Raw genomic sequence first — 115,343 nt, 5'->3', positions numbered from 1 at the left:
AGACTGAATGAAATTAGCTTACTGGATGTATGCAGGACCTGCCCACATTGGCACCCTAAGAGTAGCTAGTTCTTTTAAAAATGTTCATGCGATTATGCATGCTCCCTTGGGTGATGATTATTTTAATGTTATGCGTTCTATGTTATCCAGAGAACGTGATTTTACACCGGTTACAGCTAGCATTGTAGACCGGAATGTTTTGGCTCGCGGTTCTCAGGAGAAAGTAGTAGAAAATATCACTCGTAAGGATGCGGAAGAACACCCGGATTTAATAGTTTTGACTCCTACTTGCACTTCTAGTATTTTGCAGGAGGATCTACAAAACTTTGTAGACCGTGCTCAAATGGATGCTAAAGGGGATGTGTTGTTAGCAGATGTTAATCATTATCGTGTAAATGAGCTACAAGCAGCGGACAGAACCTTACATCAAATTGTTAAATATTACATAGAAAAAGCTCGGAAAAAAGAGGAATTGCCAAGTGGTAAAACTGAAAGACCGTCGGTGAATATTATTGGTATTTCTACTTTGGGATTTCATAATAATCATGATTGCACCGAGTTGAAAAAATTAATGGCTGATTTGGGTATTGAGGTAAATGCAGTTATTCCTGAAGGAGCTTCAGTCCATGAGTTGAAGAATCTGCCAAAGGCCTGGTTTAACTTGATTCCCTATCGGGAATTGGGTCTATTAACTGCTAATTACTTACAGGAAGAATTTGCCACCCCCTATGTGGATATTACTCCTATGGGTGTGGTGGAAACTGCTAGATGTATTCGTCAAATTCAACAAATAATTAATCAACAAGGTGCCAATGTTGATTATGAAGAATTCATCAACGAACAAACTCTGTATGTATCCCAAGCTGCTTGGTTTTCTCGCTCTATTGACTGTCAGAATTTAACCGGTAAAAAGGCGGTGGTTTTCGGTGATAGTACCCACGCAGCAGCAATGACCAAAATTCTTTCCAGGGAAATGGGTATTCATGTGGTCTGGTCGGGCACTTATTGTAAATACGATGCTGACTGGTTTAAAGCACAGGTTAGTGAATATTGTGATGAGGTTCTCATTACAGATGACCACGGATCCATCGGAGATGCGATCGCCCGGGTGGAACCTGCAGCAATTTTTGGCACTCAAATGGAACGCCACGTAGGTAAACGCTTAAATATTCCCTGTGGAGTTATTGCAGCTCCTATTCACGTACAAAACTTTCCTATAGGTTACAAACCATTTATGGGTTATGAAGGGACAAATCAACTGACTGATTTAATTTATAACTCCTTCACCCTGGGAATGGAAGATCACCTGTTAGAAATTTTCGGTGGTCATGATACTAAGGAGGTAATTACTAAGGGAATTTCTGCAGAATCTGATTTAAATTGGACAAAAGACGGGTTGGCCGAATTAAATAAGATTCCCGGTTTTGTCCGAGGTAAGGTGAAACGGAATACGGAAAAATTTGCCCGTGAACGAGGATTTAAAGATATCTCGGCGGAAGTGTTATATGCTGCCAAAGAGTCTGTGGGAGCCTAGTCAAACCCTTTTTCTAGCCTAGGTCAGGCGATCGCATTATTTAAAGTCTTGAGAAAAAAGATGCGATCGCCATAATTGTAAATTGTCTATAATAACCCTTCCAATCGCCGACGAATACTATCTAGTTCAGAACTAGAGATTTCCTGTTGTTCCTCCTTGGTCTTTTCACTGGAATTACCCTGTTCCCAATCTGTTTTCTCTACATTTTTTTCTGGAGGGGTAATCAAAACAGTGCTATCTTGCGGTACAAATTGCCAGTCAAAGCCATACTGTTGACAAAATTCCTCGATCTCCTGTTGATCCATCTCTTCAACTTTAGCCATGGGGAAATCCTGGGCTTCTAACATCAAAGCGAAGCGAGTTGCATCGTCTTGTGATTCAAACATCATAATTGTATTACGATTACCCACTAAAATGGAATGAATTCCTTCATTATCTGTGCCAGCATTAAAAATTAGTACAAAGACGCCCATAGTTCATCCTGGAAATTTTCTCTTTATTTTATTTCCATCAGGTCTCGGATTCCATACTACAGTAAATAACGAGCAAATGCTATACCCAAGTATAAGCTAGTAACCCCTAAAACTGCACTACCTAACCAATAAAAAATGGCCTTGAAAAAATCTCCCCCCTGAACTAAGGCTAGGGACTCTAAACTATATGTAGAAAAAGTTGTATATGCGCCTAAAAAGCCCGTGGAGATCATTAACCTTACTTCCTGCGGAACTATGGTTTTTTGTCCCATCCAACCGGTAAAAAACCCCATTGCTGCACAACCACTAAGATTAATAAAGAATGTCCCATAGGGAAAATTTGTCCCCAATTTCAGCGTCAACCAAAAGGTTAGATAGTAACGAATTAAAGCACCGGCGATCGCACCTAAACTAATGGCTAATAATTGACGGATAGTAAGATTTTGTAACATAGCATTCTCATTGAGATTGAGAAATCCGTACTTTGAGGAGAGGTTTTCATCATTGTACATTATGTTGCCATGGGATAAAATTAAATTACAGCCAGTTATTGGTTTTATCCTATTGGTTATGTGAGGTTACTACACATATAAACTTTATTGTACAACTGGGAGATCAAACTATGGGAAATCAATTCAAGACTCTTGCTCTATTAGCAGCTCTAAGTGGATTATTAATTGCTATTAGTTATTGGATTATAGGTGGTAGTGGTGGACTAGTCCTAGGGATCGGTTTAGCAGCAATTACCAACCTATTTTCCTGGTATCAGTCAGATAAGATTGCCTTAGCGGTATATAATGCTCAGCCAGTGAGTGAAGCCCAGTTACCCGTTCTTCATCGTATGGTGGCAAAATTATCAAGCCGCGCCAATATGCCTATGCCTAAGTTGTATATTGTACCTACTTATACTGCTAATGCCTTTGCTACTGGTAGAGATCCAGAGCATGCAGCAGTTGCAGTAACAGAAGGGATTTTAAATATTTTACCAGAAGAGGAATTAGAAGGAGTAATTGCCCATGAGCTTACCCACATAGTTAATAGGGATACTCTAACTCAAGCTGTAGCTGCTACGGTTGCTGGTGCAATTTCCTTCCTGGCACAAATGTTGAGTTATAGTCTTTGGTTTGGCGGTGGTTCAAGGGACAACAACAGGGGAGGAAATCCCTTGGGAGTGTTATTGACAGTTATGTTGGCACCCCTAGCAGCAACAATTATACAGTTGGCAATTTCTCGCACCAGAGAATTTTCCGCTGATGCTGGTGCTGCTAAAATAACAGGAAATCCCAGAGCTTTAGCTCGAGCTTTACAAAGACTAGAAGCAGCTGCTAGAGAAACACCTTTAGATGCTAATCCAGCTTTTGAACCATTATTGATTATTAATCCCATTTCTGGACAGTTTTTGGCTAATTTATTCTCTAGTCATCCATCAACCCAGTCCCGTGTGCAAGCGCTGTTACAATTAGAGAACTAACTTTTTCACAAATTTTTGAAAAGCTCTAAATCGCAGATACAACCTCTGTGGACTTAGCATAGAGGTTGTCAATAGCATACTTAACAACTAATGACTCTTCTGTTGCATGACAAGAAGTTTTTAGGATTCGGGTTTTGACCGTATCTTTGATAAGTTTGGCTTGAAGAGTATATAAACAACCAGCAGAATTTTCATAACTTAGCTCTGCTAATATTGTATTATTGTCCATACTCTGTTCTAACACTCTTCCTGACACCTTGTTATTAAACCAATCCCATCCCTGAATATAAATTATTTCCCTCTCTAAAACCTGTAACGCTGGTGGTAAAAGGCCCCACCCACGATAAACCCTATCTAGGATTTTAATGTCTCCAGCACGAAATAAAATCGCTTGTAAAGACTGTTGATCCAATAATCCATAGTATCTAGCTTCTGGTAAATCTATGGCTGTGGGGGCGAAACGATGTCCACCAATATGACTAGATCTCCAAATTCTCACTTCCTCTAATTGCAACTCCACAATTGTCTTCTGGGCGTGAAAATAAAAGGGGTTGCCATACCTAGCACAACATTGATCATGACTGCCATGGGTACAAATAAGAATATCCCTAGTAAATTTATTTTGTATTTTGTAATCACTGTTTTCACCCGCCAACCATTTTCTCACTTCTCCCTCTACTAACTCAATATCCGGCAACCTAAATTCTCGCTTAATATAACTTTTTGTTAAACCCTGGGGTTTATGATAGATCAGCAGTGTGGTTTCTTGATTTTTATGGGAATCTTCCTTGGCAATCAATAAGAATCTAATTGGTAGTTTCTTACTTTGTAACTCCCTGTGTAGCAATTGCAGGTTACTAGGTACCCATTTGGAGCCAAATGCTTCTGATATCCAAGGAGGTGGACATTCTACTAAAATATAAGTTTGGTAGTTGGTTGCACTACCAATTATTTCTTCTCCTATTTGTCGTGAGTAGTCCGAGCAAAAAAAATTTTTCATGTTACCTTTAGCAATTATTTTTTTAAGTTAGTCATTGGAAAAATTGTGTTGACAACTACTATTTTTGCAAATCATGGCGATTTCCATAAACTTGGTAAATTAACCACTAGAATTAACAATATTTTATTAATAATCTATTGTGACATACTCCCTCTGATTTTACTTTTTAAAATAAATTTTGATTTACTTTAAATATACTTTAAATTCCCTTAATAACCTCTATATACGCAATTAGTCGTACCTAATATATTTTAATATTTTGCCTTTACGCATTAGTATGTTCTTAGTCATAACTATGAGCGATCCTTAAATGAGAAAAATTCCTAATTGTTGGCATGGGAGAGACTTAGGGGTTGTGTGCAGTTTTTAGTCCATAACTCATCCACTGCAAGGCGAATTTTAGCTTTTTGTGGGAAGTATAGCAATTAAGTGATAATGGTAACAGAATCATTGCCAAAAGACAAGAGTGAGATATAGCATATTTTTAATAATTTTTCTCAATACTTGTACATGGTCAATGGAATTGAAAATTTCCGATTATTCTGAATTATTATGTGAGCATAGGAGTTAAAAACGTATGACATTAATATTGGCCCTGGACTTCGGGGGAACTAAGTTGGCCGCAGGTACTGTAGAAGCAGACGCAAGAGAATGGTTACGCCGTGAGAGTCAGTTATCACCCAAAAATGGGGACGCATTAAATGACCTAGAAATCATGCGATCGCTCATCAGTGCTGTACTAGACAATCGTAGAGCGGATGCCATAGGAGTTAGTTTTGGTGGACCAGTGGATGCACAAACGGGAATAGTCAGACTATCTCATCATGTACCTGGTTGGGAAAATATTCCGTTGAAACTGCTATTAGAAGAGGAATATAAAGCTCCAGTTAGTATAGACAATGATGCGAACGTGGCTGCCATAGGGGAGCATCGGTTTGGTTCTGGGCAGGGATACGACAGTTTGTTTTATATTACCATAAGTACAGGAGTAGGCGGAGGATGGATTTTAAATAATCAACTTTGGCAAGGTACAGGAGGGATGGCGGGGGAAATTGGTCATGTAGTAGTAGACCCTAGGGGTCCAGTATGTTTATGTGGTAAAAGAGGGTGTGTAGAGCGTTTTGCATCGGGTCCTTACATTGCCCAAAATGCCAGAGAATTATTAGAAAAAGTGGCACAACAATCGACCAGTTCTGGTGAGAATGTCCAGGGAGATATACTACGAAAGTTAGTAGGTAATAATTTGGATTTAATCACTGGGCAAATAGTCAGTTTAGCAGCATCAAATGGAGATGAGTTAGCAAAATCGGTTTTATATACAGCAGCTTGGGCTTTAGGAGTAGGTATTGGCAATGTGGCTAACTTGATCAATCCCCAGAGATTTATCTTGGGGGGTGGGGTTACAAAAGCAGGGGATAGTTTTTGGACCATTGTGAGAAAAACAGCCCATCAAACTGCTTTACCAGAGGTGAATTTCGAGATTGTGCGAGCGGTTTTAGGAGATGATGCTCCATTGTGGGGAGCGGTAGCTTTGGGTTTAGATATTGGCTATTCTGGATACAGAATCTGATTAAATGAGATATTATTAAATTATAGTATATAGATTACAAATCCATAGAAATTGTGTAAATCCTGAACAGCTCTACAAACTCCAAAATGATTCCACAGGATAAACATGACCATTCCTTTACTACAATATTCTCCATCCAGTCAAAACCAAAGAGTGAAAAGTTTTGAAATTCCTGGAGATGAAAATCCGCCAGTTTACACCATGGAAGGGACTCCTTCTATCCCAGAGGTTAATGAATTAATTTGGGCTGCTTATCGGCAAATTTTTAATGAGCAGCAAATTTTGAGGAGTAATCGTCAGTTAACCCTGGAGTCCCAATTAAAACACAATAGCATTAGCGTCAGAGATTTTATTAGAGGACTATTGTTATCAGAGACCTTTCGTTTACGGAACTACGACACGAACAATAATTATCGCTTCGTAGAAATGTGTATCCAGAGAGTGTTGGGAAGAAACGTCTACAGTAAACAAGAAACCATGGCTTGGTCAATAATTTTGGGAACAAAAGGAAGACAAGGTTTCATTGATGCACTGCTCAATAGTGAGGAATATGAAAGTAATTTTGGTGATTATACAGTTCCCTATCATCGGCGAAGAGTAATTGCCCAACATAGTATGGGAGAATTACCTTTTAGCCAATTTCCCCGTTATGATCAGTATTATCGTCAACAACTAGAGAATTTGGGTTATTTCCAAAATAAAGCGCCTCTAAGCTATCTATGGAAATGGCAACAACCTCCTTACCATCCAATTTATCTAGTCTTATCATCAGGCTTTGGAATATTAGGAAATCTGTTGATTTTAGCTGGGACAATTTATGTGATTCTCACTTATTATGGTCTAGTTAATTTTTAAATACATAACTTAGCCAGAATTCTATTGGGTTTCAGGATTTTGGCTAAGGTATTGAGGAAATGGGGATTTTTATCAAGCACTAACCCACCATTTCCTGTTCCTCACGCCATAACTGATATAACCGATTGGCTGGAATTGTTAAATATAAAATGTCCCCCGGACTTAAATTAGTTTCTAACAAATCCCAACCATGTAGGGTTTGATTATTGGTTTCTACATATAAAGGCACAAAATCCGCATATCTAGCTACGTCCTTTACCCACTGACCACAAAAGGGGTGATTAGGACTAATCAATGTTGCAAAGGCTACCCATAAGTTATCACCTATAATACCATTGCCAATAATTCTTCCCCCCAATGCAGCAGCAGCAAATGCTGGCGCTGCTAATTCTGCAGGACTTAATACTGCTTCAAAACCAAATACTTGTTTGGCCATTCCCGCAAAATCAGGGTCAGCATAATTCACCACTACGGGAATTTTTGGGGCTAAACCTTTAGCTTTTAAGGCAATTTCTAAATTGATTGCATCGTTATTAGTTACCGCTAAAACTGCATTTGCTGTATCTATATTACTAGTTTGTAAGGTTGTCCGAAAACTGGCATCCGCTAATATCACCGGAATGCCCATTCCCCTAGCTGTGCTTACATATTTATTATGAGTATCAGTTTCAATTACTACTACTTCATTACCACTGGCATTTAATTGCTGCACAATTTTAATCCCAATCCCACTTAAACCACAAACAATATAATGGTGTCTTTGAGGAATTCTCGCTGCATCCCAAAATTGTTTCAGACGACTTCCTAAGACGAAATCTGTTAACATGGCATACCAAAGACCAAATACCACTGCTCCTGCTAACATCATAACAATTGTGAATACTTTAATGCTGTTTGGTGCTGCTTCCACAACTTTATCATTACCACCCGCACCTGTAATCATCCCTACAGCAAAATATAAGGCATCCACAAATGAAATATTTAATTTGGCATATACATAAGTAAGTGTGGCAATTAAAATGATTATAAATAATACTATTGCCATGGCAATTACTGATTGGGCATGCTTCTGAAAATGCCTAATACTGGTGAGGATTTTAATTATTTTCCTAGCCCATGATTTGCGTGTGTAACTGACCCGTGGTTGAATACCAATAATCAGGCGATCGCCCATTTTTAAACGTTGTTCTGATAATACTGCGGATACCAAATTCATTTTTCCCGTGGTTGGTAAATAATAAATCAGCATTCGTGTTTTTTCTTCCCATAGGTCACTAATTTTTTTTCCTTGCCATGGATGATTGTCATCAATATATTCCTCATGAATTGGCCAGGTTTGATCAAATAATTTAATTTCTCCTATAGCTTTATTTCCTAAAGCAGCAAAGGTAAATACGGGTGCTGCTAGACCTACAACACTCATACTCAGATGATCTATCAGGGTATGATCTAAACGTTCTCCTAAATTAGTATTATAAAATCGGTTAATAATGCGAATATTAGGATTTAGTACCCGAGCTTGCATCATAACTGATAAATTTATACCATCATCAGCTGTGGCAATTACTAGAGTATGTGCCTGTTCAACTCCTGCTGCTTGTAGGGTAGAAGCTGCACATAGCTCTCCAATAATCACATCTCCTGTAGTTTCCCCTGCAATGGGTCTACGATGAATACCAACAACTAGGGCGCCCTGTTGTCTCAGTAGACGAAAGATCTTATAACCAGTTCGACCTAATCCACAAACAATAATTCGAGGTTTCATGAAATATCAGCACAATTGTCACTAATACTCTGTATTTAATACTCTGTATTTATTTGTATTTATAATTGATTTCTCCCAATATAACTGTATCTCCACATACGGTATAGAATACTGGGAGATTAAATATTTCAGAATAGACCCATTGTTAATAAACGACTTAACAAATGAATTAATAACCAAAACTATCCTCAGCTATGGGAAAAGCATAGTTAGAGAATAGGGAGTAATGATTAATTTCATTATTGGTTTCTTGGTCGAGCACATGAATAACCCGATTATGAATTTCTTCTGCTTGTTCAGGGGAATTGCCAATGCTAGTTAAACCTAGTTTGCCAAACTGAGAAATACAACCCATCAGATGAAATACAGTTCCTGTTTCTGTTCCACTCTCAAAATGTAATCGGTGATGGGCAATAATATCCATTAAGTCACTGGGTAATAGCCCACGGTAGGAGTCTTTTTGTAAATTGTCCGTAGCAACATAATATTTAGGTTTTCCTTGCTGACTGTAAAATAACCCGGTGGATAAATCATAGCTCCCATTGGTTAATAACTTTAAAGTCATAAAGGGGTGAGTAGTACCGCCTTTACGTAAATTAATTTCAATAGCTTGGATATCCCATTTACCATTACCTTGATCCACTACTACAAAATCCACGCCAAATCTTTCCAATGCTCCTTTTTCTGCCAGTTTTTTGCCTACAGCTAAACCAATATCTTGTAATTCTACTCTATAATTCTCATTAGCTGGAAACCGACACCCTAGATAAATTTGTCCATCCGGACCACCTAGAATTTGATCATGGGTGGAAAGTATTTCTACTGTCCCATCGGGGGTGATTCTTCCCTGCACACTGGGAGAATATTTGATTTCACCTTCTATAAATGATTCGGCGATCGCTCCCATTTCTAAAATAAGTTGAGAGAAGGTTATCCAATTTTCTTGTTGAGCTTGAAAACGTAGATTGACAAAGCTTTTTTCAATGGCTTCTGCTCTTTCAACATGGTTGGTTTTACCGGGAGCAAAATCTGTTAAAGGAAGCAAATTTAAGATGGCATTTCCCTTTCCAGATATACCCTGGTTTAGTTTGACAACTATTTTTTTTAAATGTGGTTGACGTTCCCACAACTTAGCCACTTCCCTGGCCAGCTCTTTTGCATTCCAGACCAACTTACTACCATCTGGATGAGGTACACCAGTTTGGGCAAAAATTTCTCGACTACCACTTTTTGTTCCCCAAATCTGTAAATCTGGCGCAGCAGCATACAGAGGTATATTCAGTTTTAGAGATAACTCTGCTTCCCAAAATGTGGAGTTATAACAACTTATAAAAGCTTTATCTACCTGTAATGCTTGGCGTATTCTTTCTATTAATCGGGGGCGTTCTAAGATTTTTTGACTGAGCGGTTTTAAAGAAGAATCGTAGGTAGAAAGCATTAATAGACGATGGCGAGCATGGGAAAAAGGAATTCCCGGTAGCAATTGTAAATAATAGTCAATAATGCTAGGATGTATGGGCATTGATGTGACATAAATTAATCTATTTCGGGGGTTGCGCAAACGAATGAGAGAAAATAGTAATCTTTCTTCATAATGCTCGCAACCTTGAACTTTTTCTAGTTCTCGCTGATCAATACTCAAGGAAGGTATGATTAAAATATCAGTCTCACTATTGTCAAATATCTCACTGGGTTTCCATCGCTCCCCTAGGGTTGATTGTAAACTACGAAATTGTTCAATTCCTGGTAATATATCTTTCTCAGTCATATTTTTTCTCCCTAATATATACTAGTTAATATATATCCCAGGTAAGACTCTTTTGGCTGATTTTATCTGTATATTTTTGTAAATTTTTTTTAGCTATAAATTGATTGAGAAAAGTCAATTATTAAATCAGTTATCAGTATATTGAATTAGCTATGCCCAATAGATATCTAATCTATATCTGAAGAGTGATAAAATCAGGTTTTTTTTTACTTCCGATGCACGATAAATAACCAAGAATTAACAGTTAAATTAAGAGCAGATGAACAGGGTCAAGCCTTCATGATCACTGATTATCTAATGGTTAGAAATAATTGGATTAAGAGCCTATGAAGGGATGGTTACGCTCATTTATGGACGAATATGTTACTAACTGAGTGTACCAATATCCAATCATCAAGTCTCAAGTTGTTAACAGCTCCCAGGAACGAAAGCAGAAAATAAGTTTCTCAAAATGAGTTTTTAAAAACTTGTTTTGAGAAATTTACCTATAGATACTTAAAACCTATTTCTTATCAATTAAATGGTGTCGTCCCCTGAAGCAGAAAAGTTCTCCCAGGAACGCAGGGCCCGCAATTGGGGGGTTTTCTTTAATTGATGGGCTTCCATCCTAGTAAGCACATCATCTAAGATGGTGACAGCTTGGGTAATAAATGGTCCCTTATTCAACATAACACATTCAGCTCTTTCGGCCATAGCTGCATCTGTCATTTCTCCACGAGATGGGGCACCTTCCTTGACTAAACTCTCTAATACCTGAGTTGCCCAAATCACTGGAACGTGCGCAGCTTCACACAACCACAGAATTTCTTCTTGTATCTCTGCTAATCTTTGATAGCCAATTTCTACCGCTAGATCCCCCCTAGCAATCATTACTCCAAAGGGGTGTTTCCCCGCTGCATGAACAATTAGTTCGGGTAGGTTAGTAACTGCTACAGCGGTTTCAATCTTGGCAATAATCGCTGGATGTTCTCCCTGCAAGCATCTTTGCGCCAGTTCGCTTTGTAATAGTTGGATATCTGTTGTTTGTTGGACAAAGGAATAACCAATAATGTCCGCATGGGTAGCTAGGAAGTCTAAATCAGTTAGATCCTTTGGTGTGAGCGGAATTAGGGGTAATACTATGTTGGGAAAATTTAGTCCCTTTTCTGGAGATAGCTTCACTCCCTTGGGTTTAGCATGGGTCACCTCCAATAAAAACCCAGAACTACCATCTGGTAAAGGATAATCTTGATCAACTACCCGAGTACGTAATTTACCATCGTCAATATAAACTAAGGTGCCCACTGTTAGTAAGTCCAGAATTTCTGGTACTGTACAACTAATGTGAATATTATCTATAGGATCTGCGATCGCTTGGTTAGATAAACTACGACACAAAACAATTAAATCTCCTCGGAAGACGCGATTTTTACCTGCAGGGGCTAAAACTATTTCGGTGCGAATTTTTGGACCACCTAAATCCATCATCACTGTACATTGAGATGAAAGTTCTTGTTCAGCTTGACGAATGTTCTGAATCATCTTTTCCCAAATACTAGGATTGTCATGGGCGCAGTTTATTCTTAAACAAGTTGCACCTCGCTCAATTATCTCCCGCACCATTTCATATTCACTAGCAGCTTCTGTGGGTAGGGTGACCATAATTCTCACCCGACGATGGGGTAACGCTGGACCAAATAAGCACTCTGTCTGTTCTCTTAACCTATTCTCTCCCTCAAAAAAAGATGTGAGAACAGGACGAGTAACAGGAGCAGGAATGGGAACTTCGCAAATTAATGCTAGAGTAGCAATAACCGCATCTAGATTAGCCATCACCCTTGCTTCTATACGACCCAAAGAAGATAAGCCCCAAGGCATAAGAGCAGCTTGCAAAGGACGCAGGTCGTGTCTCCGCAGGGCTAAATACTGGGCTAGGTTGAGGGCGCTAGGGAGAAATTGGGAACGCTGGATGTGCGATCGCCATTGGTCAAAAATAGCTTTCCCATCTCTTTCTACCGCTTCTCGGAGGTTGAGCAAGCTATCTAATAAGACGCGTGGACTTGAGAGATCTGTAATATTCATGATCCTGGTTCACCTGAAGCAGTTCGCTACTGTAACCAATGATAATCTGGTTTTGTACAAACCGCTTTATCTTCATCTATTGGACACTATGGCACTCAACTTATATCTGCTACGGCATGGCGAAACAAATTTTAGTCAAAGTGGCAATTTCTGTGGGGAAACGGATGCACAATTGACACCAGAAGGAAAGCAGATGGCTCATAGTTTTGCTGATACTTATAAAAATTTATGTTGGGAAGCTGTTTATGTGAGTCCTATGAAACGAACTATCGCTACAGCTCAACCTTTTTGTGATGCAACTGGTCTAAATATGCAGTTAAGAACTGGTATCCGAGAAGGTAGTTATGGAGAATGGGAAACCAAAAGCAAGTCCTTCGTTCAGGAAAATTATACTGAAAACTATATTAAATGGTTGACGGAGTCCGCATGGAATGCACCTCAAGGAGGAGAAACAGCTGTAGAAATTGCTAACCGATCTATTCCCGTAATTAGGGAAATTAAAGAAAAACACCATCAGGGTAATGTTTTGCTGGTCTCCCATAAGGCTACGATTCGGATTATACTTTGCAGTCTACTGGGAATTGATTTAGGATGCTACAGATATCGTATTAATATTTTGGTAGCATCACTTAGCATGGTTAGGTTTGATGTTAATGGTCCTATGTTAGAAATGTTGGGCGATCGCAATCACATACCAGAACATCTCCGTCTCCGTCCGGGAACCTAATGGAGCAGAAGATTGGTATGAAGATTATGATGCTGCTCCCTTTTTATGCTTTACTTCTACCACCATGTGGACGTTACCACGAGGACTAAAATCAGCTTTTACAGTCATTTCTAAGGGTGCACAGGCAATAACCAGATCATCTAATATTTGATTGGTCACTTCCTCGTGGGAAATGTACTTGTCCCGGTAGCTGTTAATATATAACTTTAACGCTTTTAACTCTACTACTCTTTGGTCTGGTATGTAGGCAATATGAATCGTGGCAAAGTCGGGATAACCGGAAAAAGGACATTTACAGGTAAATTCAGGTAAGGTAATATCAATTGTGTATTCCCTACCTACGCGAGGATTGGGAAAGGTAATTAGTTTGCCCTCTTCGATTTCTCGCTCACCATATTTTACTTCTTTAACGGGGTCTTCACTTGGTAGAATGTTACTGACGGAATGACTCATAATTATTGGGACTAACTAAAAAGCACATATAAATCATAATGTTTTATCACACAAAATCTCTATTCTTCCCAGTCGGGACACTTTTCCCCATCCCAACCATAGGGGTACATGGCACAAACCAGTAGGTTCCCACCATATACTTCTCCATGATAATTACTACAACCCACACATGCAGAATTTTTCAGTGAATCAGCTTCCACCTCATATGGGAGGTTAGGATCTTCCAGATCCCAATAGAACCCCACCAGCGGTTCTAACAACTCACTTAAACACGTACCTGCACTCCCAACCTGTTCGTCAATTTCCTCGGTTAAATCGAAAAGAGTATCCACTATCTCATCGATTCCCTCGAATAGTCTTTCTGCTTCACCAGATACGGTTAAAACAATATCAAGTAATTCTTCTTGCCACCATGTCATAGGTTTTCATGCAATAGCTAAACCAAATTGCATCTTTATTATCACTTGTCTTTCTCTTCCACCTCTTCCACATCCACTATTTCTATCAAACGAGGTTCTGCGGGGGTGGTTTTATCTGAGTCTGGTGCTGTACCCCGAGACTGCTGAGCCTGTTGGATCATCTCCTCCACAAAACGGCGAGCTTCCTCCGTGGTCATCTGTCCCTTTGCTTCCATTTCCTCCGCTAATTTTTCAATTTGCGATCGCATTTGGTTGAGGGTTTCACCACCTCTTTCGCCAGCATAAGCCGCTAGACCTACACCCAGGTAAAAAGCTTTTTCTACAAGTTTTCCAAAAGCGGGCATTGCCGTAAAGCACTCCTAAAAATGGGGGAACCCGGAGACTACGCCTACCACAAGCATCCCGTATTGCTGCTACCTTCCGGTCCTGACAAGGTTTAGGCGTTGAGATCGCATAGATCCAGGTCTGAATTTATAATAACACGAAATTTCTAAAATGGTCAACTATTCTAAAACAATTTTCCACTCGTGCAGTTGGTAATTAACACAACCGTTAATTACCAAAGGATCTGCGCTAACAATTGCCTGGGCTTCTTCCATAGAATCTGCCTCAAATAACATCATCCCTCCACCTTTTCTCGCCCAGTAACCAGTTTTAGCTTTATGTCCTTTGTCTATTAGTGCTTTTACGTATTCTTTATGGGCTGGCACATACTGATCAAAGGTGGCTTTATCCACTAGGCCTGCTTCTATTTTGACAAACCAAGGCATATTCACTAAGCATTTACAACTGACTACACAATACCATGAATTGACTGTTTCCGCTGTTAATAATTCTTAACATTAGGTGGTTGCCAATTTTTTATAGAACAAATATACTAATAAAGTAGTGGAACCTTCCAGCTGTAGGGTGGGATTGGTTACCCGGTTCATTGTGTTGATCAATTAAGTAGGAGGCAAATTATGACGAACATTGATTCACTATTATCTAGTCATCAAGCATTATTAGAAGAACATGCTAAGCAGATTGGATACCAAATCGTAAATATACGCCAGATTGTAGATAAGCGAATGAAGGAGATTCATGATGGGGAAGATCATTTACTAGAAGCCCAGTGTGTCGGGTTAAATAGGATAATTGATACTTTACGGACTGATGCTAGATGTATATTATTTACAGAGGGATTTAAAAATTTTCTAGGCAAACTTGATCACATAGAGTATAGTTGGGACGTGGATTATATAGACATAATTAGAACGGATCCAAGTAATTGGATGTTGGCAAATTTTAAATTGCCCATAGGTTTAATGGATTACAAGGTTATAGAGTGTACGAATGCCTATGATGATGAAGAATTTTATACCGGGTATGAGCATGTAGTGTCATTAGAGATAGACGGAGAAAAAAGTCCCTTAATATTAAATTACAGTCGCGACCGTGATCAGTATATCGAAGAATGTTCTCTGGCAGAAATCGTACAAGAATACGGAGACTGTGATTTTGAAAGGATCTTGGAAAGTATTACCGAAAAAGAGGAAGAAATTCAACAGTTAGGTCGGGAGATTGCCATACTGGTAGTCTATTCAATCAGTTTGTTTACACTAAAACCATCCGTGTCAGTGTTTGAATATAATTCATCAATTCCGGAAAAGTACTTATCCTGGTTTGCGCCTCCCAAGATATCTGATAACTGTTAAGTTATAGATTTACGGTTGCCATTTTTCAACTATATCCATACAAGTAAAACTATGACTAGTATAGACAAAATACTGTTAAAATACAAAGTATTAGTCGAAACCCATGCTAATCGATTTCGTCCTCAACTTGATGCTTTATACCATTTCGTAGATGAGTCCATGAAAGAGATTCAAAATACTGAAAGAGAAATATTAGAATCACAGAATGTAGAGCTGAAGAAGATAATTGATGCTTTGCAGGTTGATCCTCGTATTTTGTTATCGACGGACGAATTTAAGCAGTTTGTAGAGATCCTAGGAATAGCCGAGTGTTGGTGGGAGTGGGAAGAATTAGAGGATCTACCTGCTATTGACAAAGATCCTACCAATTGGTTACTGGCAAAATTACAACTGCCTTTAATTATTAGGGATTATCAAGAATTTGAGGATCCTTATGCCTATGATGACACAAGCACATATACCTTGTATGGATATAAAATTTCCCTAAAACTAGGAAATAGAATATGTACTATGGAGGTAGAGCGTAGGCGTGTTTATGAAAACAGATGCAAAGAGTTTTCTCCGGAGAAGCAGATTGCCTACTACATCTTATCTCCCATTAGGGATCTATTAAGAAGTATGAATTACTCAGAACAAGAAATAGACCAGCTAGGGGGAGAGATGGGCATATTAGTTTTTTATGTGGCCAAGCTTTTTGAGTTAAAACCTACAGTGTCAGTATTTGAATACAATTCAATGAAAAGAATTTATTAGGAAATAAACAGATGGAATTATATTTTAGTACTTCTGCCTATGGTGGAACATCAACCCGTCAAGTTTTGACCATGTTCTGGGAATTAGGAATCAAGGAGGTAGAACTAGCAATTGGTCCACGCTGTGATCGGGATGCAGTCAAAGCGATTACAGAATTTCAGCAAAAAGGCATGACTTATAGGGCTCATCATGCCTTTGTGTGGGGAGAAACTCACAAAAGCTTCAACCTAGCGGAACCCCAGGAATGGAGCTATTTTGAGCGCATGATGGACTGGTTAGGAGATTTAAAAGTAACAGCGTATTCTGTTCATGGAGGAGATTTTCATAGAGGTCAAGAGAGAGAAAAAGCCTATGGGCAGTTTAAAGAAAATGTTCAAAATTTACAACAAATCTGTGAAAAGCGGGGAATTGTCCTGGGGGTAGAGACCATGTATCCCACACCTCCTAATAGTTGGAATTACTATCTGTTGGATAACAGTTGGGAATTGACCCGATTTTGTGAGGAGCTACCTGAGATGAAAATCGTAGTTGATTTAGCACATGTTAATATTTGGCGTAATCAGAGCTTGTCAGAAAAACTAGAGTGGCTAAAACTTCCATCAGAGAGGATTTTGGAGATTCATATATCTGATAACGATGGCAAAAGAGATATACATTCACCAATTACAGACAGCACCTGGTGGGTTCCATACGCAGCACAGATTCCTAGAGCAATCCCCATCGTAATAGAGAGTAGATTAAATAGGTTTCCCCCATCAATTGTCAAAGAACAGTACTTGTACACCCACAACCTGCTCAACCACAGTCCATCAACTTCCCTCGTCTCCAGGTAAACTGGTGGAATTGATTGATAAACATTAGTAAAACCATGACTGCGTTTTTATTAGAAGTTGGCACAGAAGAACTACCAGCAAGCTTTTTGAGTAGCGCGATTACACAATGGCGATCGCGCATTCCCCAAATGCTGGAAGCTCATGGTCTCCCCATAGAAAAAGTAGCGGTTTTTGGTACCCCTCGTAGATTAGCAGTGCTGATCACCGGGTTACCATCCCAGCAACTGGATCGGGAAGAAGAAATTAAGGGACCACCTGCCCAAGCAGCATTTAAAGATGGTAAACCAACCAAAGCAGCAGAAGGGTTCGCTAAAAAGCAAGGGGTAGAATTATCTGCTTTAGAGGTTCGTTCTACAGATAAGGGGGATTTTATCTTTGTCAATAAAAAGACCCCAGGGAGACCCATAACAGAAATTTTGACCGAACTAGTTCCCCAATGGGTTTGGAGCTTAGAAGGAAAGCGGTTAATGCGCTGGGGGAGTGGGGATGGGAGGTTTTCTCGTCCTATTCGCTGGTTAGTTGCTTTATTGGATGGGGATGTTTTACCCTTAGAATTAAGAAATGGGGAAAAAATAGTTAAGAGCGATCGCATTTCCTGGGTACATAGGGTTTTACATCGGGAAAGGGTGAGTATTTCCCATGCGACAGAATATGTGGAAACATTGGCCAATGGTTATGTGATAGTTTCTCCAGAGGATCGGGAGAAAATAATTGTAGAGCAGGTGAATAGAGCTGTAGAAGAGTTGGGTGGTTGTACAGAAATCTATCCAGAGTTGTTGGCAGAAACTACCAATTTAGTAGAATATCCCACAGCGGTGGTGGGTAGATTTGAAGATGAATTTCTCCAATTACCAACAGAAGTATCCACCACTGTCATGGTTACCCACCAGCGTTACTTCCCAGTTTTTAAAAACCGGGATGGAAGAGAACTACTACCAAACTTTGTCACCATATCCAATGGGGATCCAGCAAAATCAGATATTATTGCACTGGGTAATGAGAGAGTAATTCGAGCGCGGTTAGCAGATGGGAGATTTTTCTATGAAGCGGATTTAGCCAAGTCTCTAGAAGAGTTTTTACCCCAATTAGAAACAGTTACATTTCAAGAAGATCTAGGTTCTGTGCGAGCCAAAGTCACAAGAATCGGGAATATAGCCCAGGTGATTTGTCAACAATTGGGATTAGGAGAAACTGAAACCGAGAGAGTGCAAAGAGCTGCTCTATTGTGCAAAGCGGATTTAGTCACCCAAATGGTATATGAATTTCCCGAATTACAAGGTATCATGGGTGAAAAATATGCCCTAGCTAGTAGAGAGGATGAGGAAGTAGCTAAAGCCATTTTTGAGCATTATCTACCCAGAAATGCTGATGACATTTTGCCCACCACCCTCACAGGGAAAATCGTGGGCTTAGCTGATAGACTAGATACCCTAATTAGCATCTTTGGTTTAGGTTTAATTCCCTCTGGTTCCTCCGATCCCTTTGCCTTACGTCGGGCCGCCAATGCCATTGTGAATATTACCTGGGTTGCTAACCTACCAATAAATTTGGAGTATTTATTAGAGTACACAGCAACTTCCTTTGCTCACACTTTCCATAAAGATGCTCAATCTTTAATATCCATCCTGCAAGAATTTTTCATCCAACGTATTCGCACCCTACTCCAAGAAGAAAAACACATAGATTACGATCTAGTTAACGCCGTGTTAGGAGAACAGGATCCGGAATATATAGAACGCGCACTACAGGATCTACTAGACATTCGCGATCGCGCCACCTATCTACAACAAATCCGCCATAATGGCACCCTAGAGAGAATCTATGAAACCATCAATCGTTCCACTAGGTTAGCAGCACAGGGGGATTTAGACTTGCAACAGTTAATCCCGGATGAATTAATTAATCCCACATTGTTTCAAAAATCATCCGAGACTGCCCTTTATCAAGCCCTAGTAGCATTAGTGCCCCAGACCCAACTTGCACAACAAACGCGCAACTATCAGTTACTAATAGCCGCCCTGGAAAAAATTGCCCCCACGGTCAGCCAATTCTTTGACGGAGAAGATAGTGTGCTAGTTATGGATCCAGACCCACACATTAAACGCAATCGGTTGAATTTACTAGGTCTACTACGTAACCACGGTCGAATTTTAGCAGATTTTGGAGCCATCGTCAAAAACTTGTAGCCAAAATTAACAAAAACCAGTGTAATTTTTGCCAATTAACGCTAAGATGGGGGAGCTTAACCAGGGATGCTGCACAGTCTATGCCAAAAGCCATTGTAATGGGATTAGGAAAGTCCGGTATTGCTGCGGCGAGATTGTTGAAACAGGAAGGATGGGAGGTAGAAATTTGGGACAGTAATACCTCCCCATTTCTCCTGGAACAACAACAAAAACTTGCCCAGGAACAAATCACTGTCAAATTAGGAAATAACCCAGAATTAAAAGAGAACCAGTTACCAAAATTAATCGTAGTTAGTCCAGGAGTTCCATGGGATATTCCCCTGCTGGTTAAAGCACGAGAAATGGGAATAGAAACCATGGGAGAAATGGAACTAGCATGGAGACAACTACAAAATATTCCCTGGGTGGGAATTACTGGTACCAATGGTAAAACCACCACTACAGCTTTAACAGCGGCTATTTTTCAAGCAGCTGGTCTTCATGCTCCTGCTTGTGGTAACATTGGTTATGCTGTAGCGGAAGTAGCTCTAGAAGTAGCTTTAGGCGCAAAACCACCAGACTGGGTGATAGGAGAACTCAGTAGTTACCAAATAGAATCTTCCTGGAGTCTTTTTCCTCACATAGGAATTTGGACGACTTTTACACCAGACCATTTAGCTCGTCACAAAACTCTAGAAAACTACTATGATATTAAAGCTAAACTGCTGAGAAACTCCCGCTTACAAATTATTAATGGTGACGACGCTTATTTAAGTAAAGTTGGTTTACAACATTGGCCCTATGCTTACTGGACAAGTGTCAAAGGACTAGGTCATTTAATAGGGGGAAAAGGGTTTTATATAGAAAATGGCTGGGTAACGGAAAAACTATCCTCTGATTCTGAACCTCAACCAATAGTAGCAGTCACAGATCTAAAAATGGTGGGGGAACACAATCAGCAAAACCTACTTATGTCAGTGGGAGCAGCAAGATTAGCTGGAATAGAAATTGCTGCTATCAACCATGGAGTCCAGCAATTTCCCGGGGTTCCCCACCGCTTACAACATGTTTGTACCTGGGAAGGAATTCAATTCATCAATGATAGTAAAGCGACAAACTACGATGCAGCTGAAGTAGGTTTAAAATCGGTAAAAAGTCCAACAATTTTAATAGCTGGTGGTGAAGCAAAAGCAGGGGACGACACAGGTTGGTTGAAGAGAATTCAAGAGAAAACCGCAGCGGTATTATTAATTGGTAGTGCTGCTGAAACTTTTAGTAAAAGGTTAGAAACTGTAGGGTATGGTAACTTTGAAATTGTGGAGACTATGGAAAAAGCCATTCCCAGAGCTGCACAATTGGCCAAACAGTACCAAGCCACCACGATTCTATTATCACCAGCTTGTGCCAGTTTTGATCAGTATGCCAACTTTGAAGTTAGGGGTGATCATTTTCAGCAATTATCGCTAGAATGGGCCAGTTCAGCAATTACTAACAACTCCTAGCTAGATGTGCTTGCTCATGCCAAAAACAACTTATAGGCGGGGTTTTGAGTTTCCTCCCAATAGCGGTAACCTAAGGAATCCAGAAAATCCCGCCATTCTTGCATTTCACCTGGTGGTACTTGCATTCCCACCAGAATGCGCCCATAATCTGCTCCATTATTGCGGTAATGAAACAAACTGATATTCCAGTCGGGGGACATGGAACCGACAAATTTCATCAGCGCTCCTGGACGTTCAGGAAATTCAAACCGATACAATAGTTCGTGGTGAGCTAGGGAAGAGTGTCCCCCTACCATGTGACGTAGATGTAGTTTGGTCAGTTCATCATCGGTCAAATCTATGGTTTTTAAACCATGCAGTTGAAATTTCTCTACTATTTTAGCAGCATCAGCTCGATTTTCAATCTGCACACCCACAAAAATATGAGCTTCTCGATCATCTGCAATGCGATAATTAAATTCTGTTAGGTTTCTATCACCTAAACATTCACAAAATTGTTTAAGACTCCCTGGTTTTTCAGGAATATTCACTGCGAAAATTGCTTCCCGACGCTCTCCAAATTCAGCTCTCTCTGCAACGAACCGTAAACGGTCAAAATTCATGTTCGCACCACAAGCTACCGCCACTAAGGTTTTTCCTTGAAGCTGTTCCCTTTCTGCATAGCACTTAGCTGCTGCAATAGCTAATGCACCTGCAGGTTCCAAAATTGAACGAGTATCTTCAAAAACATCTTTAATGGCTGCACAGGTGGCATCCGTATCTACTAGCATAATTTCATCCACATATTCCTGACACAGACGAAAAGTTTCTTCTCCCACTTCTTTTACTGCTACCCCATCAGCAAATAAACCCACTTGGGATAAGCGCACCCGATGTCCAGCCTTTAAGGATTGATACATAGCATCAGCATCTACGGGTTCCACACCGATAATTTTGATTTCGGGACGTAGACGTTTCACATAAGCTCCTATCCCGGAAATTAACCCACCCCCACCAATAGCTACGAAAATTGCATCTATTGGTTGTTGGTATTGACGTAGTATTTCCATACCAATAGTTCCCTGACCAGCTATGACATGAGGATCGTCAAAAGGATGGATAAAAGTTAGTCCCTTTTCCGCTTCTAATTTACGAGCATAAGCATAAGCATCATCATAGGTATTTCCATATAAAATTACTTCTCCCCCACGGGATTTAACAGCATTTACTTTAACTAGAGGGGTTGTAACCGGCATAACAATCATTGCTCTTGCTCCTAAGCGACTAGCAGATAGAGCTACGCCTTGAGCATGATTACCAGCGGAAGCAGCAATAACACCCTGTTTAAGTAGGTCTTGGGGTAAGTTGGCCATTTTATTATAAGCACCCCGCAGTTTAAAGGAAAAGACTGACTGCATGTCTTCCCGCTTGAGCAGCAGTTTATTGTGAATGCGGTTTGATAGGTTGGGAGCATATTCTAGGGGTGTTTCCTGGGCTACGTCGTAGACTTTGGCTGTGAGAATTTGTACTAAGTAGTCACAATACATGTTGATAGATGCAAGATAGAGAGTTTCTTGGAGTTAGATCCTCAATTTTATCTTAAACCGCGACCCCGGATTTATCGGGGGAGCGTCAAGCTAGGACATTTTGTGAACTTTCATCTTTCAATGTTTGGGGTATGGATGCAGATAATAAAAGCATATTACTAGTCATATAAGCTAACAAGCTAGACCATAATAAATGATTACTATGAAAATACCAAGCAGCAATTACTAGTGGTATGAAACTGACTATGAAGGACAATAATACCACATTACGCAAAGTACCTCCTTCTCTTAAACCAATAAAATAACCTTCTAAAACAAAAGTCATACCTGTAACTATGCAAATGGGAAGTAACCAAATAGTATATTGGTTAATATCTTGATTGACTTCTGTATGATTAGTTAATAGTCCAAATATCTGATTGGGAAATAAAATGGAACTATTATCCATATAAAAAATAGCACAAGTTTGTAAGATTGGCTGGATTTAAAGAAAGAATTTACAATTAGTATAGTAATAAGTCTCAAGAATATTAACTTAGACTAGATGTTTAAAAGCCTAGTAATTTACAGCAGATTCTTTCGTTATGAAGTACATCATAGCCCCTCATCGCTTGCGGGATGGGGCCCGGGGTGCGGTTATTGTACCTCATGACAGTGGAAAGTGCTGTATCAATACATTGAGAGTTAAAAAGATCTGTATTAGAAGAATAGGGTTTTAGGACTAAACCTTTAATGAGATAATGATTATATTAAAACGGCAAGTTGTGATTCAATAGAGAAGAACACGGAAGATGCAGATAACTAAGATAAAAAGGAAGATAGAAATGATTACATTGATTTACCGACGGAATTTGACGAGAATTTTAATTCTGGCTTTTTTCTCGCTCATGACCTGGTTGAATTTCACTCCCCCAGATATTACTCCTACAGCTATAGCTCTGGGTGGTAAATTACCCCCTGTTAATCAGCTCGCACCTACTTTTACTCTACCCACAAATACGGGGGATGGGAAGATTTCTTTGGCTGATTTTAGAGGTCACTGGGTGGTTTTATACTTCTACCCTAAGGATTTTACCTCTGGTTGTACTATTGAAGCACGACGCTTTCAACAGGATTTGCCCAAGTATCTGGAAAAAAATACTAGGATTGTTGGTGTGAGTGCGGACAGTGTGGACTCCCATGCTAAATTTTGTGACTCCCAGGGATTAAAATTCCCTCTGTTAGCTGATACTGATGGTGCAGTTAGTAAAGCATACGGATCCTGGATTGGTTTTTTCTCCATGCGTCATACTTTTATTATTGACCCACAGGGTACTCTCAGAGAAATTTTTCTGGGAGTTAATCCTAATGTTCACAGTCAAGAAGTTTTGGCACGTTTGGTAGAATTACAGAAAACATCTCTAGAACTGTCTTTAAATGAATCATGATGTCTTTCTTGTCCCTCCAGGAAAGAAAATCTCCTTGGGGGACTATGACCCCAGCTACAAGGCTGAATTTCATCAAAAAGTTGATGCTGTTAAAAAATTAAGAGCGGGTATCAAAGAACTGGCTAGATATCAAGATGTTCTCTATGCCCAAAATACTTATGCTCTCCTCATTATCTTTCAAGCTATGGATGCTGCTGGAAAGGATAGCACCATTAAACACGTTATGTCTGGTGTAAATCCCCAAGGGTGTCAGGTGTTTAGTTTTAAAGCACCTAGTGATGAAGAGTTGGATCATGATTACCTATGGCGATCTACTAGGTGTTTGCCAGAACGAGGTAGGATTGGTATATTTAACCGTTCTTATTATGAGGAATTATTGGTAGTAAGAGTACATCCAGAAACCCTCGCTAGACAACAACTTCATCATTTTCCCCAGGGTAATCAACTCTGGAAACAGCGGTTTGAGGAAATCAACAATTTTGAAAAGTACCTGGTTAATAATGGTATTGTTATTCTCAAGTTCTTTCTCCATATCTCACCACAGGAACAGAAAAAACGCTTTCTCCAAAGAATTGAATCCCCAGCTAAACATTGGAAGTTTTCTGCAAGTGATGTTCGAGAACGCGCTTTTTGGCATGATTATATGATTGCCTATGAGGATGTATTTAACCACACTAGCACTAAACACGCCCCTTGGTATATCATCCCGGCAGATCGTAAATGGTTTACAAGGCTAGTGGTGTCGGAGATTATCTGTGATAAACTAAAAGAACTAGACTTGCAATATCCAATTGTTAGTGAAGAACATCAGCAACAACTTCTACAAGCTAAAAAGCTTCTTGAAAGTGAAGACATCACTAACTTCCACCCTAGAACGAGCGATCGCATTTCCTAAGAGCGATCGCCAGCAATAGAAAACTAACCAAGTCAGTTTTAAGGTGTTTTTTCCGCCATTAATAACTGACGAATTAATCTGGCCATAGCTTTTTGGGTAAAGCGACCAGCAATTTGCTGACCTAAATGATGGACTTTGGGATTCACCAAAATCTCCATTAATTGGGGAGCAAGTTTGCTAGGATCAAAACCTCTGGTTTGTTGTAAAATGCCTACAATTCGCTGAATATGTTCTAGTGTCTGTTGTTGTTCAACTGTTGCACCAGCTACTTCATTAACTGCTGTCAAACCGAATTTTTGTCTAAGTAAAGAGGTGAAGTTATGGAGAACATTTTTACCCACTGCATCTAGTCCATTGACAACCTCATCCACCAATTTATCGCGAATAAATCCACCACGCTGGGAAGATAAAAATTCCACAGTTTGATTCATGACTAAATTCAAGTCATAGTCCTGATTATTACGGGCATTTTTTAACAAGTTCTCTAAACGATTCCAGCGAAATTTGCCATCTTTAAATAGTAGATCTTGTAGGGATGCTCGCAATTCTTCCGATGGGTCAGTTAATAGTCTTTTGGAAACATAGGGATAAGCTTCACTCAGAACTTTGAAGTTTGGATCAATATAAATGGCAATCCCTTCTAAAGTAACTAAGGAACGAATAATCAAAGCATAATAAGGAGGTACTCTAAAAGGATACTCATACATTAACTGCGATAAATCATCCGTGATACTTTTAATATTTAGTTCAGCTACGCTTGCACCCTGAGCATTAGCAAAAACTCTGGCAAATGCAGGAACTATTGGTGTTAAATCCGTATCTGGAGTGAGAAACTCCAGTTTAACATAGTCTTTTGCTAAAGAGTCAAAGTCCCGATTAACAACATGAACGATGGCCTCAATTAAACCATAACGCTGGGGTGGTTTAACCTCACTCATCATCCCAAAGTCTAAATAGGCTAGCTTACCATCAAAGGTGGCTAATAAGTTACCAGGGTGAGGATCTGCATGAAAAAATCCATGTTCTAGTAATTGTCTGAGGGAACACTGTACTCCTATTTCTATTAGATAACGCGCATTGATGCCTAGGGTCTCAATTTCTTGTGGTTGGGTCAGTTTAATCCCATTAATCCACTCCATTGTTAATACACGCCGGTTGGTATATTCCCAGTAGATTTTAGGTACGTAAATATCTGGGAGGTGTCCATACAATTCAAAAAAGCGTTCAGCATTTTCCCCTTCCCGGATATAGTCCATTTCCTCAAAAATGCGACTACCTAATTCGTCCAAAATTCCCACTAGGTCACTTCTGACCCGTTTCACATTTTTTTGCACCCAACCAGCTAAAATTCTTAGAATATATAGATCAATGGTGATTCTTTCTCGCAAATCTGGACGCTGGACTTTGATTGCTACTTCTTCCCCAGTTTTCAGTCTACCTTTATAAACCTGTCCTAGGGAAGCTGCTGCAATCGGTTGGGGTGATATTTCACTGTATATATCTTCCGGTAAACCACCTAACTCTTCTTTGATAAATTGGTATGCTATCTCATTGGGAAATGCTGGTAGTTGATCTTGTAATTTAGTTAGCTCTTCTAAATATATGGGAGGAACTAAATCTGGTCTAGTGGATAGAGCTTGTCCTATTTTAATATACGCAGGCCCAAGTTTTGTTAGCAATTCTCGCAGTTGAATCGCTATGGGGCGGTGGTTTTCCACAACTATCCCTCGCCTTTTATCCCACCATAAGGCAAAAATTAAGGATAATACAGGTACCATTACTGCTAATATTCGCTGTAAAACTTGTCCTAGTTTATCTTGGTAATGTGCTGCAATCTGTTGAGGATCATAGTATAATTGTTCTGGCTCGGCTTCAGCCAGGACTTTTGGTTGATGGTGTGTTCTTGATCTGGTTGTACTAATCATTAAGCTTTTATTAGTGTTCTTGGGTGTTTAATTGTGGACAATTCCCTTTCAGAACTGTCCTTGGTACCATGTCAACAAGCTATAAAATAAGGTTTGTTAACTATTGTAACGATATGTTGCTCTTTTGTCACATAATTGGTGAGGAGAGTTTATAACCGAGGTAAAAGTTTGGGAATCAGATTGCCAGGAATTTTAGAGAGGGCTAGATTTTGCCCCTGAATACCTAGCTCATGATGGAAAGTGCGAATTATTTTCACAATTTGGTTAAATGTTTCCTGATAAGGTTGTGTATTTTCTTCTAAACCATTGAGAGTTTTTAAAAAATAATCTAGGGATGTTTGTAAATGGTAGGAAACAATTTCTTTATCACCTTTAAAATGTGAATCGGTTATGAGTTGATAGTGAGCTAGTGCTAGGTTATTTTGTGTCCCTAAGATATCAAAACTCAAATCTTTCTGATGGAAAGAATTGGCTATAGTTAAAGTATCTTCGTAGGTCTCAATAGATAATTTTAGTAAATTTTGGCGATTTTCTCCTTTCATATGTGGTAGATTGCTCAATTGCCAATAGGCAGTTCCTAAATTGTTACGGGTGACTGCACAACCAATGGGAATATTCTCTGGAGTCCTATATTTTAAGGCTTCTTGGTAAAAATCTATTGCTAATTGTAAATTCTTTTCTGGTGTTTCATAGTGGGATAAGTTCCAATAAGCAGTGCCAATATTATTTTGAATCATTCCATACTTAATAGGATCCTTTTCCGCTTGATAATGACTTAGGGCTGAACTATAAGCGGAAATCGCTTGTTTAAGATTTTTTTCTGGTTCACTATGTTGCGCTAGATGCCAATAAGCAGTACCTAAATTATTTTGACAGGAAGCATATTTATGAGAATCCATTTCTTCCTTGCGATAATTCAATGTTTCCTTATATGCTTTTATTGCTGCTTGCCAGTTTTCTAAGGGCTGATAAAATTTTGCCAGGTCACCATAAGCTGTGGCTAAGTTATTTTGCACTCGAGCATAGATCTCTGGCTGACTATCACATTCAATCATCTTTAAAACTAATTGGTAAAACTCTAAGGACTGTTCTATATATGTTTGTGCCTCCTGGCTGCTTACGGATGTACGATGTAGCATCCAATATAGAGTACCTAAATCATTTAAAGTATCTGGCACTAAAGGTGAAGTTTCATCATAACTGAGAGATTCCTGGTAGGCGATAATTGCTACCATTAAATTGTCTAGATTTGCATCTCCCTGTTCAATGCGCAGGCGATATAAAGTTCCTAGGTTGTGGTAGGCCTGAGCAATTTCTTCTTGGGAGTCTTGCGTGAGGTTAATTGTTAATTTCTCAATTTCCCATAGTAGTTGTTTAATTTGCCAATTAGTATCTCTATCCTCATCAATGTTTGGGTTCAGTGTTTTAGGAATTAGGGAAATTAACTCCTGATTAATATGTGAAAAAGATGAAAGTTTAGGAATATTAAGAACAAACGGAACTATTTGATTCTCTCTCTCTGTAGTTTCTTTAGTTTCATTGTCCAAAGATTTTCCATTATCTTCATCAGGTTGATAGTTGAAGATGGTTGATTCCTCAACTACAGATGAGTCTAATTTTTCTAATCTGATACTTCTCAATTCAGAAGAATTCTGTGGATAATTAGGATTTTCTATACCTCCTGTTGGCTCTCCCTCAAAAATAAATACGCCTGTTCTATATTGCCAAAATTGCGGAGCTGATTGTTGAATCGCATACAACCAAGGACGGGTAACCCAAAACAATAAGTTGGAATTTACAATTGAAGTGCTTTGGTTCTTGCTAAAGTATTCTTCGCTCAGTTTTAAATTATGTAAGAATAACCTCTGTACTGCTATTGACTGTTTGGTCAACTGCTCTACCCCCACAATTTGAAATGCTGGGATTGGTAAAACCTTACCTGGTGAGTCTTGTGATTTCCCAACTCTTGGTGGTGGGTAATTCCCTAACCACTGGTTAATTTGAGCTATGGGATTGGGATCATTTAGGTTTAATCTCACGGTTACTAATCGAGGATAAGCTGGAGTGCTAATTCCTTGTTTTTCTCCAACAGGGTACAGCACCTGTTCTACTGGATAAGCCAAATTAGAATGTAGTTTGCTGGCTACCTGATTCCTAATATTTATATTATCACATACTGCAAAAAATATTTGACGTCGTAGGGATACGCTTAATGCTAATCTTAAACGTCTATATACTTGCCGATTTAAAGTAAAAATATCCGTAGTGGGATTTTCATTCACATTCATACTGGCTATAACAGCCTAAATAGTGGTGGTTGAAAAGGTATTTCGCCCAAGAGAGGGAATGATTCATTGGTCTTTCCCTACCATTAACCTGTTTTTTGATAATTTAGCATAGTAAGCGTACTTATTTATATTTAAAGTCTCTTTAATTCTATCAAAGAATAAAAAAATCAGGTTCCCCCTAAGATGAGAACCTGATGGTCAGGGATATTAAGTTTTATGAATTTTATCAGCTGCTTAGGTTTTAGAAAGATGGTTTTCTAACTAGGATTTGACACTGCGAAGGCAATAAAAACTACGCCAACTATTAAAAGTGCTCCGAGTCCGCCTAAAATTACATAATTCAGTTTTTGTTTACCCGTTGGAGGTTCAGCTTCATAAACCTTGGGTTCCTGGGCAAAATTGTTGAGCCGACCGCCCTCTTCTGTTGTGTATGGCATGAAATGATTCCTTGTTACATTTCTTTATTTGGGATTACATAATATTATAATTTCAATTGACATTTTTCCATAAAACTTTACATCAGGTTACCTTGGATTATGTTATTGCAAGTAATAGCTCAGCTTATAAGTCTTACTGAGCTATTTACACCGCTAGGTTAGTCGAGAAAACCCATTAATAGTCCAGAATCATCAATTTCATTTGACGCTATGGGACGATTGCCAAAAACCGAGTAGTTCTCTGAAATTACTAAGGAGCTAGAGCCAACAGGACGAATTCCGGATAGGTTAATACTATTGACAACAGTAAACGTGTTGGCACCAATAGGGCGGATACCTAGTGCATTGTAAGTTTCCACTACTTGTAAGGTGCTGGTGCTAATAGGACGCAAACCAGCAATGGAGACTGTTCCAGCTATCTGCAATCCACTGCTACCAATGGGACGTTCCCCAGCTATGACAATTGTTCCTTGACCAGTCTGCTCTGTATTACTTTGTTGATTTTCTTCCACTTTTTTATCTCCCTTAGGATATTAACAGAATCCAAGTAGGCGCTTATAAACTAAATTCATCCACTGTGTTAAGTGGATTTTACAATAGTTAAGGAAAAGTATTTTTTTCCTCATATACTAAAGTTTACCCCGAAACGGCTACAATATAATTATCTTGTCTCGCTCAGATTATGGCCCAATTTACTCTTCAAGCTCCTTTTTCCCCCACCGGAGATCAACCCCAGGCGATCGCTCAAATGATTAAGAACATTGAAGGGAAACAGCGGTATCAAACTCTACTGGGTGCGACGGGAACGGGCAAGACCTTTTCTATTGCAGCAGTGATAGAGAAGGTGGGCAAACCCACCCTGGTGCTGGCCCATAATAAGACCCTGGCGGCCCAGTTGTGTAATGAGCTGAGGGAGTTTTTTCCCCATAACGCGGTGGAGTATTTTGTCAGTTATTACGACTATTATCAACCAGAAGCCTATATTCCCGTTACCGATACATATATAGAAAAAACATCAGCTATTAATAGTGAAATAGATATGCTGAGACATTCTGCGACACGATCTTTGTTTGAGAGGGAAGACGTGATAGTTGTAGCATCTATTAGTTGTATATATGGTTTAGGTATGCCTGCTGAATATTTAAAAGCAGCAATAACTTTAGAAATAGGAATGGAGATAGATCCCAGAGAGGTAATAAGGAAACTAATCTCCGTGCAGTATAGTCGTAACGACATAGAAATTGGACGAGGTAAATTCCGAGTTCGTGGGGATGTGATAGAAATTGGGCCTGCGTACGAAGATAGAATTGTGAGAGTGGAATTTTTTGGTGATGACATAGATGCCATACGTTATGTGGATCCGGTGAATGGAGAAATTATGAGTAGTTTAGAAAGGATAAGTATTTATCCTGCACGTCACTTTGTCACCCCAAAAGAGAGATTAGAAATTGCCTGTTTAGAGATTTCTGATGAGTTAAAAGCATATAAATTAAAATTGGAAGAATTAGGAAAATTAGTTGAGGCACAAAGAATAGATCAACGGACGCGTTATGATATAGAACTGTTAAGAGAAGTAGGATATTGTAACGGCGTAGAAAATTACTCCCGTTATTTAGCAGGGAGACAAGCAGGAGAACCTCCAGAATGTTTAATTGATTATTTTCCCCAGGACTGGTTATTAGTAATTGACGAGTCTCATGTTACTGTTCCCCAAATTCGGGGGATGTATAATGGTGATCAAGCCAGGAAAAAAGTTTTAATTGATCATGGTTTTCGGTTGCCTAGTGCGGGGGATAATCGTCCTTTAAAAGCTGAGGAATTTTGGCAAAAAGTGTCTCAGTGTATTTTTGTTTCAGCCACTCCAGGCGATTGGGAAATAGAAGTTTCGGGTAAGAATATAGTAGAGCAGATTATCCGACCTACAGGAGTGTTAGATCCACAGATTTACGTTCGTCCCACAGCTGGACAGGTGGATAATTTGTTGGGAGAAATTCACGAGAGAGTGGATAATAATGAACGGGTGTTAATTACTACCTTGACTAAGAGAATGGCAGAAGATTTAACTGAATATTTAGAAAATAGATCCGTTCGGGTGAGATACTTACATTCAGAAATTAATTCCATTCAGAGGATTGAAATTTTACAAGATTTGAGAAATGGCAGTTTTGATGTTTTAGTAGGTGTCAACTTATTAAGAGAAGGTTTAGATTTGCCAGAGGTTTCTCTTGTGGTAATTATGGATGCAGATAAAGAGGGTTTCTTACGTGCAGAACGCTCCTTAATTCAAACCATTGGTCGTGCAGCACGTCATCTGCGCGGTAAGGTAATTATGTATGCTGATAATTTGACTGGTAGTATGATCAAAGCCATTGAAGAAACTGATAGAAGAAGGGGAATTCAAATGGCCTATAATAAAATACATAATATTACCCCCCAACCGGTTTTTAAAAAATCTGGTAACTCTATTCTCTCCTTTTTAGATGTTTCGCGACGCTTAAATGCCAATGATTTAAAGCTGGTGGATGAACAATGGCATGATTTGAATTTGGAGGAGATTCCACAACTGATTACTACCCTAGAAAAACAAATGCACGATGCTGCTAAAAAGATGGAGTTTGAACACGCTGCCAAACTGCGCGATCGCATTAAGTCCTTGAGGGATAAAATACTGGGTAAGTGAACGTTCACGGGTAAATCCCTAGGTTTTGTGTACCGGATTTGCATCTGAATATGACATAATGGTTCAAGCTATGGAAAAATAATCAATCTAAATCACTCTAAACTGCTGAGGAACTAAACAATGGGATATGTCATTGCAACTGCAAATATGAAGGGAGGAGTAGGTAAAACTACGGTGACTGTTAATTTGGCAACTTGCTTGGCTAAACATCATGGTAAAAAGGTGCTGGTTCTTGATTTAGATAGTCAAATCAGTGCGACCTTGAGTCTAATGTCACCGGGAGATTTTGCCAAACGTCGTAAACAAAGAAAAACCCTGAGATATTTATTAGATGAGGTAATTAATCCTGATCCTCAACCTGAATACAAAATTCATGATGTCATTGAGCCCGAATTGTGCAAGCTACCAAGTTTGAGTCTCTTACCAGGAGACATTGACCTATATGATGAATTTGTAGTTTCTGAAATGTTACACAATCAAGCTGTAGCTCTGGAAGAACGAGATTTTGAAACTATTTGGAATCGTTTTGAAAGGGTCTTAGTTAGGGATATTTTACAACCTGTTCGTGACCAATATGATTTTATTCTTTTAGATTGTGCTCCTGGTTATAACCTGATGACTCGTAGTGCTTTGGCCACTAGCGATTTTTATTTGCTCCCTGCTAAACCTGAACCTCTTTCTGTTGTCGGTATTCAATTGTTGGAAAGACGTATTGCTAAGTTGAAGGATAGTCATGAACATGAGGCCAAAATCAATATCCAAATGCTCGGTATTGTATTTAGCATGTGTAATACCAATATGTTAACTGGTAGATATTATAAACAAGTCATGCACAGAGTTGTAGAAGATTTTGGTGTAGAAACTATTTGTCAAGCACAAATCCCTGTTGATGTGAATGTGGCTAAGGCAGTTGATAGTTTTATGCCTGTAACCTTATTGAATCCTAGTTCATCTGGATCTAAGGCGTTTATTCATTTAACTGAAGAGCTGCTACGCCGTCTGTAACTACATAGGTCATGGGCTATTGTAGTTTAATGCCTAAAACTTGAGTGTAAGCACCTCTGGCTTGGGTTACACCTATTGTTCTTTGGGCAGACTCTATCATAGGACGACGCAAGCTGACCACAATAAACTGTGCTTGTTCTGCTTGTTGTTTAATCATTTTCGCCAATCTTTCAACATTAGCACCATCTAAGAACATATCCACTTCGTCAAAGGCATAAAATGGCGATGGGCGATAACGTTGGAGGGAAAAAATAAAACTGAGCGCTGTCAATGACTTTTCTCCCCCGGACATAGAAGCCAAACGCTGCACAGGTTTACCCTTGGGATGGGCAATCAGGTTTAAACTGCTATTAGAAGGATCCTCCGGATTATCAAGTTGTAAATATCCATCCCCATCTGATAGGGTGGCAAAAATTGATTGAAAATTCTCATTAACTGCATCAAAGGCTTCTTTAAATGCAATTTGACGTAGTGTGGTAAAGTTTTCAATCCTTAATAACAGTTCTGTTCTCTCTGCTTGTAGAGTATTTAGCTTTTCTGTTAGCTCTTTTACTCTTCCCTCAACTACCTCATAGTCAGTTAATGCCAACATATTAACTGGTTCCATTAACTGTAATCTTCTACCCAAACTGCGCAGCTCCTTTTGTAAATCTTCCAAGTCCACCTTATCAGGTACTTCTGGTATGGGATTGGGCAATTCTGTTCCCAGAGTTTGCAGTTGACCGTGTAGTTCGGTTAACTGTTCGCGTCGTTTCTCTTGAGTCTGTTGCAGTTTTTCAATTTCCCATTGTAATTTTTGCTGGGATAGGATCATATCCCTTAATTCTTGCTCTGTCCTATCTCTTTTCCTCTTCTCGTCACCTAGATTCTCCTCAATTTCCCTTAATCTGGATTGGATATGGATAATTTCTTGGGTTAGTTCCTCAACTTGATGGTTAACTGCGGACTGTTGATTAGTTAGAGTGATCTGGTCACCCTCATATTCCCCAACTCGCATTTGGGCTTCTCTAATTTTCTCTTCTAACCGCTGTTGTTGATTCCCCAAGTTTTGCAGTGTCTGCTCCATCTCCCTGACAGTGTTATCTTTTTGTTGTAATTGTTGCTCCCAACTTCTAATGGTAGTTTGGATTTCTTGCCATTCCCTAGGGGTTTGGGAGGCTTCCAATTCCGCCAGATTATGTCGTAATTGTTGCAATTGTTCTTCTTGAGTTGGCAGTTCCCGATCTAAAATTTCTAACCGGGTTTGAGCATAATTGACTTTCTCCGTATTTTGATGGAATTGTAAACGGGTAGTTTCCACTTGTCCATGCAAGTTATGGACTTCTTTCTTGAGCTGCTCTAAATACAACTGTTGCTCTCTACGTCCTTGTCTAGCTTCTGTTAATTCTAATCCCAGTTGTTTGCTGCGAGGGATTAAAGTGACTATAGCTTCCGCACAACGTTCTAAAACCCTATCAATATCTGCCAATCTAGTTCTTAAATTAATGAGTTCTTCTGATTCCTTACCCTCTCCAGTATCGAACTTTAAACCAGAGCGTTGAGTCTGACTACCACCTGTCATCGCACCGCTAGTTTCTAATAATTCCCCTCCCAGGGTGACGATTCGATATAGTCCTAATTGGTTTCTGGCCTGTTCCAAAGTTTTGAAAACCACCGTATTACCAAAAACATATTTAAATACCTCCTGATAGCGGTCATCACATTCTACCAGGTTCATGGCATATTCGACAAAACCATCAACATAACGAAGAGTTAAATCAGGAGTAAATTTAGAAGCTTTTATTTTATTTAAAGGTAAAAAGGTAGCTCTACCGGCACGTTTTTGTTTTAACAATTCAATTCCTGCTGAAGCCACACGTTCATCTTCCACCACAATATGACCTAGTCTTGCACCTGCAGCGGTTTCTAGGGCTAGATGATAGCGGGAATCAACCTTGCCCAATTCCACCACCAGCCCACATAATCCTGGTAAACCAGACTGAATAATGACCTTACTGGCTTGAGTTCCTTGTACTTCTTGTTGTGCTTGAGTTTGGGCCTCCAGTTTATCCAAAAGTCTTTGTTTTTCCCGCTGTTCTTGTAACAGTCGCTTTTGTGTATCCTGTTGGATTTGTAATTCCTGCTCTGCAGCTGCTAGTTTAGTTGCCAGATTCTCAATTGGTGTGGTAGAACTATTAAACTCAAGGGTTAATTCCTGGCATTCCGCTTGTTTTTGAGCTAATTGTGGTTCTAAAACACTCAAAAGCTCTGATTGTTCCCGAATTAGTTCCCGTAACTGAAAATTTCTCTCTCTTAATTGGGTTTGTTCCGTTCTTTGAGGTTCTACGGTTTGTAGCAAAGTCTCAATTTGACGATTAACAGACGACTGTTGTTGTACCCAGTGTTCAGAAGCAGTAGCAATTTCCGCCGCAACTTGACGGTAAGATTCTAACTGTGCCCTTGTTTGTTCACGTTCCTGTTGGTGATGGCTTAAAGTTGAACCCTCTAAAGAGTATTCTTGTTGATTTTGTTGCAAAACAGCCTGGTATTCTTCTATTTCCCCTTGGGTTTGATGGAGTTTTTTGATTGTCTCTTGTAAATGGGATGCTATTTCATTTTGTCGTCTATATAGTTGTTTACGTTCAGCTTCTTGATTAGCAAGGGTAGATTGAACTGCCAAAAGCTGATCTTCCCCTAGGGATTTAACGAGGATATTCAGTTGGTCCAATTGGCTATTTTGGTCTTGGATGTTTTGATTAGTTTGAGTTAAACTCCCAGTCAGTTGATTAGATGTTGCATCTCCAGCTTGAATATCCGTAGCCAATTGTTCCTGTTTGGACTGGAGAGAGCGCCAAGTTAAAACCAATTCCCAGGACTGTTTCTCTTGCAACTCTTTTTTAATTTGCTGGTATTTCTCTGCTTTTAGTTTATCTTGGTATAGACGATCTCGCTGTGCAATTAACTCACCTTCAATAATTCTACAGCTGTCTTCCTTTTCCTTAACTTCTTCCAGAGTCCCTTTAGCTTGGTTGATTTTTCTGTCATACGCTGCAACACCAGCCAACTCATCAATAATTTCCCGTCGTTCTTTCCCATTCATGGAGATAATGCTGGTGACATCACCCTGTAACACCACATTATAACCCTCTGGGTAAATTCTTAATCTTTCTAACTCTTCATGTAATTCCGTCAAAGTACAGGAACTGCCATTAATGTAATAGTTAGAGGTGTAACTACCCTGGGAATTGACCCGTAAACGTCGAGTCACACTCCATTGTGTTAAGGTAGGAGATTTATTTTCCTGTCCGTTTTGTGTAACTTCCTCTGTAACCTCTGGGGGTGACACCATATCAGAGATATCAAAGGTGACGGTTACAATGGCTTCAACAGAATTGCGCCCTTTAGCAGTTTGATTGTTGTTAACTAGATCGGGTAGTTTATCAGCACGCATACCCTTAGAACTGGATAGTCCTAAGCAAAATAGTAAAGCGTCCAGAATATTGGATTTACCTGAACCATTAGGGCCAGAAATGACGGTACATCCCGGTAGCAAGGGGACAGAAGTTGTACCACCGAAGGATTTAAAATTAGTAAGTTCAACCCGCTTAATATGCACCATTATTTAGGTGTAACTCAACTGGTTTTAATTGGAGTATTTAACCACCAGATAATTATAACAGACTCCTGGATTTTTAAGTTTGATCTTCTCCACCTCCCTGGAGAAAGATGCAAATCCATCATAGAAGCAGTTGAAATGAACATATCTTCTCCGCTGTTTTCTTTCAACCTATGACATTATCCCTGGACGAACTCAAAAACTTAGTGGAAAATTCCCAGTCTCCATCCGTATCCCTATACATGCCAACTCAAAAAGCTGGGGCAGAGACTCGTCAAAACCCTATTCGCTTTAAAAATTTAATTCGCCAAGCCCAACAAGATTTAGAAGCGTTAGGTATCAGACACACAGAAGTTTTAGATTTGCTGAAACCGGCTATAGAATTAGATACAATTGATTTTTGGGAACACCAAAATCAAGGACTGGTAATTTTTATTAGTCCCAACTTGTTTCGCTACTATTGTTTACCCAGTGAATTTCCTGAATTAGTTGTTGTCAATAGAGAATTTCATCTGAAACCTCTACTGCATTTTATTAATAACGATGGTAAGTTCTATATTTTAGGTCTGAGTCAAAAAGATGTGAAATTATTTGTTGGCACGGGACATAGTTTACAGGAGTTAGTAGTAGAAAATATGCCCCACCGTTTAGAAGAAATTCTCCTGGAAGACGAATTACAAAAAGGTGTACAACACAGAGTGGGTATACCCAGAGGGGGAGCATCAGCAGCTGAACACCCAGGATCAGTTCATGGACAAGGTAGTCCAGATCGAGAAAAACACGAAAGAGATATTTTACAATTTTGTTATGCCATAGATCAGGCTTTACACCATAGACTAAGAGATGAGAAAGCACCTTTAATTCTAGCAGGAGTAGAGTATCTTTTTCCTATTTATCAAGCAGCAAATAGTTATCCTTACTTATTAACAGAAAGCATTAGTGGTAATGTGGAAATTATCAACTTGGATAAATTACATGAGGCGGGGTGGCAAATAGTTTCTCCCCTATTTCAACAAGATACAATAGCTACCTTAGAACTGTACGAGCAATTAGCGGGAGAAGGTAGTAATATGGCTACCAGTGATGTGAAAGAGATTGTCAGTGCGGCCTATTTTCGCAGGGTAAATTCCCTATTAGTTTCTATAGATGATCAAAACTGGGGAAAATTCCATCCTGAAAACATGAGTGTGGATTTACACACAAAACGAGAGGTAGATGATCAGGATATGTTGGATTTTGCTGCCATACACACTATGTTAAACGGTGGCAATGTTTATACCTTAAAGGGTAAGGACATGCCTAGAGGAACAAAAATAGCAGCAATCTTTAGATATTAGAGTATATTAGGATCGGGTGAATCCGTGGTGTATTATGCCAACTACACAAGATCCTGATAGTTATTATGCTACCCCTCACCGACGAGGAAAACATAAAATCTTTATTGGTATGGCTCCCGGTGTGGGTAAAACTTATAAAATGCTGGAGGAAGCACATCAACTCAAACAAGAGGGGATTGATGTCATTATTGGCATTTTAGAAACTCATGGACGCAAAGAGACTGCTCAAAAAGCCACTGGACTGGAAATGATTCCTAAAAAGGTCATGGTCAAGGAGAACATAACTCTTACAGAAATGGATACAGATGCCATATTGGATCGCTCTCCCCAGTTAGTTTTAATTGATGAACTGGCCCATACTAACATCCCCGGATCTCCACGGGAAAAACGATATCAGGATGTGGAGGTAATTTTAGAGAGTGGAATTGATGTTTACTCCACGGTTAATATTCAGCACATAGAAAGTTTAAATGACATAGTGGCGAGAATTACTGGTATTGTGGTCAGAGAAAGGATTCCAGATCGCCTGCTTGATGAAGCTGATGCGGTTGTGGTGATTGATATTACTCCAGAAACTTTGGAGGAACGATTGCGTGAAGGGAAAATTTACCCCCGGACTCAAGTTGAGCAGTCTTTGAAAAATTTTTTCCAGCGTCGCAATTTGATAGCTCTACGAGAGTTGTCTTTGCGGGAAGTAGCGGATACGGTTGAAGAAGAAGCAAACACTTCTAGTCTGGAACCATCTAGTTGTAATATTCATGAACGGGTCCTAGTTTGTGTTTCTACTTATTCTAATTCACTACAGTTACTCCGTCGAGGTGCCCGCATTGCTAATTACATGAATGCAAAACTATATGGGATTTTTGTGTCAGATCCGGAGCAATTCCTCAGTAAGAAAGAAGCTGGTCATATTGATACTTGTGAGAAATTATGTAGGGAATTTGGGGGTGAATTTTTGCATGTCAAAAGTCAAAATGTTGCTCGAGAAATTGCTCGAATCGCGGCTAAGTATCACATTACCCAAATTGTCATTGGTGAAAGCCAACAACCTCGCTGGCAAAGATGGTTTAAAGGCTCTTTTACCCAGCGACTTGTAGACTTGATTCGCAATCAAAATATTGATTTACATATTATTGCTGAATAGAGAATGGAACAACCTTCTAATTTATTACTAAAACTTGCCCATCGTTTATTTGATAACCCTGATGAAGAGGCAAAATTTATAGCAGCTTTAGTTCATCCCCAACCCTTTTCACCTTCTATCCTTTGGTGTCAAAATCCTCCAGAAACACCGCCATTCACCACGGAGACACCAACATCATGGCAACCCAAATTTGTAGATCGTCTACAAGTGGGGGAAAGACCTGGTCAACATGCTCTCCATCAAGCAGGAGCTTTTTACTGTTTAGACTTTTCTTCTATATTTGCAGCATCTGTATTATTAACTATAAAGCAACCTATTCCTTTAGTATTAGATGTATGTGCCGCACCTGGAGGTAAAAGTATCTTTGCGTGGAAAGCATTACAACCGGATTTAATTTTTAGTAACGAATTAATTGGTAAACGACTAGGAATGCTAATATCTAATTTAAAGCGTTGTCAAATTCAACCTGGTTGCGTACTTAATCGAGATACTAGCGTTTTAGCTCAAATGCTGAAACAATCTATGAGTTTAGTTATAGTTGATGCACCTTGTAGCGGTCAGTCCTTACTAGCAAAGAGAGAGAAAGCTCCCGGATGTTTTCACCAGACAGTAATTAATAAAAATGCCAATCGTCAGAAACGAATTATTGCTAATTCCGCTGGGATTGTTGCTCCCCAAGGTTATTTAGTTTATATGACTTGCACCTACTCTCCAGAAGAAAATGAACAAGTTTGTACATGGTTTCTAGAGCGATTTCCCCAATTTAAACCTGTAGAAGTTAGTCCTCTTTCTCCCTACAGGTCTAATTTAACCACTATTCCCTGTTATCGAATGTTTCCCCAGGAGGGTTTGGGTGCTGGTGCATTTACAGTGCTATTTAAAAACATAACTGAGGGAAATCCAGCACAACTTGTTGGAGATGAAATCCTATCCGCAAGTGTGTGGTACTAGCAACTATCTGATGGATCGCATCGCATAATTTTTTATAATTTTTCAGTAACTATTCCGGGTGGGAGATGAAAAATGAGAAGAGCTAAATAACAACTTAATGTAAGAAACATTTTGGTGCTAAACCTATGACTCAACAAACACTGCAAATCTATTCCTTGTATCGCTTTGACTTTACTCAGCGGGATGATTTACATCTTGTCGATGTAGATTATCCGGAGAGATCAAGATAAGATACAATTGCTACCGAATGCCTCAAACACTGATAATCACCTAGGTTAAATGTACTCGATACTGCCACACTCACGGAGACGTTCACCTTAACGTCTCTGTGTTTGATTGTTTATTTTTCCTAAAATTGTACAATAAACATGGCGATCGCACGGATCCCCATGCGATCGCCTGTATTATAGAATTACTGGTATTTTATCAAACTTATTCTCTTCGACAATATTACGGAATAAATCTCCATCAATGGTTTCTTCCACCATCAGCATTTCAACTAAGCGGTCCATAGTCATACGATTTTCCTGCAACAGTTCTTTTACTTTGGCATAACAGTTACTAACAATGTCTCTGACTTGAACATCAATTTTGGCAGCAATTTGCTCAGAATAATCTGATTTCATTCCCCAGTCTCTCCCCAAAAACACTTCTTGACTGGGGGTCTCGAGAGATAACAAACCGAGATCGGACATACCAAATCGGGTCACCATTTGTCTAGCCATAGTTGTCACCTGTTGTAAGTCATTACCTGCACCAGTAGTTACTTCCGCTTTGCCAAAGACAATTTCTTCAGCAGCACGCCCCCCTAAAGCTCCCATAATGCGAGCTAACATTTGAGAGCGAGATACTAAACCCTGGTCTTCATTAGGTGTAAACCAAGTTAGACCCAAAGCTTGACCCCTTGGTATCAAAGTAACCTTTTGTACAGGATCATGATCTTTAACTAAAGTGCCAATCAAGGCATGACCCACTTCATGGTAGGCAATTAAACGTTTACTTTTGCCATCAACTAAAGCTGTACCTTCCATACCAGCTACAACCCGATCCACAGCATCATTAATTTCCAGCATAGTAATTTCTTCCTTGCGCCGTCTAGCTGTCAAAATAGCTGCTTCATTGAGCAGATTAGCCAGGTCTGCACCAGTAAAACCGGGGGTGCGTTGGGCAATTTCCTCTAAGGAAATGGTGGGGTCTAATTTCTTATTTCGAGCATGGACTGCCAATATATCCAAACGTCCCTTTAGATCTGGCGCATCTACAATTACCTGTCTATCAAAACGACCAGGACGTAACAGGGCAGAATCCAACACATCGGGACGGTTCGTAGCAGCAATAATAATAATCCCATTATTGCCTTCAAAACCATCCATTTCCGTTAACAACTGATTTAGGGTTTGCTCTCTTTCATCATTACCACCACCAATACCTGCTCCTCTCTGTCTACCCACAGCATCAATCTCATCAATAAAGATAATACAGGGAGCATTTTCCTTAGCCTTTTTAAACAGGTCTCGCACCCGGGAAGCGCCCACACCCACAAACATTTCCACAAATTCCGAGCCAGAAATGCTGAAAAATGGCACAGATGCTTCCCCAGCAATGGCTTTTGCCAATAAGGTCTTACCAGTTCCCGGTGGTCCAACCAATAGTACACCCTTGGGAATTTTTGCCCCCACAGCAGTAAATTTTTCCGGTTGTTGTAAAAATGTCACTACTTCCTGTAGTTCTTCCTTAGCCTCAGTAATTCCAGCTACATCATCAAATTTCACCCCGGTTTTAGCCTCCATTTGAAACCGGGCCCGAGATCTGCCAAAATTCAATGCCTGGTTGGAACTACTAGCAGAACGTCGCAGCAATAACATAATCAAGGCTAACAGTGGCAAAATCCACATCAAGTTGATTAGTAAACCAATGGTTGCTCTGCTACTAGCTGTGGAAATCTCACCGAACTCAACTTTTTTCTCCTTGAGTTTACTGATTAACTCACTATTTTGATCTAACAGTCTCACTGATATGGGCGCTGTACCAGGTTTATGACTGACCAAATATACCTTAGCTATTTGTTCACCTTCATCAATTTCTACTCTTTTAACCTGGCCTGCTTTAGTTTTCTGTAGTAGCTGTCCATAAGATAAAGAATTACTACGCCCAATTTTTTGTGCCAAGACTGGACTACCCACAATTTCTGGTAGCATAATCATCGTGGCTACTAATACTCCAGTCCAAGCAAATCTTTTGGCTGGAACCTTTTTTAACCAGGGTTTTTCCAATGTTTTTCTACCAGTATTTGTCGTCATAGTATTTACCATTTAAAACCTACTCCAATCCATTCTCGGTGACCTGTTAACAACTGGGGACTTGACATTATTTATGGTGAAAGCTACCATAAACAACTGAGCCAAATCGGGGAATTTTGTCAACATTTACATGCGCATATGACCACCTTTATCAATACAGATTATGGTTATGGGAATCGAGAATTAAATCTGTACTCTCAAGATTATAGCTTGCTGACCGACCTTTATCAGCTAATAATCCGTTTACCTCAAGGTTATGTTTGTATTTACCGATAAACGCTGTTGAAAGCTGAATCTCATTTACAGCAAATCCAAATTGTAGAGACCTATTTATTAGATATCGTACCTTAAATTTATGAATATCGCATTATTTGGCACAAGTGCAGATCCACCCACAGCTGGACATCAAAAAATTATCAAATGGCTATCTGAAAATTATGATTGGGTAGCGGTTTGGGCTGCGGATAACCCTATTAAAGAACAGCAGACACCCTTGGGACATCGTGCTGCTATGTTGCAGTTGTTAATTTCTGATATTCAGCCCCCATTAGATAAATTAAATAATATTATATTAGCACAGGAATTGAGTAGTTGGCGCACCTTAGAAACCCTAGAAAAGGCAAAATTAAAATGGGGAAATGATGTGAAGTATACTTTAGTAATTGGTTCTGATTTAGTTAACCAATTACCCAGGTGGTATAGAATTAGTGACTTGCTACAACAAGTCCAATTATTGGTGATTCCTCGACCTGGATATATTATAGAAGACGCTAGTTTACATAAAATTAGACAATTAGGGGGAAAAATGGCGATCGCCAGTACTAAAGGTTTAGATGTGTCATCAACCAATTTTCGTCAACAAAAAAATCTACAAACTCTCACAGCTCCTGTAATTGCCTATATTAATCGTGAGAGGTTATACATTTAATGCTATTAAGTAATCAAACAACTTGTACAAATTCCATATCTCAAGGGAGTTTAGCGAATTTTAAGGTAGGTGTTGATAATGTGATTTTCTCCGTAGATACTGCCAGAAATCGTCTGTTGGTTTTATTGGTGATGCGACAACAAGAGCCATTTTTGAATTTCTGGAGTCTCCCTGGTACTTTGGTACGTCAGGGTGAATCCCTAGAGGATGCTGCTTACAGAATTATGGCAGAAAAAATTAGGGTAAGTAATTTATACTTAGATCAACTATACACCTTTGGCGGTCCACATAGAGATCCCAGGGAAAAAAGCAACAGTTATGGGGTACGTTACTTGTCAGTAAGTTATTTTGCCTTAGTGAGATTTGAAGAAGCAGAATTAATCACTAATAAAGTTGCTGGTACTGCGTGGCATCCCGTGAAAAACATACCAGAATTGGCATTTGATCACGATAAAATCATTAACTATGGGCACAAAAGACTGAAAAATAAATTAGAATATAGTCCGGTGGCGTTTGATGTATTACCAGAAACCTTTACCCTTAATGAGTTATATCAGTTATACACAACAGTTTTAGGAGACAACTTTTCTGATTATTCTAATTTTAGAGCCAGGTTGTTAAAACTCGGTTTCTTATTAGATACAGGAAGTAAGGTTTGTAGGGGAGCTGGTCGTCCTGCAAGTTTATATAAGTTTGATGCCCAAGCATTTGCACCATTTAAGGATAAACCATTAGTATTTATTTAGTATTGATTTAGATTTTTAACTACCAGGTTTATATTACTGAAATTACCACTATGAAAATAGCCATTGCCCAACTAAATCCCATCATTGGTGACCTAAAAGGAAATTGTCAAAAAATCCTAGAAACTGCATACCAAGCAAATGATGTACGTTTATTATTAACACCAGAACTTTCTCTATGTGGCTATCCACCAAGAGATTTACTCTTAAATCCTGGATTTGTGGAAGCCATGGATATGAGCTTACAAGAACTGGCTCAAAATTTACCACCTCATCTAGCAGTTTTGGTAGGAACTGTGGTTCGGAATGGAGAACATCACACCAGGGGGGGTAAAAATTTATTTAATAGTGTCGCTTGGTTAGAAAAGGGGAAAATTCAACAATATTTTCACAAAAGACTATTACCTACCTACGATGTTTTTGACGAGAAACGCTACTTTGAGCCTGGGTTAAACCCCAACTACTTTACATTAGATGGTGTTAACATTGGTGTAACTATATGTGAAGATTTATGGAATGATGAAGAATTTTGGGGCAAAAAGTGTTACGCGGTAAATCCCATTGCTGATTTATCGGTTGTGGGGGTAGATTTAATAGTCAACTTATCTGCTTCTCCTTATACAGTTGGTAAACAGAAAACCAGAGAAGCAATGTTAAAACATACCGCTGTAAACTTTCAGCAACCTATAATTTACACTAATCAAGTTGGTGGTAATGATGATTTAATATTTGATGGTTACAGTTTTGCTGTCAACTCCCAAGGTGAAATTCTATATCGAGGTCAGGGTTTTACTCCAGATTTTCTCATAGTAGAATTCAATCAACATACAAAAGAGGTGGAGTTGGCTTCCGACTCAGACCAAAATCTGATTACTCCTATCTATGAATCAGAGGATGAGGAAATTTGGCACGCTTTAGTTTTGGGGGTGAAGGATTATGTGAAAAAATGTCGGTTTTCTCAGGTGATTTTAGGTTTAAGTGGTGGTATAGATTCAGCCTTGGTTGCTGCTATTGCTACTGCTGCATTGGGCAAAGAAAATGTTTTAGGCGTGTTAATGCCTTCACCCTATAGTTCCCAACATTCTGTTAGCGATGCTCTCAAATTAGGGCAGAATTTAGGGATTAAAACCCAAATTTTGCCCATTGGTGAATTAATGAAAAGTTTTGACCATACCTTATTTGAATTATTTACAGGTACAGAATTTGGAATTGCTGAAGAAAATATTCAGTCTCGTATTCGAGGTGTTCTATTGATGGCAATATCCAATAAATTTGGTTACCTGCTTTTATCCACCGGTAATAAATCAGAAATTGCTGTTGGTTACTGCACCCTTTATGGTGATATGAATGGAGGTTTAGCAGTAATTGCGGACGTGCCAAAAACCCGCGTTTATTCTATTTGTAATTGGTTGAATGGTCAAAATCAACAAGAGGTCATTCCCCAAAACATTTTGACCAAGCCTCCTAGTGCAGAACTCAAGCCTGGTCAAACCGATCAAGACTCCTTACCACCATATAATATTCTGGATGATATTCTACAGCGTTTAATCAATCAACATCAATCAGTAGAGGAAATAATAGCTGGAGGTCATGATTTAGGGACTGTAAATCGGGTAATCAAGCTAGTTGCTGGATCGGAATTTAAGCGTCGACAAGCAGCACCGGGACTGAAAATTACCGATAGAGCTTTTGGTACGGGTTGGAGAATGCCCATTGCTGCACAAAAGGTTTAGGTCACTGCAAGTTCACACAAGCATAAAATTTATGAACTAATTAATAAACTGTTACACCAGAACAATATTGCTAGGGTGATTGACCACATACTAGTTTAACATAATGGTCTTAGGGGTAAATCTCTGGGTATTCTTGACAAACTCACCCCTAGTACAGAGGTCATGATTTTAGATAACTTTGCGCGACAGTTACGCCAAGAAGCACAACGTTGGCGCGATGAAGGAATTATCAGTTCTTCCCAATATGAACAAATTGCTGATCGTCATCAATTCAAAAAAATAGAAGGATCTGCTAAAGAAAGTTCTGGGTTGATAGCTATTGCTTTTGGTGGTTTATTGCTGATTTTGGGTATAGTTATTTTCCTAGCAGCAAATTGGCAAACCTGGTCTAGGGAAGTGAAATTTATCCTGTTAATGAGTCTATTTTTATCCACTGCTATTACTGGATTTTTCACTTGGAGAGAACCAACCCTAAGTCGGGAAAAAAAGGGAGAAGATAAAAAATCTAAACCTGGTAAACGCTTTTTAGGGGAAGGTTTACTAGTAATGAGTAGCCTAATCTTAGGAGCAACATTAGTGTTGATGGCAGAAATATTTAATATTAGTGGTTCACCCACACAGTTGTTTTTAGCCTGGGGTTTTGGTGTTTTGATCATGGCCTATAGCCTTTGTATTAATTCCTTAGGAATTTTGGCTATTTTGCTATTACAAATTGGCTATTGGTTGGGACTTGGAGAATTTTCTGTAACTGATGGCAATTTCACTGGTGGTGATTTAAATTGGGCCCAATTAGCTGTTCGACATACCCCTTTAATTTCCTGGGTATTGTTTGTTCCATTAGCTTATATTTGCCGTTCACGGATAATTTTTATCCTAGCAGCGATCGCCTTTACGTTTTCCCTGCAATATAATCTTCAACCTTTACCACTATTAACTTCTTCAGATGTTTTTCCGTGGGTAGCTTCTTTTGCTTTAGCATTACCACCCGCCCTATTTTGGAGTTATGATGATTTATTGTTTCCCACGGTCAACTACAGGTTATTTCAGGGAATAGCTCGCCATTTTGCCCTAGGTTGTTTTGCTGTGGTATTTTACCTTTTATCCTTTCGTTGGCAATGGCAATCCTTGGACTTTGGTAATTCCTCTAGTTCCTTCAATAATTTCTCCACTGGGTTTCAATCCTTATCTATTATTGATTTAGGAATTATTGGTGGTTTGGTATTTATTCAATGGTTATTCCTCTTCCGTCATCGGAATAATCCTAACCGTCGGGAAGCATTTTTCAATTTAACTGTCATTGGCATTTTTCTAGGTTTCATTGTGATCATTCCCTTTTGGCATCAGGGTATTGGTCGAATTCCAGAATTGGGAATTTTCATTTTTAATTCTCTGTTGTTTACTTTATCCTGGGGACTAATTCAAGAAGGATTAAAGTTGAGTAGCAGAATTGCTTTTTGGTGTGGCATGATGTTATTAATTTTGCAAATTATTAGTCGGATCTTAGAGTATGACACTGACTTATTATTTAGATCCTTAGTATTCGTAATCTGTGGATCTGGTTTGATTTCTGCTGGTCTTTGGTTTGAAGGGAGATTACAGGAACGCACAGTGAAAAAATAGTCAATTCAACTAACTTACCATGACAAATAACACACCGGAAAAAAATAATACCTCGACTCCAGAAAAGGAGTTTTCTGAAAAGCTGACTTTTCGTGATTATTTAATTGCTACGGAAGAAAAAGCTCATCAACCTCTACCATTTTGGAGATTGGTTGCTCCTCTCTTGGTACAAGTGGGTTTGATTTTAGGGGTTCCCAGTCAAGCAGTTTATACAGAAATGGCTGGTAAGTTGGTGATTTTACAAACCTTACCCACTGATGTTTCTAACCTATTAGAAGGGTCTGCTTTGTCTTTTGATTATAATATCTCTCGTCCCCAAACTTTGAGAAGATTACCCGGTTGGAGAGACTGGGTAAGACAAAATTCTCGGAGAAATGGCAGAATTATCCAAGGTAGTACTTTATATGTGATTTTGCAGGAGCAACGGTCATTAAACCGTCAATTTAATAGTCCATTTAATGATAGATTCACTAGCGATCGCTCTAATGATGGTAACCTTAATTCTAGGGTTAATTCTGCTGTTCCTGTAGCTTGGAAACCCGTGAGTATTAGTTCCGATCTTCCTATGTATTTATCCAATAATCAGGTAGCTTTAAAGGGTAATTATCAAAATGGGTCAATTAATTACGGGTTAGAAAATTACTATGTTTCTCAAGCACAAAGAGAACAAATCGATTATGACTTATTCCAAGCACAGCAAAATCAACGTGCTAGGAGAAGACCAATACTTGTGAGAGTCAAGGTTGATTCTCAAGGTAATGCTACTCCTACCAGTATGTGGATAGGCGATCGCAATTATAATTTTTAAGGTTAAAGGATTCCCTGTGGGAATCCTTTTTTCTAATCAATGTTAAAGTTAAAAGGGAGACGAGCATAAATTCCCTGTGGGTCATTCATGATGCGAAAGATTGTTGTTTCCTTTCGTACTTTTTCTAATTCTGTTATGAGGGGATTAGTTTGACTTGTGTCCCGGTTGTGTATCCCTATTATTGCTTCTTCAAGTTTTTTGCCAAAAAAACGCTCTCCTAAAGTGGTTACTTCTGGATACTCTTCCACTTGCCAATCTTTACCTAATTTTGCTTTCTTCGCTGCATATTCAATGGCAATATTTAATCCGCCAATTTCATCCACTAACCCGATTTGTTTTGCTGTTGCACCCGACCAAACTCTCCCTTGTGCAATTTCTCCTACTTTTGTTTCGGGAAGTTTTCTACCCTGCACAACCTTATTGATAAACATATTATAAATTCGGTTGACACTGCGTTGATAAATTGCCAGTTCCTGTGGTGATTTGGGACGGGAAACAGTTTGACTATCCGCAAATTCGCTAGTTTTTACCGTGTCCCAAGTAATACCATTATTATTGGCCAATTTTTGACCGTTTAATAACACACCAAATACACCTATTGAACCTGTAAGAGTGCCAGGTTCGGCAAAAATATGATCGGAATTACTGGCAATCCAATACCCCCCTGATGCTGCTACATCACCCATGGAAACAATTACGGGTTTGACTTGTTTGGTTAATTGAATTTCTCGTTCTATAATTTCTGAAGCTGTTGCACTCCCTCCAGGACTATTAATTCTCAAAACTACGGATTTAATGTCTTGATCTTGGCGAATTTTGCGCAGGACTTTAGCATAGCGATCGCCTCCTATTTGGGAACTTTCTCCCTCACCATCTACTATCTCTCCCTCTGCATAAACTACAGCAATTTTATTTTGTGAATTCTGCTGTTCTTTAATTTCACTAGCTTGGAGGTAATCACCGATTCCTATTTGCCTGAAGCTCTTACCATCATTATCACTAGTGCCTATTGTTTTTAAATTAGCTACCACTTGGTCTGTATAAGCTACTTCATCTATCAGACCATTATTTTTTGCATCTTTTGCTTCTAATACACCTTGGTTATTAGCAATTTCCTGTAGTATTTCCGGGGAAATTTTACGGCTTTTTCCTACGGAATTACCCCACTCTCCCCACAGATCATCTAATAACTGTTGGGTTTGCTCTCTGTTTTCTGGACTCAGTTTATCTAGTACCAGGGGTTCAACTGCTCCCTTAAATTTCCCCACTCGTACCACTTGCACTCCAATCCCATATTTTTGCAATGCTCCTGTGAGGAATATTGGTTGTGAACTTAATCCATTAATTTCCATCATTCCCACAGGGTTAAGGAAAATCTTATCTGCTACGGAACTTAGATAATATTCCCGCTCACTCCAACCCACACCATAAGCAATTATTTTTTTTCCTGATGCGCGGAATTTTTCCAGAGCTTGGCGAATTTCTCTTAAGGAAGCATAACCCAAACTACTAACCTTGCTAGATTCACTAACATTTATGTAAATTCCTACAATCCTTTGGTCTTCTGCTGCTTGCTCCAATGCTCCTATTAGTTGACGTAGGGTAATTTGTTCTTCCCCCGCTCCGGTGAGAGTTTTTTCTAAAACCTCTGTATAGCTAGGTTGGGTTTCCGTAATTTTTACGGATAAGTCAAACACTAACATGGATTGATCTTTAACTTGTGGTTCCGTGCTTTGAGAGCTAGTAGCAGCAATTACCAAGAACAACAAGCCTAAAAAACTAACACCAGAGAAAATACTTAGTCCTAATAAGCTGCCAATTAAACTGGCAAGAGTTTGTTTAATAAAGTTATTCATTCGATTTTGTTAGATTTCAGATTATTGATTATTTTGCGGGTGTTACCTAATTCTATCCCAATTCTATTTTAATTGTAATATCACATGCTTTGTAAACAGTTAGATTGCTTTAATTCATGCAAATTTCTATTACCTGTACAGAATAATACTGTAGTAATTTCCGCGATTAATACTTCTGTTAACTCTTCTAGTGCAGTTATTGATACATCCGCAGATTGTAAAAAGGGCATTGCTAATCCAGCAATATCACTCCCCAGAGCGATCGCCTTGGCCGCGTCTAACCCATTACGCAACCCTCCGGAAGCGATTAGGGGGAGTTGGGGGAACCGGGAGCGAATAGTAGTAATACATTCTGCTGTGGATATACCCCAATTGGCAAAGGTTTTACCTAATCTTCGTTGTAGTGCGGTTTCAGCTCTTTCACTTTCTACTAAAGCCCATGATGTACCTCCTGCACCCGCCACATCTATGGCCTGTACGCCTGCTGATATTAATTTTTCTGCCATCTTGACGGAAATTCCATTACCCACTTCTTTGGCAATTACAGGTACTGGTAATTGTTGGCATAGTTGGGCAATTTTGTCAAGTAGTCCATAAAAATTGGTATCACCCCTGGGTTGAATAAATTCCTGCAAAGGATTAATGTGGAGTATAAGAGCATCAGCTTCTAGAGCATCGATAATTCGTAAGCACTCATCTATGCCACATTGATAATTGAGTTGTACCGCACCTAGATTGGCAAATAACAGCACATCCGGGGCGTATTGGCGAATGGCAAAAGTATCAGCCACCTCTGGTTTTTCTAAGAGGACACGTTGGGAGCCAACACCCATTGCTAGTCTATATTTTTGGGCAATTTCCGCTAATCGACGATTAATAATACCTGCTCTTTGAGTACCCCCGGTCATAGAGGAGATTAATAGAGGAGCATGCAAATCCCGATTCAGAAATTTGGTGCTGATATCTATTTGTTTACCGTCCTGTTCTGGTAGACAACAATGAACAAATCGATATTTTTCCAGTCCCGTAGTAATTTGATCAGATTGCACATTCTCTTCTAAGCAAATCCGTATATGGTCTGCTTTGCGGTTTTGGATGAGGTTTGAATGATTAGTTATAGGTTTCACAGATACTTACCACTATTAATATAGGGGGTGGGACTAGATTATAATAACTGTAATATGATTGATTATTCCTCACATTGGAAATTTATTATATTGTGTGTGAATCATGCCTTTGTCTCGCATAGTTACACTTGTAATTGGCTTAATTATAATTTTAGGACTAGCTCTGTGGTTAATTGACTCCCTAAGTCGTTTATATTGGCAGCTATCCTATTCTCCCTTATTAGGTAATTTACTATTGTTCCTACTGGTCATACTTTTAGTGGGACTAGTTGCAGCTTTTGTCTATTATGTATTAATTCTACCCACTGGTGAAACAAAATCCCCGCGTCCCAGGGTTACTGCTGCTCAAATTCCCGCTGCTAAGTCGGATGCAGCTTCTAGCACCTTACAAGCGGTTCGTCAACAGGTGGCACAAATTCAAGATGAAGTTACTCGTCAAGCTTTATTGAGTCGCACTAGGGAAATAGAAGCTAATTTGGCACGGGGGGAAATCCAAGTAGTTGTTTTTGGTACAGGAAGTGCTGGTAAAACTTCGCTGGTCAATGCTATTATGGGGCGAATGGTGGGAGAGGTAAACGCTCCTATGGGTACAACTAAGGTCGGTGAAACCTATTGTTTACGCTTGAAGGGTTTAGAACGGAAAATTTTAATTACTGATACACCGGGGATTTTGGAAGCAGGGATCCCTGGAACGGAACGGGAACACCTAGCTAGAGCTTTGGCTACAGAAGCAGATTTGTTATTGTTTGTGGTAGATAATGACCTACGTCGTTCTGAGTATGAACCTTTAAGGGGTTTAGCAGAAATTGGTAAGCGATCGCTTTTAGTTCTCAACAAAACTGATTTATATAAAGATGAAGACAAGGATGCTATTTTAATTAAGTTACGAGAAAGGGTGAGGGATTATATTGATCATAATGATGTAGTGGCGATCGCAGCTAACCCCCAAGCTGTGGAATTGGAGGGAGGGGAAATTTTTCGACCAGAACCTGAAATAGTTCCTCTCCTAAAACGCATAGCTGCTGTATTACGAGCTGAGGGTGAAGATTTAATAGCGGATAATATTTTATTACAGTCTTTACGATTAGGGGAGGAAGCTCGCAAACTCATTGATTCCCAGCGTCGTCGTCAAGCTGATAAAATAGTTTATAGATATCAGTGGATTGGTGCTGGGGTGGTATCAGTTACCCCCCTACCCGTAGTTGATTTATTAGCCACAGCAGCAGTTAATGCTCAGATGGTAGTAGAAATTGGCAAGGTTTATGGTTGTGACTTAAATATGGACAGGGGTAAGGAATTGGCCTTATCTTTGGGCAAAACTATTGCTGGTTTAGGTATAGTTAAGGGCGCTATTGAGTTGCTATCTACGGCTTTACAACTTCACGTTGCTACCTTTTTAGTTGGGCGTGCTATTCAGGGAGTAACCGCTGCTTATTTGACCCGTATTGCTGGTAAGAGTTTTATTGAGTATTTTCGCCATGATCAAGACTGGGGTGATGGAGGAATGACGGAGGTGGTTCAGGAACAATTTCAAATTAATCGTCGAGACAAGTTTATTCAGGATTTTATTCAAGAGGCGATCGCTAAAGTTGTTAAACCATTAGCTGATCGTGAATAAAAGTTTGTAACTCAATCACAAATAAAAGAATGAGTATTGTAAATATATCTGATCACGTTTACGTTTCTTCAAAATTACATCAAATTATAGAAGATACTGTAAATTTTTTTGATGGCACACCAGTATATCCAATTCCTATTACAGAACGTTTTTGTGGGACTGGAGTTTATGGCCTATATTGCACTGCAAAATCCGGTATATATTCGGGATTTAATTTAGTCAATAGAACTATATTACGTCTTCCTATCTATATTGGCAAAGCTGTACCAAAAGGTTGGCGACAAGGCAGAGGTCTGTTATTAAACAGTCGGAGTTATGAGTTAAATAATCGAATTAGGGAACATAGTCGCAGTATAGATCTTGCAGAAGGTTTAGACAGGTCTGATTTTTTCTGTCGCTTTATTATTCTTGAAGGTAGGGAAAGTGATTTAATTGGAACAGTAGAAGCTGCTTTAATAAGAAAATACAAGCCAATTTGGAATACGCTAATTGACGGGTTTGGTAATCATGATCCTGGTAAAGGTAGATATGAACAGGCAAAATCAGATTGGGATATTTGCCATCCAGGTCGTCCCTGGGCAGAAAAGTGTCAAGGTAAATCCAAGAACCAAAAATATCTATTGGAAGCTATTAAAGAATATATGTCTAAACTAAATGAGGAAAATGTCTAATTTATCTTTATCTTGCCTAGAGTTATTTGCTGGTGCAGGGGGGCTAGCAAAAGGCTTAGAGATGGCTAAAATCAAACATAAAGCCTTGATTGAATTAGATTATAATGCTTGTTTAACACTAGCCAATAACTATAATCATCAACTAATTTATAATGTAGACGTTCGTAAATTTAAATTTGAAGAAGTTGGTGAAGTTGATATTATTGCGGGGGGTCCCCCATGCCAACCATTCTCATTGGGAGGTAAGCACAAAGGTCATATGGATCAACGTGATATGTTTCCCCATGCTTGCAAGGCAATTAGTATTTGTAAACCAAAAGCTTTTATATTTGAAAATGTCAAAGGAATGTTACGTCCAGCATTTAGTAACTATTTTGAGTATCTTATTCTGAGCCTGACATATCCAGAAGTTTGTCTTAAAGATTTACAGTCTTGGAAAGAGCATTTGATTCTTCTTAAAACCATTAGCAATTCCAACAATTATCCCGGGGTCAAATATAATGTGGTTTTTGGTCTCTTAGATGCTGCAAATTATGGAATTCCTCAACGACGCGAACGGGTTTTTATTGTTGGAATTAGACAAGATTTAAATATTAATTGGTCTTTTCCCCAACCATCTCATTCTTATGATTCCTTATTGTGGTCACAATTTGTTAGTTATGATTACTGGGAAAGACACCAAATTAAACCAATAAGCATTGAATGGGTAGATCAAAGAACTAAGCAAAAGATTAATCAACTAATACAAAAACCCACTCTATTTCCCCCGGTTTTAAAACCTTGGAAAACCATTCGGGATCAAATTGGAGAATTGCCAAAACCTGATAGTCAAGGTAGTTTTGATCGGGAGCATATTTTAAGGCAAGGTGCTCGATCATATCCCGGTCACAATGGTAGTTATATTGACATGCCATCTAAAACAATAAAAGCAGGAGATCATGGGGTTCCTGGCGGAGAAAATATGATTCGATATCCTGATGAAACTGTACGTTATTATACTACATTGGAAGCGAAACGAATTCAGACGTTTCCTGATGATTATAGATTTATTGGTTGCTGGACAGAATCTATGAGACAAATTGGAAATGCAGTACCTGTGGAGTTGGGTTATTTTTTGGCTAGTTCTCTATCAAGAGCTTTATGTTGAATTTTTCTTCTCTCTATCCTAATCTTGACGCACCCCCCCTACCACTGGTTTCACCTCCTCTAAAGAAAAAGGATCAGCACCACCAACCCAATTGAAATCACTAATACGAATCATAAAACTACCAAGTTGCAAGGTAGGATTATATCTCAAGCTAACACCATAGGTGCGCCGATTATACTCTATTATATAATCTGTGTTGCTTGCCTTACCTGTATCCACATTAATAGCTGTTTGAAACCCAAAACGAAATGGACCATAAATTTGCTGTGAAATACCCGCACTAATTACCTTATTATCTACAAAACGATCAAACAAGAAGGGTGAAGCTCCCGTGTTGAACCCCTGAGAATAACTAATGTTAAAACCTGTATAGTCGAAAAATGACCGAGAAAAATGTCCCACCTGACCCACCAATCCTACCGTCCCAATCAGACTACTTTGGTCATCCCCACTGGTATAATAGCTGGTTGTACCCGTAACACTGGCGATCGCACGCAAGTAAGGCACAACGGGATTAGATGTATACTTTAAACCTTGTTTAGGGGTTGCTGGTAAGGGTTTCCCCTCCCATAATAATAGACCACTGCCCAGAGATGCACTAGCTTGCAAACGTCCCAAAGACACCCGATCATTTCGTCGTTGAGGTGAAAGTAAACTAAGGCGATCTGTGTTAGAGTTAATATACTGACCCCCTCCCTGGAAATTAAGGTTAATACCACTTTTCCCCAGGGGGATCAGGGGAGAAGAGATCAGACCGCCCACACTACTTTGTACGGTTTGAAACCCGAGAGTGCCATTATACAAGCGATCGCGGTAGCTATATTCTAAATTGAGTGTGTAAGGATTTTCTTTTCCTACTGATTGTTTTAACCTTACACTTCCCCGGGAATGATCTTCCAACTTGTCTAAATTGAGACTAGTTAATTCTCCTGCACCTTCTATGGAGGTTCGGGGACCTAAAGTGCTATTTATTTTAGTTTTTACCCCAAATAAATCGGGCACATTACTACCATTTTCAATAGATTTCTGTACAAAGAACTGTGGTGTTACGGACCATCTAGTTGTCTCCGTATTCAGGAGGGTAAAACTACGTTCCACGTAAAAACCACCCCTTTGACCATTATCAAAACCGGGGGCCACTATAAAAGGATATATATCCCGCTGACGACGGTCAATTTTCTGTTTATCTATGGGAATAGGTAGAACAAAATTTTGGTCAAATACTAAACGCTGATGCTGGGTGGTAACCCGATCTACTAAGGGAGACTCTTGTCTTAACTTTACCTTAGATGCTCGTAATTCCAACTCTGGAGGAGAAAAGGGATCATTAGTAATTCTCACCTCTTCAGCTTCCCAACCACGGGGATAAAAATCCACCCGTTGGGCTTCAAATCTAGCGCGATTGACTGCTCCTCCACTTCTAGTTACGGGAATATTGCTGGCATCAACCCGCCCACCCAAGTTAATATCAACACCTCCTGGGCTGGTAACTTGACTAATTGGTTGATTCGCAAGAATACGTTCACTGGGCAGATTTAACATAGCACTTGGGTTTCTTTCTCTATCAGGAGAAAAATCTAAGTCACTACCAACCGAAGGTAGATAAATCTCACCCCTAGCATTTTCCAAATTCCCTGTATCCTGAAGAAAATTATAGGTAAAGCGTTCCCCCCGTAAGATCTGACTACCTCTGGTGATCACCACATTACCTTCTCCAACCACAATTAAATTGTCTAAATTAACTTGTAGTCGATCAGCATTAACTATGGCTCCATCAAATTTAACTGTGACCTTTCCCAAGGCTGTTACAATTCTTCTGTTGGTGTCATATTCTTGCTTGTCCGACAGCACTTCCACTATCCTAGGTTGAACCTGTGAACCAGTTGCAGAGGGTTGAGCTGAAGTGGTAAATTCTAGTTTGGGAGGGGCGATCGCTTGATTATTAACTGGACGGGAATAGAACTGAAGAGTATTGCCTGTTTTATTTTTTACTGAATAGTAATTAGATTGAAGTTGTATGTGTTCACAAGCAGTAGGTAAATTAGGTGGCAAAGCTGGATGGAGCATGTCTGAGCAAGATTAAGCTAAAAAGTGTTTTTTCCCTTATACGTAAAAGTACAAGGGATGTTTGTCTTTTGATGAGACCTGTTTAGAATGATGTAAACTGGCTAGTCTCTTATATCTTCCAGCAGTTGCAGATGAGTCTGTTTATTCTAAATCGCGACGACCAGGGTTACGAGCGGGGTCATTGGATAGAAATCCAAAGACAAAAATTCCCACAAAGAACGCAACCACAATATAAACGACGATTTTTAGAGTCACCATAAAATTATCTCCCAAGGGTAAGAAAAAAAGTTATTAGCAATCCACTCCGCAGAAAAGATAGCATTACTATCTTACCTACATTAGACCAATTTTTTGGAGATGGAAGCTGAAACTTATTGATATTCTTGCCACGGTTAAACTAGGGTTAGTTTTTACATATTAAAGTAAGTATAGCCATAACTATTATTTTTTATAAACGTTATAGCTAAACTTGTATTATAAACGGCTTTTTACTACTTTTGCTGGAACACCTAAAGCTACAGAATAGGGAGGAATATCTTTAGTTACAACTGCTCCCGCACCAATTACACTTCCCTTACCAATAGTAACCCCATCCAGTACGGTTACTCCGTGTCCCAGCCAACAATACAAGAGCCAAGTACTTGCATCAGCGATTCACTATGGCTATTAATACAATCCTAATGGGTTTTGTCATGTTGTTGAGAGTTGACCAAATCTAAAACAATCCTTAAATTTAGTAAAATAATCAACAGTTAAGGATGGACGAAAAAACTATTTTGGTGTAAATTAACCCAATGTGTGAGAAAACAACTCGTTAGGTAAAGTGATCAGAGGTTCACAAATCATACTCTCAAGAAGCAATATTAAGGTAAAACCAGTAAACAATTAACCATAGTTGAATTTAAATTCCTACCAGATTATGCAACCAATACGCAAATTTAATGTTTCTCCCTCACTACCTCAACTGCTAGAACCCTTGCGAAAACTGGCATACAATCTCCATTTCGATTGGAATGTGGAGACTAAAGACCTATTTCGTCGCCTAGACCCAGATCTGTGGGAATCTAGCCATCATAACCCCGTCTTAATGCTAGGTACTATCAGTCAGGGGAGATTATTAGAAGTAGCTGAAGATGAAGGTTTCCTGGCACAAATGGACCGTGCAGCTCGTCAATTGGAAGATTATTTACAGGAGCGCAGCTGGTATCAAAAACAACGTAATCAACCACTCAAAGAGTGCTACGCCTATTTTTCAGCAGAGTTTGGACTGGTGGATTGTTTACCCGTCTATTCAGGAGGTTTGGGTGTTTTGGCTGGGGATCACTTAAAATCTGCCAGTGATTTGGGATTACCCTTGGTTGGTGTGGGCTTACTTTACCAACAAGGGTATTTCGCCCAATATCTCAATGCTGATGGTTGGCAACAGGAGCGTTACCCCATCAATGATTTTTATAATATGCCTTTGCATTTGGAACGTAATCCTGATGGTTCTGAGTTAAGAATCGCTGTGGAATATCCAGGACGCAAGGTATATGCTCGAGTGTGGCGAGTCCAGGTGGGAACAGTCCCTCTCTATATGTTGGACACGAATATTGAACCCAACAAAGCTTATGACCACGATATCACCGACCAGTTATATGGTGGTGATGTTGATATGCGTATTCATCAGGAAATGATGCTGGGGATCGGTGGCGTGCAAATGTTGAAGGCGCTGGGTTATAACGTCACCGCCTATCACATGAACGAGGGTCATGCTGCTTTCTCCGCTTTGGAAAGAATTCGTATCCTCATCCAAGAGGAAGGTCTCAGTTATGCCCAAGCTAAACAGGTGGTAGCCTCTAGTAATATTTTTACTACCCACACTCCCGTACCAGCAGGAATTGACTTGTTTGCACCTGATAAAATTTTACACTATCTGGGTTACTACGCTGATATTTTTGGTTTGCCTAAAGAGCAGTTTTTGGGACTGGGTAGAGAAAACACTGGTGATTTGTCAGGTCCCTTTAGTATGGCAGTTTTGGCCCTGAAAATGGCAACATTTTCTAATGGGGTGGCTCAGTTACATGGTGTGGTCTCCCGGCAAATGTTTCAGGGTTTATGGCAAAAAGTCCCTGTAGACGAAGTACCAATTACATCTATCACTAATGGAGTTCATGCCCGTAGTTGTGTGGCTAAGTCAACTCAGGAGTTATATGACCGCTACCTGGGACCTAATTGGTCATCAGCTCCCCCAGATAATCAAATCTGGGAACGGATGGATTCTATTCCTGATGAAGAACTATGGCGCAACCATGAGCGATGTCGTCTGGATATGATATTGTATGTGCGGGAACATTTGGTGAAACATTTACGAGATCGGGGAGCATCAGCTTCAGAAATAGCCCAAGCACAAGAGGTTCTTGACCCCAATGTTTTAACTATTGGTTTTGCTCGTCGTTTTGCTACCTATAAACGTGCAACCTTATGGATGCGTGATATAGATAGGATTAAGCACATACTGTTAGCTAACAAACACCGAAAAGTACAGTTTGTGATTGCGGGTAAGGCACACCCTAAAGATATTCCAGGGAAAGAGCTGATTCAGGATATTAATCACTTTATTCGTGAACAGCATCTGGAAAAGCAGGTAGTGTTTGTGCCTAATTACGACATTCACATTGCTAGGCTGATGGTAGCTGGTTGTGATGTGTGGTTAAATACGCCCCGCCGTCCTCGGGAAGCATCCGGTACTAGTGGAATGAAAGCAGCTATGAACGGACTGCCTAATCTCAGTGTGTTAGATGGGTGGTGGGATGAAGCTGATTATGTTCGTACTGGTTGGGCAATAGGTCATGGAGAAAATTATGAAGATCCTAATTATCAAGACCAAATAGAAGCTAATGCTCTCTATGAGTTGCTGGAAAAAGAGGTTGTCCCCCTATTCTATGACCACCGAGATGAAGATGGCCTACCCAGACCATGGGTGGCAAAGATGAAGGATGCAATTCGATTGAATTGTCCCTTGTTTAATACAGCACGTATGGTCAGAGAATACGCTGTTAGAGCCTACTTCCCAGCCAGCGATCGCCATCATACCTTAACATCAGATCACTATGCACCAGCCAAGGAATTAGCTCACTGGAAATCTATATTGAGCGAACATTGGTTCAATATCAGAATTAAGGACATTGATGTATCCACAGGGACAGAAATTGGGGTGAATCAAAAGGTGGGAGTAACCGCCAAAGTTGATCTAGCCACTTTAACTAGCCAGGATGTGCGGGTAGAGCTATATCAAGGAGCCATTGATGCTAATGGTGACATTGTCAATGCTATTCCTGTGGAAATGAGTTATCATGGGCAAGATGATGGGGGTTTAAGTATTTATACTGCCGATATTACCTATACCAGTTCTGGTTTACAGGGTTTATCTTTGCGGGTTTTGCCCCATAACCAATACCTTTCTAGTCCATACGAACCTAGGTTAATCGCCTGGGCGGAGTGAGCTATTATTCAACCTTTTTTCCTTGAATCTTGGACAAAAGCTCTTCTTTAATCCGATTCAAAATAGAGGTCTCATCCAAGTTAGATAATATGTTGGTTACTACTGCTTTGGGACCTTCTGGACCCCAGGTGGCCCCATTAGCTAGGTAGGCTTTAGTCACTTGCCCAATTCCGTAAGATGATACGCCTGCTACTCCTGCTTGAGTAATCGCTACGGATAGATAAGGTCCTAAAGTTATTCCAGCTGTGGCAGTTGCGGACAAACCTAATATGGTTTTCAGCCCACTTAAACCTAGGTTTGCCAGCAACTCGCTCACTCCAATTCCACCCATGCTCAAGGCGATTTTTTGTAGCAGTTTCACAGCGCCACTTTGGGTCATTTCAATGCCATAGAGCTTGGATAGACCTAAAATTATGGCTATGTCAATAGCTATACTACTGACAATATCAACTACAGTAACAGGATTGAGGGCGATCGCCAAAGCCTTAATCATTACCGCTTTCCAAATCAACTGATTAGCACTTTCTTCTCTAATGATTAACTTCCGCTTTACTATTTGTTCACTTACAGTATCAGCGTAGAGCATAGTGTTTAAAGCTACTAATGCTTTTCCTTCTCGTTGCAAGATCTCCAGAATTTTCAGCTTTAATTCTTCTACTTGGGCCTTCCCTGCTTCTAATCGTATAGTCCTAGCTCCATCAGCTTGAACTAGGGCAGTCTTAACTAGAGGTGAAGCAGCACACATGACTATTTCCTGGGGTGAAACTAATTCTTTAACCCTGTCATCCCGGATTTTTTCATAAATTGCTAGGCGGTCAGTTATGGGATACTGGTCAATTTTATTGAAAACTAAAATAATTGGTTTACCTACTGTTCTTAACTGGGAGAGAGCTACCTGTTCAATCTTAGTCATATCGCCAGCAATAACAAATAAAATTAAATCTGCTTGTTTTGCTACCTTTTGTGCCAAAGCAGCACGAGTTTCTCCATCAACTTCATCTAATCCTGGCGTATCTACTAAAACTACTTGGGATTGATCTGGGGAGAGAAAAGTAGCTTTGAACGTACCCATAGCTTCTTGGGAGATAGTCCAGTTAACTTTTTGTTCCGCACGGGTAACCCCATGTAAAGGCCCAGTTTCAAATATTGGCTGACCGACCAAAGCATTTAGAAGAGAAGACTTGCCTCTTCCTACCATGCCAAAGGCTGCTATTTGTACTACCATGTCTTCTAATTTTCCCAACATGGTTTCTAAATCCGCTATTTCACTTTCTAATCCAGACAGTTCCTGAGAGGTCAGGTCAAGACTGGTCACTAAAGTTTTCAAAGCTGTTTTAGCTTGTCCATAGTTCAGTTCCGCTTGAATATTTCCAAAACTGAAAATCGCCTCATCCAGTTCTGCATCAGAAGAGTTATTGTTTTCGGGTTGGGGTAATTTAGATGTGATATTTGTCATATTATTTATTTTTGCTCCAAGGGGTCACAAAAAGTAGTAGAGTTAGGAGTTGATCTGGTAGCGTTAGCATCTTAATAAAATCACCTGTGCGAAAAATAGTTATTGCTGGTAACTGGAAAATGTTCAAAACCCAGGCGGAATCAGAGGAATTCCTGCGCGGATTTCTGCCTGAATTAGAGGAAACACCTTCTATAAGAGAGGTTGTATTGTGTCCCCCCTTTACAAACTTAAATGTTATGTCCAAATATTTACACGGTAGTCGTGTGGGTTTGGGCGCGCAAAATGTCCACTGGTCAGAAAATGGAGCCTATACGGGTGAAATTGCCGCCCCCATGCTCTTGGAAATAGGTGTTCGCTATGTTATTATTGGGCATAGTGAAAGACGGCAATATTTTGGCGAAACCGATGAAACTGTTAACCTGCGCCTTAAAGCTGCCCAAAATTATGGGCTAACCCCAATTCTCTGTGTGGGTGAAACTAAACAACAACGAGATGCAGGGGAAACAGAAAAACTAATCTCTTACCAATTAAAACATGACTTGGTAGATGTAGACCAAACTAAACTGGTTATCGCATACGAGCCAATTTGGGCAATTGGTACGGGGGACACTTGTGAGTCCGCAGAAGCAAATCGGGTCATTGGATTAATTCGCTCTCAATTGACTAATGATAAGGTGCCAATTCAGTATGGTGGTTCTGTGAAACCCAATAATATTGATGAAATCATGGCACAATCGGAAATAGATGGTGTTCTCGTCGGTGGCGCCAGTTTGGAACCGGAAAGTTTTGCCAGAATTGTCAATTATCAATAGGTAAGGGGAGTAGGGGCCAAGGTCAATTATGGCAAATCTAGCAAATAAATTAGTTATTCGACAAAGCTGTTTTAACTGGGGGACAAAAACCTATATAATGGGGATTTTAAATGTCACCCCCGACAGTTTTAGTGATGGTGGCGAATTCAACACAATTGCTAGTGCTGTAGCTCAAGCTCGCGCCATGATAGCTGCTGGGGCTGATATTATTGACATTGGTGGGCAATCAACTAGACCAGGGTCACAACAAATCACCCTCGCGGAAGAAATGGAACGGGTACTGCCAGTAATAAAGGTAATTAGACCAGAAGTGACTATACCCATTTCTATAGACACCACCAGAGCTGCTGTGGCCCAAGCCGCTGTCCAATTGGGTGCTGATATGGTTAATGATATTTCTGGTGGAACCTATGATCCAGAAATGTTGTCAACCGTGGCCAATCTAGATGTGCCCATTGTGCTGATGCACATCCGAGGAACTCCCCAAACTATGCAAGAGTATGCTCAATACCAAGATGTGATAGGTGAGATTTATGATTTTTTGTCCCAGCAAGTAAATAGTGCAATTACCTTGGGGATCAAACGAGAAAAAATAATTATTGATCCCGGTATTGGTTTTGCCAAAAATCATCAACAAAATCTACAAGTTATTCGGGAACTGTCTAGGTTAAAAAGCCTTGAACTCCCCATTTTAGTCGGCCCATCGAGGAAAAGTTTTATCGGTCAAATTTTGAACCAACCCAATGCAAAGGATCGTGTATGGGGAACGGCCGCAGCTTGTTGTGCAGCCATTTTTCATGGTGCTGACATTCTCAGAGTTCATGATGTTAGTGCCATACGAGACGTGTCCCTTGTTGCTGATGCTATTTATAAGTAGGGCTAAGTAGGATTTGTCACTTTTTGCCATTACCGGGTCTCTTACCCTCATCTTCTGTTCCTGGTTGGGAAATTAACTCCTCAAACATCCCCGTGGAATTAGCTGGATCTACAAAGACAATTTTGGCGTTATTGCTTTCTCCCAACTTCTGACTAGCTTGGACATAATCCTGGGCTACAAGATACCGTAAAATATCTTTACTTTCGGGATGGGAACGCAGCGCCTCGGAAATAATTTCCATAGATGTTCTAGTTCCCTCAGCTTTTTTGATTGCTGCTTGTCTTTCTCCCTCTGCTGCAGAAATCACTGCTCGCTTTTTAATTTCTGCTGCACGTTCTTCTTCCATGGATTTTCTTACGCTTTCTGGCGGTGTAATTCTTTGGAAATCTAAGCGCATGATTTCTACCCCCCAGGTCTGGGAGGTCAAGTTTAACTGGTCTAGTAGGGTATTGTCTATGTTTGACCTAGCCATGTTAGTTTCTTCTAGGGTGTTCTGCGCTAGAATTTCTCGCACTGTGGTCACTGCTAAATTGTTAAGTGCATCTTGTAGATCATCAACAGCATAAAAACTTCTTTCTATATCCACAATACGCCAGTAAACTACCGCATCCACTTCTAGATAAATACCATCCTTGCTAATGACATTCTGGGGACTAATATCTAAAATCTGTTCTCTATTGGTGTCTTCCATGACGATTTGATCTAGTAAGGGAACTATAAAGTTAATTCCCGGTTTCAGTTTTCGATGATACCGCCCTAGACGTTCCACTAATGCTTCATTGCCTTGACTAACCAATTTGGTAGATCCAAAGGCATAGCCCATAAGGGCTAAAGCTATAGCAATAATTGGCTCCATATATGCTCCTAAGCTCTTGGAAAATTGAGTATAAAATGGCATCATATCATATAGTTAACAAAAAAGTTAACCCATATTCATTGCCAATAGGCAAGCTTTTTGACTAACATCTCGGTAAATATTTTGTAAGTGTTTCATGGTTGAGTCGCTACTAGAACCCAAGACGTGGACTGTATTCTCTTCATCTTTGGGTAGGGGAATATTTCCTAAAATATCCAATACCGTTTCTCCCATGTTGGGAGAAATTACCACCAGGGATGAGTCTAGTGGGTCATTATATTGCCAAAAATAATTTATTTGATTATCACTTATTTGATTAGGGGTTGGGTTTAGTTGGGGGGAATTTTCTCCTTGGTTATTTTTTCTATGGATAGGTAGGTTAACTAATTTTTTCTGACCCCTTAATTTTCTTAAATCTTGAATTATTCTTTCTCTACTTCTACCCCGTAATTCAAATAGTACAAAAGGATCTTCACTCAGGCGATCGCTCAATTGATAATAAACAGCTCCGATGTGTTTGCAAGGTACTGCTGGATCTGGACAGGAACATTGACTATGGACATCATTCAAGGTAAAGGGAAATAATGAAAGTCCATTACTGGTGAATACATCTTCAATATTTTGAGGCATTTCTCCTGCTAGTAACTTAGCTGCAAACAGGGATTTATGCGACATATTTTCAATCACATAGCTCCATTCCTCATCACTAAATATATCAAGGGACAAGGAAACTTGGTAGGGTTCAACTTCACTACCTTTCACCCGCGCTAGAACCTTGGATTTTTGAAATTCAATACTCAAAACGTTCCCTTGTCGAGAATAGTTTCTAGCTCTTTCTAACCGTTTTTTAAAACGATAGGAGTCCAATAGGTCTAACCATCTTTGGGACCACCATTCTCTGCTGATTTCTAAAGTTCTCTCTATCATACTTCCCTCTTTAAAACCTAAATTAATCTTCTTCGTCATCAACAATAGCGTTTCTATCCAGAAACAACAAATCACGTAATTGATCTGTATCCAGCTGGGTTAACCATTCTTCACCGGAACTAATTACTTGCTGTGCCAATTGTTTTTTGCTTTCAATCATGTCATGGATCTTTTCTTCTAGAGTTCCCCTACAGACAAACTTGTGGACTTGGACATTCTGAGTTTGTCCAATTCTAAAAGCTCGGTCAGTTGCTTGGTTTTCCACTGCAGGATTCCACCATCTATCGAAATGAAAAACATAGTTTGCCCTAGTTAGGTTTAAACCCACACCCCCAGCTTTTAAAGACAAAATCATAATTGGTGGACCTTGTGGATCCTGTTGAAATCTATCTACCATTTCTTCTCTCTGCTTTTTGCCAGTAGTTCCATATAAAAAGAAAATCTCCCTGTCTAGATGCTTTGCTAAATAGGGCTGCAATAATTTTCCCAACTCTGCAAATTGGGTAAATATCAAAGCCCTACTCTTTTCTGCTATGACTTCTTCTAGCATTTCTTGTAAACGCTGCAACTTAGCGGAACTATACTTTTCCAGGCTAGACTCATGGAGGTATTGGGCGGGGTGATTACAAATTTGTTTTAGTTTTACTAACAAAGATAAAATCATGCCGCGACGTTGTAAAACACTAGCTGACTGAATTTCGCTCAAAGATTTATCAACGGCATTCTGATACAATTCTGCTTGCTCCTTAGTTAAACCACAAAATACAGTCATTTCTTGCTTTTGTGGTAAATCTTGAATAATGGATTTATCCGATTTCAATCGTCGCAAAATAAAGGGTTGTACTAAGGAACGCAATTGATTTAAGGATGATACGTCACCATATTTTTCAATGGGTATAGCAAATCGTCTTTGAAAAAATTGTTTATTACCCAAATAACCAGGATTCAGAAAATCCAGAATAGACCATAATTCCTGTAATCGGTTTTCCACGGGTGTTCCAGTTAAAGCAATACGAAATTTGGCTTCTAATTTGCGCACCGACTGAGATTGTTTAGAATCATAATTTTTGATGTTTTGAGCTTCATCTAAAACAATAACTTGCCAATTAACAGTTTGCAATAACTTAAGATCCCGTTGCACCAAAGAATAACTAGTAATTACTAAATCCTGCTTCTTAGCACTCTCAGCAAACTTCTTACCTTTGGGACGTTTTTCACCATGAAATTCCAAAACCTTGAGTTGAGGGGCAAATTTTTTTATTTCCCTAGACCAGTTGCCCAAAACAGAAGTAGGACATAGGAGAAGACCGGGATTTTGTAAGGCATTTTTTTCTTGCAGATGTAGAAAAAAAACCAGAAACTGTACAGATTTTCCCAGTCCCATATCATCAGCTAAACAAGCACCCAAACCCCATCTTTCTAAAAAGGCTAACCAAGCAGCTCCTCTTTGTTGATAAGGTCGAAGCTGACCTTGAAAATTTTTGGGTAGGGGTAAAGGTTGAATATCTTGGTTATCATTTAAGGTGGTAACTAAATCTTGTAATGCACCAGAAGCATCAAAACTAACAACTGGTAATTTTTCAATTACCTGGGTGTCACCTCTACTAATTCTTATGGCTTCTTCTAAGGACAAAGATAAATCCTGTTTACGAGCAGCAAAAAAGTTTTGGGCAGTTTTAATGTCCTGTTCTCGCAGTTCTACCCATTCACCGTTAATTTCTACCAAGGGACTATTTAAAGCCACTAATCGGTCAAATTCATCTGGAGAAATGGTCTGACCACCAATTGCCAATTGCCATTGGAATTTTAATAAACTTTTTAAACCTAAATTCTGTTGTTTATTGTGTGGTGTTTCGGCGATAATTTGCAAACCTAAACGATTTGCCCAACCTTCACGATTAGCTAAGCTGGGAGGCAAAATTACCCCTAACCCATTATCCTCTAATCTCCCACTGACAGATTTAATAAACTGATATGCTTCCATAGGTTGAAGATAACAGCATTCCGGGAATTCTGTCTCTAAACTACTGGTAATCCCAGGATATAATCGGGAGGCTAAACCCAAACCCCGCAATAAAGTCTCTTGGGGTTTACTGACCTGGCGATTTTCATACACCAATGTTTCCACTGGATTCTCCCATATGGTTTTGGCATCAATGAGAAATTGGTCATCATCAGTAGCTTGCAAAAAATAACCTAAACGCCAATCTGTTGTCCCTGTGGGTGGATGCAGTTGTAAACAAGTTCTAAAAGCTACTTTTTCTGTTAATTGGTGTTGTAAGGGCAATTGCCAAGATTTTAGGGTCTCTTTTAATCTCTCTAGGTCTATGGCATCCCCACACATTGGAGATGATCTATTCTTCAAACTGATCAAAGACTGGAACCATGGTTGCACTAATGATGGCAAGGACATGATTGACCGACTATCCAAAATGGATTGCTCATCTAGCATAAGACGAATTTGTACATCTATGATGCTATTGAGAAATCCCAAAATTAACTCCTGCGGTTCCCTAGGTAGATCCGTAAAGAACAAGTGGTCAACATAATTTGCATTATGGGAATCAAGCTGTTGATAATTACAACATGCTGGGGGAATATTAGCAGCAAATTTTTCTAATCTGGTTGTATCTATAGCACTATCTAAGAGTACGTGCCACCGAGCAAATTGAGAACCGTCTTCATTTATTTCTATAGTGGGTAAAAATTTACAGCGAGCTATTAAATCTAAAGACCATCTTGCTATATGGGACCAAAATCTCAGGTCTCCCGCCAAAAAACTATCTGCACTATTAGTGGAATTTAATGGTAAATTACACAGCACTTTAATAGCCACATCAGGTTCTAAGGGAAAACCCTCTATTCGCCAGGGTTGTAAATAGGTTTGGTGATCACTATTTCTATCATTATTCTCTACTAATATACTTGGGGAATATATGGGGCAAATAATTGGGGATCTTCCTATAAAATTAGTCGGTACAGCGAGCACTTGTGAATCAACTTTAGCTTGATTTATTTTATTCCTACTTACTTTAGTTATAGCAGAATTAGAAGTGAAAATACAGTCATAGATTCGCCCATGATAGCTTTTCAGCCACGTACCCAACTCCAGGGATGACATGGCTAAAGGATGGTAAGGTAAGGATGTCAAACTAATAGACTCCATTGGTATTTGAGATTCGCTTCGCCAAGTTTCTGCCCAGAGGAACAATACTGGATCAAAATTACTTTTTGTTTTATTCAACCAAGCACCGTGTAGAATTGACATATTTTTTCACAAATTCCCAAGTACAAACTAAAAAGTCGCCAGATCCCCCCCCTTTACCTTGTCTGAAACTAATATATCCAAAACCAAGTCGTCTACATTATATAAGTGTTAGGATTGCCACAGAGCGAGAATAGAGTGCATAGAAGGAAAAGAAACTGAATGGCAGAAATTGATAAGTCAATATCCTTTGATGGACGGGATATTCGACTGAAGGTCGGATTGTTAGCCCCTCAAGCAGGTGGTTCGGTGTTGATAGAATCGGGAGACACTGCCGTTTTGGTGACGGCCACAAGATCAGAAGCCAGAGAGGGCGTTGATTTTCTTCCCCTAACAGTAGATTATGAAGAAAGACTGTACGCTGCTGGAAGAATACCCGGTGGTATTATGCGCCGCGAGGGTCGGCCACCAGAAAGGGCTATTTTAACTAGTCGTTTGATTGACCGCCCATTGCGTCCCCTGTTCCCCTCCTGGTTAAGAGATGACCTGCAAATTATTGCTTTGACCCTCTCTATGGATGAGCTAGTGCCACCCGATGTGTTGGCTGTAACCGGAGCTTCTATCGCTACTCTGATTGCCCAAATTCCTTTTTATGGACCAATGGCAGCAGTACGTGTGGGTTTAGTTGGGGATGATTTTATTATTAACCCTACCTACGCCGAAATAGAAGCTGGTGATTTGGATTTGGTGGTTGCTGGCTCCCCCGATGGGGTAATTATGGTGGAAGCAGGAGCAAATCAGTTACCTGAACGGGATATTATTGAGGCCATTGACTTTGGTTATGAAGCAGTTAGGGATTTAATTCAAGCACAACGAGATTTAATTGCTGAACTCGGTTTGACTATTGTTCACCAAGAACCCCCAATACCCGATCAAAGTCTGGAAAACTATATCCGCGATCGCGCTAGTGAGGAAATTAAAAAAATACTCGCTCAGTTTGAATTGACTAAAACTGAACGCGATGCTGCTCTGGATGTAGTTAAAAGTGCGATCGCATCTAGTATTGAGTCTCTGGGGGAGGAAGATCCTATTCGCATAGCTGCAACAGCTAATGGTCAAGTACTAGAGAACACTTTTAAAGACATTACTAAGTACTTCATGCGTCGTCAAATTGTTGAAGACAATGTGCGAGTGGACGGTCGTAAGTTAGATGAAGTGCGTCCTGTTTCATCCCAAGTAGGAGTCCTACCTCGTCGTGTTCATGGTAGTGGATTATTTAATCGTGGATTAACTCAAGTATTATCAGCTTGCACCCTTGGCACGCCAGGAGATGCCCAAAGTTTAAGTGATGATTTACAAGTAGATCAGTCCAAACGTTACTTACATCATTACAATTTCCCTCCTTTCTCCGTAGGTGAAACTAAACCCTTGCGGGCCCCTGGAAGACGGGAAATAGGGCATGGAGCTTTAGCAGAAAGGGCAATTTTGCCTGTGCTTCCTACCAAAGAGCAATTCCCCTACGTCATTAGGGTGGTCTCGGAAGTTCTTTCTTCCAATGGCTCTACCTCTATGGGATCAGTTTGTGGATCTACCCTAGCTCTCATGGATGCAGGTGTTCCCATTACCAAACCTGTCAGCGGTGCTGCTATGGGTTTGATTAAGGAAGGATCGGAAGTACGGGTACTCACTGATATTCAAGGTATTGAAGACTTTTTAGGCGATATGGACTTTAAAGTGGCCGGTACTGATACGGGCATCACGGCACTACAAATGGACATGAAAATCTCTGGATTGTCTCTAGATGTAATTAAACAAGCCGTGGAGCAAGCCAGGGATGCTCGGTTGCACATTTTGGAGAAGATGTTGCAAACTATAGACAAACCACGAACTGAAACTTCACCTTTTGCACCACGACTAGTCACAATTAAAATTGATCCTGATATGATTGGTTTAGTCATCGGTCCAGGCGGTAAGACCATCAAGGGTATTACGGAAGAGACGGGTGCTAAAATCGACATTGAAGATAGTGGTATTGTGACCATTTCCGCCATAGATGAAGGTAGAGCCAAACGAGCAAAAAGTATAATTCAGGGCATGACCCGCAAGCTCCACGAGGGAGATGTATATGTGGGTCGTGTGACAAGGATTATACCAATTGGGGCCTTTGTGGAATTTTTACCTGGTAAGGAGGGCATGATCCATATTTCCCAGCTGGCCGATTATCGTGTAGGTAAGGTGGAAGATGAAGTAGCTGTTGGTGAGGAGGTAATTGTCAAGGTTCGTGAAATTGATAGCAAGGGGAGAATTAACCTGACACGATTGGGCATTCATCCAGATCAGGCAGCTGCTGCACGAGAAGCCGCAGCAACAAATCGCTAGTTGTATCTAGCTTTGTCCAGAAGGTTTAGTGAAGAAGCGTTCTGGCTCACCCCCGGTGGCTAGGGCTATAGGATTTTAGATTGTAGATTAAGTATAATAAATCACAAATCTAAAATCCGTGATACCTGGGTAATGGGATATTCTCCAGTGATTGTATAATTTTCTTACTCGAAGGAAAATTTACACTTGTTATTCCATGGTCAGCGCTAAACGTTTACCAGAAACTACTGCCCACGTGAGAATCACCCGTCAATCCTGGCAACATGGCTTTCTGGAAGGTGATGTCAGTGCTGGCAATTTTGAATGGCATTTTGAATGGTATTTTCTCCGGGGAGAACTTTCCATTCAACCCTCTCGGGGAAGGGCCTTGATTAGGGATCCCCTGGGACGCTTTTTAGAAAAACAAGATTATCAATTGGAACCAGGAGGAGATTATACTTTTACTATTCGGGCCGAAATATGAACTATAGCCACTACAAGAGGTTGACAAATACTAAAACACTACTGGTCACAAATGGGATGACTAGTAGAGTTTTTGTGGCAAATCCCCAGTTCTTCAAGATAGCGTTCAATTAGGAGAATTGCTACAATATCATCTATAGCCCGTGGTGGTTGACGTAAACCTTTGGGTACGAGATTTGTTAATCCTCTGGGAGGAAACATCTGCCAATAACGGTCTCTTGCAGCTAAGGTAGTGTAACGTTCATCTACTAAGATAATATCCAAACTGGGGTTTAATTCCTGCTCCAGTTGCTGTTTCCAAGTTTTAGCTGTGGTTTGATTTCCCATCACAATTCTGGAAATGGAAAAAGTTGCCCTGAAATCAGAAATATGGGCGATCACCTGTTTAGCTGGCACAACTTCATGATGGTAAAGTTTACGGTCTATTCCCATCACTGCTACACCACATTTGTCACGTCCAGGGTCAAAGCCTAAAATTGTGCACTGTGTTTTTATACCATTTATATTATTCATTTTTAAGTGCTAAAAACAATTTTTCCATTGGATATTGCCACCAGTTTAACTCTTAAAGGACCTGCAGTATAGATATTTTCTGCAGCAACTGCTTTTACTTCCAAAGCTTGTTGAGACTGCTCCAGTTCAGAAAAAAATCGTAAAAAAGTGCCATCTATCTCTATTCTCTCCACAATGCCAGCATTTCGGGCACGGAACTGGGAAGCAGAAATTACTAGATCTAGCCTTTGACGCAGTTGATATGATGTCATACTTTTCATATCCGCAGAGGTTGTAGCCAATACCTGACCAGCAGAAAATACCAGTTGATTGGGCATAGCATCGGCAAAAAATTCTATTTGTTTTTCCCCTCTTACGTAGTTACCAGCAGAAAAAATTCTCACTACATATTCCCTACCATCCTGAATTTGTTTAGTCAGTTGTTCCACCCTTTCTTCACTTATACGTAGTAAGTCTGTGTTATTTTGGTTGGTTCCTGGTTCATTTAATTGAATGCTGGCGTTATTATTAGCTTCCTGAAATATTTGGGTAATGACCTGATTGGCAACGCTAGGTTTATTCACACTAACTACAGCAGATGCTATGACCTGACCACGAACCAAAGCTAATTTACCCAAACGTAGGTCGCGATAAGACTGATAATATTTTTCCAATCTTGCTACCTCTTGTTCTAAATACTGCTGCTGTTTTTCTAGCTCCCCTAGTTGCACTTCTCTACTAGCAATAATTTGTTCTCGTTTCCTAATTTCTAAATTGCGATTTTGAATTAGCCTATCCAAACCAGCAATTTTTCGATCTCGCTGTGCAATAATTGCTTTGCGGTTGAACAATTCTCGATCTCGTTTGGTAACTGCATTTTTAGCCTCATCAATAGCTTGTTGAGCTTGAGCATATAACTGCTGACGTTCACTTCTTAATTCTCCCACTGCCAATCGTAAGGCTTGGCGTTGTTGGTATAAATTTTCCAGTTCACCCAGGGCCTGTCTATACTGAACCACAACCTTACCTAGTTTGCTCTGGGTTCCCCGGAGTTGAGTTTGAGTTTTAATCTGTTTTGTAGTAGTAATGTCAAGTTTAGCTTGTGTAGCTTTTTGTTTACTATTTGCTTCTTGTAAAGAATTATTTGTTTCTATAAGCTGGTTTTTAGCTTCTTCTTGAGCTTTTCTAGCTGCAATTAGTCTATTCTCTATATTAATCTTCTGAGCTTCAGCAGTTTTTAATTGTTCCCGTTTATTTCTGAGATCTTTTTGAATATCTTCTAACTCAAATACACCCTTTCTCAAACCCTCGTCGGCGGCAAATAAAATGGCCAAGGTGGTGGCGGAAATCACACTACCCGTAAAGATAGTGACAATAACCGCCGTTTTCTTGGGACGTAAATTAAACAGAGATAAACGTGCTTTACCTACTTTGGTACCAATGCGATCGCCGAGGGTGGCAATCACACCGCCCAAAATTAAAATTGCTGCTATGAGGATGTACCCAGTGGCCATCTTAATCCTACCGCCAAAAAAGCTTCCATATACACTTTACTACTTTTAACCATGGTCTGTGGAGAAAAAGAATTGGATAGAATAGTAAAGTTTAAATATTGTTTGACAGCCATAGGTATCCATGTCTTGGAGTCATAGAATTGCACCTTATTAAAATTGTTGCACGGTGGACACAGGGGGATATTGGTCCGTAAGAGTAAACACAACTTGCCTGGTGAATTAGACCCCCCAGATTTTTCCGTGAGCTAACTCAAATTATAGCTTATAAGCAAACTTGGTAAACATTAAGTAAACTGCTTGCTTAGTGCGACTGGCTTATGCACAGTGATTTTTTTCTTGTGGATAGAAATCATTTTTTTCTCCCGCAAGTCTCCTAGTAACCTGGTTACAGTCACTCGGGTGGAACCTATTGCTTCTGCGATCGCCTGATGGGATAACTTGAGGTCAACAGTAACCCCGTCAGCACAGGGAACACCAAAGTCGCGACAGAGAATTAGCAGAAAACTGACTAACCGAGAACCCATATCTCGGTGAGCAAGAGTTTCAATCATCATTTCTGTTTGCAGAATCCGCGAGGAGAGGCCTCGCAGCATAAGCATTGACAGTTCTGGATTTTCCTTGAGGGCCTGCTCTACCTGCTCAATTGGCGAAGAGAGCAATTCCACCGCAGTAAAAGCAACTGCATGGTAAAACCTATCTGATTTATTACCTGTTAGTAATGACAAAACACCGAAAACGCTATTTTCCCGTAGCAGGGCCACTGTTATTTCTTCTCCTGCTTCATACACCCTGGAAAGTTTCACAGCACCTCTGAGAAGAAAATAAACTCGTTCGGCCGGATCCCCGGGAAAAAAGATGGTTTTGTTACGTTCAAACGTCTCCACAACAGGGGGAAAAGCCCCCGTTGCCATTTGACGAAAAACATTTGCCAGGGCTTTATCTTGCATTACGATCATCTCCCTTCCCTTACCCAACACCGGAAAAACAAAAACTTAATACCTAAGAATACAACTGAAGAATCAAGAACGCACCGTCAATCTTTCTGTCTTTTACTATACTCAAATTTGCTAGTCTATCTTATTTTGTCGATCATGATACCCAATTTTGGTGATTTTTAACCTAAAATGGTGGATTACCCCTCCCCTGGAGGACAATTTTGGGGTTTTTTCGGTTCAAAATTTGCCAGATCTTTAATAAGTTCTTAAACAATCACCATAAAAAGGTTTATGGGGACAGAGAATTATCAAGATCACATTTAGGATAACATTTAATTTAACAATATTCTCAATAAGATCAATCGCGTTAACAATTTTTATGCTAAACCTGTCCGGTAAGAATGCCCTGGTTACGGGGATTGCCAATAGTCGGTCTATTGCTTGGGGTATTACCCAACAACTACATGCAGCTGGAGCTAATCTGGGAGTTACCTATTTGCCCGATGATAAGGGTAAGTTCGAAAAGAAGGTCTTGGAGTTAGTTGAACCCCTTGAACCTAGTTTATTTCTGCCCTGTAATGTAGAGAATGAGGAACAAATCCAAGCTACTTTTGACGCTATTCAACAAAAATGGGGTAAGCTAGATATTCTCATTCACTGTCTAGCTTTTGCTAACAAAGAGGATTTAAGTGGAGATTTTAGTCAAACTTCTCGCTTAGGATTTAATAAGGCATTAGAAGTTAGCACTTATTCTCTTATTCAGTTAAGTGGAGCAGCTAAACCTTTGATGACAGAAGGTGGTAGTATTCTGACTCTTTCCTATTTGGGCGCAGTGCGCGCTATTCCTAATTATAATGTAATGGGAGTAGCCAAAGCTGGACTAGAAGCTAGTGTGCGTTACTTGGCAGCAGAACTGGGACCCCAAAATATTCGTGTCAATGGTATCTCCGCAGGTCCCATCCGCACTCTGGCTTCCTCTGCTGTAGGTGGTATTTTGGATATGATTCATCACGTTGAGCAAGTGGCTCCCCTGAAACGTACTGTTACTCAATTGGAGGTAGGTAGTGCAGCTGCTTTTTTGTGTAGTGATTTATCTAGTGGAATTACTGGACAAATCCTATATGTAGATGCGGGATATGAAATTATGGGCATGTAACTAGGTTTAATATTAAGCATCACCGACGTTCTACGTCGGTTAGTGTTTGAACTACTTGCTAATGAACTAACAAAAAAATATAAAAATATAAGTTGACAATGAGCAAAGAAAGACTCGCTACGGTTAAACGTGTTACAGGAGAAACAGATGTAACCGTATCCATTAATCTTGATGGTACGGGAATTTGTAAGTCTAATACGGGTATTTATTTTTTGGATCACATGATCCAGCAGATTGCCTCCCATGGTTTATTTGATTTGGATATTCAAGCTACAGGTGACTGGCAAATTGATGACCACCACACCAATGAGGATGTGGGTATTACTTTAGGTCAGGCTCTCCATCAGGCACTTGGTAATAAAAAGGGTATTGCCCGCTTCGGTCATTTCATCGCTCCTTTGGATGAAGCACTGATCCAGGTAGCTTTGGATTTCTCTGGTCGCCCCCATCTCAGTTATGGATTACATATTAGTACGGAAAGGGTAGGAACCTATGATACTCAACTCGTGAGAGAGTTTTTTGTGGCTTTAGTAAATCATAGTCAAATGACTCTACATATTCAGCAACTAGATGGTATTAATTCTCATCATATTATTGAGGCTACCTTTAAGGCTTTTGCTAGAGCAATGCGCATGGCCGTGGAGATCGATCCTCGTCGCGCTCAAACTATTCCTAGTTCTAAGGGCGTGTTATAGTTGATAATAAAATACATTCATGTTTAACAATTCTCCAGCAATCCTTACCTCTCAGGTGAGCAAGGTTTACCGCACAGGATTTTGGTCGCACCACAAGATTATATCTCTCCACAACTGCTCCCTAGAAGTCTATCCAGGAGAAACTTTTGGCCTTTTGGGACCTAATGGTGCAGGAAAAACTACTTTGTTAAAAATTTTACTGGGAATAAGTCGTCCTTCTAGTGGTAAAGGATTTTTGTTGGGGAAACCACTAGGCGATCGCTCGGTCAAACAGTTTATTGGTTATTTACCAGAAAACCCCTATTTTTACGATTATCTGACTGGATACGAGTTGTTAGAGTTGACTGGGGAGATCTTCCGAATTTCCTCCCGTGTGCAACGACAACGGATAGTTCATCTGTTAGAATTAGTCGGGTTATCCCAAAATCAAGCTCGCAAACAAAGGATTGGTTCCTATTCTAAGGGAATGGTTCAGCGAATTGGTTTAGCCCAGGCGTTAATCAATGATCCAAAAGTGCTGTTTTTGGATGAGCCTATGTCTGGACTTGATCCCTTAGCACAAAATCAAATGCGAGAAATTATCCTTTCGCTTAAATCTGCAGGCAAAACCATCTTTTTTAACAGTCATATGTTAGGGTATGTAGAACAGATTTGCGATCGCATTGGCATATTAAATCAAGGGGAAATAATTTGTAGTGGATCCCTGAGTGAATTATTAGGGGAAGAGAAAGGCTACTATATCAGGGGTAAAGGAGGGGATAAAGAGATATTACAAAAAAGATTGGGAGAGATACAATTTGAACGGGAAGCTATATGGCATGGCATCTTAAAAGAAGATTTATATGATTTTCTTGCCAGTTTGCGGTTAATGGGTGGGAAAGTGATTAAAATAAGCTTATGTCGTCAGTCCTTGGAGGATTTTTTTATTCAACAGTTATCCCCGTTACCAACCCAATCAAAACTTTAACCTAACCTTACCCAAAACTAATAGTTTGGACAAGTTACTCCCGGATAATGAAGCTTGTGGATGAAAATAAATGAAAACAATGCTATTGGGAACTTACACAGCTAACTATAGTCAGGACTTAGGTATAGAGCCAGAATGCTTACCCGACTCTCATTTTTAGCCATCAAACTTGTCTATAGCGTTCTTTCCAAGCTATATTTCCAAATTTTTTCAGCTGTTATAATTTCTAAACCTTACTATTACAAATGCCAAGCACAAACTCTCAGGTAAAAATGGTTAGCAAAAACTTCTGGAAACCTATTATCCATTCAAGCACAGCCCTAATCTTACTGACCACCCTTAATACAGCCTGGCCATTGGTCAGTTTAGCTCAATCAAAACCCCAGCCAAAAGTAAATTCTGCCACTTCTAGTCTATTCACCGATTACCTATTAGGTGGTGGAGATCGGATTCGTGTGAACGTTTTTGAGGCGCCAGAATACACCGGGGAATATCAAATCCCACCTGGGGGAGAAATCAACATGCCATTAATTGGCAGCATTCCCGTTTCTGGACTAACAACCCAACAAGCAGCAGACGAAATAGCCAGAAGATATGCTCGGTTTCTTAAACGCCCTTTAATTTCAGTAAACTTGTTAGCTCCCCGTCCCATCAACGTTTTTGTTGCTGGAGAAGTGACACGACCTGGATCTTATAGCTTGAGTTTACAAGGAACAGGAGGTAACAATCCTGGTGTACAATATCCCACAGTATTAGCCGCCCTAACCACAGCAGAGGGAGTAACACTAGCAGCGGATGTGACCAAGGTACAACTACGACGTCAGGTGGGACGTTCGGGAGAACAGGTGATAAGTCTCGACCTGAAACAAATTACCCAAACAGGAAGAATACCCATAGACATAACTCTCAGAGATGGAGACACCATATTTGTCCCCACTGCAACAGATTTTAATGTAGCTGAGGCCCGCAACTTATTTGCAGCCAGCTACGCTGCTAGTAGAACAGCACCGCGCAGGGTAGCCATTACTGGTCAAGTTTACCGTCCTGGTTCCTACTTGGTTGCTGCAGGGGGTGGAAACGACAGTGGTGGTTTACCCACAGTAATGCGAGCCATTCAGTTATCGGGAGGAATCACATCCCAAGCTGACGTGCGCAACATTAAGGTTCGTCGTCCTACCAGAACTGACAAGGAACAAACCCTAAACATCAATTTGTGGGAACTGTTGCAAAGCGGAGACTTAAATCAGGATGTGGTGGTACAAGACGGTGACACTATTATTGTTCCCACAGCAACACAAGTAAACACAGCAGAGGTAACCCAGTTGGCCACTACCACCCTATCGCCCGCAACAATCAAGGTGGGGGTAGTTGGGGAGGTAAAAAGACCAGGGGTTACTGAGCTTCAGCCTAACAGTTCTTTAAACCAAGCTTTGTTAGCAGCTGGTGGATTCAATGATGCTAGGGCAAGTAGTAGTTCAGTGGACTTGGTTCGTCTTAATCCCAACGGTACAGTTACTAAACGAGCAGTAAAGGTTGACTTTTCTAAAGGGATAAATGAGGAGACCAACCCTATTCTGCGCAATAATGACGTTATAGTGGTGAATCGTTCAGTTTTGGCTAGGACGGGAGATACTTTAGGTGCAGTTACTGCTCCCCTAGCTCCCGTATTTAGCATCATTAGTCTATTCCGACTACTGGGATTTTAGCAGTGGGGGGGGGAGATCCATAATCCCTCCCACCATCTGTAAACATCATTAAAACTGGTAGGAGAGTCCTAGAGATAGTACGGGATAAATATTTAACCATTTCAGGTCATTTTCTAGTTGTTGTCTTTCTTTCTCAACATCAGCTTGAATTTGGTTCCGGATCTCAGGGGTTGCAGCACCTCCAAATTGAGGTGCTAAATTAACTTTAGGGGATCCCGTAAACATGACACCTAAGTTGGCGGAAAAACTCCAACGGTTACCAGGTTTAACTGCATTTCCCCAACCAATTCCCAGATATGGGGCCACACTATTAGGAAAGGAAACTTTAGCTTTAACTGATCCTAACTGGTCTGAGGTGTATTCTTGGTCGCCTATTTGTATTTTTTGATTACTGTTGGATTTGCCAGTTCCTTCTATATTGTTGTCTTGGAATACTAGACCTCCCGTTAAACGAAAACCTGAGTTTTTCCAAGGGTGGTAGTCTACCAAAGTGGAGACACTGAACAAATTGAGTTTAGCATCATAATCAATCCCGGACTCGCTGATGTTAGCATTAGTACCAAACCCCCTAACTCCCAATTTGGCATTGAGATTGGGTGTGATTGATTTGGTTACCGTTGCACCAATACCAAGAGTGCTAATTTCAGGAGTAACTCCCCAACCACTGGTTGTTGGGCCAGTTTGGGTTGTTTCTTGGGTGGGTTGAGGAGGTTGTGGTGTTACCGGTTGTGTGGGAACACAACGGGAATTCAAAGGGTAGACTTTACAAAATTCTTCCAAATTAATTGGTGTTTCCGCTAACAAATCGGCAGCTTGGTAAGAAAAAGTACCTGGTTGTAGGGTCACCACCTGTGCCAATACTGTCTGACTGGTGGAGGTTACAATAGCCAACCCGCTGGTTAATGTCAATACTGATGTAGCTAGACCTGTTAATTTATCTATCTTAATATTCATGTTAATCCCCCACACCATGTTTTTAATTTAATGCAATAACCTAACTCATTTTTAGTTCCCTGTCAATCTAAAAGTTACTGAAAATTATTATCGGTATCCTGATTCAGACCTGCCTAAGTATAAGTGGGTGGGTGGAATTAAATATAATATGAACGTAGGATGGGTTGAGGAACGAAAGCCATCCTACAAATAATTGTGCCTCCCTACTTAGTGGAGATAGTGAACATACATTAAACATTAAAATATATAATCGAAATTCGCCATATCAGTCTTCCCACTGTAACAATCAGCTAAGTTAGAAGAGAACTAACCTGAAGAGTTCTCCATGGCTAAAGCTATAAATATCTACAAACAGGAGGTTAAATCTTGCCTAAGTTAAAGATTGCCATTAATGGTTTCGGACGTATTGGCCGTCTGGTACTCCGTGCTGGTATTAATAATCCTAATATTGAGTTTGTGGGAATTAATGATTTGGTTCCCCCAGACAATCTGGCCTATCTTTTAAAGTACGACTCTACCCATGGTAAATTAAAAAACCAAATAGAAGCCAGGGAAGATGGCATGGTCATTGATGGTCATTTCATCCCTTGCGTTTCCGTGAGGAATCCCGCTGAACTACCTTGGGGTAAATTGGACGTGGATTATGTTGTAGAATCTACAGGACTGTTTACGGATTTTACTGGAGCCGAAAGTCACTTACAAGCGGGTGCTAAACGAGTGGTGATTTCCGCTCCGACAAAAGATCCTCAAAGGGTGAAAACAATCGTGGTTGGTGTTAACCATGAATCCTACAACCCCAATGAGGATTTCATCGTCTCTAATGCTAGTTGTACTACAAATTGTTTGGCCCCAATTGCTAAAGTAATTAATGACAACTTTGGGTTAGCAGAGGGACTGATGACCACAGTTCATGCTATGACTGCTACCCAACCTACAGTAGACGGACCCAGTAAAAAAGACTGGCGCGGTGGTAGGGGAGCTGCTCAAAATATTATTCCCTCTTCTACCGGTGCTGCTAAAGCAGTGGCCCTGGTCTTACCAGAATTGAAGGGTAAGTTAACGGGAATGGCTTTTAGAGTGCCTACACCAGATGTGTCCGTAGTTGATTTAACCTTCAAAACTGTGCAGGCTACTTCTTACAAAGATATTTGTGCAGCGATGAAACAAGCTGCTACAGGTTCCCTGGCGGGCATTTTGGGTTATACCGATGAAGAGGTGGTTTCTACGGACTTTCAAGGTGATGCCCACTCTAGTATTTTTGATGCTGGTGCGGGTATAGAGTTAAATTCTCATTTCTTTAAGGTTGTTTCCTGGTATGACAATGAGTGGGGTTACTCTAACAGGGTTGTGGATCTAATTGTGTACATGGCACAAAAAAGTAGATAACTGCTACTGTTTGTATTTCTCATCATTCCTCTAGGCTTAATTGGGTTGTGCTACCCCCACCCTACTCTTAATTTATATGATGCGTCGCACCAAAATTATCTGCACTATTGGTCCTGCTACAGCTGCACCGGAAAAGTTACAAGCTTTAGTAGAAGCGGGAATGAATGTGGCAAGACTAAATTTTTCCCATGGAGCTTATGAGACACATGCCCAAACGTTCCACAATTTAAGACGCATTAGTAATGAAGCTGGTAGACCTGTGGCAATCTTACAGGATTTATGTGGTCCCAAAATCCGTTTGGGAAAACTCCCACCAGAAGGGATCATGTTGGCAGCTGGTACTGAGGTAACTTTTCTTTTACAGGAAAAGGGGGAAACTACTCAAGAATTACCCTTGCCTCTACCCACTTTATTTGCCATGATTCGACCTGGTGAGCCAATTCTGATTAATGATGGTCGGGTAAAGTTAACTGTGGTTAGTCGCAATGCTGACCAAATTCGTGCACGGGTAGATACTGGTGGATTAGTTTCCTCCCATAAGGGTGTGAATTTACCTGGTACTCCTTTACCTGTAAGTTCAATTACAGAAAAGGACCTGCAAGACCTACGGTTTGGAATGGAGTTAGGTGTGGACTGGGTAGCAGTGTCTTTTGTGCGCTCTACCCAGGATTTGGAACCCGCTAGACGAATGATTGAGGGTGCTGGTTCTAAAATTCGTCTGATTGCTAAAATCGAACGTCCTGAGGCGGTTGAACACTTGGATGATATTCTCAAGGTGGCTGATGCAATTATGATTGCTCGTGGTGATTTGGGTGTGGAAATGCCTATTCACCAAGTGCCATTAATTCAAAAGGATATTACTCATCGCTGTAATCTCATTGGTAAGCCGGTAATTACGGCTACTCAAATGTTAGAGTCTATGATTAGTTCCCCTGATCCAACTCGAGCTGAGGCAACAGATGTGGCTAATTCCATTTTAGATGGTACGGATGCGGTGATGTTATCTGGGGAGACAGCTGTGGGTGATTATCCTATGGCAGCAGTACAAATAATGCACAACATCGCTTTACAAACAGAGCAGGCAATTAAAGAAGGAAGTAAACATACTTGGAACCGTGAATCTGGTCTTCTGAGTGTCACTGAATCAGTTGCACAGGCAGTTTGTCGAATTGCTTACGAGACAGGTGCTAAGGCGATTCTTTGTAATACTACTTCTGGCAGCACGGCAAGATTGATTTCTAAATATCGTCCTTTGACCCCGATTATTACTCTGACCTCTGAACCTATTGCTTATCATCAGTTAGCATTGTCTTGGGGTGTTCAACCTTTGTTAATTCCCCCAGTTCATCATGCTGAGGAGATGTTTACTAATGTGGTGAGTACGGTAGTTAATCAAGGTTTGGTGGAAATGGGTGATAAGGTGGTTATTACCTCAGGAGTTCCAATTGGTATGTCAGGCACAACAAGTTTAATCAAAGTGCATTCTATTGGACAACCAATTACAGCTTAGTAGATCTAAAATGGCTATGAGATCCCGGTGATAAAGGGCAATTCTGGGAGAAGGTTGCCATAATGGTAATCGTTTGGAATATCAAAGAGTTTAAATATTTGCGAATTGGTAAATCCTGAACCCAAGAAAATCATGGAGTATACTATGTCTAAAAACTTACTAGAACAGTTGCGTGAAGTAACGGTGGTTGTAGCAGATACTGGTGATATTCAAGCTATTGAAAAATTTAAACCCCAGGATGCAACAACAAATCCCTCTTTGATTACTGCAGCAGCTCAAATGCCCGAATATCAACATATTGTTGACCAAACTCTCATTAAGGCTAAGAAAGATGCTGGAAATAAGGCTAGTCACCAAGAGGTGGTTTCTCTGGCTTTTGACCGCTTGGCAGTTTCCTTTGGTTTAAAGATTCTGCAAATTATTCCTGGTCGGGTTTCTACAGAAGTGGACGCCCGTTTGTCATACGATACTGATGGAACTGTGGCTAAGGCTAGATATTTGATTTCTGAGTATCAAGCAGCAGGAATTTCTCGAGACCGGGTTTTGATTAAGATTGCTGCTACTTGGGAAGGCATTAAAGCGGCGGAGATTTTAGAAAAAGAGGGTATTCACTGCAATTTAACTCTATTGTTTGGAATTCATCAAGCTATAGCTTGTGCTGAAGCTGGAATTACCCTGATTTCTCCTTTTGTGGGACGGATTCTAGATTGGTATAAAAAAGATACAGGCAGATCTAGCTATCCTCCTGCAGAAGACCCTGGTGTGTTATCCGTAACTAAAATCTATAATTATTATAAGAAGTTCGGTTATCAGACTGAGGTTATGGGGGCTAGTTTCCGCAATATGGGGGAAATTACTGAATTAGCTGGTTGTGATTTGTTGACTATTTCCCCCGCTTTATTATCGGAATTGCAAAATACTGTGGCTGAGTTACCTCGGAAACTGGATCCGGTAACTACTTCTGGTTTGTCTATTGACAAAATATCGGTTGATCAGGCTACTTTTGAGCGCATGCATGCTGCAGATCGCATGGCTTCGGATAAATTGAGGGAGGGAATTGATGGTTTTACTAAGGCTTTAATCAGTTTGGAGGAATTACTAACAGCTAGATTAAGTCGTTTAGAAACGGAAATGGTAGGTGTTGGTTAAACAACTGAGATTTTGAATTTTAGACTGGATAGAGAAATTGCCTAGATCCTTCACGGATATGGGCAATTTTTGATTATGGCTTTACCAAAATTTCATGCTATTTTAGAATGTGAAAAATAAAAATCAACAAAATCTTTATACTAACCAAAAGCAAGTTAATTAAGGATTAGAGAGGGATATCCAAGGTAATGGCGCTCATAGTTCAAAAATACGGTGGTACTTCCGTTGGTTCTGTGGAACGTATTCAAGCGGTAGCCAGGCGCATCCATGGCACTGCACAGGTGGGAAATTCTGTTGTGGTTGTGGTTTCTGCTATGGGAAAAACCACTGATGGCTTAGTGAAGCTGGCCCATGAAATTTCCCCTAGTCCTACTCGTCGGGAAATGGATATGTTGCTTTCCACGGGAGAGCAGGTAACTATTGCTCTCCTGAGTATGGCTCTACAAGAAATTGGCCAGCCAGCTATTTCTCTAACTGGGGCACAAGTAGGTATTGTTACTGAAGCAGAGCATACTCGCGCTCGAATTTTACATATTGAAACTGAACGGTTAATTAGCCATTTAAATGCTGGTCAGGTGGTAGTGGTTGCAGGTTTTCAAGGAATTTCTAACACTTCAGCCATGGAAATTACTACCCTGGGACGTGGAGGTTCTGATACTTCAGCAGTGGCTTTGGCTGCGGCTTTAAAGGCTGATTTCTGTGAGATTTACACGGATGTACCCGGTATTTTAACTACTGATCCCCGGTTAGTACCGGAGGCTCAGTTAATGAAGGAAATTACCTGTGATGAAATGCTGGAATTGGCTAGTTTGGGTGCTAAGGTGTTACATCCTAGGGCGGTGGAAATTGCCAAGAATTATGGTGTACCTTTGGTGGTGAGATCCAGTTGGACTGACCAACCGGGAACTTGGGTAACATCTAATAAGGTTCAAGAACGGGCCATGGTCAATTTGGAGCTGGCCCGTCCTGTGGATGCGGTAGAGTTTGATATTGATCAGGCTAAAGTCTCTTTATTACGCGTCCCTGATCGACCAGGGGTGGCGGCTCGATTGTTTAATGAGATTGCCGATCAGCAGGTAGATGTGGATTTGATTATTCAATCAATTCATGAGGGTAATTCTAATGATATTGCTTTTACTGTAAATACACCTATTTTGAACCGAGCGGAAGCTGTGGCTTCAGCTATTGCTCCAGCTTTGAGAAATAACGACGGCTCTAATGAAGCAGAGGTGCTTGTAGAAAGGAATACGGCAAAGGTCAGTATTTCTGGAGCGGGGATGATTGGCCGCCCCGGAGTAGCTGCTAAAATGTTTGCTACTTTGGCTAAAGCTGGTGTGAATATTCAAATGATTTCTACTAGTGAAGTTAAAGTTAGTTGTTTAGTTGCTGCAGTAGATTGCGATCGCGCTATTTTATCTCTCTGTCAGGAGTTTGAAGTTAATGCGTCTACACGTAATGTTTCTTCTTCAAACTCTATATATTCCACTGTGTGTGGTGTTGCATTAGATATGAATCAGTCCCGACTGGCAATTCGTCATGTGCCAGATCAACCGGGGATAGCTGGGAAGTTGTTCGGTTTACTGGCTGAATCTAACATCAGTGTGGATATGATTATTCAGTCTGAACGCTGTCGGGTAATTGATGGCGTAGCTTGTCGGGATATAGCTTTTACCACAAACCGCACGGATGGAGAAAATGCTCAAGCTAAAATCAATCAAGTTGCTGCACAGTTGGGATGGGGAGAAGTCATCCTAGATGACGCCATTGCCAAGGTTAGTGTTGTAGGTTCGGGAATGGTTGGTCAACCAGGGGTAGCAGCTAAAATGTTCACAGCTTTGGCGCAGAATCAAATTAATATTCAAATGATTACTACTTCAGAAATCAAAATTAGCTGTGTTGTATCAGAAAAAGAAGGGGTTAAAGCATTACAGATAATTCACACTGCTTTTGGACTAGCTGGAACCCATAAGTTTGTGGTTCCAGCATAATTTGCCAACTACCTCTTAACTGTTACGTTGTTGGCTTAGGATGCGGTAGGAGTGTTGAAAATCGTCAATGGTAACCCTAATGGCTGTAGGATCGGTTTCCCCCCTAGCGCGAAATCGCCTAATTGCTTCCACGGATGCTTGGTTACATAACAAAACTAAATCTGCTCCATTCCAACCTTCCGTAGTCTGGGCCCAATATTCTAAGTCTACATCCAATAGTGGTCTACCTTCGGTATAAACTCGTAAAATTTCCAAGCGACTGGCTAAATTAGGTAGATCAACTTTCAATTGTAGATCTAATCTTCCAGCTCTTAATAGAGCTGGATCTAACGCATCTGGACGGTTAGTAGCTCCTATTACTAGAATATTAGTACCAGTTTCCAAACCATCCAATTCCGTTAATAGTTGTCCTACTACCCGGTTACTCACACCAGAGTCTCCAGTATAAGTCCCACGAGCGGGGGCTAGGGTGTCAATTTCATCAATGAATATGACGCAGGGATCCGCTTGTCGAGCTTTAGCAAATAGTTCCCTTACTGCTTGTTCGCTTGCTCCTACCCAACGGGTGAGTAGTTCTGGTCCGTTGACTGCAATGAAATTGGCCCTGGCCTGGGAAGCTACTGCTTTGGCTAATAGGGTTTTACCGGTTCCGGGTGGCCCCCATAGTAAAATCCCCCTGGGAGCTACTGCTTTCGTTTGACGGTAGAGTTCTGGATATAGTAAGGCCCCCTCTACAGATTCTCTCAAGGTTTGTTTGATGGCTTCCAGTCCGCCAATGTCCTCCCATTCCACATGGGGAACTTCTACCTCCATGCTCCGCAGCACTGCTGGTTTGATTTCTTTGAGCGCTTGCAGAAAATCTGACTGGTTCACTGTCATGGTTTCAGGAATATCTGTTTCCATGGATGGAACTTGACGGCGCAGGGCCATATAGGCCGCTTTTTGGCAAACAGCTTTTAAGTCAGCTCCCACAAATCCTACAGTGCGATCGCTAATAAATTCTAAGTCCACAGTGTCATCTAAGGGCATGGCACGGGTAAGAACTTGCAGAATTTCTTTACGTCCGTTAGCGTCGGGAATGCGAAACTGAATTTCTCGATCAAACCTTCCTGGACGACGCAGCGCTGGATCTAAATGATCCGGACGGTTAGTAGCAGCCAGTACAATTACACCTGGTGTGTGAGAAAACCCATCCATTAAGCCCAATAACTGGGCAACTAACCGTTTCTCTACTTCTCCCTCCACTGCACTGCGGTCAGGGGCCAGACTATCAATTTCATCAATAAAAATAATGCAGGGGGCATTTTTAGCAGCTTTTTCAAAAATACCCCTCAGTTTTTGTTCCGCTTCACCATAGTATTTGCTAATCACCTCTGGACCCACCAGGGCAATATAATTTACCCCCAGTTCTTCCGCTAAAGCACGAGCTGTGAGGGTTTTACCAGTACCGGGAGGACCAACTAAAAGCACCCCATGGGTTGGCTCTAGACCCAGTTTAGCCAGCAGATCTGGGCGCTTTAAGGGGATGGCAATTAATTCTTTGAGCTCTTTGACTACCTGACTTAAACCACCTATGTCTTTCAGGGAAATACCAGAATTTTCAGGGGGGGTAGCTGAATCTGATGACCCATTAGAGGGTTGGGGAGTAGCTGGGGAAGAGGGGGTGCGAATGCGACTAGTACCAATATCATTGATATTACTGCTCTTGGCTGCACCACGGGGAATATTGCCCGTTCTGGGAATACTACTCAGGGGACGAGAGTTGACCTGTATATCTGTTTTTACCTCTCCACTCTCGATTTTTTCTTCTAAGGTTTTAACCAAATCTAGAAACTGCTCAAATCCTTTGAATAGGTCACTCATAAGTCTTAATAGGTCTGGGTAAATGTGATGTACTAGTTTTATTTCTCAAATGCAAACAAAAGGTTAGCCGCACCCTTGATTCTTTCTATGGGCTCTACTGATCTAGGTAGCAGGGGTAGGTGAATAATTGTTTGTTCGGGAAATAAATTGTGATCAACTTCCACTGCTTGAGTATAGCGATTTTGTACTACGTACCTTTGTTCAATGCCCATGTTTTTCAAAGATGCGGTTAACCGAACGTGTTCTGATGTAATAGCCGATTCCGCCTGAATTACACCCACAAATTGGGTATGACGGGGGTCTTTCAATTTCTTTTGCGCCTTTACTACCTGTTGTCGCAGCTGTCGCAATCTACCAATGAAGTCTACCCGACCTAAAACATCCTGATATTTCATCCATAGCTTAAAGATCCAGGATAACCAATCTCCTAAAGCGGAAGGCATGGATAAAAATTGTAACAGATGTCCCGTAGGAGCTGTGTCTAGAATAATCAAATCTTGCTGGTTAGTTTCTAGAAGGTTAGTGATTGTGATTAAGGATAGCATTTCGTCAATACCCGGTAATGCTTGAGACATAATTTGTCTCCACGCTTCCGGTAGGTAGGCAATGTTTACGTCTGTATCCTTGGTTGTTCCTTCCCCACTAATCATATCTGCCAATTCCCACAGATAATCAGTACGGAACTGGTCTAATATTTTGTCAGCATCTATTTCTTGTCCACATAGGTTGGGAGTGATTGGTTGGGAATCATGTCCTAATTTTTGACCAAATGCATCGCCAAGAGAATGTGCTGGATCTATGGAGATCACGCTAATATTTTTTTGGGGATAATGACTAGCAAAGGCCCAACCCATTGCTGCTGATACCGTTGTTTTGCCTACTCCTCCTTTTCCACCTACAATAATTAGTTTACAACCCTGATCCAGAAAATCAGTAAAACTAGGTGGTATTCTCTGTGGCCAGTGAATTATGGGTGGTGCTACCTCTTCTACCTGACTGATATGTTGAATTTCTCCAGCCAATTTATCCAGTGCTTGACTACCCAAGGGGGCGGCGGGTTGTTGGGGAATAATAAATACGGGTTGTCCGGAAAGATTTAGGAACTTTTGCACGTAGTTCTGCTGTTCCGCATATCGATCCTGATCCATACTAGGATCTGTTAAAATTCGATTGATTAGAATTCCTCCAAAGGGAACTTTTAAGGTTTTTAACTGTTCTAGGAATCTTTCGGTTTCTGCTAAACACATTGGTTCGGCAATCCCGACTATTAAAAACCCGGTGAATTGACTGTCTTGCAGTAGTCTTCTACTCTCTGATAGTTGAAATTTGAAGTCAATCAAAAAGTCGTCTACTGCATCCGGTTGATAGTTTCCAGTAAAGCTTTCGGTGATGACTTGATACTTTTTTTGAAATAATTCTAAGGAGTGTAAAATTACGTCCAAGAAGTCTTTTAGTTTTAGCAAGCTCACCGTATGTCCAGATGGAGCCATATCCACTACTATACGATCTACGTTTTTCTCTGATAGCAGTCTTTGGATCTCTAGTAGTCCCATCAGTTCATTTAATCCGGGCCAGTCTAAATCCCAAACGGGGGCTAGATCCTCTCCATCCGCTAAACTTCCTCTTTCCACTAGAATTTCCAGGTACTGGCTATATTTGGCTTTGAATTCTAACAGAAGATTTTGAGCATCTAGGGCCTGAATGCTCAAATTCGGTAAATCTACTGCTGATTGAGGTTCATTGGTGACTTCTGTCAGTAGTACATCCCCTAGGGAATGGGCTGGGTCTGTTGATAATAGAAGAATTTTCTCTTCTGGAAATTTCCTAGCCCAATAACGAGCTAAGCAGCAAGATAGGGTGGTTTTACCTACCCCTCCTTTACCGCTCAACATGACTAAATTTAATTTATCGTACTGGTACATTTGGTTTAAAAAAATAGGGTTAGAAACTGGAATGAATATTAATGCTCAATAAAATGATAGGGGGGTAGGCAATCTCCCCAAACTAAATCCCATCTGGGACAGGCCCGCTGCCAATTCAAGAATTTTTCCTCTAGGTGAATTTTTTCATTTATGTTAATCAAAACATATATTTTTATTCCTTCTTTCTGTTCCTGAACCACTGCTGGTAAGTTATATTCTTTGGTAATTAAATCAATTAGGTTCTGTTTTTCTATGTTTTGACTATTGACAAAGGTTTTCTGATTCTCATACTCTTGCTTTTTGGCTAAAAAGTAGTTTCTCCCCCCTTTCTCGCTAACTACTGGTTCTAGAAATGTGTGGGGAATTAGTTTTAAGGTTAGTTCTATTTTGTCTCTGATTTTTTCTAGCTGGGATTTATATTCTTTTTCTTGCCATGCTAGGTGCTTGAGTAGATTATCTAAGGAGTCAAAACATGTACCAAATCTTAAAGGCAAAACTGTTACTTGTTCAAACATCTCACAAATCACTCTGTCATGACATAAAGCCATCTGAACTATCTTCTCGTCATCATTCTCCCAGAAAGCTGGGGATATTCCAGGTTCCACAAGAGCTGAAACTTGATTACCTGTTACTAAGCTTACTGGACCTCTCACACCCTGTGGTAAAACCAGGGGTGAATGGGGCGTTTCTAAAAAGGCATAAGTGTACAAGTCTGTTAATTCCATATTTTCACCTATCACAGGATTTTGTCGCCCATTGCTCCCAGATCTTTAACTCAGCTATAACTAAAGTATAAACTTAATCTTAATCAAAAGTGGAAACAATTCCTTTGACAGTGGTTTGATAGTTTACAATCGCAAGAAGTTAGTTATAATAGGTGAATACTTCTAGGTAGTTTTATGAAAAGCATTCCCAACGCTGCCATGTCTAGGGCCAAAATTAGCACCATGCCCAGAACTAAAACTGACGCTTCTAGCCAATTAGATCTTTATAAAATGGTGACGGAAAAACAACGTATCCAGAGAGAACTACTCAGTCTTAAAGAACGAACCACTATCCTTCAAAAGAGATTGGATCTTCTTAATAGCCAAATAGAATCAACAGAACAAAGCATTTATGTGTCTCGTCAACCGCGATTGAGTTCTCGCATACTAGCTAAACTAAACACTCACAATGATATTCCTAGTTACAGCACTTTTGAAATTGAATATTAGCATATTTTCTGCCTAACTAGACTTAAAAAAAGCCAGCGCTGTTTTTATTATTTATAACCCGCCATAGCGGGTTACTTAGAAACAGCTTAGGTTTCATTCCTGGTTAACGTGATAAGACTAAGGTTTTATCTTCTTCCTGAATTTTGGGTGTGTTTATATTGAATTCGGGTTCCTCAATGAGATCTTCTTCTTCCTCAGTTAGGTACTCTTCCTCTTCTAAACTGGCCCTTTCTTCTTCTAGGGCCTGGATTTGTAGAAGTATTTCTTCCTCTTGTTCCTCAAATTCTTCCTCGCCAATTTCCCCTAGGTCAAATGATAACTGCAAGTTTAATAATTTTTTGTGCAGGTTTTCTTGATCATCAAATTCAGTATTGGTGCGTTCTTGGATTTTTTCGGCAATCCATACTACTCCATTAATCGGACCCATTACGGGTGATAGCAACAGTTTCATCAACATAAGGCACTTCCTGGATAACAAAAATAAAATGGTTCAACCACTCATGATGGCGACAATTGGGCAAACGTATAGGGAGCTGTGAAATTATTGTACCTGATACGCAGGCGATCGCCGAATTGTTTGTCAATAGACTCCACGCGATCGCTAAATGCGGATTCAGCATCCCAAGGAATTAAAAATGCTGCATTGTAGATCATCTCTTCCATCATAGGTTCATTTTCGACCACATCTTTAGCAAATGGTTGCAGTTGTTCTCGAAAAACCTGAATTACTGCTTCTTTGCGTTCCATCAAATTACTTTCAATCAGTTGTCCAATTTGAATCACCTCATCCATACTTAAATTTTTGCCTTCCATAGCGTCTCGTTGCTGCTTTAAGTCAGGATTAGAATCAATCATCATTTGCAGTTCTGATTTGGTATCCCAAAGTATCTTCACACTGACTTCTCTTTGTCCTGCTAGTTTCTCAAACAGCTGGTGTAGTTGATTTTGGGATGGGTTAATTAATTGATTAGAAATTTCCTGCCAATCTTTCACGACCAGTCCAAAGCGCAAAGGTAAAAGAGTCGGACACCCTTCTTGCATAACCTGTTCTAAAACTCTCTCGTGAGCCAACAAATTACGTCGGGAAGCCAAATACTGCTTTTGGAGAGCATGAGAATATAAAAAAACAAACCCATTGACATCCTGAGTTTTAACTGGTTGCTTATCCAAACCCTCCAATGTTAAATCCTGCGTTAATGGTTTTGGTAAAATACCATATAAGTAAAGTCCATTGCTACTCATAATAATCACACCTGGGAATCCGATTTAAAACAGATTATAACTAACGTATAACCATATAAATAAGTAACACCGAATCATTAAACAGCCAAATTGGTTTTGCCTAAATTGGTTTTGCCTAAATTGGTTTTGAAGTTAAAACCAGCTGTAATTTGGCATGAATTAAATCTAAATTAGCCACTCCCAAATCTACTTCCCCATCAACAACAACCCCTGTATTGAGAAGACGATCCAACAGTTCCAGCACACTAGGTTGAGTTCCCTCCTCTCCGGGATAATAGGAACCCTTATGTGGTAAGAGCGTGCCAAAATCGCCCAAATTCACATTCAATTCAGCTGGGTCAACATCAAACACCTCACACAGATGGAGGACCTGAGATTCCAGTTTTTGTAAGCTTTCTGCAGCTTGCTCCAACTGCAAGTCGCTCAGATAATTCTCCTCCATACGACGAATTACCTGAGCCTCCATTAATTGGCGCACTAGTTCCAAAACCGTTAATAGCAAGGGAGCCAAACCCGCTTCTTTCTTGGTACCAGAAGCGGGTGGTAAGAAGTCCTGGGACTGATCAAATGGAGTGATAGCCATTTCCATAGTTTCACCGACGAACGTCACCTAAACACTCAGAATGGTCAGTAGACAATTAACCAATCTCATCATCCAATGCTACAATAGCTTGAGTGTCTGGTTGACTGGTTTCCGTCTCTTCTAAAACAACATCATGTTGATTAAAACCCCCAATATAATCAGTATTTTCTTGGAGATTTTCCGGAAGTTGCTCTGATACTATAGTATATTCCTCCAGTTCCTCCTGGTCTACAGATATTGGCGTAATTTCCTCACTCAGTTCCTGAGTGTTATCATCACCATTCAGATTGTTCTCCAGAGTTAATTCTGGCTTTTCAACAGAGGTTTTGGCTATATCAGAAGTTAGCAAGTTTAGTTGTGACTCTAAATTAGCTAAACGCCCTCTGAGTTCCCTGTTTTCCTCAATTAAACCCTGAGCCTTACTACTGAGGTAAGGATCGCCCTCCCACCAATTAATACCCATCTCCTTGGCTTTATCAACGGAAGCAATTAATAAGCGAATCCGAATGTGTAGAAGCTCAGTAGAGGCAATAGACACGGAAATATCGCCAGCAATGACAATACCCTTGTCTAAAACTCTTTCCAGAATGTCCGCTAGTGTCGAACCTTGGGTAGAGGTTTTAATAACTTGACCGGAGCTTACCTGGGAACGTGTTGGTAGTATTGGGGAATTCACAAATGATCAACTCTGTTAAATAGTGTAAATACGTTTGTTTTTACTCACCAAACCTTTTTGCTCTAAAGAACGTAGAGCATTAAGGGCGGTGTGATATTCCGAGTTTAGGAATTTTTTAATCCCATTGACAGACTCGCTTCTTTTTTGTAGTAGGTAGTTGTAAACTTCTTTTTCAAAGGGAACTACCTTGGCTGTAACTAAACCCTCAATTTCCTCAATTGGTATGGCAGTGTGATTACTTTCTTCTTCGTTTATATGACCATTTAATTCTTCTACAGGCAATTCTGGTTCGTCTAAGTTGAGCAGATCCATGAAAATATCTGTACAGTCTGCAATAGGCAAGCTACTACGATTGAACAGAATATCCATAGCAATCTCGCGGAAGGTAGGATCTTCTGGTGCGACCAAAATATCGTTGTCAGCACAAACCTTAGCAATCATCAAACCTGCACGCAATCCAGAGGTTTTCTCCGCGTGGGTAGCCAGTCGAAATGATCTGACCAAATCCACAATCAAACCAGCAGATTGTTTATCTATATTTGTTTTTTGAACCAATATTTCCGTTTGAGTTAGGTGCTCAGGTTCTGGCATGTTAATGGTTACCAGTCTATCCATCAGTGCATCCTGTGTGGAATGAACCCCACAGTATTCTTCTGGATTAGAGGTGAAAATAACTCGGAACTGAGGGTTAACATGAAGATACTCAGGCTGATTGCTGCTGGGTGGCAAACTGAGAATTTTCTCCTCTAAGGCTGAAAGCAAAACGTTATTTACTTCTGGACGGGAGCGGTTAAATTCATCATATACTAATGTGAAGCCTTCACGACAAGCTAAAGTTAGTCTAGAATCCATCCAGTTTTGCCTAAATTCGTCCTCAATCTTGACAACGCTATGGATATAGTTATCTAGAAGCTTCTTATGGGTATAACCAGATTCACTACCAATTAAATCTGAACTTTTAAACTCATCATCCCCAAAGAGCAACATTACTGGTCTATCTAAACAATGAGCTAAATGTAATGCTAAAGTGGTTTTGCCTGTACCAGCAGGACCACGGAGGTGCACGGGGAAGCCAGATCTCAAATAGAGTAAAGCTCGCAAGGCCACCTTCTCAATAGCAGGTGTCATCACAAACTGACCTGGACGAACCCGAAGAATTGCTCTTTTCTGATTGTTAATGTTGCTGACAGCCATAAGGTTACAAATTGTAAGGAAATGAGATTAGCTAAAAAAATATGCTAGGTTTGAGATCAAGGTGCGGGATCAAGGTTAGTTTGAATGAATCCCCCTGAGTTCCTATTGCTGTTAGACCATGGACCACAGTCCTTAGACTCAGGTACGAACGACTGCATCAAAACTGCACTTTAAAACTCATTGTTATATGTTTAGTGCCTCCTAATCTTCAGTTCGAAAACTGTTGCTCTAGGAGGCCTTCGTTTGACTAGAATATCATGCGGATGGGTCAGAGGCAAAATATTTGAATTAATTTGCCTGATATATCAGCACCTTACACACCAATAACACTCAAAAATAGATCTTGGCGGAACTGACGCAATGCCTCTTTTTGGGCAGATGCTTTGGCAGCGCGATCGCTAGTTGTAGCTGTCAAGAAAGCACTAGTTTTTTGCTCCAGTTCTTTATGGAAAGCACTTAACTCTGCTGCTTGCTTTTGAGCTTCGTCAATACGAGTTTTAGCTGTATCTGCCAAAAAAGCACTGGTTTTTTGCTCTAGTTCTTTGTGGAAAGCGCTTAATTCAGCTGCTTGTTTTTGAGCTTGGGCAATGCGAGCTTTCGCTGTATCTGCCAGAAACACTTCTGTTTTTTGCTCTAGTTCTTTGTGGAAAGCGCTTAATTCAGCTGCTTGATTTTGAGCTTGAGCATGGCGAGCTTGAGTGGTCTTTGTCAAAAACTCATTGGTTTCTTGCTCTAGCTGAGAGCGGAACTGATATAGTTCTTGGGCTTGAGCCTGAGCTTGAGCTTGACGAGATTGAGCGGTTTTTGCTAAGAACTGATCAATTTCTTGCTCTAGTTGTTGGCGAAATTGGCTTAAATCCTCGGCTTGCTTCTGAGCTTGCGCAAGTCTATTACTTTTCCTTGTGGAAAGAAAATCGTTGACCTCTTGAAATATTGACTGATTTTCCAGTCTGATCTTTTGCAACAAAGCGACCATGAAGTCCTCCTCAAATATCAACATCAATGGGAGAAGATTCACCAGACTAAAACAAATCTAGTGAACTTCTTACCACTTGGTTATTGGCGTAGTCTAATAAAAAAATTAAGCAGGTACAGCTGCGGATTGGGTCAATCCTACTGCTTCTGCATACTTCAAGTAGGTTTCTACGGAAGCAATAACGATACGAGCTTCAACTGCTAGTAGTTCGATACCTACTAAGGATACACGAACCCAAGCATCTACTACGATACCTTTGTCTAGGATTCTGTCGATTACTTCTGCCAAGCTAGAGGAAGAATTGGTCTTTTCAACTGCCATTGTTTTGCACCTTTAATTAATTGTTGTTAGTTAGATTTTTCTAGCAGAACATATTGTTGTTCTGCTAAATCAAAGTCAGAAAATTAAGCAGGTACAGCTGCGGATTGGGTCAATCCTACTGCTTCTGCATACTTCAAGTAGGTTTCTACGGAAGCAATAACGATACGAGCTTCAACTGCTAGTAGTTCGATACCTACTAAGGATACACGAACCCAAGCATCTACTACGATACCTTTGTCTAAAATTCTGTCAATTACTTCTGCCAAGCTAGAGGAAGAATTGGTCTTTTCAACTGCCATTGTTTTGCACCTTTAATTAATTGTTGTTTTCTGGAACCACTGGGCAGAACAACCAGTTTTTTTCTAGCTTGCCCTGCCTTAGTAAATAAAATTACGAATCAAAAAAATTAAGCAGGTACAGCTGCGGATTGGGTCAATCCTACTGCTTCTGCATACTTCAAGTAGGTTTCTACGGAAGCAATAACGATACGAGCTTCAACTGCTAGTAGTTCGATACCTACTAAGGATACACGAACCCAAGCATCTACTACGATACCTTTGTCTAAAATTCTGTCAATTACTTCTGCCAAGCTAGAGGAAGAATTGGTCTTTTCAACTGCCATTGTTTTGCACCTTTAATTAATTGTTGTTTTCTGGAACCACTGGGCAGAACAACCAGTTTTTCTCTAGTTTGCCCTGCCTTAGTAAATAAAATTACGAATCAAAAAAATTAAGCAGGTACAGCTGCGGATTGGGTCAATCCTACTGCTTCTGCATACTTCAAGTAGGTTTCTACGGAAGCAATAACGATACGAGCTTCAACTGCTAATAGTTCAATACCTACTAAGGATACACGAACCCAAGCATCTACTACGATACCTTTGTCTAGGATTCTGTCGATTACTTCTGCCAAGCTGGAGGAAGAATTGGTTTTTTCAACTGCCATTGTTTTGCACCTTTAACTCATTGTTGTTTTTGTTGACTGAACCTAATTATAACAACCTAACTGACTAACACGGAGAGGAATCGGGTGAAACAACTCATTTGAGTGCTTACCCCAAACCGGTTTTGACCTGGAAGATTGTTTTGGTGGTTCACCATAAATATGAATACCACTATTTGTTTTTGATGTAAAGCATTTCCAATTGAAAAACAAAAAACTTTACAATTGTTATGGGTGTCATTCTATACTCTTAATAGAAATTACTTATTGTTTGTACTTGCATTTATTACATTGATAAAGAAAATGATTCAAATATGAGAAGGTAAAATTTTACTTTCTTAACTGTATACAAATCCATATTTATACTGAAAATATTACAAGTAAAATACATTTATATTGTAATGTAAACTATAAAAAAGCACGAATTATCTAGTTAAATACTTTGAGTATAATATTTTCATACATAGTAGTATTTGTCAGATTTGAATAGAAGAAATTAGAGTTTACGAATCCCAACCTTCACTGCAGTGATTACTTTCCTGAGAATTTGGTTCAATTTCCCAACAGCTCTAATATAACTTGTTTAAAATTCTAGCTAGTAGAATGGTGTAAGGTCTCGAGTCATACTAATGAAATTTATTATGTAAAATTAGGCGCGGTTAATTTAATAAATGTTTACAAAAATTAACATTTATTTAAGGAATAGGCTGAATTTCCGGCAAGCGTGAATGAATGTGATCTGTAATTCTTAGTTAGCTAGGCACACCTTCGTGTTACGATGGTTGACATATAATTTTCTGTGTCTCGAATTATGTTTAACAATCCAAACCCGCAAATAAGTGATAGAAAATGGCATAGGCAGCTAGATAAGTTTGTCAAAGAAAACCAGCAGGAGTTAGCAGCTTTATATTGGGGGTTGTGGTTAGAAAATGGCAGTAGTCAGGGGACTATTGGTATTGATTTACAACCTCAGCCTCATTTTGTCTATTGTCCTCAAGAAGCAGTAGAAAAATTAAATGAGCGGGTGGAAAAACGACTCCAAGAACTTTTGGGAATCATAGATAATAATAACCCAGAAACTGAGGTTTTGATGATTGGGATTGGCCAAGGAGAAATTAAGTTGATTCAGTTCGCTCCTGAATCGTCACCCCGCACATGCTTTGAACGGGTAAACCAAGATGTGGATACTTTACTAGACTTGTTGGAGCAGAAAATGATTGAGCAAATAGTGGTTTAATTACCTAACTCTCCTGTTTGTCAAAACATTTATGTATAAAACAAGATAATATATTTAACACGGAGAATATAATGCCTAGAAAACGTCTCACTGATCTACTACAAGAGGAAGTTCAAAAGTTCACTCCCGATGAATCTGTGGTTGAAACCACAGCAAAAAAGATTCCAGATCTGGAACTCCCTGAAGATGGATCTAACTCTGTCACCATAGTCTCAAGTAATTCCACCAGTGATAATTCTAACGGTCTGCACTGGGGAGTTACAGTACAAGAACTTCAGGAGTCCCTGAACAGATACCATGTCCGAGAAACTGCTATGCAGCAGGAAATATGTGAATTGAAGAACGCCTTATCAGAACAAAGGTCTCTCTCGGAGAAATTAGGTAAGGAACTCTACGAGACGAAAAAAACCGCTCTAAAATTAGCTGAATCCAATTCTACTCTAATAGAGGAAAACAATCAACTCAAACAGCAACCAGCTCAACAAGTCATACCCAATTCTACGGGGGAATCTGTCCAATCCACACAACCAACAAAAGATGTTGCCAAGTCCTTAGTTATCAACCCCAGAAAATCTTACAGTCCTCCGGGAATATTTATAGACAAGTCTAAAGCAGATACAAAAAAGGACGACTTTTCTAATAACACTTGGTTGTATGATTAAAGTTTAAGGTAACCCTAGGTTTTGCTTTTGCGTTCCCATTTCCATAATAAGGCCATTATAGCAACAATTCCTACTTGCAGGGCAAAATTAGGTAGAGCTTGGTTCCTACCGGCCAATATTTGAAAGAAAAACACAAAGGCACCTATAAGACCAGAAGCACCCATACCAATATAAATAAATTGTCTTAGTCCTTTATAGGGCGAACCTATTTCAGCTTTTAAGCGATTTTTAATATTTGGGTCTAGCATTTTTTCCGAGATTGTGTTATGGTTATATATTGTTTGTGCCGATGTAGCACAGTGGTAGTGCAGCTGATTCGTAATCAGCAGGTCGTGGGTTCAAATCCCATCATCGGCTTTAATTTCCATCTAGTTCCACACTGACAATTCCCGACCACTGAACTTTTTTCTCCCTTTGTCTTCGGTAAGAAAAAAAGTGTTCAGGGCATTGATACGTGCAATAAGGAGCAACAGCAATTTGAGTTGAATTAATTCCTAACTCTTCCAATTGTAAAACATTAATCCGACGGACATCTAAACGAATCTTGCCTGGTTCTGCATCGGGTAAAAGGGGAGAATCTGATAAACTCTGTAAAGTAGCAACTATTCTCTCCGGTTCATGGTCGGGTAAAATCGAACTTCCGATTTGAATTGCCACTTCCAGAGAAACCTGGTAAACCTCTCCAGCAATCGCAGGACCCATAGCAATGCGTAAGTCCTCCAATCTACTACCATGAGATAGCATTTTTTCAATTGCTTGAGGAACAATTCTAGCTGCTGTACCTCGCCAACCCGCATGTAGGGCTGCCACTTTTCCTGTTTTTGCATCAGCGATTAAAACGGGCGTGCAGTCAGCAGAAGCAACCCAAACAGCTTGTTGCGCTTCCTGGGTAATTAAACCATCTGCTAACGCCAGTTCATCACCAAATTCAGTTAAATACTGATTTACCTCCTGGGGTGTCAACACTATATTACCATGAACTTGTTTTAAACGATAAGTGCTGGCCTGTGGTTGTAATACCCTAGTCAATTCATGAGGTGGGAGAGGCCAAAACTGCTGGGTAAAAAACCCATGGGACCAGGGTGTCAAAATACTACAAGTAAGATATGGTAGACTTTGCCATTCTTGCCATTGCCAAGTGTGCATCTGCAAAATAAAAAATAAATTAATAAAAAAACGACAAAACCAACAATCTAATTAATTAAGGTAACACTATTATACATCATAATTTTTTGGTTTTGGTCACATTAACATCGGAAGGAAATTTGATATTAAGGTTAACATAATCTAATCAAAATCTAATTAAAATCTATAAGTTTCCGCTTCTCTGTGTATTTTTACCTTAAAACGACTGCAAACTAACAACCTTCCCCATCACGACACAATATACCCAATGACTAATGTACTTTGGCTACAAGGTGGTGCTTGTTCTGGTGACACCATGTCCTTTTTAAATGCGGAGGATCCCACCGCTTGTGACCTGATAGCTGACTTTGGAATTAAGATTCTCTGGCATCCCTCCCTGGGTTTAGAAATGGGCACCAACCTACAAACCCTATTGTGGGAATGTATTTTGGGTAAAACTCCCCTGGATATCCTGGTGTTTGAAGGTACTGTCGTCAACGCTCCCAATGGTACTGGGGAGTGGAATCGCTTTGCTGACCGTCCCATGAAACAATGGTTAGAAGATTTGGCCAAAGCTGCTAATTTTGTAGTTGCTATTGGAGACTGTGCTACTTGGGGGGGTATTCCCGCTATGTCACCTAACCCCAGTGAATCTCAAGGTTTACAGTTCCTCAAACGGAAAAAGGGCGGGTTTTTAGGTGAAGATTTTATTAGTAAGGGCGGGTTACCAGTAATTAATATCCCCGGATGTCCCGCTCACCCCGATTGGATATCGCAAATATTAGTGGCAATTGCTACTGGACGTATAAGTGATATTGCTTTAGATGAACTACATCGTCCCCAAACTTTCTTTAATACCTTTGCTGAAACCGGTTGTACCCGCAATATTCACTTTGCTTATAGGGCAACAACTACAGAATTTGGCGATCGCAAAGGTTGTTTGTTTTATGACTTAGGTTGTCGTGGACCCATGACCCATTCCTCCTGTAATCGGATTTTGTGGAATGGAGTATCATCAAAAACCCGTGCTGGTATGCCCTGTATTGGTTGTACAGAACCGGAATTTCCTTTTCATGATCTAAAACCGGGAACAGTATTTAAGACCCAAACCATTATGGGTGTTCCCAAGGAAATACCCCCAGGGGTTAATCCTAAAGATTATGCGGTATTCACGGTTGTAGCCAAGGATACTGCACCAAAATGGACTGATGAGGATTTCTTTTTGGTTTAGATCTAAACAATTACTGTCAACCCATTGCTAATGCTGTAAAAATATGCCAATTCAAACATTAGATATTGCACCCGTTGGTAGAGTTGAGGGTGATTTAGATGTCCGAGTGGAAATAGAAGATGGATACGTGACAAACGCTTGGACTCATGCAGAACTTTTTCGCGGTTTTGAAATCATTTTACGCGATAAGGATCCTCAAGCTGGACTAATTGTTACTCCCAGAATTTGTGGTATTTGCGGTGGTTCTCATTTAAGTTCTGCATCTTGGGCTTTAGATACTGCTTGGCAAACAGAGGTTCCTAGAAATGCAATTTTGGCTAGAAATTTAGGTCAAATTGTGGAGACGATTCAAAGTATCCCTCGTTATTTTTACGGATTATTTGCTATTGATTTAACTCACCAGAATTATCGCAGTAGTCATTTTTATGATGAAGCTTGTCGTCGCTTTGCTGCTTTTACAGGCAAATCATACGAACTTGGTGTCACTATTTCTGCTAAACCGGTGGAAATCTACGCTTTATTAGGAGGGCAATGGCCTCACAGCAGTTATATGGTGCCCGGTGGTGTGATGTGCGCCCCCTCTCTCAGTGATATTACCCGCGCTTGGGGAATGTTAGAATATTTTCGCACTAATTGGTTAGAACCGGTGTGGTTGGGTTGTTCATTGGAAAGATATGAGGAAATTCAATCATATCAGGATTTTCAAACTTGGTTGGAGGAGGATATTAAACACAGAGAATCTGATCTGGGTTTGTATTGGCGTATGGGTTTAGAGATTGGACTGGATAAGTATGGTGTGGGTGTGGAAAAATTTGTTACCTGGGGATATTTACCTCATGAGGATAAATATAATAAACCTACTATTGATGGGCGCAATGCAGCAGTGATTATGAAGGGTGGTGTTTATGATGGTCACAAAGATCAACATTCTATTATGAATCAGGCTTTTACTCGCGAAAATTTAACCCATTCTTGGTATGATGAAGGTACTCAGGATTGGCATCCAAGCGATCGCAAGACTTCCCCAACTATTAACAACCAAAAGGATTTTGTCGGTGCTTATTCTTGGTCTAGTGCAGTCCTTCATCAAGATTTAGGTAGATTGGAAGCAGGTCCTTTGGCACGTCAATTAGTTGCAGGTGGGAATGGTGGAGAAACTTGGCAACATTATGACCCATTTATTTTGGATGTTTTTAAAAAAATGGGTGGTGCAAGTGTTCATCTCAGACAATTGGCTAGGGTTCATGAGCTGGTTAAGTTATATCGTCAAGCAGAACGTTGTTTGAGAGAGTTTAAATTAAACGAACCTTGGTATATTAAACCCCAAGAAAAAGATGGTAAAGGTTGGGGAGCGACGGAAGCAGCTAGAGGTGCTTTATGTCACTGGATAGAAATTGCTGAGGGTAAGATTAAGAGCTACCAGGTTATTGCTCCCGGAACTTGGAATATTGGACCTCGTGATGGTAATGGTCATCTTGGACCTGTGGAGCAGGCGTTAATTGGTACTCCCATTACTGATCCTACGGATCCGGTGGAAGTAGGACATGTTGCTCGTTCTTTTGATTCTTGTTTGGTCTGCACGGTTCATGCTCATGATGCTAAAACCGGTCAGGAGTTGGCTCGCTTTCGCACTGCTTAAAGGGGTTAGGGGTCATTATCCCTTTTTTGGGTGAGTTTTTGCTCTATTCCTAAATTTCCCTGTAACCCACCAGTATGTATTAGTAATATTTTACTCGGTGGGAAAAATCCTTGTTTTAACAAGTTTATAACTCCATAAAACATTTTACCAGTGTATATATAATCTAGTGGTATATGATGTTGTTGATGGAATTGGTGACAGAATTGAATTAGTTGTTGATCTATTTTTCCGTATCCGCCAAAATGGTAATCATAGATTAATTGCCAAGACGTAGGATGATTTACCAAAGTGGGTAGCTTAGAGTTTAGGTAGTCGCTGATTAGTCTGTCTATTTCCCTCTCTAAAAATCTGGCATCTTTCAATACGGGAAAGCCCATAATTCTTGTTGGTAAGTTGGTTCTACCCCCGGGTGATAGAGCAATACCTGTGAGGGTGGTAGCTGTACCACAAGCTAGGCAAATTATATCAAAAAATTGTAGATCTTGCATGATTTCCATACACCCGCGCACGCCATTTAAATTACCACCACCTTCAGGAATAATAAAGGTTTCATTTGAGGATCTTGGTAACTGTTTTTTGAACTCTTCCTGAACTTCTTGTGTATGACGTTGTCGGTAAGTTTGGCGATCGCAATATAATAATTTCATACCTTGTTCCTGGGCGAAGCGCAGGGTAGGGTTAAGAGGTAGGGTTGGTTCTCCCCGGATAACACCAATAGTTTCAAAGCCAAAAATCCTACCCGCAGCTGCAGTAGCAAAAATATGATTGGAATATGCACCACCAAAGGTTAGCAAGCTGGTACACTGGTTATGTTTCGCTTCCAAGAGATTGTATTTCAACTTAAACCATTTGTTACCATTTATCTGTAAATGTATTAAATCTAAGCGTAAAACATATAACTCAATACTTAAATGGTCAGCTAGGGGATTGTGAATTTTTTGGATGGGAGGAGATAAAAATATTGACGACATTTGTATCAGCAGTTAATCTGGGAATATAAAATAACCGCTCAAGAAAAATATTAGCAAATCCCAATTATTTATGGCTAAGGTTTTTAACTCTATTACGGAGGAGTTACAAGGATTTATCGCCAAGCAGCATATTTTTTTGGTTGGCACAGCTCCTCTAAGTTCCACAGGCCACGTTAATGTTTCTCCCAAGGGATTAGACAGTTTTCGAGTCATTTCACCCCACCGGGTTGCTTATTTGGATTTAACAGGTAGTGGTAACGAAACCTCTGCTCATCTGTTAGAAAATGGCAGAATTACTTTCATGTTTTGTGCTTTCCAAGAACCTCCCTGCATTCTCAGACTCTATGGTCAGGGAAGAACTATTTTACCTGATGATTATGAGTGGGATCAATTATATTCCTTATTTCCTCCCATAGTTGGAACGAGACAAATCATTGTTGCGGATATTGACAGAATACAAACTTCCTGTGGTTTTGGAGTACCACTTTATGAATACCTTGGACAAAGACAAACTTTGATCGGTTGGGCTATGAAAAAGGGCCAACTAGGTATTAGAGAATATCATCAGCAGAAAAATTTTGTTAGTATCGATGGGTTGTCAACTCCTTTGTCCCAATTGCATCATCAAAAATAACTGAAGGATATGATATATGAATAAACTCCAAGTAGACTTTTAACCAATTATCATGTCAAATCAACGCATAATTAAAAGTATATATACCGATGGAGCTTGCAAGGGAAACCCAGGTCCTGGTGGTTGGGGTGTGGTTGTTTACTTTCATGATGGTTCAATTCATGAAATGGGGGAAGCATCTGACTACACTACAAACAATCAAATGGAAATCCAAGCTGCGATCGGGGCACTTCAATTATTAGCTCAATCCGGACAAGTTGAACCTATTACTCTATATAGCGATAGCGAATATCTAATTAATAGTGTGACTAAATGGATACATGGATGGAAAAAAAAGGGTTGGAAAAAATCAGATGGCACTCCGGTGCAAAACCAAGAGCTACTAAAAATTATAGACAAGCTGAACACCAAGCTAGTCAGGTGGCAACATGTACGTGGACATGCGGGTGATATAGGTAATGAAAGATGCGATGTTATTGCCCGTTCTTTTGCGAGTGGCAAAATTCCCCCTTTGCAACAATTATCCCCCCAACAGTTGCTAACTAATTGTCAAGAAACCTTAACCCAAATAACTCAAAGAGATGTAACAAAAGTATCTGATTATCCAACAAAATCAGCAAAAATTGCTCAAAATATGTTGGAAGGTAGAACTTGTTTATTGGAAGAAAGAACTATGGAAACATCTACAGGAATATCTGTGGTGACACAGGAAGAAAAACCCCCGGAAATGAGAATATTACAAATCCGTAATCTCATGGAAACCCTAAAGATTGGGGACGAAATTGCCCAGAAAGGTTACTTAATCACCAGTTCCGAACTAGCAGATTTAATGGATGTTCATGCCAGTGCAGTGACAAGTCGCGGTGATCAGTGGAGATGGCGTAACTGGATAGTGTCACGAGTCAGACGAGAAGGGAATCAGATTTTGTGGGAGCTGGAAAGGGGCGATCAAGTGGAAAAGGATGATAATTAATTAACACTAATCAATACTTTCTACCACGCCACTCTTTAGGAGTGCGAAGTGCTGATAAAAAGATGCGTATAACTGCTAGAGGGTCAGAGAAAGGGGAAAGCCAAAATAACCAACCACCATAAGCATTTGTTCGGTCATAGGAAGGAGAAATTGCCAGCAGTAGAGCAAAGCGGATGCTCAATAAAAAAACATTTAACGCCAATAAAAGGGAACCAGGGAGATAGGGGGATGGGGAAACCAGCAAGAATGCTAAAATCACCGGTAGGGGTAAACCTTGAACACAGAACAATAACCACAGATCCCCCCAAACTTGACCAGGTGGGGAAGCATCCTTTAAATCCAAACTACGACCCCATTCTTTCCAGGTTTCCATGGCGCCCTCATACATTCGCACTTGAAAAACCCTAGCTCCATCTAAAAAACCCACTTTAAACCCCGCAGCAGCAATATTGCGAGCCAAAGTAACATCATCACAAAAGGAACTCCTGGCACTAGTATAACCATTCATAGTGGCCAAAACTGAGCGTCGACATAGGAAACACTGCCCATTGGCCATTACCCTTTCAGGCTGGGATGTACGAGTACCAGCCGGATCAAATCTGTATAACAGTGTTAATAACAGGGAGGGTTGCAACCAACATTCACCCGGATACTTAAGGATAAACTGAGGAGACAGGGAAACCAAATCATAGCCTTCAGCTTCAGCAGTTCTAACTAGACTAGCTACTAGCCCAGGATGGGGTTGAATATCCGCATCCATTCCCAAAAACCACTTACTCTCCTCACAGCTAAACAAAAAGCCATTATGTAAGGCCCAAGGACGACCTACCCAACCAGTAGGTAGGGGGTCATCTGTCATAACCCGAAATCGAGGATCTTTTTGTTGTACTGCTTTAACTAAATCCGGAGTGCCATCCTTGGATCTGCTATCAACAACAATTACTTCCCTAACCTCGTAGCTTTGTCGAGTCAGACCGCTTAGTAAAGGAGTGATGCGTAGGGCTTCATTTAAAGTCGGCACAATCACACTTACGCTGCCTAACATATCAGGGGTGGGTTGTTGTGGTTCTATGGGTGGGTGTCTTGTTGGTCCTTTCAGCAACCGTGAGATTAAAATTAGCACTGCTGGAACCTGAAACACTAGCAATATTAGGGGTAATTCTAGGGAAATACTGGCTTCTCTAATCAAGATCTTTATACCGTTACTTCTATTAACTTTCTCTAAAGAGATTTATGACGCAGTGCTGAGTGAAAAATCTGAACTTTTATTCACCCAGCACTGGAGGATTATTTTAAAACAACATTAACATTATTAACATTGCTCATCACCGACTGATTTCCTGACTCTAGTCCTGCAGAAATGGATTTACTAGGCGCTTTTGACCATAATAGGATAGCAGGTGCAACTCCTAGGAATAGACCCAAAATTATAGGAATAGGGAACCCAGCAGCTAAACTCATAACAGTAGCAAAACCAAAGTTGGCTAGATACACTATTAGGGCTACGTTTAATTGGGATCTTTCCAAATTAATTGGGTTATTTCTCCATAATAAGGCTGATACTGTCATAAACAAAGAACCGGTGCCAAACCAACCAGCAAAATTTTGATAAGGCATGCCAAAGAAAGAACCTGGTTGATGCCAATACCAAAATGGTAAGGACGTCTGACTCATTGCTGGATCCAACACAAAATCCCAAGAGGTGAGCAATAAAGCTCCCAATGCGATCGCACCTAAATGACGCAGTAAAGTAGGTTTTCTATCTACATCGAAACCAGTACGTCCTAACAAGTATGATACAATTCCCACATAAAACCAAGATAAAGGAATAGTGAAAGGTACGAGACCTGCAATTTTATAACCCAAACCACTTAAATAGCTATAGTGACCAAAAGGAAAACCTGTACTGGTTCCCAATAACTCACTAGTCAAAGAAATAGATAAAGATGGAATCAAGAAATATAGGGATCTTGCCAAACCTAAGTTTCGGACAGCATAGAGGAAAACACCTACAGCACCTAAAATCATGTAAGCAACACCACCACCAGCCATACTCCACTGCATGGCTGTTTGTCCTACTTCTGATAAATTTAGTACCTCTTCAAAAATTAACTCAGCATTGGGAATTACCAGTAGTATTCCCACGAGCCCGAAAACCATAGAAACGATATGACCAATCAGGCATACGCGCTCAAAAATCACTAGTTGTCTCATGATTAGTCCCTGACCTTTCTTGAAAGATGACACTTGGTTACACTAATTTACAAATCTTTAATATCTTAACCCAACTAAATTTCCAGGGTTAGAAAGTCCATCAAAAAGTTAAAAGTTAGTTAATCTTATAGCATATACGGTAAAAATGGGAAGTATAAGTAAGTATAAACGTCCGTGGACTCAAATAACCATCTCCCCCTAATATGTCAATATTGCAAAAAGTTCCTTGGTTGTCTCTAATTTTGGTATTTCTTAGCTACATCGCCCTGGGTTGGCTAGTATCGGAGACTAACCCCCCCCTATTTTTCTGGTTTATACTTGGGGTTGGACTATTGCTCTTGTTAAACAGCTTAACTACTCCACTGTCAGAAATAGTCAGTTTTTACACTATATTGTTCGAATCAAATCTCAAGAGTTTTGCAGTGACAATTTTAGCGGCTTTTTTGTTTTTCCTGATGATTGCTTGGTTTAGAGTATTTCTAGATGCTTTACTAATTATTTCCTCAACCATACTAGCTAAGATAGACTTTCAGTCCCAAGGATTGAAACCAGGCCTAACTTTTTGGTTGATCTCCCTATTTTCCTTTTCAGGCTTAGGATTAGGCGCTTTGTGGAAGACATTTGTTTAAGAACACTAGAATTAAAGCAAGTGCAAGGGGGCTTAATTTTTACCCATTTCCCCCTATTCCACCCACGGATAACTAGCTGGCTACCGCTTCCTCAGTAACACGGGGATAAACACTAACCTTTTTGCGACTTTTGCCCTTTCTTTCAAAAGTGACCACACCATCAATTAAAGCAAACAAGGTGTCATCATTGCCAATGCCAACATTATTACCAGGATGGAACTTAGTGCCACGCTGGCGTACTAGGATGTTTCCTGCACGTACAACCTGTCCACCAAAACGCTTTACACCCAGGCGTTGAGCATTAGAATCGCGACCATTTCGTGTACTTCCTGTACCTTTCTTATGAGCCATATTTTCCTCTCAAACTTGTCAAATTAAATTCAAATTAAGGTTAAACTTATCATTCACCTTGCAAATCAAGACCTGGGTCTTCCAGTGGAAGGAGTTCAGGAGAAAGGGGAGAGTCTTGATGGGCAAGAGTTTCGCCATTAAGCTTAATAGAGTTAATCAAAAGCCTAGTAATTTCCTGACGGTGCCCACGTTTTTTGCGAGTTTTCTTCTTGGGTTTCATCTTGTAAACCAAGACCTTACGACCTCGAAAATGCCGTAAGACAGTTGCTTCTACCGTTGCACCAGAGACTCTTGGTTGCCCTATGGACAGTCCATTCTCATGTTGCACAAGTAACACTGCGTCTATAGTTACTTTTTCATCTGGTTGAGCGTGGAGTAGTTCAATATCGTAGAAACGACCTGCTTCTACTTTTAACTGTTTGCCACCGGTTTCAATAATTGCGTAAGTCATGGGATTGTCCTTAAATTTGCCGTACAGGTAGCTGGCATTGATCCATAAAGATCTTCTGTCTATAGCTGTAGTATGCTTTTTACCAGCCTTTGGTGTCTACCTGATCCGAGCGAGAATGAGAGAGACGATTGGCACTGATTCCACTTGACGTGGTTTTGGTATATACTCCCAAATTAGTGCACAACCAACCATAATAAACCGTTCCACCGTGTTTGTCAAGGTGAATTTGCAACTTGGGCTTGACTTCGTCTAATGTAAGAAGCCAACTGCGTGTGGCAATTTTCGAATGAACCAAAATACATTCCCTCATCATCATGAATACTAAGGATCCCTATCAAAGAATCACAACCTATTGGATTGGGTTGAAAAGCTGGATTATTAACACTCCCCACAGAGCTGTTTTAGCGGCTTATCGAGCTGCTTGGGAGATTAGAAATATTGAAATTCAACAGTTTAACGGGCAAAAAATTTCCCCTCAGTCTGCAAACTATAGTGGTAATCTCATGGAATTTTGGCAAGGGGACCTGAATAGAAATTTAACTACCATTAAAATTCGACTGGCAGAATTTAATTTAGGCATGACTTTTACCGATAGATCTACCGATACCAACAATCAATATGTTTATGATAATGATCTCTTAGAAAAACTTAAATTTATTGATGAAGTTATCGGCAATTATACTCAAAAGCGTAATGATAGTAAATACATGGAAATTACACAACCATTAAAAACCAGTGATAAAGAAGTTCAATTCAATAATAAATCAACAGATGTAGACTCCAATGATAATCAAAAAAAAGGAGTATTTCCCGGATCAATTGCCAGAACTTTGAGTAAAATTGCTAAGGACTTCACCCCAACAGCAGAGAGTGATTTCATCAACAACTACCGCATTTCTAGAAATAAAACTAGGATAGGAATTAGATTCCTCCTATTAATAATAATTATCCCATTAATAGTACAAAATTTTTCTAAAAACTTATTATTTACACCTCTATTTACTCAGTGGATGAGTCAAGATAATCAAAGAGTGTTTTTAAACCGAGAAATGGAGGAAAAAGCAATGAATGAACTGAAAAACTTCGAGAGAAAATTGCAGTTCCAAAATTTATTACATACGGCACCCCCTTTATCTGTTGAAGAAATAGAACTAGAGGTAAAAGATAAAGCATTGGATCTAGCAGAGGAATTTCGTCGTGATAGTAGTCTGGCTATAGGTAATATATTTGCCGATGTCATATCATTAATCTCCTTTGCCATTATTATTGGTTGGAGAAAAAAAGATATAGAGGTAGTTCAGTCATTGTTAGATAAAATAGCCTATGGGTTAAGTGATAGTGCCAAAGCTTTTCTAATTATTTTAATAACGGATATATTTGTAGGTTTCCACTCTCCCCATGGTTGGGAAATTATTTTAGAAAGTCTAGCAGAACACTTGGGATTACCAGCAAATAGAAATGTCATATTCCTTTTTATTGCTACTTTCCCCGTAATTTTAAACACCATCTTCAAATATTGGATTTTCCGTTATTTGAGTCGGTTATCCCCCTCCGCTTTAGCCACCTTAAAGGAAATGGATGAATAATAGACAAAATCTACAATTTCTGAAATAATTCTTTTTACAAAGTCTAAAAAGTCTAAACACAGCTTATGATTAACATGCGATTGGGTCTCAAAGTTCAAATTTTAGCGGGTATGATCACCTTTCTATCAGTTATCGGTGTAAATCAATATCAATTTCTACACGCAACCAATAAGCCCTTACATACACAGCCAAGAATTGAGCAACCCCAGGATTCATCTGTCTTTTATTCGGTGATTGATGAATGGCAAAAATATAAATATAGTCTGAATGGGAAGTCTATTTTAGAACCCATGAAATTACCAAATACAAAAGTGAGTTTTAATGCCAACGATTTATTGTTTGTACTGACAAATACCAGGAAATATTTTCAAGATTATTCTCAAAAGGATCAAAATATTTCTCGAAATGGATTATTAGTAAGTCAAGGCGTTAAGGTAGAAGATGTGCTAAAAACCCTAGATTTTATGATTAGCACCTTACGGGAAGATCTGAAGAAAAACCGACCTCCCCGACTGCAAGATCCTAATTTTATTAATGCCAATTTTCGGGTAATTAAATGGAAAGCTTATAATCCAGATAAACCAGAACAAAAACAACTGAGAATTACAAAGTATGCGGTTTTCACTCATCCTGGTTCTCATATCAAAACAAGTACATACAACATACCAATTTATAGCTTAAAAGACAATTTAGCCACCGATAAATTTTACACTAAATACACCAAGCAGGACGTACTATCTGGAATTTATGAACCAGGTGGAAAGGAATTTGGCAAAGTAGAAACTCTAGCATATTTGACTCGTCAAGGACTGGAGGAAGCATTAATGCAGGGGACAATATTAATTAATTTTACCGATGGTTCTAAGGGATTTTTTAACGTAGACAGAAATAATGGCATATCCTACATAAGAGGAGTCAAGGACACACTACAAAAGCGTTATTGGTATTTCAGACCAGTTGACCAAATCAAAGGTTATGGATATAAAATAGACGCGAAAATTTCCATTAAACCAGGTGTCACTTTTGCTGGAGACGTGCTGAATATTGGTTTAGGAAGAGTGGTATTAATTGAATATAACCAGGGAAAAAATAAACGTCTACAAATGGGAGTGGTAGCGGACACGGGTGGAGCATTCTTACCCAACCTACATCAGTTAGACTACCTAGCGGGTGTTTTTAAAAATCAAACGGAATTTAGGCAGTATATTAGACAACTACCAGAATACGCCAGTGCCTATATTCTGGTGAAAAAGTGAAAAAAAGCAAAATTAATAAATGCAGTTTATTCTTCCGGTGATTTAGCTGTTATTTCAACTGTTGTCACATCCACTGCTGTGACATCAATTGTACCTTCTGGTGTTAAACGGCTAAATCTACCATTTTTCACTGATAGTTGCTCACCACAATTGGGACATTGGAGTTGGGTATTATTTAAACCGGTTGATTCAAATGCACAAACTGGACATTTATCAGTCACTAAATTCCCTTGCAACCACCAGCGAAAGCCAAAAAATGCCACAAATGGTATAATCAGGAACAGAGTGAAAATAACTATTAAAGAGTTTACCAACCAACCTAGACCCAAAGATGCTAACAACCAGGTTACTGCTAATAAGGTTAACCAGGGACGGAATCTATCAAGATTTTGTTGTAAGTTATTAGAATTCATTCGTTTAATTTTTTATACTCTATTCCTATTCTACCATTTTTATTGATCGAGCAACCCGACAGAAGCCAAAACGCATGCACTCAATTTTATTCATCTACTCTGTTTATCGCGTTTTGGCACAAGCTATATTTTAGAGGATTTTTACAATCTCTCTTACATTATCTATCTGTTCTTCACTGAACCCAGCTTGTTTAAGGTTAATTAAAAATTTAGATTGTCCATAACGAGAGTCCAACTGTACTGCTTGGTTATAAGTTTGTCGTGCTTGTGTTTTCATCCCTTGTCCCCAATAAACCAATGCCAAAGCAACCCAAGGATGGGGATTGGTGGGTTCTAAAATTGTGGCTTGTTTACCCCGTGCTATTGCTAAATCATACTTCTTTAGACGTTGATAAGCGAGAGTTAGATTATAATAGGCGATTTCATTATTTGCCCTTATTTCTTTTGCACGCTCATGAGTTATTACTGCTTTGTCTAAATCTCCACTCACTAGATAAACTATTCCCAAAGCATTTAATGCAGGAATATAATTAGCATCTTTCTCTAATACTTGCTCTAATACCTTCATAGCAGATGCTTCTCTACCACCAAGGTGTAAAGTCCAACCCAATAAAACCTGTCCAGAAAGATTTTCTGGTTCCACAGAGGTGGCCTCTTCTAAGGAGATAATAGCATCTGTATAACGCCCTTGCTGGCGATATCTCAGTCCTAATTGTCGCAATTTAGCCGCAGCAGTTTTAGACTTACTAGAACTAGTGAAAGTGTGGGAAGGCGTAAAAATAGGGGAAGTTGAGGAATAGTCCATATTATTGGGTAATACATTTTTGCTGCATCCCATAATATTACTCACAGCCGTCAAACTTATCATACATATTATACTAGTAATAGCACTATGAATATTTCTATTGTTAGTGTTACTAATACTTTTAATTTTACCAACCATATTTGCCATTGATTGAGTCTCTAATTATTTGGGGATTGGGTAGGAACAGGTTGTGGGTTTTGAGGTGCTACAAGGACAACCGCATGGGGAACTGGACGAGGAGTATAAGCTACTAAGGATTTGCCTCGATATGAAAGAGAAGTGCTAGCACCCGAATCAAGCATCACCGCATCCCGAAATCCTAACTGATAGAGAATCTCCCCCAAAGATACAGAACCTACAGGAGTTTTTGTCACCCCAATTACTGGCATTCCTGCTAAATTGATCCCCCAAAAGGCTCGATGACGAGCAGCATCATAGTCATATAAGTTACCAAAATCAGCAGCAGGTCGAGGTGTATTATTTCTTACTAACCATGCTGCACCCACGAAGGCATCCGTTACGCCCTTATTTTCCGGTGAAGTTGCTTGAATTCCCTCGAGGGTATTGTGGGTTTCCGGAACAAAAGGTATAAAACTAACCGAATGGGGGTTAATTAGGACTAGGGGACGGTCTCGCAATTTCAAGTTTTCACTGGCATTACCAGGAATAAAACCACGATTGCCACTCAAAACTGGTCCAATCATCGTATTAGAGTCTAGGTATTTTAAGGAAAAGAAACCTCCATCAACCGCAGCAACTACTTGTGTATCTTTTAGCATATCTGGTAATTGATAGCGGCTGTCGGCATGAAATGTACCTGGAATACCTCCGCCAATAAGAATTAGTTCTGTGTTATTTACCTTGTATTCTCGTTTTTCAATGTCAACATTAAAGTTGAAATTTGTACGATCTACCGGTGCTGGATATCCACCCCAAGCTAGGGGAGCGATTTCTCCAAGACGGGACTGTCCAAACCTACCTAGGGTAAATAAATCGGGGGAATCACCAACAAATTTTTCATCTACATCATCCATGGAAAAAGCCATCTGATAACCAGCAGCAATTACCCGCGCCCTAACTCTTTCATCTAATTTCCCCTCAGGATAGGTAAAATAGTTGATCGGAATACCTAAACGCTCCTGTAAAATCCGTTTTGAATCTATCACTTCCGATGAAAGTTCCTCCTCGGAAAGTTGTCGTAAATCCCGAGGATGGTTGACAGAATGGGAAGCAATGGTTACCAAGGGACTGGCTGCCATTTCCCTTAACTGTTCCCATGTTAGACTAGATCTTGCCGTCTTACCCTCCATTTTTTTAACATAGACGGAAAAAATAGCTGGGAAACTGTATTTTTTTAAAAGAGGATAAACATATTCGTAATGTCCCCCATAACCATCATCAAAGGATAGCAATACGGGTTTGGCGGGGAGAGGTGCACCAGTTCGCAAATGGGCTAACAACCAATCTGGGCTAACGGGAGTAACCCCCTCTTTTTGTAGCTGTTGAAAGTGAGCTTCTAATTCTTCCGGTGTAACATCAAAAAACACTTGTTTTTGTGGTAAGATGTCATGATACATGAAGATAGGAACTCTAGCCAGTCGTGCTTGACGGTTCAATTCAGGGAAAGGGGTAACTGACTGTAGTTTAGGTGGAGGTGTGTTTTGCTCTTGGGTATTGGCATTCCCAGTGATAATGTGGTTGAGAGATTGAAGCCACCCAGGTGACTTTTTCTCTGGGACGGTTGCTTCTGGTTTTTGGAATGATGTTTCTAATATCCTTTCTCCAGGAACCCAGTTGGGACAGTGGGGGGTTAATAGAGCCTGTGTATTTTCAGATGGGGATGGTGGTGATTCACAATACTTTTGCAAGCTGAGGAAGCCTTGACTTAAAAGAGCTTCAGGAGATTGGGTAGTAGAAACTACAGGTGTAGGTGTGGATTTAGCCTCTTGGAATGACCTTGATCTCTGATACCAAGAAAATGAAAGGGCAGCAATTACCACAGGTAGGGCTGTGATTAGGAAAAGCGTTGGGTGGGGGAGCTTAGGCAACCGAGAAGTCATAGGTAATCAATTTTTGAGACTCAGATATATCATATATATATCCCTGGCTTAGTGGCTATAGATCCGGTTACCATTGGGTTAGATAGACTCATTGCTTTTTTTGAGTACTACATGACGATTGCGAAGCACTCCCTATGGGATCTCGCGAAGTAATCGCCCTTTTCAGGTGGAGGGGAACTGTCTTTTTCCTCCTTCCCATTTTTAGACGCAAATTCTATCACAAGAAAATCGCCGAAAGGGACGGAAGCCACTTGGCTTTTCACATGGATTGTGAAAATCAAAGAGAATCTGGAAATACTATTTAAGTCTAATCCAGATGTGTTTGTGGCTGGGGACTTATTTTGGTATCCAGTAGAGGGTAATAACAAAATTAAACTGGCTCCTGACAC

General features: G+C 40.0%; 102 protein-coding genes, 1 tRNA gene, 1 other RNA gene and 2 pseudogenes. 50 read left to right on the top strand and 56 right to left on the bottom strand.

The window, feature by feature from the left end; translation table 11 throughout:
* The first annotated feature begins 7 nt into the window (after nucleotides 1-7).
* Nucleotides 8-1,534 (top strand): ferredoxin:protochlorophyllide reductase (ATP-dependent) subunit B, encoded by a 1,527-nt coding sequence (bchB, locus tag ASL19_RS14635; protein WP_006277951.1) that lies wholly within the window; start codon nucleotides 8-10, stop codon nucleotides 1,532-1,534.
* Between the two features lie 86 nt (nucleotides 1,535-1,620).
* Here bchB and ASL19_RS14630 read toward each other — a convergent pair whose 3' ends face one another.
* Both ASL19_RS14630 and crcB read right to left on the bottom strand, forming a co-directional pair.
* Nucleotides 1,621-2,007, bottom strand: coding sequence for a DUF3110 domain-containing protein (locus ASL19_RS14630; protein WP_057178901.1), 387 nt, complete (start codon nucleotides 2,005-2,007; stop codon nucleotides 1,621-1,623).
* Between the two features lie 56 nt (nucleotides 2,008-2,063).
* A complete protein-coding gene (gene crcB / locus ASL19_RS14625; RefSeq protein WP_057178900.1) occupies nucleotides 2,064-2,459 on the bottom strand; it encodes a fluoride efflux transporter CrcB in 396 nt (131 codons plus the stop codon).
* 170 nt (nucleotides 2,460-2,629) lie between these two features.
* On the opposite strand from crcB, the gene ASL19_RS14620 reads away from it, so the two are divergent.
* Nucleotides 2,630-3,478, top strand: coding sequence for a zinc metalloprotease HtpX (locus ASL19_RS14620; protein ID WP_057178899.1), 849 nt, complete (start codon nucleotides 2,630-2,632; stop codon nucleotides 3,476-3,478).
* A gap of 25 nt (nucleotides 3,479-3,503) precedes the next feature.
* Here ASL19_RS14620 and ASL19_RS14615 read toward each other — a convergent pair whose 3' ends face one another.
* Complete coding sequence (locus ASL19_RS14615; RefSeq protein ID WP_057178898.1) at nucleotides 3,504-4,478, bottom strand: sucrase ferredoxin; 975 nt, start codon at nucleotides 4,476-4,478, stop codon at nucleotides 3,504-3,506.
* A gap of 577 nt (nucleotides 4,479-5,055) precedes the next feature.
* Here ASL19_RS14615 and ASL19_RS14610 point away from each other — a divergent pair.
* Both ASL19_RS14610 and ASL19_RS14605 read left to right on the top strand, forming a co-directional pair.
* Complete coding sequence (locus tag ASL19_RS14610) at nucleotides 5,056-6,048, top strand: ROK family protein (protein WP_057178897.1); 993 nt, start codon at nucleotides 5,056-5,058, stop codon at nucleotides 6,046-6,048.
* A gap of 105 nt (nucleotides 6,049-6,153) precedes the next feature.
* Nucleotides 6,154-6,903, top strand: a complete 750-nt coding sequence (locus ASL19_RS14605; protein WP_057178896.1) for a phycobilisome rod-core linker polypeptide — start codon at nucleotides 6,154-6,156, stop codon at nucleotides 6,901-6,903.
* Nucleotides 6,904-6,982: 79 nt separating this feature from the next.
* On the opposite strand, the gene ASL19_RS14600 is transcribed toward ASL19_RS14605, so the two are convergent.
* The 3 genes from ASL19_RS14600 to ASL19_RS14590 form a co-directional block, all read right to left on the bottom strand.
* Nucleotides 6,983-8,668 carry a TrkA family potassium uptake protein gene (locus ASL19_RS14600; protein ID WP_057178895.1) on the bottom strand — a complete coding sequence of 562 codons (1,686 nt, stop codon included), beginning with the start codon at nucleotides 8,666-8,668 and terminating at the stop codon, nucleotides 6,983-6,985.
* Between the two features lie 169 nt (nucleotides 8,669-8,837).
* Nucleotides 8,838-10,436: a peptide ligase PGM1-related protein gene (locus ASL19_RS14595; RefSeq protein ID WP_057178894.1), complete on the bottom strand. Its 1,599-nt coding sequence runs from the start codon at nucleotides 10,434-10,436 to the stop codon at nucleotides 8,838-8,840.
* Nucleotides 10,437-10,952: 516 nt separating this feature from the next.
* Nucleotides 10,953-12,497, bottom strand: coding sequence for a pyruvate kinase (locus ASL19_RS14590; RefSeq protein ID WP_057178893.1), 1,545 nt, complete (start codon nucleotides 12,495-12,497; stop codon nucleotides 10,953-10,955).
* Between the two features lie 88 nt (nucleotides 12,498-12,585).
* Here ASL19_RS14590 and ASL19_RS14585 point away from each other — a divergent pair, with 88 nt between their 5' ends.
* A complete protein-coding gene (locus tag ASL19_RS14585; protein ID WP_040008477.1) occupies nucleotides 12,586-13,224 on the top strand; it encodes a histidine phosphatase family protein in 639 nt (212 codons plus the stop codon).
* Nucleotides 13,225-13,248: 24 nt separating this feature from the next.
* On the opposite strand, the gene queF is transcribed toward ASL19_RS14585, so the two are convergent.
* The 5 genes from queF to ASL19_RS14565 all read right to left on the bottom strand — a co-directional run bounded on the left by queF (nucleotide 13,249) and on the right by ASL19_RS14565 (nucleotide 14,866).
* Entirely contained in the window at nucleotides 13,249-13,677 is a 429-nt protein-coding gene (queF, locus tag ASL19_RS14580) for a preQ(1) synthase (RefSeq protein ID WP_057178892.1), read from the bottom strand.
* A 59-nt stretch (nucleotides 13,678-13,736) separates the two neighbouring features.
* Entirely contained in the window at nucleotides 13,737-14,096 is a 360-nt protein-coding gene (locus tag ASL19_RS14575) for a hypothetical protein (protein WP_057178891.1), read from the bottom strand.
* 41 nt (nucleotides 14,097-14,137) lie between these two features.
* A complete protein-coding gene (locus ASL19_RS14570) occupies nucleotides 14,138-14,440 on the bottom strand; it encodes a hypothetical protein (RefSeq protein ID WP_057178890.1) in 303 nt (100 codons plus the stop codon).
* Nucleotides 14,441-14,465: 25 nt separating this feature from the next.
* An RNA gene (gene ffs, locus ASL19_RS16985) (signal recognition particle sRNA small type) lies at nucleotides 14,466-14,562 on the bottom strand.
* A gap of 37 nt (nucleotides 14,563-14,599) precedes the next feature.
* Nucleotides 14,600-14,866: a YciI family protein gene (locus ASL19_RS14565; RefSeq protein ID WP_057178889.1), complete on the bottom strand. Its 267-nt coding sequence runs from the start codon at nucleotides 14,864-14,866 to the stop codon at nucleotides 14,600-14,602.
* Nucleotides 14,867-15,058: 192 nt separating this feature from the next.
* Here ASL19_RS14565 and ASL19_RS14560 point away from each other — a divergent pair, with 192 nt between their 5' ends.
* The 5 genes from ASL19_RS14560 (at nucleotide 15,059) to murD (ending at nucleotide 21,046) form a co-directional block, all read left to right on the top strand.
* Entirely contained in the window at nucleotides 15,059-15,793 is a 735-nt protein-coding gene (locus tag ASL19_RS14560) for a hypothetical protein (protein WP_057178888.1), read from the top strand.
* Between the two features lie 51 nt (nucleotides 15,794-15,844).
* Nucleotides 15,845-16,546 (top strand): hypothetical protein, encoded by a 702-nt coding sequence (locus tag ASL19_RS14555; RefSeq protein ID WP_057178887.1) that lies wholly within the window; start codon nucleotides 15,845-15,847, stop codon nucleotides 16,544-16,546.
* A gap of 11 nt (nucleotides 16,547-16,557) precedes the next feature.
* On the top strand, nucleotides 16,558-17,379 hold the full coding sequence (locus ASL19_RS14550; protein WP_057178886.1) for a sugar phosphate isomerase/epimerase: 822 nt from the start codon (nucleotides 16,558-16,560) through the stop codon (nucleotides 17,377-17,379).
* A 35-nt stretch (nucleotides 17,380-17,414) separates the two neighbouring features.
* Entirely contained in the window at nucleotides 17,415-19,565 is a 2,151-nt protein-coding gene (glyS, locus tag ASL19_RS14545) for a glycine--tRNA ligase subunit beta (protein ID WP_057178885.1), read from the top strand.
* Between the two features lie 80 nt (nucleotides 19,566-19,645).
* Nucleotides 19,646-21,046 (top strand): UDP-N-acetylmuramoyl-L-alanine--D-glutamate ligase, encoded by a 1,401-nt coding sequence (murD, locus tag ASL19_RS14540; RefSeq protein ID WP_057178884.1) that lies wholly within the window; start codon nucleotides 19,646-19,648, stop codon nucleotides 21,044-21,046.
* A gap of 14 nt (nucleotides 21,047-21,060) precedes the next feature.
* On the opposite strand, the gene ilvA is transcribed toward murD, so the two are convergent.
* Nucleotides 21,061-22,572 (bottom strand): threonine ammonia-lyase, biosynthetic, encoded by a 1,512-nt coding sequence (gene ilvA, locus ASL19_RS14535; protein ID WP_057178883.1) that lies wholly within the window; start codon nucleotides 22,570-22,572, stop codon nucleotides 21,061-21,063.
* 85 nt (nucleotides 22,573-22,657) lie between these two features.
* Complete coding sequence (locus tag ASL19_RS14530) at nucleotides 22,658-23,020, bottom strand: hypothetical protein (RefSeq protein ID WP_057178882.1); 363 nt, start codon at nucleotides 23,018-23,020, stop codon at nucleotides 22,658-22,660.
* Nucleotides 23,021-23,396: 376 nt separating this feature from the next.
* Here ASL19_RS14530 and ASL19_RS14525 point away from each other — a divergent pair, with 376 nt between their 5' ends.
* Together ASL19_RS14525 and ASL19_RS14520 are read left to right on the top strand one after the other, a co-directional pair.
* Nucleotides 23,397-23,999: a peroxiredoxin gene (locus ASL19_RS14525; protein WP_082604706.1), complete on the top strand. Its 603-nt coding sequence runs from the start codon at nucleotides 23,397-23,399 to the stop codon at nucleotides 23,997-23,999.
* Nucleotides 23,989-24,894 carry a polyphosphate kinase 2 family protein gene (locus tag ASL19_RS14520; RefSeq protein WP_057178881.1) on the top strand — a complete coding sequence of 302 codons (906 nt, stop codon included), beginning with the start codon at nucleotides 23,989-23,991 and terminating at the stop codon, nucleotides 24,892-24,894. The genes ASL19_RS14525 and ASL19_RS14520 overlap by 11 nt, the downstream gene beginning before the upstream one ends.
* Nucleotides 24,895-24,932: 38 nt before the next feature.
* Here ASL19_RS14520 and ASL19_RS14515 read toward each other — a convergent pair whose 3' ends face one another.
* The 4 genes from ASL19_RS14515 to ASL19_RS14500 form a co-directional block, all read right to left on the bottom strand.
* Nucleotides 24,933-26,819: an AarF/ABC1/UbiB kinase family protein gene (locus ASL19_RS14515; RefSeq protein ID WP_057178880.1), complete on the bottom strand. Its 1,887-nt coding sequence runs from the start codon at nucleotides 26,817-26,819 to the stop codon at nucleotides 24,933-24,935.
* A gap of 149 nt (nucleotides 26,820-26,968) precedes the next feature.
* A complete protein-coding gene (locus ASL19_RS14510) occupies nucleotides 26,969-29,107 on the bottom strand; it encodes a tetratricopeptide repeat protein (RefSeq protein WP_057178879.1) in 2,139 nt (712 codons plus the stop codon).
* Nucleotides 29,108-29,364: 257 nt separating this feature from the next.
* Nucleotides 29,365-29,544: a photosystem II assembly protein Psb34 gene (gene psb34, locus ASL19_RS14505; RefSeq protein WP_057178878.1), complete on the bottom strand. Its 180-nt coding sequence runs from the start codon at nucleotides 29,542-29,544 to the stop codon at nucleotides 29,365-29,367.
* A 158-nt stretch (nucleotides 29,545-29,702) separates the two neighbouring features.
* The gene (locus ASL19_RS14500; protein WP_057178877.1) at nucleotides 29,703-30,056 is read right to left on the bottom strand and encodes a hypothetical protein; all 354 of its coding nucleotides are present in this window, start codon (nucleotides 30,054-30,056) and stop codon (nucleotides 29,703-29,705) included.
* Between the two features lie 170 nt (nucleotides 30,057-30,226).
* Between ASL19_RS14500 and uvrB the strand changes: the two genes are divergently transcribed.
* Together uvrB and ASL19_RS14490 are read left to right on the top strand one after the other, a co-directional pair.
* Nucleotides 30,227-32,224, top strand: a complete 1,998-nt coding sequence (uvrB, locus tag ASL19_RS14495) for an excinuclease ABC subunit UvrB (RefSeq protein ID WP_057178876.1) — start codon at nucleotides 30,227-30,229, stop codon at nucleotides 32,222-32,224.
* A 120-nt stretch (nucleotides 32,225-32,344) separates the two neighbouring features.
* Nucleotides 32,345-33,229: a ParA family protein gene (locus ASL19_RS14490; RefSeq protein ID WP_057178875.1), complete on the top strand. Its 885-nt coding sequence runs from the start codon at nucleotides 32,345-32,347 to the stop codon at nucleotides 33,227-33,229.
* 16 nt (nucleotides 33,230-33,245) lie between these two features.
* Here the strand turns inward: ASL19_RS14490 and smc are convergent, their stop codons facing one another.
* On the bottom strand, nucleotides 33,246-36,827 hold the full coding sequence (gene smc, locus ASL19_RS14485; RefSeq protein ID WP_057178874.1) for a chromosome segregation protein SMC: 3,582 nt from the start codon (nucleotides 36,825-36,827) through the stop codon (nucleotides 33,246-33,248).
* Nucleotides 36,828-36,997: 170 nt separating this feature from the next.
* Here smc and ASL19_RS14475 point away from each other — a divergent pair, with 170 nt between their 5' ends.
* The 3 genes from ASL19_RS14475 to ASL19_RS14465 are packed head-to-tail and all read left to right on the top strand — an operon-like array spanning nucleotide 36,998 to nucleotide 40,256.
* Nucleotides 36,998-38,161, top strand: a complete 1,164-nt coding sequence (locus ASL19_RS14475) for a hypothetical protein (RefSeq protein WP_057178873.1) — start codon at nucleotides 36,998-37,000, stop codon at nucleotides 38,159-38,161.
* Between the two features lie 34 nt (nucleotides 38,162-38,195).
* On the top strand, nucleotides 38,196-39,305 hold the full coding sequence (locus tag ASL19_RS14470) for a sensor protein KdpD (protein WP_057178872.1): 1,110 nt from the start codon (nucleotides 38,196-38,198) through the stop codon (nucleotides 39,303-39,305).
* 3 nt (nucleotides 39,306-39,308) lie between these two features.
* Nucleotides 39,309-40,256, top strand: coding sequence for an RsmB/NOP family class I SAM-dependent RNA methyltransferase (locus ASL19_RS14465; protein ID WP_057178871.1), 948 nt, complete (start codon nucleotides 39,309-39,311; stop codon nucleotides 40,254-40,256).
* Between the two features lie 404 nt (nucleotides 40,257-40,660).
* Here ASL19_RS14465 and ftsH read toward each other — a convergent pair whose 3' ends face one another.
* A complete protein-coding gene (gene ftsH / locus ASL19_RS14460) occupies nucleotides 40,661-42,568 on the bottom strand; it encodes an ATP-dependent zinc metalloprotease FtsH (protein WP_057178870.1) in 1,908 nt (635 codons plus the stop codon).
* A 343-nt stretch (nucleotides 42,569-42,911) separates the two neighbouring features.
* Here ftsH and ASL19_RS14455 point away from each other — a divergent pair, with 343 nt between their 5' ends.
* From ASL19_RS14455 to ASL19_RS14435, 5 genes are all read left to right on the top strand, one after another.
* Entirely contained in the window at nucleotides 42,912-43,484 is a 573-nt protein-coding gene (locus tag ASL19_RS14455) for a nicotinate-nucleotide adenylyltransferase (protein WP_057178869.1), read from the top strand.
* On the top strand, nucleotides 43,484-44,230 hold the full coding sequence (locus ASL19_RS14450; protein WP_057178868.1) for an NUDIX domain-containing protein: 747 nt from the start codon (nucleotides 43,484-43,486) through the stop codon (nucleotides 44,228-44,230). Before ASL19_RS14455 ends, ASL19_RS14450 begins: the two co-directional genes overlap by 1 nt.
* A gap of 50 nt (nucleotides 44,231-44,280) precedes the next feature.
* Nucleotides 44,281-45,960, top strand: coding sequence for an NAD+ synthase (locus ASL19_RS14445; RefSeq protein WP_057178867.1), 1,680 nt, complete (start codon nucleotides 44,281-44,283; stop codon nucleotides 45,958-45,960).
* Nucleotides 45,961-46,122: 162 nt separating this feature from the next.
* Nucleotides 46,123-47,580, top strand: coding sequence for a DUF2157 domain-containing protein (locus ASL19_RS14440; protein WP_057178866.1), 1,458 nt, complete (start codon nucleotides 46,123-46,125; stop codon nucleotides 47,578-47,580).
* A 19-nt stretch (nucleotides 47,581-47,599) separates the two neighbouring features.
* Complete coding sequence (locus ASL19_RS14435; RefSeq protein WP_057178865.1) at nucleotides 47,600-48,388, top strand: GDYXXLXY domain-containing protein; 789 nt, start codon at nucleotides 47,600-47,602, stop codon at nucleotides 48,386-48,388.
* Nucleotides 48,389-48,420: 32 nt separating this feature from the next.
* On the opposite strand, the gene sppA is transcribed toward ASL19_RS14435, so the two are convergent.
* On the bottom strand, nucleotides 48,421-50,244 hold the full coding sequence (gene sppA / locus ASL19_RS14430) for a signal peptide peptidase SppA (RefSeq protein WP_057178864.1): 1,824 nt from the start codon (nucleotides 50,242-50,244) through the stop codon (nucleotides 48,421-48,423).
* A gap of 80 nt (nucleotides 50,245-50,324) precedes the next feature.
* Entirely contained in the window at nucleotides 50,325-51,371 is a 1,047-nt protein-coding gene (gene fni, locus ASL19_RS14425; protein ID WP_057178863.1) for a type 2 isopentenyl-diphosphate Delta-isomerase, read from the bottom strand.
* A gap of 103 nt (nucleotides 51,372-51,474) precedes the next feature.
* Between fni and ASL19_RS14420 the strand changes: the two genes are divergently transcribed.
* Genes ASL19_RS14420 through ASL19_RS14410 form a run of 3 tightly spaced genes read left to right on the top strand, consistent with a single transcriptional unit; the run spans nucleotide 51,475 to nucleotide 54,807 of the window.
* On the top strand, nucleotides 51,475-52,989 hold the full coding sequence (locus ASL19_RS14420) for a YcjF family protein (RefSeq protein WP_057178862.1): 1,515 nt from the start codon (nucleotides 51,475-51,477) through the stop codon (nucleotides 52,987-52,989).
* A gap of 29 nt (nucleotides 52,990-53,018) precedes the next feature.
* Nucleotides 53,019-53,660, top strand: a complete 642-nt coding sequence (locus ASL19_RS14415) for an Eco29kI family restriction endonuclease (protein WP_057178861.1) — start codon at nucleotides 53,019-53,021, stop codon at nucleotides 53,658-53,660.
* Nucleotides 53,653-54,807, top strand: coding sequence for a DNA cytosine methyltransferase (locus ASL19_RS14410; protein WP_057178860.1), 1,155 nt, complete (start codon nucleotides 53,653-53,655; stop codon nucleotides 54,805-54,807). The genes ASL19_RS14415 and ASL19_RS14410 overlap by 8 nt, the downstream gene beginning before the upstream one ends.
* Before the next feature lie 18 nt (nucleotides 54,808-54,825).
* On the opposite strand, the gene ASL19_RS14405 is transcribed toward ASL19_RS14410, so the two are convergent.
* The 3 genes and pseudogenes from ASL19_RS14405 to ASL19_RS16975 all read right to left on the bottom strand — a co-directional run.
* Complete coding sequence (locus ASL19_RS14405; protein WP_057178859.1) at nucleotides 54,826-56,874, bottom strand: DUF3769 domain-containing protein; 2,049 nt, start codon at nucleotides 56,872-56,874, stop codon at nucleotides 54,826-54,828.
* A 141-nt stretch (nucleotides 56,875-57,015) separates the two neighbouring features.
* The gene (locus ASL19_RS16980) at nucleotides 57,016-57,132 is read right to left on the bottom strand and encodes a photosystem II reaction center protein I (RefSeq protein WP_006276427.1); all 117 of its coding nucleotides are present in this window, start codon (nucleotides 57,130-57,132) and stop codon (nucleotides 57,016-57,018) included.
* 216 nt (nucleotides 57,133-57,348) lie between these two features.
* A pseudogene (locus tag ASL19_RS16975) lies at nucleotides 57,349-57,498 on the bottom strand (acyltransferase); the annotation flags it as partial.
* 295 nt (nucleotides 57,499-57,793) lie between these two features.
* Between ASL19_RS16975 and glgP the strand changes: the two are divergent.
* Entirely contained in the window at nucleotides 57,794-60,358 is a 2,565-nt protein-coding gene (gene glgP / locus ASL19_RS14400) for an alpha-glucan family phosphorylase (protein ID WP_057178858.1), read from the top strand.
* A gap of 4 nt (nucleotides 60,359-60,362) precedes the next feature.
* Here the strand turns inward: glgP and ASL19_RS14395 are convergent, their stop codons facing one another.
* Entirely contained in the window at nucleotides 60,363-61,814 is a 1,452-nt protein-coding gene (locus ASL19_RS14395) for a GTP-binding protein (RefSeq protein WP_006276424.1), read from the bottom strand.
* A gap of 86 nt (nucleotides 61,815-61,900) precedes the next feature.
* Here ASL19_RS14395 and tpiA point away from each other — a divergent pair, with 86 nt between their 5' ends.
* Together tpiA and folP are read left to right on the top strand one after the other, a co-directional pair.
* Nucleotides 61,901-62,626 carry a triose-phosphate isomerase gene (gene tpiA, locus ASL19_RS14390; protein WP_057178857.1) on the top strand — a complete coding sequence of 242 codons (726 nt, stop codon included), beginning with the start codon at nucleotides 61,901-61,903 and terminating at the stop codon, nucleotides 62,624-62,626.
* 28 nt (nucleotides 62,627-62,654) lie between these two features.
* The gene (folP, locus tag ASL19_RS14385) at nucleotides 62,655-63,503 is read left to right on the top strand and encodes a dihydropteroate synthase (RefSeq protein ID WP_006276422.1); all 849 of its coding nucleotides are present in this window, start codon (nucleotides 62,655-62,657) and stop codon (nucleotides 63,501-63,503) included.
* Between the two features lie 16 nt (nucleotides 63,504-63,519).
* Here the strand turns inward: folP and ASL19_RS14380 are convergent, their stop codons facing one another.
* From ASL19_RS14380 to ASL19_RS14370, 3 genes are all read right to left on the bottom strand, one after another.
* The gene (locus ASL19_RS14380; RefSeq protein ID WP_057178916.1) at nucleotides 63,520-64,359 is read right to left on the bottom strand and encodes an SPFH domain-containing protein; all 840 of its coding nucleotides are present in this window, start codon (nucleotides 64,357-64,359) and stop codon (nucleotides 63,520-63,522) included.
* 66 nt (nucleotides 64,360-64,425) lie between these two features.
* The gene (locus tag ASL19_RS14375; RefSeq protein ID WP_057178915.1) at nucleotides 64,426-65,286 is read right to left on the bottom strand and encodes an SWIM zinc finger family protein; all 861 of its coding nucleotides are present in this window, start codon (nucleotides 65,284-65,286) and stop codon (nucleotides 64,426-64,428) included.
* A 22-nt stretch (nucleotides 65,287-65,308) separates the two neighbouring features.
* On the bottom strand, nucleotides 65,309-68,554 hold the full coding sequence (locus ASL19_RS14370) for a DEAD/DEAH box helicase (RefSeq protein WP_057178856.1): 3,246 nt from the start codon (nucleotides 68,552-68,554) through the stop codon (nucleotides 65,309-65,311).
* A gap of 159 nt (nucleotides 68,555-68,713) precedes the next feature.
* On the opposite strand from ASL19_RS14370, the gene ASL19_RS14365 reads away from it, so the two are divergent.
* Together ASL19_RS14365 and ASL19_RS14360 are read left to right on the top strand one after the other, a co-directional pair.
* Entirely contained in the window at nucleotides 68,714-70,870 is a 2,157-nt protein-coding gene (locus tag ASL19_RS14365; RefSeq protein WP_006276418.1) for a polyribonucleotide nucleotidyltransferase, read from the top strand.
* A 196-nt stretch (nucleotides 70,871-71,066) separates the two neighbouring features.
* Complete coding sequence (locus ASL19_RS14360) at nucleotides 71,067-71,333, top strand: DUF3146 family protein (protein WP_006276417.1); 267 nt, start codon at nucleotides 71,067-71,069, stop codon at nucleotides 71,331-71,333.
* Nucleotides 71,334-71,371: 38 nt separating this feature from the next.
* On the opposite strand, the gene ASL19_RS14355 is transcribed toward ASL19_RS14360, so the two are convergent.
* The 3 genes from ASL19_RS14355 to ntcA form a co-directional block, all read right to left on the bottom strand.
* Nucleotides 71,372-71,845, bottom strand: a complete 474-nt coding sequence (locus ASL19_RS14355) for a pre-16S rRNA-processing nuclease YqgF (protein WP_057178855.1) — start codon at nucleotides 71,843-71,845, stop codon at nucleotides 71,372-71,374.
* Between the two features lie 2 nt (nucleotides 71,846-71,847).
* Nucleotides 71,848-73,338, bottom strand: coding sequence for a DUF3084 domain-containing protein (locus ASL19_RS14350; RefSeq protein WP_057178854.1), 1,491 nt, complete (start codon nucleotides 73,336-73,338; stop codon nucleotides 71,848-71,850).
* Nucleotides 73,339-73,622: 284 nt separating this feature from the next.
* Entirely contained in the window at nucleotides 73,623-74,294 is a 672-nt protein-coding gene (gene ntcA / locus ASL19_RS14345) for a global nitrogen regulator NtcA (RefSeq protein ID WP_040008442.1), read from the bottom strand.
* A 358-nt stretch (nucleotides 74,295-74,652) separates the two neighbouring features.
* Between ntcA and fabI the strand changes: the two genes are divergently transcribed.
* The 4 genes from fabI to ASL19_RS14325 all read left to right on the top strand — a co-directional run bounded on the left by fabI (nucleotide 74,653) and on the right by ASL19_RS14325 (nucleotide 78,797).
* On the top strand, nucleotides 74,653-75,429 hold the full coding sequence (fabI, locus tag ASL19_RS14340; RefSeq protein WP_057178853.1) for an enoyl-ACP reductase FabI: 777 nt from the start codon (nucleotides 74,653-74,655) through the stop codon (nucleotides 75,427-75,429).
* 98 nt (nucleotides 75,430-75,527) lie between these two features.
* Complete coding sequence (gene hisB / locus ASL19_RS14335; protein WP_057178852.1) at nucleotides 75,528-76,124, top strand: imidazoleglycerol-phosphate dehydratase HisB; 597 nt, start codon at nucleotides 75,528-75,530, stop codon at nucleotides 76,122-76,124.
* 19 nt (nucleotides 76,125-76,143) lie between these two features.
* Nucleotides 76,144-77,091 carry an ABC transporter ATP-binding protein gene (locus tag ASL19_RS14330; RefSeq protein ID WP_057178851.1) on the top strand — a complete coding sequence of 316 codons (948 nt, stop codon included), beginning with the start codon at nucleotides 76,144-76,146 and terminating at the stop codon, nucleotides 77,089-77,091.
* Between the two features lie 272 nt (nucleotides 77,092-77,363).
* Nucleotides 77,364-78,797 (top strand): polysaccharide biosynthesis/export family protein, encoded by a 1,434-nt coding sequence (locus ASL19_RS14325; protein WP_057178850.1) that lies wholly within the window; start codon nucleotides 77,364-77,366, stop codon nucleotides 78,795-78,797.
* A 48-nt stretch (nucleotides 78,798-78,845) separates the two neighbouring features.
* Here the strand turns inward: ASL19_RS14325 and ASL19_RS14320 are convergent, their stop codons facing one another.
* Nucleotides 78,846-79,751: a hypothetical protein gene (locus ASL19_RS14320; protein WP_235529013.1), complete on the bottom strand. Its 906-nt coding sequence runs from the start codon at nucleotides 79,749-79,751 to the stop codon at nucleotides 78,846-78,848.
* 366 nt (nucleotides 79,752-80,117) lie between these two features.
* Between ASL19_RS14320 and gap the strand changes: the two genes are divergently transcribed.
* The 4 genes from gap (at nucleotide 80,118) to ASL19_RS14300 (ending at nucleotide 85,784) form a co-directional block, all read left to right on the top strand.
* A complete protein-coding gene (gap, locus tag ASL19_RS14315; RefSeq protein ID WP_057178849.1) occupies nucleotides 80,118-81,137 on the top strand; it encodes a type I glyceraldehyde-3-phosphate dehydrogenase in 1,020 nt (339 codons plus the stop codon).
* A gap of 79 nt (nucleotides 81,138-81,216) precedes the next feature.
* On the top strand, nucleotides 81,217-82,647 hold the full coding sequence (gene pyk / locus ASL19_RS14310; protein ID WP_057178848.1) for a pyruvate kinase: 1,431 nt from the start codon (nucleotides 81,217-81,219) through the stop codon (nucleotides 82,645-82,647).
* Between the two features lie 144 nt (nucleotides 82,648-82,791).
* The gene (locus ASL19_RS14305; protein WP_057178847.1) at nucleotides 82,792-83,796 is read left to right on the top strand and encodes a transaldolase; all 1,005 of its coding nucleotides are present in this window, start codon (nucleotides 82,792-82,794) and stop codon (nucleotides 83,794-83,796) included.
* A 188-nt stretch (nucleotides 83,797-83,984) separates the two neighbouring features.
* Nucleotides 83,985-85,784, top strand: a complete 1,800-nt coding sequence (locus tag ASL19_RS14300; protein ID WP_057178846.1) for an aspartate kinase — start codon at nucleotides 83,985-83,987, stop codon at nucleotides 85,782-85,784.
* A gap of 15 nt (nucleotides 85,785-85,799) precedes the next feature.
* On the opposite strand, the gene ASL19_RS14295 is transcribed toward ASL19_RS14300, so the two are convergent.
* The 3 genes from ASL19_RS14295 to ASL19_RS14285 form a co-directional block, all read right to left on the bottom strand.
* Entirely contained in the window at nucleotides 85,800-87,647 is a 1,848-nt protein-coding gene (locus ASL19_RS14295; protein WP_057178845.1) for an AAA family ATPase, read from the bottom strand.
* A 38-nt stretch (nucleotides 87,648-87,685) separates the two neighbouring features.
* Nucleotides 87,686-89,539 (bottom strand): ArsA family ATPase, encoded by a 1,854-nt coding sequence (locus ASL19_RS14290; RefSeq protein ID WP_057178844.1) that lies wholly within the window; start codon nucleotides 89,537-89,539, stop codon nucleotides 87,686-87,688.
* A gap of 68 nt (nucleotides 89,540-89,607) precedes the next feature.
* Nucleotides 89,608-90,294: a GvpL/GvpF family gas vesicle protein gene (locus ASL19_RS14285; protein ID WP_057178843.1), complete on the bottom strand. Its 687-nt coding sequence runs from the start codon at nucleotides 90,292-90,294 to the stop codon at nucleotides 89,608-89,610.
* Nucleotides 90,295-90,468: 174 nt separating this feature from the next.
* On the opposite strand from ASL19_RS14285, the gene ASL19_RS14280 reads away from it, so the two are divergent.
* The gene (locus tag ASL19_RS14280) at nucleotides 90,469-90,783 is read left to right on the top strand and encodes a hypothetical protein (protein ID WP_006276400.1); all 315 of its coding nucleotides are present in this window, start codon (nucleotides 90,469-90,471) and stop codon (nucleotides 90,781-90,783) included.
* A gap of 103 nt (nucleotides 90,784-90,886) precedes the next feature.
* Here the strand turns inward: ASL19_RS14280 and ASL19_RS14275 are convergent, their stop codons facing one another.
* From ASL19_RS14275 to gvpA (ASL19_RS14230), 10 genes are all read right to left on the bottom strand, one after another.
* On the bottom strand, nucleotides 90,887-91,240 hold the full coding sequence (locus ASL19_RS14275; RefSeq protein WP_006276399.1) for a gas vesicle protein GvpG: 354 nt from the start codon (nucleotides 91,238-91,240) through the stop codon (nucleotides 90,887-90,889).
* Nucleotides 91,241-91,281: 41 nt separating this feature from the next.
* Nucleotides 91,282-92,025 (bottom strand): GvpL/GvpF family gas vesicle protein, encoded by a 744-nt coding sequence (locus ASL19_RS14270; protein WP_006276398.1) that lies wholly within the window; start codon nucleotides 92,023-92,025, stop codon nucleotides 91,282-91,284.
* 115 nt (nucleotides 92,026-92,140) lie between these two features.
* A complete protein-coding gene (locus tag ASL19_RS14265) occupies nucleotides 92,141-92,614 on the bottom strand; it encodes a gas vesicle protein K (RefSeq protein ID WP_057178842.1) in 474 nt (157 codons plus the stop codon).
* Nucleotides 92,615-92,663: 49 nt separating this feature from the next.
* Nucleotides 92,664-93,284 (bottom strand): gas vesicle protein, encoded by a 621-nt coding sequence (locus ASL19_RS14260; protein ID WP_006276396.1) that lies wholly within the window; start codon nucleotides 93,282-93,284, stop codon nucleotides 92,664-92,666.
* A 15-nt stretch (nucleotides 93,285-93,299) separates the two neighbouring features.
* The gene (gene gvpN, locus ASL19_RS14255) at nucleotides 93,300-94,478 is read right to left on the bottom strand and encodes a gas vesicle protein GvpN (protein ID WP_057178841.1); all 1,179 of its coding nucleotides are present in this window, start codon (nucleotides 94,476-94,478) and stop codon (nucleotides 93,300-93,302) included.
* 313 nt (nucleotides 94,479-94,791) lie between these two features.
* Complete coding sequence (gene gvpC / locus ASL19_RS14250) at nucleotides 94,792-95,454, bottom strand: gas vesicle protein GvpC (RefSeq protein WP_057178840.1); 663 nt, start codon at nucleotides 95,452-95,454, stop codon at nucleotides 94,792-94,794.
* A gap of 105 nt (nucleotides 95,455-95,559) precedes the next feature.
* Nucleotides 95,560-95,775 (bottom strand): gas vesicle structural protein GvpA, encoded by a 216-nt coding sequence (gene gvpA, locus ASL19_RS14245; protein ID WP_057178839.1) that lies wholly within the window; start codon nucleotides 95,773-95,775, stop codon nucleotides 95,560-95,562.
* Between the two features lie 83 nt (nucleotides 95,776-95,858).
* The gene (gene gvpA / locus ASL19_RS14240) at nucleotides 95,859-96,074 is read right to left on the bottom strand and encodes a gas vesicle structural protein GvpA (RefSeq protein ID WP_057178839.1); all 216 of its coding nucleotides are present in this window, start codon (nucleotides 96,072-96,074) and stop codon (nucleotides 95,859-95,861) included.
* A gap of 107 nt (nucleotides 96,075-96,181) precedes the next feature.
* Entirely contained in the window at nucleotides 96,182-96,397 is a 216-nt protein-coding gene (gene gvpA, locus ASL19_RS14235; protein ID WP_057178839.1) for a gas vesicle structural protein GvpA, read from the bottom strand.
* 107 nt (nucleotides 96,398-96,504) lie between these two features.
* Entirely contained in the window at nucleotides 96,505-96,720 is a 216-nt protein-coding gene (gvpA, locus tag ASL19_RS14230; protein WP_057178839.1) for a gas vesicle structural protein GvpA, read from the bottom strand.
* An 808-nt stretch (nucleotides 96,721-97,528) separates the two neighbouring features.
* Here gvpA (ASL19_RS14230) and ASL19_RS14225 point away from each other — a divergent pair.
* Nucleotides 97,529-97,954: a hypothetical protein gene (locus ASL19_RS14225; protein ID WP_006278422.1), complete on the top strand. Its 426-nt coding sequence runs from the start codon at nucleotides 97,529-97,531 to the stop codon at nucleotides 97,952-97,954.
* A 71-nt stretch (nucleotides 97,955-98,025) separates the two neighbouring features.
* Nucleotides 98,026-98,616, top strand: a complete 591-nt coding sequence (locus tag ASL19_RS14220) for a hypothetical protein (RefSeq protein WP_057178838.1) — start codon at nucleotides 98,026-98,028, stop codon at nucleotides 98,614-98,616.
* Between the two features lie 14 nt (nucleotides 98,617-98,630).
* Here ASL19_RS14220 and ASL19_RS14215 read toward each other — a convergent pair whose 3' ends face one another.
* Nucleotides 98,631-98,864: a DUF3493 domain-containing protein gene (locus ASL19_RS14215; RefSeq protein ID WP_057178837.1), complete on the bottom strand. Its 234-nt coding sequence runs from the start codon at nucleotides 98,862-98,864 to the stop codon at nucleotides 98,631-98,633.
* Between the two features lie 37 nt (nucleotides 98,865-98,901).
* On the opposite strand from ASL19_RS14215, the gene ASL19_RS14210 reads away from it, so the two are divergent.
* Nucleotides 98,902-98,973 (top strand) — tRNA-Thr (locus ASL19_RS14210).
* On the opposite strand, the gene pgeF is transcribed toward ASL19_RS14210, so the two are convergent.
* On the bottom strand, nucleotides 98,974-99,762 hold the full coding sequence (pgeF, locus tag ASL19_RS14205) for a peptidoglycan editing factor PgeF (protein WP_057178836.1): 789 nt from the start codon (nucleotides 99,760-99,762) through the stop codon (nucleotides 98,974-98,976).
* Between the two features lie 247 nt (nucleotides 99,763-100,009).
* Here pgeF and ASL19_RS14200 point away from each other — a divergent pair, with 247 nt between their 5' ends.
* Nucleotides 100,010-100,972 (top strand): hydrogenase small subunit, encoded by a 963-nt coding sequence (locus tag ASL19_RS14200; protein WP_006278426.1) that lies wholly within the window; start codon nucleotides 100,010-100,012, stop codon nucleotides 100,970-100,972.
* A gap of 43 nt (nucleotides 100,973-101,015) precedes the next feature.
* A complete protein-coding gene (locus ASL19_RS14195; RefSeq protein ID WP_006278427.1) occupies nucleotides 101,016-102,611 on the top strand; it encodes a nickel-dependent hydrogenase large subunit in 1,596 nt (531 codons plus the stop codon).
* Nucleotides 102,612-102,616: 5 nt separating this feature from the next.
* Here ASL19_RS14195 and ASL19_RS14190 read toward each other — a convergent pair whose 3' ends face one another.
* On the bottom strand, nucleotides 102,617-103,582 hold the full coding sequence (locus tag ASL19_RS14190; RefSeq protein WP_057178835.1) for a 1-aminocyclopropane-1-carboxylate deaminase/D-cysteine desulfhydrase: 966 nt from the start codon (nucleotides 103,580-103,582) through the stop codon (nucleotides 102,617-102,619).
* A gap of 70 nt (nucleotides 103,583-103,652) precedes the next feature.
* On the opposite strand from ASL19_RS14190, the gene ASL19_RS14185 reads away from it, so the two are divergent.
* Together ASL19_RS14185 and rnhA are read left to right on the top strand one after the other, a co-directional pair.
* On the top strand, nucleotides 103,653-104,216 hold the full coding sequence (locus ASL19_RS14185; protein WP_006278429.1) for a pyridoxamine 5'-phosphate oxidase family protein: 564 nt from the start codon (nucleotides 103,653-103,655) through the stop codon (nucleotides 104,214-104,216).
* 52 nt (nucleotides 104,217-104,268) lie between these two features.
* Nucleotides 104,269-105,189, top strand: a complete 921-nt coding sequence (gene rnhA, locus ASL19_RS14180) for a ribonuclease HI (RefSeq protein WP_057178834.1) — start codon at nucleotides 104,269-104,271, stop codon at nucleotides 105,187-105,189.
* A 10-nt stretch (nucleotides 105,190-105,199) separates the two neighbouring features.
* Here rnhA and cruG read toward each other — a convergent pair whose 3' ends face one another.
* Together cruG and cruF are read right to left on the bottom strand one after the other, a co-directional pair.
* Complete coding sequence (gene cruG, locus ASL19_RS14175) at nucleotides 105,200-106,378, bottom strand: 2'-O-glycosyltransferase CruG (protein ID WP_057178833.1); 1,179 nt, start codon at nucleotides 106,376-106,378, stop codon at nucleotides 105,200-105,202.
* Between the two features lie 98 nt (nucleotides 106,379-106,476).
* Nucleotides 106,477-107,403, bottom strand: a complete 927-nt coding sequence (gene cruF / locus ASL19_RS14170; protein ID WP_006278432.1) for a gamma-carotene 1'-hydroxylase CruF — start codon at nucleotides 107,401-107,403, stop codon at nucleotides 106,477-106,479.
* 203 nt (nucleotides 107,404-107,606) lie between these two features.
* On the opposite strand from cruF, the gene ASL19_RS14165 reads away from it, so the two are divergent.
* Nucleotides 107,607-108,032 carry a hypothetical protein gene (locus ASL19_RS14165; RefSeq protein ID WP_006278433.1) on the top strand — a complete coding sequence of 142 codons (426 nt, stop codon included), beginning with the start codon at nucleotides 107,607-107,609 and terminating at the stop codon, nucleotides 108,030-108,032.
* Nucleotides 108,033-108,104: 72 nt separating this feature from the next.
* Here the strand turns inward: ASL19_RS14165 and rpmA are convergent, their stop codons facing one another.
* The 3 genes from rpmA to ASL19_RS17685 form a co-directional block, all read right to left on the bottom strand.
* A complete protein-coding gene (gene rpmA, locus ASL19_RS14160) occupies nucleotides 108,105-108,383 on the bottom strand; it encodes a 50S ribosomal protein L27 (protein ID WP_006278434.1) in 279 nt (92 codons plus the stop codon).
* A gap of 49 nt (nucleotides 108,384-108,432) precedes the next feature.
* On the bottom strand, nucleotides 108,433-108,834 hold the full coding sequence (gene rplU, locus ASL19_RS14155) for a 50S ribosomal protein L21 (protein ID WP_006278435.1): 402 nt from the start codon (nucleotides 108,832-108,834) through the stop codon (nucleotides 108,433-108,435).
* A 79-nt stretch (nucleotides 108,835-108,913) separates the two neighbouring features.
* A complete protein-coding gene (locus ASL19_RS17685) occupies nucleotides 108,914-109,129 on the bottom strand; it encodes a hypothetical protein (RefSeq protein ID WP_141668815.1) in 216 nt (71 codons plus the stop codon).
* Nucleotides 109,130-109,148: 19 nt separating this feature from the next.
* Here ASL19_RS17685 and pxcA point away from each other — a divergent pair, with 19 nt between their 5' ends.
* Together pxcA and ASL19_RS14145 are read left to right on the top strand one after the other, a co-directional pair.
* A complete protein-coding gene (pxcA, locus tag ASL19_RS14150; RefSeq protein ID WP_057178832.1) occupies nucleotides 109,149-110,420 on the top strand; it encodes a proton extrusion protein PcxA in 1,272 nt (423 codons plus the stop codon).
* A gap of 74 nt (nucleotides 110,421-110,494) precedes the next feature.
* Nucleotides 110,495-111,676 (top strand): hypothetical protein, encoded by a 1,182-nt coding sequence (locus ASL19_RS14145; protein ID WP_057178831.1) that lies wholly within the window; start codon nucleotides 110,495-110,497, stop codon nucleotides 111,674-111,676.
* A 26-nt stretch (nucleotides 111,677-111,702) separates the two neighbouring features.
* Here the strand turns inward: ASL19_RS14145 and ASL19_RS14140 are convergent, their stop codons facing one another.
* The 3 genes from ASL19_RS14140 to ASL19_RS14130 form a co-directional block, all read right to left on the bottom strand.
* On the bottom strand, nucleotides 111,703-112,089 hold the full coding sequence (locus ASL19_RS14140; RefSeq protein WP_006278438.1) for a hypothetical protein: 387 nt from the start codon (nucleotides 112,087-112,089) through the stop codon (nucleotides 111,703-111,705).
* Between the two features lie 130 nt (nucleotides 112,090-112,219).
* A complete protein-coding gene (locus ASL19_RS14135; RefSeq protein ID WP_057178830.1) occupies nucleotides 112,220-113,041 on the bottom strand; it encodes a tetratricopeptide repeat protein in 822 nt (273 codons plus the stop codon).
* A gap of 11 nt (nucleotides 113,042-113,052) precedes the next feature.
* The gene (locus ASL19_RS14130; protein ID WP_057178829.1) at nucleotides 113,053-114,954 is read right to left on the bottom strand and encodes a polysaccharide deacetylase family protein; all 1,902 of its coding nucleotides are present in this window, start codon (nucleotides 114,952-114,954) and stop codon (nucleotides 113,053-113,055) included.
* 258 nt (nucleotides 114,955-115,212) lie between these two features.
* Here ASL19_RS14130 and ASL19_RS18730 point away from each other — a divergent pair.
* Nucleotides 115,213-115,343: pseudogene (locus ASL19_RS18730) on the top strand (Uma2 family endonuclease); the annotation flags it as partial.

Origin of the sequence: Cylindrospermopsis sp. CR12, from assembly GCF_001432185.1 — a bacterium.
Classification (GTDB): Bacteria; Cyanobacteriota; Cyanobacteriia; order Cyanobacteriales; family Nostocaceae; genus Raphidiopsis; species Raphidiopsis raciborskii.
The sequence above is the reverse complement of the archived record's forward strand: the minus strand, read 5'-3'. Positions and strand labels throughout refer to the sequence as shown.

Excerpts from the sequence above, each read along its gene's own strand:
- bchB (WP_006277951.1), top strand. The coding sequence starts at position 8 with ATGAAATTAGCTTACTGGATGTATGCAGGACCTGCCCACATTGGCACC.
- ASL19_RS14630 (WP_057178901.1), bottom strand. The coding sequence starts at position 2,007 with ATGGGCGTCTTTGTACTAATTTTTAATGCTGGCACAGATAATGAAGGA.
- crcB (WP_057178900.1), bottom strand. The coding sequence starts at position 2,459 with ATGTTACAAAATCTTACTATCCGTCAATTATTAGCCATTAGTTTAGGT.
- ASL19_RS14620 (WP_057178899.1), top strand. The coding sequence starts at position 2,630 with ATGGGAAATCAATTCAAGACTCTTGCTCTATTAGCAGCTCTAAGTGGA.
- ASL19_RS14615 (WP_057178898.1), bottom strand. The coding sequence starts at position 4,478 with ATGAAAAATTTTTTTTGCTCGGACTACTCACGACAAATAGGAGAAGAA.
- ASL19_RS14610 (WP_057178897.1), top strand. The coding sequence starts at position 5,056 with ATGACATTAATATTGGCCCTGGACTTCGGGGGAACTAAGTTGGCCGCA.
- ASL19_RS14605 (WP_057178896.1), top strand. The coding sequence starts at position 6,154 with ATGACCATTCCTTTACTACAATATTCTCCATCCAGTCAAAACCAAAGA.
- ASL19_RS14600 (WP_057178895.1), bottom strand. The coding sequence starts at position 8,668 with ATGAAACCTCGAATTATTGTTTGTGGATTAGGTCGAACTGGTTATAAG.
- ASL19_RS14595 (WP_057178894.1), bottom strand. The coding sequence starts at position 10,436 with ATGACTGAGAAAGATATATTACCAGGAATTGAACAATTTCGTAGTTTA.
- ASL19_RS14590 (WP_057178893.1), bottom strand. The coding sequence starts at position 12,497 with ATGAATATTACAGATCTCTCAAGTCCACGCGTCTTATTAGATAGCTTG.
- ASL19_RS14585 (WP_040008477.1), top strand. The coding sequence starts at position 12,586 with ATGGCACTCAACTTATATCTGCTACGGCATGGCGAAACAAATTTTAGT.
- queF (WP_057178892.1), bottom strand. The coding sequence starts at position 13,677 with ATGAGTCATTCCGTCAGTAACATTCTACCAAGTGAAGACCCCGTTAAA.
- ASL19_RS14575 (WP_057178891.1), bottom strand. The coding sequence starts at position 14,096 with ATGACATGGTGGCAAGAAGAATTACTTGATATTGTTTTAACCGTATCT.
- ASL19_RS14570 (WP_057178890.1), bottom strand. The coding sequence starts at position 14,440 with ATGCCCGCTTTTGGAAAACTTGTAGAAAAAGCTTTTTACCTGGGTGTA.
- ASL19_RS14565 (WP_057178889.1), bottom strand. The coding sequence starts at position 14,866 with ATGCCTTGGTTTGTCAAAATAGAAGCAGGCCTAGTGGATAAAGCCACC.
- ASL19_RS14560 (WP_057178888.1), top strand. The coding sequence starts at position 15,059 with ATGACGAACATTGATTCACTATTATCTAGTCATCAAGCATTATTAGAA.
- ASL19_RS14555 (WP_057178887.1), top strand. The coding sequence starts at position 15,845 with ATGACTAGTATAGACAAAATACTGTTAAAATACAAAGTATTAGTCGAA.
- ASL19_RS14550 (WP_057178886.1), top strand. The coding sequence starts at position 16,558 with ATGGAATTATATTTTAGTACTTCTGCCTATGGTGGAACATCAACCCGT.
- glyS (WP_057178885.1), top strand. The coding sequence starts at position 17,415 with ATGACTGCGTTTTTATTAGAAGTTGGCACAGAAGAACTACCAGCAAGC.
- murD (WP_057178884.1), top strand. The coding sequence starts at position 19,646 with ATGCCAAAAGCCATTGTAATGGGATTAGGAAAGTCCGGTATTGCTGCG.
- ilvA (WP_057178883.1), bottom strand. The coding sequence starts at position 22,572 with ATGTATTGTGACTACTTAGTACAAATTCTCACAGCCAAAGTCTACGAC.
- ASL19_RS14530 (WP_057178882.1), bottom strand. The coding sequence starts at position 23,020 with ATGGATAATAGTTCCATTTTATTTCCCAATCAGATATTTGGACTATTA.
- ASL19_RS14525 (WP_082604706.1), top strand. The coding sequence starts at position 23,397 with ATGATTACATTGATTTACCGACGGAATTTGACGAGAATTTTAATTCTG.
- ASL19_RS14520 (WP_057178881.1), top strand. The coding sequence starts at position 23,989 with ATGAATCATGATGTCTTTCTTGTCCCTCCAGGAAAGAAAATCTCCTTG.
- ASL19_RS14515 (WP_057178880.1), bottom strand. The coding sequence starts at position 26,819 with ATGATTAGTACAACCAGATCAAGAACACACCATCAACCAAAAGTCCTG.
- ASL19_RS14510 (WP_057178879.1), bottom strand. The coding sequence starts at position 29,107 with ATGAATGTGAATGAAAATCCCACTACGGATATTTTTACTTTAAATCGG.
- psb34 (WP_057178878.1), bottom strand. The coding sequence starts at position 29,544 with ATGCCATACACAACAGAAGAGGGCGGTCGGCTCAACAATTTTGCCCAG.
- uvrB (WP_057178876.1), top strand. The coding sequence starts at position 30,227 with ATGGCCCAATTTACTCTTCAAGCTCCTTTTTCCCCCACCGGAGATCAA.
- ASL19_RS14490 (WP_057178875.1), top strand. The coding sequence starts at position 32,345 with ATGGGATATGTCATTGCAACTGCAAATATGAAGGGAGGAGTAGGTAAA.
- smc (WP_057178874.1), bottom strand. The coding sequence starts at position 36,827 with ATGGTGCATATTAAGCGGGTTGAACTTACTAATTTTAAATCCTTCGGT.
- ASL19_RS14475 (WP_057178873.1), top strand. The coding sequence starts at position 36,998 with ATGACATTATCCCTGGACGAACTCAAAAACTTAGTGGAAAATTCCCAG.
- ASL19_RS14470 (WP_057178872.1), top strand. The coding sequence starts at position 38,196 with ATGCCAACTACACAAGATCCTGATAGTTATTATGCTACCCCTCACCGA.
- ASL19_RS14465 (WP_057178871.1), top strand. The coding sequence starts at position 39,309 with ATGGAACAACCTTCTAATTTATTACTAAAACTTGCCCATCGTTTATTT.
- ftsH (WP_057178870.1), bottom strand. The coding sequence starts at position 42,568 with ATGGTAAATACTATGACGACAAATACTGGTAGAAAAACATTGGAAAAA.
- ASL19_RS14455 (WP_057178869.1), top strand. The coding sequence starts at position 42,912 with ATGAATATCGCATTATTTGGCACAAGTGCAGATCCACCCACAGCTGGA.
- ASL19_RS14450 (WP_057178868.1), top strand. The coding sequence starts at position 43,484 with ATGCTATTAAGTAATCAAACAACTTGTACAAATTCCATATCTCAAGGG.
- ASL19_RS14445 (WP_057178867.1), top strand. The coding sequence starts at position 44,281 with ATGAAAATAGCCATTGCCCAACTAAATCCCATCATTGGTGACCTAAAA.
- ASL19_RS14440 (WP_057178866.1), top strand. The coding sequence starts at position 46,123 with ATGATTTTAGATAACTTTGCGCGACAGTTACGCCAAGAAGCACAACGT.
- ASL19_RS14435 (WP_057178865.1), top strand. The coding sequence starts at position 47,600 with ATGACAAATAACACACCGGAAAAAAATAATACCTCGACTCCAGAAAAG.
- sppA (WP_057178864.1), bottom strand. The coding sequence starts at position 50,244 with ATGAATAACTTTATTAAACAAACTCTTGCCAGTTTAATTGGCAGCTTA.
- ASL19_RS14420 (WP_057178862.1), top strand. The coding sequence starts at position 51,475 with ATGCCTTTGTCTCGCATAGTTACACTTGTAATTGGCTTAATTATAATT.
- ASL19_RS14415 (WP_057178861.1), top strand. The coding sequence starts at position 53,019 with ATGAGTATTGTAAATATATCTGATCACGTTTACGTTTCTTCAAAATTA.
- ASL19_RS14410 (WP_057178860.1), top strand. The coding sequence starts at position 53,653 with ATGTCTAATTTATCTTTATCTTGCCTAGAGTTATTTGCTGGTGCAGGG.
- ASL19_RS14405 (WP_057178859.1), bottom strand. The coding sequence starts at position 56,874 with ATGCTCCATCCAGCTTTGCCACCTAATTTACCTACTGCTTGTGAACAC.
- ASL19_RS16980 (WP_006276427.1), bottom strand. The coding sequence starts at position 57,132 with ATGGTGACTCTAAAAATCGTCGTTTATATTGTGGTTGCGTTCTTTGTG.
- glgP (WP_057178858.1), top strand. The coding sequence starts at position 57,794 with ATGCAACCAATACGCAAATTTAATGTTTCTCCCTCACTACCTCAACTG.
- ASL19_RS14395 (WP_006276424.1), bottom strand. The coding sequence starts at position 61,814 with ATGACAAATATCACATCTAAATTACCCCAACCCGAAAACAATAACTCT.
- folP (WP_006276422.1), top strand. The coding sequence starts at position 62,655 with ATGGCAAATCTAGCAAATAAATTAGTTATTCGACAAAGCTGTTTTAAC.
- ASL19_RS14380 (WP_057178916.1), bottom strand. The coding sequence starts at position 64,359 with ATGGAGCCAATTATTGCTATAGCTTTAGCCCTTATGGGCTATGCCTTT.
- ASL19_RS14375 (WP_057178915.1), bottom strand. The coding sequence starts at position 65,286 with ATGATAGAGAGAACTTTAGAAATCAGCAGAGAATGGTGGTCCCAAAGA.
- ASL19_RS14370 (WP_057178856.1), bottom strand. The coding sequence starts at position 68,554 with ATGTCAATTCTACACGGTGCTTGGTTGAATAAAACAAAAAGTAATTTT.
- ASL19_RS14365 (WP_006276418.1), top strand. The coding sequence starts at position 68,714 with ATGGCAGAAATTGATAAGTCAATATCCTTTGATGGACGGGATATTCGA.
- ASL19_RS14360 (WP_006276417.1), top strand. The coding sequence starts at position 71,067 with ATGGTCAGCGCTAAACGTTTACCAGAAACTACTGCCCACGTGAGAATC.
- ASL19_RS14355 (WP_057178855.1), bottom strand. The coding sequence starts at position 71,845 with ATGAATAATATAAATGGTATAAAAACACAGTGCACAATTTTAGGCTTT.
- ASL19_RS14350 (WP_057178854.1), bottom strand. The coding sequence starts at position 73,338 with ATGGCCACTGGGTACATCCTCATAGCAGCAATTTTAATTTTGGGCGGT.
- ntcA (WP_040008442.1), bottom strand. The coding sequence starts at position 74,294 with ATGATCGTAATGCAAGATAAAGCCCTGGCAAATGTTTTTCGTCAAATG.
- fabI (WP_057178853.1), top strand. The coding sequence starts at position 74,653 with ATGCTAAACCTGTCCGGTAAGAATGCCCTGGTTACGGGGATTGCCAAT.
- hisB (WP_057178852.1), top strand. The coding sequence starts at position 75,528 with ATGAGCAAAGAAAGACTCGCTACGGTTAAACGTGTTACAGGAGAAACA.
- ASL19_RS14330 (WP_057178851.1), top strand. The coding sequence starts at position 76,144 with ATGTTTAACAATTCTCCAGCAATCCTTACCTCTCAGGTGAGCAAGGTT.
- ASL19_RS14325 (WP_057178850.1), top strand. The coding sequence starts at position 77,364 with ATGGTTAGCAAAAACTTCTGGAAACCTATTATCCATTCAAGCACAGCC.
- ASL19_RS14320 (WP_235529013.1), bottom strand. The coding sequence starts at position 79,751 with ATGAATATTAAGATAGATAAATTAACAGGTCTAGCTACATCAGTATTG.
- pyk (WP_057178848.1), top strand. The coding sequence starts at position 81,217 with ATGCGTCGCACCAAAATTATCTGCACTATTGGTCCTGCTACAGCTGCA.
- ASL19_RS14305 (WP_057178847.1), top strand. The coding sequence starts at position 82,792 with ATGTCTAAAAACTTACTAGAACAGTTGCGTGAAGTAACGGTGGTTGTA.
- ASL19_RS14300 (WP_057178846.1), top strand. The coding sequence starts at position 83,985 with ATGGCGCTCATAGTTCAAAAATACGGTGGTACTTCCGTTGGTTCTGTG.
- ASL19_RS14295 (WP_057178845.1), bottom strand. The coding sequence starts at position 87,647 with ATGAGTGACCTATTCAAAGGATTTGAGCAGTTTCTAGATTTGGTTAAA.
- ASL19_RS14290 (WP_057178844.1), bottom strand. The coding sequence starts at position 89,539 with ATGTTGAGCGGTAAAGGAGGGGTAGGTAAAACCACCCTATCTTGCTGC.
- ASL19_RS14285 (WP_057178843.1), bottom strand. The coding sequence starts at position 90,294 with ATGGAATTAACAGACTTGTACACTTATGCCTTTTTAGAAACGCCCCAT.
- ASL19_RS14280 (WP_006276400.1), top strand. The coding sequence starts at position 90,469 with ATGAAAAGCATTCCCAACGCTGCCATGTCTAGGGCCAAAATTAGCACC.
- ASL19_RS14275 (WP_006276399.1), bottom strand. The coding sequence starts at position 91,240 with ATGTTGATGAAACTGTTGCTATCACCCGTAATGGGTCCGATTAATGGA.
- ASL19_RS14270 (WP_006276398.1), bottom strand. The coding sequence starts at position 92,025 with ATGAGTAGCAATGGACTTTACTTATATGGTATTTTACCAAAACCATTA.
- ASL19_RS14265 (WP_057178842.1), bottom strand. The coding sequence starts at position 92,614 with ATGGAAATGGCTATCACTCCATTTGATCAGTCCCAGGACTTCTTACCA.
- gvpN (WP_057178841.1), bottom strand. The coding sequence starts at position 94,478 with ATGGCTGTCAGCAACATTAACAATCAGAAAAGAGCAATTCTTCGGGTT.
- gvpC (WP_057178840.1), bottom strand. The coding sequence starts at position 95,454 with ATGGTCGCTTTGTTGCAAAAGATCAGACTGGAAAATCAGTCAATATTT.
- gvpA (WP_057178839.1), bottom strand. The coding sequence starts at position 95,775 with ATGGCAGTTGAAAAGACCAATTCTTCCTCTAGCTTGGCAGAAGTAATC.
- gvpA (WP_057178839.1), bottom strand. The coding sequence starts at position 96,074 with ATGGCAGTTGAAAAGACCAATTCTTCCTCTAGCTTGGCAGAAGTAATT.
- gvpA (WP_057178839.1), bottom strand. The coding sequence starts at position 96,397 with ATGGCAGTTGAAAAGACCAATTCTTCCTCTAGCTTGGCAGAAGTAATT.
- gvpA (WP_057178839.1), bottom strand. The coding sequence starts at position 96,720 with ATGGCAGTTGAAAAAACCAATTCTTCCTCCAGCTTGGCAGAAGTAATC.
- ASL19_RS14225 (WP_006278422.1), top strand. The coding sequence starts at position 97,529 with ATGTTTAACAATCCAAACCCGCAAATAAGTGATAGAAAATGGCATAGG.
- ASL19_RS14220 (WP_057178838.1), top strand. The coding sequence starts at position 98,026 with ATGCCTAGAAAACGTCTCACTGATCTACTACAAGAGGAAGTTCAAAAG.
- ASL19_RS14215 (WP_057178837.1), bottom strand. The coding sequence starts at position 98,864 with ATGCTAGACCCAAATATTAAAAATCGCTTAAAAGCTGAAATAGGTTCG.
- pgeF (WP_057178836.1), bottom strand. The coding sequence starts at position 99,762 with ATGCACACTTGGCAATGGCAAGAATGGCAAAGTCTACCATATCTTACT.
- ASL19_RS14200 (WP_006278426.1), top strand. The coding sequence starts at position 100,010 with ATGACTAATGTACTTTGGCTACAAGGTGGTGCTTGTTCTGGTGACACC.
- ASL19_RS14195 (WP_006278427.1), top strand. The coding sequence starts at position 101,016 with ATGCCAATTCAAACATTAGATATTGCACCCGTTGGTAGAGTTGAGGGT.
- ASL19_RS14190 (WP_057178835.1), bottom strand. The coding sequence starts at position 103,582 with ATGTCGTCAATATTTTTATCTCCTCCCATCCAAAAAATTCACAATCCC.
- ASL19_RS14185 (WP_006278429.1), top strand. The coding sequence starts at position 103,653 with ATGGCTAAGGTTTTTAACTCTATTACGGAGGAGTTACAAGGATTTATC.
- rnhA (WP_057178834.1), top strand. The coding sequence starts at position 104,269 with ATGTCAAATCAACGCATAATTAAAAGTATATATACCGATGGAGCTTGC.
- cruF (WP_006278432.1), bottom strand. The coding sequence starts at position 107,403 with ATGAGACAACTAGTGATTTTTGAGCGCGTATGCCTGATTGGTCATATC.
- ASL19_RS14165 (WP_006278433.1), top strand. The coding sequence starts at position 107,607 with ATGTCAATATTGCAAAAAGTTCCTTGGTTGTCTCTAATTTTGGTATTT.
- rpmA (WP_006278434.1), bottom strand. The coding sequence starts at position 108,383 with ATGGCTCATAAGAAAGGTACAGGAAGTACACGAAATGGTCGCGATTCT.
- rplU (WP_006278435.1), bottom strand. The coding sequence starts at position 108,834 with ATGACTTACGCAATTATTGAAACCGGTGGCAAACAGTTAAAAGTAGAA.
- pxcA (WP_057178832.1), top strand. The coding sequence starts at position 109,149 with ATGAATACTAAGGATCCCTATCAAAGAATCACAACCTATTGGATTGGG.
- ASL19_RS14145 (WP_057178831.1), top strand. The coding sequence starts at position 110,495 with ATGCGATTGGGTCTCAAAGTTCAAATTTTAGCGGGTATGATCACCTTT.
- ASL19_RS14140 (WP_006278438.1), bottom strand. The coding sequence starts at position 112,089 with ATGAATTCTAATAACTTACAACAAAATCTTGATAGATTCCGTCCCTGG.
- ASL19_RS14135 (WP_057178830.1), bottom strand. The coding sequence starts at position 113,041 with ATGGCAAATATGGTTGGTAAAATTAAAAGTATTAGTAACACTAACAAT.
- ASL19_RS14130 (WP_057178829.1), bottom strand. The coding sequence starts at position 114,954 with ATGACTTCTCGGTTGCCTAAGCTCCCCCACCCAACGCTTTTCCTAATC.